Origin of the sequence: Paraburkholderia lacunae (assembly GCF_003353175.1) — a bacterium.
Classification (GTDB): Bacteria; Pseudomonadota; Gammaproteobacteria; order Burkholderiales; family Burkholderiaceae; genus Paraburkholderia; species Paraburkholderia lacunae.
Window position 1 is genome coordinate 1 of the sequence record NZ_QHKS01000021.1, and the last position, 115,343, is coordinate 115,343.

At 63.0% G+C, this 115,343-nt stretch carries 93 protein-coding genes and 5 pseudogenes (1 of these 98 running past the window's edge); 54 read left to right on the forward strand and 44 right to left on the reverse strand.

Annotated features, from left to right (window positions below):
• Positions 1–354: 354 nt before the first annotated feature.
• A complete protein-coding gene (locus DLM46_RS27065; RefSeq protein ID WP_115105516.1) occupies positions 355–627 on the forward strand; it encodes a hypothetical protein in 273 nt (90 codons plus the stop codon).
• A gap of 470 nt (positions 628–1,097) precedes the next feature.
• Here the strand turns inward: DLM46_RS27065 and DLM46_RS27070 are convergent, their stop codons facing one another.
• The 4 genes and pseudogenes from DLM46_RS27070 to DLM46_RS27085 all read right to left on the reverse strand — a co-directional run bounded on the left by DLM46_RS27070 (position 1,098) and on the right by DLM46_RS27085 (position 4,937).
• Entirely contained in the window at positions 1,098–2,147 is a 1,050-nt protein-coding gene (locus tag DLM46_RS27070; protein ID WP_244306383.1) for a DUF3466 family protein, read from the reverse strand.
• 661 nt (positions 2,148–2,808) lie between these two features.
• On the reverse strand, positions 2,809–3,228 hold the full coding sequence (locus tag DLM46_RS27075; protein WP_208866338.1) for a DUF2252 family protein: 420 nt from the start codon (positions 3,226–3,228) through the stop codon (positions 2,809–2,811).
• A gap of 477 nt (positions 3,229–3,705) precedes the next feature.
• A pseudogene (locus DLM46_RS40525) lies at positions 3,706–3,867 on the reverse strand (MFS transporter); the annotation flags it as partial.
• Between the two features lie 95 nt (positions 3,868–3,962).
• On the reverse strand, positions 3,963–4,937 hold the full coding sequence (locus DLM46_RS27085) for a LysR family transcriptional regulator (protein WP_115105518.1): 975 nt from the start codon (positions 4,935–4,937) through the stop codon (positions 3,963–3,965).
• Positions 4,938–5,096: 159 nt separating this feature from the next.
• On the opposite strand from DLM46_RS27085, the gene DLM46_RS27090 reads away from it, so the two are divergent.
• The 4 genes from DLM46_RS27090 (at position 5,097) to DLM46_RS27105 (ending at position 10,936) form a co-directional block, all read left to right on the forward strand.
• Positions 5,097–6,317 (forward strand): fumarylacetoacetate hydrolase family protein, encoded by a 1,221-nt coding sequence (locus DLM46_RS27090; protein ID WP_115105519.1) that lies wholly within the window; start codon positions 5,097–5,099, stop codon positions 6,315–6,317.
• Between the two features lie 70 nt (positions 6,318–6,387).
• Positions 6,388–7,725 carry an MFS transporter gene (locus DLM46_RS27095; RefSeq protein WP_115105520.1) on the forward strand — a complete coding sequence of 446 codons (1,338 nt, stop codon included), beginning with the start codon at positions 6,388–6,390 and terminating at the stop codon, positions 7,723–7,725.
• A gap of 41 nt (positions 7,726–7,766) precedes the next feature.
• A complete protein-coding gene (locus DLM46_RS27100; protein ID WP_115105521.1) occupies positions 7,767–9,374 on the forward strand; it encodes an aldehyde dehydrogenase (NADP(+)) in 1,608 nt (535 codons plus the stop codon).
• Positions 9,371–10,936: a UxaA family hydrolase gene (locus DLM46_RS27105; protein ID WP_115105522.1), complete on the forward strand. Its 1,566-nt coding sequence runs from the start codon at positions 9,371–9,373 to the stop codon at positions 10,934–10,936. Before DLM46_RS27100 ends, DLM46_RS27105 begins: the two co-directional genes overlap by 4 nt.
• A 135-nt stretch (positions 10,937–11,071) precedes the next feature.
• On the opposite strand, the gene DLM46_RS27110 is transcribed toward DLM46_RS27105, so the two are convergent.
• Positions 11,072–12,085, reverse strand: a complete 1,014-nt coding sequence (locus DLM46_RS27110) for a LysR substrate-binding domain-containing protein (protein ID WP_115105523.1) — start codon at positions 12,083–12,085, stop codon at positions 11,072–11,074.
• A gap of 101 nt (positions 12,086–12,186) precedes the next feature.
• Here DLM46_RS27110 and DLM46_RS27115 point away from each other — a divergent pair, with 101 nt between their 5' ends.
• From DLM46_RS27115 to DLM46_RS27140, 6 genes are all read left to right on the forward strand, one after another.
• Entirely contained in the window at positions 12,187–13,263 is a 1,077-nt protein-coding gene (locus tag DLM46_RS27115) for an ABC transporter ATP-binding protein (RefSeq protein ID WP_115105524.1), read from the forward strand.
• A 78-nt stretch (positions 13,264–13,341) separates the two neighbouring features.
• Entirely contained in the window at positions 13,342–14,055 is a 714-nt protein-coding gene (locus DLM46_RS27120; RefSeq protein ID WP_115105525.1) for an HAD-IA family hydrolase, read from the forward strand.
• Between the two features lie 4 nt (positions 14,056–14,059).
• Positions 14,060–15,397, forward strand: a complete 1,338-nt coding sequence (locus tag DLM46_RS27125) for an NAD(P)/FAD-dependent oxidoreductase (RefSeq protein WP_115105526.1) — start codon at positions 14,060–14,062, stop codon at positions 15,395–15,397.
• A 38-nt stretch (positions 15,398–15,435) separates the two neighbouring features.
• Positions 15,436–16,302: an ABC transporter permease gene (locus tag DLM46_RS27130; protein ID WP_244306384.1), complete on the forward strand. Its 867-nt coding sequence runs from the start codon at positions 15,436–15,438 to the stop codon at positions 16,300–16,302.
• Positions 16,299–17,093 (forward strand): ABC transporter permease, encoded by a 795-nt coding sequence (locus DLM46_RS27135; RefSeq protein ID WP_115105528.1) that lies wholly within the window; start codon positions 16,299–16,301, stop codon positions 17,091–17,093. The genes DLM46_RS27130 and DLM46_RS27135 overlap by 4 nt, the downstream gene beginning before the upstream one ends.
• Positions 17,094–17,115: 22 nt before the next feature.
• Positions 17,116–18,543 carry an aldehyde dehydrogenase family protein gene (locus DLM46_RS27140; protein WP_115105529.1) on the forward strand — a complete coding sequence of 476 codons (1,428 nt, stop codon included), beginning with the start codon at positions 17,116–17,118 and terminating at the stop codon, positions 18,541–18,543.
• An 86-nt stretch (positions 18,544–18,629) separates the two neighbouring features.
• Here the strand turns inward: DLM46_RS27140 and DLM46_RS27145 are convergent, their stop codons facing one another.
• Both DLM46_RS27145 and DLM46_RS27150 read right to left on the reverse strand, forming a co-directional pair.
• Entirely contained in the window at positions 18,630–20,318 is a 1,689-nt protein-coding gene (locus tag DLM46_RS27145; protein ID WP_115105530.1) for a GMC family oxidoreductase, read from the reverse strand.
• A gap of 94 nt (positions 20,319–20,412) precedes the next feature.
• Positions 20,413–21,471, reverse strand: coding sequence for an ABC transporter substrate-binding protein (locus DLM46_RS27150; protein WP_115105531.1), 1,059 nt, complete (start codon positions 21,469–21,471; stop codon positions 20,413–20,415).
• Between the two features lie 533 nt (positions 21,472–22,004).
• On the opposite strand from DLM46_RS27150, the gene DLM46_RS27155 reads away from it, so the two are divergent.
• The 5 genes and pseudogenes from DLM46_RS27155 to DLM46_RS27175 all read left to right on the forward strand — a co-directional run bounded on the left by DLM46_RS27155 (position 22,005) and on the right by DLM46_RS27175 (position 29,143).
• Positions 22,005–22,997 carry a serine hydrolase gene (locus DLM46_RS27155; RefSeq protein ID WP_115105532.1) on the forward strand — a complete coding sequence of 331 codons (993 nt, stop codon included), beginning with the start codon at positions 22,005–22,007 and terminating at the stop codon, positions 22,995–22,997.
• 297 nt (positions 22,998–23,294) lie between these two features.
• The gene (locus DLM46_RS27160; RefSeq protein WP_115105533.1) at positions 23,295–24,428 is read left to right on the forward strand and encodes a substrate-binding domain-containing protein; all 1,134 of its coding nucleotides are present in this window, start codon (positions 23,295–23,297) and stop codon (positions 24,426–24,428) included.
• The gene (locus DLM46_RS27165) at positions 24,425–27,256 is read left to right on the forward strand and encodes an ATP-binding protein (RefSeq protein ID WP_115105534.1); all 2,832 of its coding nucleotides are present in this window, start codon (positions 24,425–24,427) and stop codon (positions 27,254–27,256) included. Before DLM46_RS27160 ends, DLM46_RS27165 begins: the two co-directional genes overlap by 4 nt.
• 126 nt (positions 27,257–27,382) lie before the next feature.
• A pseudogene (locus tag DLM46_RS27170) lies at positions 27,383–27,532 on the forward strand (IS6 family transposase); the annotation flags it as partial.
• 393 nt (positions 27,533–27,925) lie between these two features.
• A complete protein-coding gene (locus tag DLM46_RS27175; RefSeq protein ID WP_115105535.1) occupies positions 27,926–29,143 on the forward strand; it encodes a polyhydroxyalkanoate depolymerase in 1,218 nt (405 codons plus the stop codon).
• Between the two features lie 214 nt (positions 29,144–29,357).
• On the opposite strand, the gene maiA is transcribed toward DLM46_RS27175, so the two are convergent.
• From maiA to DLM46_RS27210, 7 genes are all read right to left on the reverse strand, one after another.
• Positions 29,358–30,002 (reverse strand): maleylacetoacetate isomerase, encoded by a 645-nt coding sequence (gene maiA, locus DLM46_RS27180; protein WP_115105536.1) that lies wholly within the window; start codon positions 30,000–30,002, stop codon positions 29,358–29,360.
• Between the two features lie 15 nt (positions 30,003–30,017).
• A complete protein-coding gene (locus tag DLM46_RS27185; protein ID WP_115105617.1) occupies positions 30,018–30,716 on the reverse strand; it encodes a fumarylacetoacetate hydrolase family protein in 699 nt (232 codons plus the stop codon).
• 80 nt (positions 30,717–30,796) lie between these two features.
• On the reverse strand, positions 30,797–31,843 hold the full coding sequence (gtdA, locus tag DLM46_RS27190; RefSeq protein WP_115105537.1) for a gentisate 1,2-dioxygenase: 1,047 nt from the start codon (positions 31,841–31,843) through the stop codon (positions 30,797–30,799).
• Between the two features lie 99 nt (positions 31,844–31,942).
• Entirely contained in the window at positions 31,943–32,254 is a 312-nt protein-coding gene (locus DLM46_RS27195) for a non-heme iron oxygenase ferredoxin subunit (RefSeq protein ID WP_115105538.1), read from the reverse strand.
• Between the two features lie 8 nt (positions 32,255–32,262).
• Positions 32,263–32,736 carry an aromatic-ring-hydroxylating dioxygenase subunit beta gene (locus DLM46_RS27200; RefSeq protein ID WP_115105539.1) on the reverse strand — a complete coding sequence of 158 codons (474 nt, stop codon included), beginning with the start codon at positions 32,734–32,736 and terminating at the stop codon, positions 32,263–32,265.
• 1 nt (position 32,737) lies between these two features.
• The gene (locus DLM46_RS27205; RefSeq protein ID WP_115105540.1) at positions 32,738–33,994 is read right to left on the reverse strand and encodes an aromatic ring-hydroxylating dioxygenase subunit alpha; all 1,257 of its coding nucleotides are present in this window, start codon (positions 33,992–33,994) and stop codon (positions 32,738–32,740) included.
• Positions 33,995–34,034: 40 nt separating this feature from the next.
• On the reverse strand, positions 34,035–35,021 hold the full coding sequence (locus DLM46_RS27210; protein WP_115105541.1) for a 2Fe-2S iron-sulfur cluster-binding protein: 987 nt from the start codon (positions 35,019–35,021) through the stop codon (positions 34,035–34,037).
• A gap of 132 nt (positions 35,022–35,153) precedes the next feature.
• Between DLM46_RS27210 and DLM46_RS27215 the strand changes: the two genes are divergently transcribed.
• From DLM46_RS27215 to DLM46_RS27255, 9 genes and pseudogenes are all read left to right on the forward strand, one after another.
• Positions 35,154–36,056: a LysR family transcriptional regulator gene (locus DLM46_RS27215; RefSeq protein ID WP_115105542.1), complete on the forward strand. Its 903-nt coding sequence runs from the start codon at positions 35,154–35,156 to the stop codon at positions 36,054–36,056.
• 184 nt (positions 36,057–36,240) lie between these two features.
• On the forward strand, positions 36,241–37,491 hold the full coding sequence (locus DLM46_RS27220) for an ROK family transcriptional regulator (RefSeq protein WP_115105543.1): 1,251 nt from the start codon (positions 36,241–36,243) through the stop codon (positions 37,489–37,491).
• Positions 37,478–39,031 carry a sugar ABC transporter ATP-binding protein gene (locus DLM46_RS27225; RefSeq protein WP_115105544.1) on the forward strand — a complete coding sequence of 518 codons (1,554 nt, stop codon included), beginning with the start codon at positions 37,478–37,480 and terminating at the stop codon, positions 39,029–39,031. The genes DLM46_RS27220 and DLM46_RS27225 overlap by 14 nt, the downstream gene beginning before the upstream one ends.
• Before the next feature lie 147 nt (positions 39,032–39,178).
• Positions 39,179–40,126: pseudogene (locus tag DLM46_RS27230) on the forward strand (ABC transporter permease subunit); the annotation flags it as partial.
• 117 nt (positions 40,127–40,243) lie between these two features.
• The gene (locus tag DLM46_RS27235; RefSeq protein WP_115105546.1) at positions 40,244–41,188 is read left to right on the forward strand and encodes an ABC transporter substrate-binding protein; all 945 of its coding nucleotides are present in this window, start codon (positions 40,244–40,246) and stop codon (positions 41,186–41,188) included.
• A gap of 30 nt (positions 41,189–41,218) precedes the next feature.
• Entirely contained in the window at positions 41,219–42,829 is a 1,611-nt protein-coding gene (gene pgi / locus DLM46_RS27240) for a glucose-6-phosphate isomerase (RefSeq protein ID WP_115105547.1), read from the forward strand.
• A 130-nt stretch (positions 42,830–42,959) separates the two neighbouring features.
• On the forward strand, positions 42,960–44,438 hold the full coding sequence (zwf, locus tag DLM46_RS27245) for a glucose-6-phosphate dehydrogenase (RefSeq protein ID WP_115105618.1): 1,479 nt from the start codon (positions 42,960–42,962) through the stop codon (positions 44,436–44,438).
• A 56-nt stretch (positions 44,439–44,494) separates the two neighbouring features.
• Positions 44,495–45,523 (forward strand): hypothetical protein, encoded by a 1,029-nt coding sequence (locus DLM46_RS27250; RefSeq protein ID WP_244306385.1) that lies wholly within the window; start codon positions 44,495–44,497, stop codon positions 45,521–45,523.
• A 356-nt stretch (positions 45,524–45,879) separates the two neighbouring features.
• On the forward strand, positions 45,880–46,953 hold the full coding sequence (locus DLM46_RS27255; protein WP_115105549.1) for a porin: 1,074 nt from the start codon (positions 45,880–45,882) through the stop codon (positions 46,951–46,953).
• Positions 46,954–47,410: 457 nt separating this feature from the next.
• Here DLM46_RS27255 and katG read toward each other — a convergent pair whose 3' ends face one another.
• Positions 47,411–49,612, reverse strand: coding sequence for a catalase/peroxidase HPI (katG, locus tag DLM46_RS27260; protein WP_115105550.1), 2,202 nt, complete (start codon positions 49,610–49,612; stop codon positions 47,411–47,413).
• Positions 49,613–50,838: 1,226 nt separating this feature from the next.
• On the opposite strand from katG, the gene DLM46_RS27270 reads away from it, so the two are divergent.
• The 3 genes and pseudogenes from DLM46_RS27270 to DLM46_RS40530 form a co-directional block, all read left to right on the forward strand.
• Positions 50,839–52,176 carry an MFS transporter gene (locus DLM46_RS27270; RefSeq protein ID WP_115105551.1) on the forward strand — a complete coding sequence of 446 codons (1,338 nt, stop codon included), beginning with the start codon at positions 50,839–50,841 and terminating at the stop codon, positions 52,174–52,176.
• A 101-nt stretch (positions 52,177–52,277) separates the two neighbouring features.
• The gene (locus tag DLM46_RS27275) at positions 52,278–53,504 is read left to right on the forward strand and encodes a porin (protein WP_115105552.1); all 1,227 of its coding nucleotides are present in this window, start codon (positions 52,278–52,280) and stop codon (positions 53,502–53,504) included.
• 248 nt (positions 53,505–53,752) lie between these two features.
• Positions 53,753–53,884: pseudogene (locus DLM46_RS40530) on the forward strand (LysR family transcriptional regulator); the annotation flags it as partial.
• A 67-nt stretch (positions 53,885–53,951) separates the two neighbouring features.
• Here the strand turns inward: DLM46_RS40530 and DLM46_RS27285 are convergent.
• On the reverse strand, positions 53,952–56,183 hold the full coding sequence (locus DLM46_RS27285; protein ID WP_279635231.1) for a SulP family inorganic anion transporter: 2,232 nt from the start codon (positions 56,181–56,183) through the stop codon (positions 53,952–53,954).
• 489 nt (positions 56,184–56,672) lie between these two features.
• Between DLM46_RS27285 and DLM46_RS27290 the strand changes: the two genes are divergently transcribed.
• Complete coding sequence (locus DLM46_RS27290) at positions 56,673–59,957, forward strand: adenylate/guanylate cyclase domain-containing protein (protein WP_115105554.1); 3,285 nt, start codon at positions 56,673–56,675, stop codon at positions 59,955–59,957.
• Positions 59,958–60,208: 251 nt separating this feature from the next.
• Positions 60,209–60,613, forward strand: a complete 405-nt coding sequence (locus DLM46_RS40535; protein ID WP_115105555.1) for a hypothetical protein — start codon at positions 60,209–60,211, stop codon at positions 60,611–60,613.
• Between the two features lie 185 nt (positions 60,614–60,798).
• Here DLM46_RS40535 and DLM46_RS27300 read toward each other — a convergent pair.
• Positions 60,799–61,071: pseudogene (locus DLM46_RS27300) on the reverse strand (DUF1326 domain-containing protein); the annotation flags it as partial.
• 225 nt (positions 61,072–61,296) lie between these two features.
• On the opposite strand from DLM46_RS27300, the gene DLM46_RS27305 reads away from it, so the two are divergent.
• Positions 61,297–61,986: a DUF899 family protein gene (locus tag DLM46_RS27305; RefSeq protein WP_115105556.1), complete on the forward strand. Its 690-nt coding sequence runs from the start codon at positions 61,297–61,299 to the stop codon at positions 61,984–61,986.
• Between the two features lie 202 nt (positions 61,987–62,188).
• On the opposite strand, the gene DLM46_RS27310 is transcribed toward DLM46_RS27305, so the two are convergent.
• The 6 genes from DLM46_RS27310 to DLM46_RS27335 all read right to left on the reverse strand — a co-directional run bounded on the left by DLM46_RS27310 (position 62,189) and on the right by DLM46_RS27335 (position 69,541).
• Positions 62,189–63,259, reverse strand: coding sequence for a LacI family DNA-binding transcriptional regulator (locus tag DLM46_RS27310; RefSeq protein WP_115105557.1), 1,071 nt, complete (start codon positions 63,257–63,259; stop codon positions 62,189–62,191).
• A 69-nt stretch (positions 63,260–63,328) separates the two neighbouring features.
• On the reverse strand, positions 63,329–64,657 hold the full coding sequence (locus DLM46_RS27315) for an MFS transporter (RefSeq protein ID WP_208866339.1): 1,329 nt from the start codon (positions 64,655–64,657) through the stop codon (positions 63,329–63,331).
• 71 nt (positions 64,658–64,728) lie between these two features.
• Complete coding sequence (locus tag DLM46_RS27320; protein ID WP_115105558.1) at positions 64,729–65,475, reverse strand: ribonuclease activity regulator RraA; 747 nt, start codon at positions 65,473–65,475, stop codon at positions 64,729–64,731.
• Between the two features lie 111 nt (positions 65,476–65,586).
• Positions 65,587–67,416, reverse strand: a complete 1,830-nt coding sequence (gene araD / locus DLM46_RS27325) for an L-arabinonate dehydratase (RefSeq protein WP_115105559.1) — start codon at positions 67,414–67,416, stop codon at positions 65,587–65,589.
• A gap of 107 nt (positions 67,417–67,523) precedes the next feature.
• Complete coding sequence (locus tag DLM46_RS27330) at positions 67,524–68,300, reverse strand: maleate cis-trans isomerase family protein (RefSeq protein WP_115105560.1); 777 nt, start codon at positions 68,298–68,300, stop codon at positions 67,524–67,526.
• Positions 68,297–69,541, reverse strand: a complete 1,245-nt coding sequence (locus DLM46_RS27335; RefSeq protein WP_115105561.1) for a D-amino acid dehydrogenase — start codon at positions 69,539–69,541, stop codon at positions 68,297–68,299. The genes DLM46_RS27330 and DLM46_RS27335 overlap by 4 nt, the downstream gene beginning before the upstream one ends.
• A 394-nt stretch (positions 69,542–69,935) precedes the next feature.
• Between DLM46_RS27335 and DLM46_RS27340 the strand changes: the two genes are divergently transcribed.
• Genes DLM46_RS27340 through DLM46_RS27355 form a run of 4 tightly spaced genes read left to right on the forward strand, consistent with a single transcriptional unit; the run spans position 69,936 to position 74,591 of the window.
• Entirely contained in the window at positions 69,936–71,135 is a 1,200-nt protein-coding gene (locus tag DLM46_RS27340; protein WP_115105562.1) for a branched-chain amino acid ABC transporter substrate-binding protein, read from the forward strand.
• Between the two features lie 25 nt (positions 71,136–71,160).
• Entirely contained in the window at positions 71,161–72,060 is a 900-nt protein-coding gene (locus DLM46_RS27345) for a branched-chain amino acid ABC transporter permease (protein ID WP_115105563.1), read from the forward strand.
• 3 nt (positions 72,061–72,063) lie between these two features.
• Complete coding sequence (locus tag DLM46_RS27350; RefSeq protein ID WP_115105564.1) at positions 72,064–73,872, forward strand: branched-chain amino acid ABC transporter ATP-binding protein/permease; 1,809 nt, start codon at positions 72,064–72,066, stop codon at positions 73,870–73,872.
• Positions 73,860–74,591 (forward strand): ABC transporter ATP-binding protein, encoded by a 732-nt coding sequence (locus tag DLM46_RS27355; protein ID WP_115105565.1) that lies wholly within the window; start codon positions 73,860–73,862, stop codon positions 74,589–74,591. The genes DLM46_RS27350 and DLM46_RS27355 overlap by 13 nt, the downstream gene beginning before the upstream one ends.
• 47 nt (positions 74,592–74,638) lie before the next feature.
• Here the strand turns inward: DLM46_RS27355 and DLM46_RS27360 are convergent, their stop codons facing one another.
• Complete coding sequence (locus DLM46_RS27360) at positions 74,639–75,541, reverse strand: LysR family transcriptional regulator (protein ID WP_115105566.1); 903 nt, start codon at positions 75,539–75,541, stop codon at positions 74,639–74,641.
• Between the two features lie 126 nt (positions 75,542–75,667).
• Between DLM46_RS27360 and DLM46_RS27365 the strand changes: the two genes are divergently transcribed.
• Entirely contained in the window at positions 75,668–76,015 is a 348-nt protein-coding gene (locus DLM46_RS27365; protein WP_115105567.1) for a DUF1493 family protein, read from the forward strand.
• A gap of 204 nt (positions 76,016–76,219) precedes the next feature.
• A complete protein-coding gene (locus DLM46_RS27370) occupies positions 76,220–76,651 on the forward strand; it encodes a GNAT family N-acetyltransferase (RefSeq protein ID WP_115105568.1) in 432 nt (143 codons plus the stop codon).
• A gap of 43 nt (positions 76,652–76,694) precedes the next feature.
• Here the strand turns inward: DLM46_RS27370 and DLM46_RS27375 are convergent, their stop codons facing one another.
• Positions 76,695–77,081 carry an MAPEG family protein gene (locus tag DLM46_RS27375; protein WP_115105569.1) on the reverse strand — a complete coding sequence of 129 codons (387 nt, stop codon included), beginning with the start codon at positions 77,079–77,081 and terminating at the stop codon, positions 76,695–76,697.
• A gap of 261 nt (positions 77,082–77,342) precedes the next feature.
• Here DLM46_RS27375 and DLM46_RS27380 point away from each other — a divergent pair, with 261 nt between their 5' ends.
• Positions 77,343–78,215, forward strand: coding sequence for an endonuclease/exonuclease/phosphatase family protein (locus DLM46_RS27380; protein WP_115105570.1), 873 nt, complete (start codon positions 77,343–77,345; stop codon positions 78,213–78,215).
• Between the two features lie 213 nt (positions 78,216–78,428).
• On the opposite strand, the gene DLM46_RS27385 is transcribed toward DLM46_RS27380, so the two are convergent.
• Positions 78,429–79,205, reverse strand: a complete 777-nt coding sequence (locus DLM46_RS27385; RefSeq protein ID WP_115105571.1) for an NAD(P)H-dependent oxidoreductase — start codon at positions 79,203–79,205, stop codon at positions 78,429–78,431.
• Positions 79,206–79,291: 86 nt separating this feature from the next.
• Between DLM46_RS27385 and DLM46_RS27390 the strand changes: the two genes are divergently transcribed.
• A complete protein-coding gene (locus DLM46_RS27390; RefSeq protein WP_115105572.1) occupies positions 79,292–80,185 on the forward strand; it encodes a LysR family transcriptional regulator in 894 nt (297 codons plus the stop codon).
• A gap of 19 nt (positions 80,186–80,204) precedes the next feature.
• On the opposite strand, the gene DLM46_RS27395 is transcribed toward DLM46_RS27390, so the two are convergent.
• The gene (locus DLM46_RS27395; protein ID WP_115105573.1) at positions 80,205–80,864 is read right to left on the reverse strand and encodes an NADPH-dependent F420 reductase; all 660 of its coding nucleotides are present in this window, start codon (positions 80,862–80,864) and stop codon (positions 80,205–80,207) included.
• 134 nt (positions 80,865–80,998) lie between these two features.
• Here DLM46_RS27395 and DLM46_RS27400 point away from each other — a divergent pair, with 134 nt between their 5' ends.
• The 4 genes from DLM46_RS27400 to DLM46_RS27415 all read left to right on the forward strand — a co-directional run bounded on the left by DLM46_RS27400 (position 80,999) and on the right by DLM46_RS27415 (position 87,618).
• Entirely contained in the window at positions 80,999–81,895 is an 897-nt protein-coding gene (locus tag DLM46_RS27400; protein ID WP_115105620.1) for a LysR family transcriptional regulator, read from the forward strand.
• Positions 81,896–82,193: 298 nt separating this feature from the next.
• Positions 82,194–82,787, forward strand: coding sequence for a DUF2760 domain-containing protein (locus DLM46_RS27405; protein WP_115105574.1), 594 nt, complete (start codon positions 82,194–82,196; stop codon positions 82,785–82,787).
• Positions 82,784–84,640, forward strand: coding sequence for an Hsp70 family protein (locus DLM46_RS27410; RefSeq protein ID WP_115105575.1), 1,857 nt, complete (start codon positions 82,784–82,786; stop codon positions 84,638–84,640). The genes DLM46_RS27405 and DLM46_RS27410 overlap by 4 nt, the downstream gene beginning before the upstream one ends.
• Positions 84,637–87,618, forward strand: a complete 2,982-nt coding sequence (locus DLM46_RS27415; RefSeq protein WP_115105576.1) for an Hsp70 family protein — start codon at positions 84,637–84,639, stop codon at positions 87,616–87,618. Before DLM46_RS27410 ends, DLM46_RS27415 begins: the two co-directional genes overlap by 4 nt.
• Positions 87,619–87,685: 67 nt before the next feature.
• On the opposite strand, the gene DLM46_RS27420 is transcribed toward DLM46_RS27415, so the two are convergent.
• Entirely contained in the window at positions 87,686–88,135 is a 450-nt protein-coding gene (locus tag DLM46_RS27420; RefSeq protein WP_115105577.1) for an ester cyclase, read from the reverse strand.
• A gap of 187 nt (positions 88,136–88,322) precedes the next feature.
• Between DLM46_RS27420 and DLM46_RS27425 the strand changes: the two genes are divergently transcribed.
• Complete coding sequence (locus DLM46_RS27425) at positions 88,323–88,544, forward strand: hypothetical protein (RefSeq protein ID WP_115105578.1); 222 nt, start codon at positions 88,323–88,325, stop codon at positions 88,542–88,544.
• Positions 88,545–88,565: 21 nt separating this feature from the next.
• On the opposite strand, the gene DLM46_RS27430 is transcribed toward DLM46_RS27425, so the two are convergent.
• From DLM46_RS27430 to DLM46_RS27450, 5 genes are all read right to left on the reverse strand, one after another.
• Entirely contained in the window at positions 88,566–88,865 is a 300-nt protein-coding gene (locus tag DLM46_RS27430) for a metallophosphoesterase family protein (protein ID WP_244306389.1), read from the reverse strand.
• 341 nt (positions 88,866–89,206) lie between these two features.
• The gene (locus DLM46_RS27435) at positions 89,207–89,716 is read right to left on the reverse strand and encodes an acetone carboxylase subunit gamma (RefSeq protein WP_115105579.1); all 510 of its coding nucleotides are present in this window, start codon (positions 89,714–89,716) and stop codon (positions 89,207–89,209) included.
• A gap of 24 nt (positions 89,717–89,740) precedes the next feature.
• Positions 89,741–92,065, reverse strand: a complete 2,325-nt coding sequence (locus DLM46_RS27440; RefSeq protein WP_115105580.1) for a hydantoinase B/oxoprolinase family protein — start codon at positions 92,063–92,065, stop codon at positions 89,741–89,743.
• 11 nt (positions 92,066–92,076) lie between these two features.
• On the reverse strand, positions 92,077–94,221 hold the full coding sequence (locus DLM46_RS27445) for a hydantoinase/oxoprolinase family protein (RefSeq protein WP_115105581.1): 2,145 nt from the start codon (positions 94,219–94,221) through the stop codon (positions 92,077–92,079).
• Positions 94,222–94,546: 325 nt separating this feature from the next.
• A complete protein-coding gene (locus DLM46_RS27450) occupies positions 94,547–95,065 on the reverse strand; it encodes a lecithin retinol acyltransferase family protein (RefSeq protein WP_115105621.1) in 519 nt (172 codons plus the stop codon).
• Between the two features lie 318 nt (positions 95,066–95,383).
• On the opposite strand from DLM46_RS27450, the gene DLM46_RS27455 reads away from it, so the two are divergent.
• Positions 95,384–97,384, forward strand: a complete 2,001-nt coding sequence (locus DLM46_RS27455) for a sigma-54-dependent Fis family transcriptional regulator (RefSeq protein WP_115105582.1) — start codon at positions 95,384–95,386, stop codon at positions 97,382–97,384.
• A 237-nt stretch (positions 97,385–97,621) separates the two neighbouring features.
• On the opposite strand, the gene DLM46_RS27460 is transcribed toward DLM46_RS27455, so the two are convergent.
• The 7 genes from DLM46_RS27460 to DLM46_RS41330 form a co-directional block, all read right to left on the reverse strand.
• Positions 97,622–98,368: a glucose 1-dehydrogenase gene (locus DLM46_RS27460; RefSeq protein WP_115105622.1), complete on the reverse strand. Its 747-nt coding sequence runs from the start codon at positions 98,366–98,368 to the stop codon at positions 97,622–97,624.
• Positions 98,369–98,632: 264 nt separating this feature from the next.
• Positions 98,633–99,655, reverse strand: a complete 1,023-nt coding sequence (locus DLM46_RS27465) for a histone deacetylase family protein (RefSeq protein WP_115105583.1) — start codon at positions 99,653–99,655, stop codon at positions 98,633–98,635.
• 97 nt (positions 99,656–99,752) lie between these two features.
• On the reverse strand, positions 99,753–100,094 hold the full coding sequence (locus tag DLM46_RS27470) for a carboxymuconolactone decarboxylase family protein (protein WP_115105584.1): 342 nt from the start codon (positions 100,092–100,094) through the stop codon (positions 99,753–99,755).
• Positions 100,095–100,245: 151 nt separating this feature from the next.
• Positions 100,246–101,301 carry an aromatic ring-hydroxylating oxygenase subunit alpha gene (locus tag DLM46_RS27475; RefSeq protein ID WP_115105585.1) on the reverse strand — a complete coding sequence of 352 codons (1,056 nt, stop codon included), beginning with the start codon at positions 101,299–101,301 and terminating at the stop codon, positions 100,246–100,248.
• A 31-nt stretch (positions 101,302–101,332) separates the two neighbouring features.
• A complete protein-coding gene (locus DLM46_RS27480) occupies positions 101,333–101,899 on the reverse strand; it encodes a nitroreductase family protein (RefSeq protein ID WP_165848066.1) in 567 nt (188 codons plus the stop codon).
• Between the two features lie 56 nt (positions 101,900–101,955).
• Complete coding sequence (locus DLM46_RS27485) at positions 101,956–102,639, reverse strand: iron-containing redox enzyme family protein (RefSeq protein ID WP_115105623.1); 684 nt, start codon at positions 102,637–102,639, stop codon at positions 101,956–101,958.
• A 385-nt stretch (positions 102,640–103,024) separates the two neighbouring features.
• Positions 103,025–103,222: a hypothetical protein gene (locus DLM46_RS41330; protein ID WP_165848067.1), complete on the reverse strand. Its 198-nt coding sequence runs from the start codon at positions 103,220–103,222 to the stop codon at positions 103,025–103,027.
• A gap of 415 nt (positions 103,223–103,637) precedes the next feature.
• Here DLM46_RS41330 and DLM46_RS27495 point away from each other — a divergent pair, with 415 nt between their 5' ends.
• Positions 103,638–104,615, forward strand: coding sequence for a PDR/VanB family oxidoreductase (locus DLM46_RS27495; protein ID WP_115105587.1), 978 nt, complete (start codon positions 103,638–103,640; stop codon positions 104,613–104,615).
• Positions 104,616–104,677: 62 nt separating this feature from the next.
• Here the strand turns inward: DLM46_RS27495 and catC are convergent, their stop codons facing one another.
• The 3 genes from catC to DLM46_RS27510 all read right to left on the reverse strand — a co-directional run bounded on the left by catC (position 104,678) and on the right by DLM46_RS27510 (position 107,202).
• Entirely contained in the window at positions 104,678–104,968 is a 291-nt protein-coding gene (catC, locus tag DLM46_RS27500) for a muconolactone Delta-isomerase (RefSeq protein ID WP_115105588.1), read from the reverse strand.
• 120 nt (positions 104,969–105,088) lie between these two features.
• Positions 105,089–105,997: a catechol 1,2-dioxygenase gene (gene catA, locus DLM46_RS27505; RefSeq protein WP_115105589.1), complete on the reverse strand. Its 909-nt coding sequence runs from the start codon at positions 105,995–105,997 to the stop codon at positions 105,089–105,091.
• Positions 105,998–106,044: 47 nt separating this feature from the next.
• Positions 106,045–107,202, reverse strand: a complete 1,158-nt coding sequence (locus tag DLM46_RS27510; protein ID WP_115105590.1) for a muconate/chloromuconate family cycloisomerase — start codon at positions 107,200–107,202, stop codon at positions 106,045–106,047.
• A 104-nt stretch (positions 107,203–107,306) separates the two neighbouring features.
• Here DLM46_RS27510 and DLM46_RS27515 point away from each other — a divergent pair, with 104 nt between their 5' ends.
• Positions 107,307–108,194: a LysR family transcriptional regulator gene (locus DLM46_RS27515; RefSeq protein WP_115105591.1), complete on the forward strand. Its 888-nt coding sequence runs from the start codon at positions 107,307–107,309 to the stop codon at positions 108,192–108,194.
• A 105-nt stretch (positions 108,195–108,299) separates the two neighbouring features.
• On the opposite strand, the gene DLM46_RS27520 is transcribed toward DLM46_RS27515, so the two are convergent.
• Positions 108,300–109,220 (reverse strand): LysR family transcriptional regulator, encoded by a 921-nt coding sequence (locus DLM46_RS27520; protein ID WP_115105624.1) that lies wholly within the window; start codon positions 109,218–109,220, stop codon positions 108,300–108,302.
• A gap of 104 nt (positions 109,221–109,324) precedes the next feature.
• On the opposite strand from DLM46_RS27520, the gene DLM46_RS27525 reads away from it, so the two are divergent.
• The 7 genes from DLM46_RS27525 to DLM46_RS27555 all read left to right on the forward strand — a co-directional run.
• Positions 109,325–110,608, forward strand: a complete 1,284-nt coding sequence (locus tag DLM46_RS27525; RefSeq protein WP_115105592.1) for an aromatic ring-hydroxylating oxygenase subunit alpha — start codon at positions 109,325–109,327, stop codon at positions 110,606–110,608.
• Positions 110,605–111,105: an aromatic-ring-hydroxylating dioxygenase subunit beta gene (locus DLM46_RS27530; RefSeq protein WP_115105593.1), complete on the forward strand. Its 501-nt coding sequence runs from the start codon at positions 110,605–110,607 to the stop codon at positions 111,103–111,105. The genes DLM46_RS27525 and DLM46_RS27530 overlap by 4 nt, the downstream gene beginning before the upstream one ends.
• A gap of 255 nt (positions 111,106–111,360) precedes the next feature.
• Entirely contained in the window at positions 111,361–112,551 is a 1,191-nt protein-coding gene (locus DLM46_RS27535) for an acyl-CoA dehydrogenase family protein (protein WP_115105594.1), read from the forward strand.
• 50 nt (positions 112,552–112,601) lie between these two features.
• A complete protein-coding gene (locus DLM46_RS27540; RefSeq protein ID WP_115105595.1) occupies positions 112,602–112,979 on the forward strand; it encodes a hypothetical protein in 378 nt (125 codons plus the stop codon).
• A gap of 10 nt (positions 112,980–112,989) precedes the next feature.
• Positions 112,990–113,505, forward strand: coding sequence for a nuclear transport factor 2 family protein (locus tag DLM46_RS27545; protein WP_115105596.1), 516 nt, complete (start codon positions 112,990–112,992; stop codon positions 113,503–113,505).
• Positions 113,502–114,626 (forward strand): amidase, encoded by a 1,125-nt coding sequence (locus DLM46_RS27550; protein WP_115105597.1) that lies wholly within the window; start codon positions 113,502–113,504, stop codon positions 114,624–114,626. Before DLM46_RS27545 ends, DLM46_RS27550 begins: the two co-directional genes overlap by 4 nt.
• 52 nt (positions 114,627–114,678) lie before the next feature.
• Positions 114,679–115,343 carry the 5' portion of an SDR family NAD(P)-dependent oxidoreductase gene (locus tag DLM46_RS27555; protein WP_115105598.1) on the forward strand. The gene runs 79 nt beyond the window's last position, so the window shows 665 of its 744 coding nt (coding positions 1–665); the start codon lies at positions 114,679–114,681; its stop codon lies off the right edge, out of view.

Consider the following 115,343-nt stretch of genomic DNA (forward strand, 5'->3'; position numbering starts at 1 on the left):
GTACCACTTCCAGCTTGAAGCTGGCGTCAAATTGTCGGCGCCTTCTTGTCATCTATTGTTTTTCCTCGTCGATTCCGGATTGTCCTCCTATCGACCTGTCCGAGGAAATTAGACCACTACACAGCGGCGCGCGGCGCCTTTATAGGTGAGCGCTTCCGGGATCCGGGGAGCAGATCGGGTACAGGCAGGGCGCGCCGTTTGCCGCGAACCACCGTTTCCGCAATGCCAGGACCCGGACAGAACTGTGTGCGGTTTGCAACAGGCGACACCAACTATTTAACACACGTCTATCCCAGACTTTGGTAGCCTTAGTCGTAGCAGAGGACGAGCATCCAACGACAGGAGGACTTCGCCATGCTGAGGTGGATCGCAAACTGGGCTGTGCACAATGCACTCACGCCTGAGAAACAAGCTGAAAGAGCGTTGCGGGAATTACGTCTGGAGCTTTTCCAGGCGGAACAGCGAATCCTCGATGCGCAACTGCATGCGGACTACTACCGTGCACGTCTGGCTTTTTGCGAGGACGTCATAAAGAACGGCATCGAGCAGGTGGCCGACCAGCGCAAAGGTCAACAAGAAACCTCTCAGGCGCTGCGGCCGGGACTCAAGCTCACAGCGGCGCAATAGCGAATCGACGCATTGACTCATCAGAATTGCAACTCGCGCTGACCTGTTGCCTCACGTAGTTTGCTACCCGTCGGATCGTCGCAGGCGGGGCCTGCCAGCGATGCACAGGCGTGCACTGGAACCAGAGAGGCGTCGCCATGTTCACGCAGTTTTCGGACACGCACATGAACGATGAAGTACGGGTGGTCAATCTGCCGGCAGATTTCTGAGCGTCAAGCGGGTCGGGCTCTATGGTCACGCCATCGCCAAGCACCGGTGCCCGGAATGTAGCGCGACGCTGATCTCGTCGGCTCGGGACATCTTCTCACTCGAATCGCAGGCAGTTGGGTGGGCACAACCTGCTGGCGAGAGAAACGCAATCAGTAGGTCCACAAAGTGTTCCAGTTGTCCATGTGGGCGTCCAACAACCGGCGTAAGCCTATCCGGCGGTAGAAAACGATTTACGCCGGCGCAATTTTGCCTGGCTCTCGTTATCTTGCCGGCGCCCAAAGGACCGCGTGCCACGGGGAGTCACTCGTCGCGGAGTAGCCAACGATCTGGCTGCGATTGTTGATCATCCGGGCGATACTTTGGTAGCCGCCGGAGAACGTACCCAAGTCCGTCATTACGCCATTTTCATACAGAAAGGCATGCTGGTACCCGCTTGCGACGGCCGACGAGCCGACCACCTGACCCCGTTCGTTGATTCCGTAAGCGGCACTGTCGCTACCGCCGGGGAGCGTGCCCAGGTCGATCATCATCCCGTTTTCATACAGAAAGGCATGTTGGTTCCCGTTTGCGATGGATGACGAGCCGACCACCTGGCCGCGATCATTGATCCCATAAGCGGCGCTGCTGTTGCCGCCGGGGAGCGTGCCCAGGTCGGTCATCACCCCCTTTTCAAACACGAAGGCGTGCTCGTCGTTCCCGTTTGCAGTGGACCAGCCAACCACCTGGCCCCGTTCGTTGATCCCATAAGCGGCGCTGTAGTAGCCACCGGACAGCGTACCCAGGTCGGTCATCACCTCCTTTTCATACAGAAAGGCGTGCGACGCCCGGACTGAGTTGAACGACCAGCCGACTATCTGACCGCGATTGTTGATCGCGTTGGCGGCACTGTTGTCGCCGCCGGGAAGCAAGCCCAAGTCGGTCACTGCCCCGTTCTCAAACAGCGTCGCGTGCGGGTACCCTTTCGCGTTGAAGGAGTAACCGACCGCCTGGCCGCGTTCGTTGATCCCGTAAGCGGCAGCACTGGCGTCGCCACCAGGAAGCATGCCGAGGTCTGTCACAGCCCCGTTTTCGAACAGAGACGCCTGCTGGTTTCCGTCCGCGTTGAACGAATAACCGACCACCTGACCGCGCTCATTGATCCCGATAGCCTGGCTAACATTGCCACCGGGGAGCGTGCCAAGGTCCTTGATGCCAACACTTTGGCCTGTGGCGGGCTGGAATGCGGCAACCGTGAGCAGGGCGAAAACCATCAGGCCGCGGTGAACGCAGTGAACATTGCCAATTAGCTTGCAGGCCGATTGCATAATCATCCCCTTCCTCGGACACAAGCTGGATCGCCATCGGCGAGCTGGCCGTAGGCGTGCCGAATGCGATTTCACAAGGACGCAACCGATAAGAGGGCAGGAGCACTGCGACCTGCATGAGTGGGTGACCACGCAACGCGATTTCGACCCACCTGAGGCACGGCCTGTTGCCGACTCAACCAAAGCGCGCTCTCGCAAGCAGACAAGGCGTCTAGCCTTTTCGTAAAAATGTAGAAAAATGCGTGCCGCTAGAAGTCATCGAGCAGTCTAGTCTATGGAATGGTTTTTTCAATGAAAGCGTTGCACTTGGTCTTTGAAACCTCCCAATAAAAAATTGTGATGACTGGAGTAAGGCCACAGTAGACCCTCGATTCCGTATAGCTGGTCAGACGGCTGTCCTCTAGCATCGCGAGCCCATCGTGCTCAAGCAGGTGCGGCGTGTCCTCGGCATCCCGATCTGCACGCCTGTAACACCGGTTCCAGCGCGTCCCGCCGGCGCCGCTGGACACTCTCGGCCAGACGTCGGCCGCCTTCGCCGGAGGCACCCCGCGTCGTCTGTTTATCACGTGTGTCCCGCGGAAACTGCATCATCAAACCTGCCCGCAATCCGGCCGTCCCGGGCGCAGCGAATACCGTTGTCGAAAACATCAGTTGCACACGCTTCGATTCAATGCCCATAGCCACAACCGTCAGAGGAGCGGTTTAGCTCAAGGAATTTCTGGCGAAGCCAGTCGTCACATCTGCCATAGTGCCGTCTCACCTCAGCAAGTTGACAATGCCCTCCGTCGTGGCCGATGCGCTGCCATGGGAGGCCGAGCACCTCGGCCATCACGTCGGCCGTACCGCGCAGGAACCCATAGGGGGAGGCCACCATCCGGCCGACCCGGATCGGGATCAGCCAGTCCAGCCTGCATTCATGCGAGTGCATGATCTGTTCGACTGGGTCCGGCCAGTTCGCCGGCGCCTTCCAGCCACCCGTCGAACTGCAGGGAACCTGCTGGCGCAGGTTGGGGTAATCGTACGAATCGTGTGAAATCTGGCGGTAGTCACTTGCAGAACCGCTTGCAGCAAGGCTCGGCGGCTCCACGGCGTTCGCGCAATCGGAGGATACGCAAGTCATTGATCGATAACGATTTTTATGATCAAACCGCCATAAATTGCACGAAAGGTACGAATACCCCCATCTGAACGCTCGTCTCGCCGACTTGGTTATCCGGCTGCGCGTCCTATACTGAAAGGAGCCGCGCGGAAGCCGGCCCCTGAAGCAGAAGCGGACGAGAAATCGTTCATTGGGGCGCGGTAGCGGGGCCACGGAAACGCCTGCGTGAATAGCGCGGGCGTTTTCTTTGGAACCCTGATGAACGCTACGCCGCAAGTGTCGGCATGTTCACCAGCGCTGATCTTACGGGTCCCAGGCCATTCAGTGGCATCGTCTCGGGCCCGGGTCCCCCCTTAATATGTGCGAAGTGTGGCTACGTCGGCATGCGCGGCTGCAAGGCAACTTGCCCCAGTCACACACCGCGCAAGCGGGCTCGTGGTTTAAATTCCGATTTCTTAAGCCGCCCAGGTACGCCGGCAGGAGCACGGCGACAAATCCGTCGCAAACGCCGCGCAACCCGCGACCGACGAGGAGGGGCAACGCGCTTGCGTGCGCGCCAGCGGGCAGTATCAGGCGTGACAACGCACTGCGGCCTGCGATCGGGGCCGGCGTCCTCGGCATGCGCATCGCCGCGACACCACACATGGAGCGCTTCATAGACACCGGCGATGTCGAAAGCCACAGAAGGATAGTTATGGTGAGGCATCGGCGCACTGTCCATGTCAGCCTTCGCGCTCTGGAAGCAACTGACCGCCCACGCGCCCGGCAACCGAACGCAGAATTGTGATGAATTCCTGCATGGGCTGCGACGACAACTCGTACTTGCGTGTGACGATACCGTAGCTCGTCATGGACCGGTTGATGAGAACCGGAAGGTGCCCGAGGAGACCCTTGCTCACGTACTTTTCGACGACCGCGCGCGGCTGCAGTGAGATCATGTCGGTGGCCTGCAACAGTTCAAGTGTCGAAAAGATAGAAGGCGTTTCCACCATTCCGACCGGCGCGGGAATGCCCGCGCCGGCGAATGTTTCGTCGAACAGTTGCCTGATAGCCGTTGCTTGCGGATAGAGAATCCATGGCCACGCACCCAGATCGGCCAACTCCAGCCGCCGTCGCTGCAGCAACGGATGATGCTGTCCGGCGACCACCCAGACCGGTTCCCCAGCCAGCACCTCGAAGTCGAACAGAACCTGATGGCGCGGCTCCGTCAGACGGCCGACCATCACGTCCAGCTTTTTTTCTTCGAGCCAGGTCGCCAGTTGGTCGCTGCTCTGTTCAACCAGTTTGATGACCAGTTGCGGCCGCTGCTGGCGGATCTCCCTGATGCCCGCAGTGACCACCTGGGCAGCCGAAGCCGAGATGGCGCCCACTGTGAGATGACCGTAGCCGCCGTTTCTCAAGGTGCTGAACTCGCCCACGAACCTGCCCAGATCGGCTACCGCCGTGGTTGCATAGCGCACGGACAATACGCCGAGATCGGTTGGGCGCATCTCCCGTGGTAGCCGTTCGAACAACTGGGCTCCGAACATCGTTTCGATGTCGCTCAGGATCTTGGTCGCCGCCGGCTGGGTGATGTGCATCTGTTCGGCTGCGATGCGCAAGTTGCGCGTGCGTCCGAGAGCATCGAGCAGTTGAAGATGTCTGAAGCGCAACCTTGCCAGGACGCTCGACGTAGGCACCGCTAATTGTCTGGACATGGGGTAAACACGCAAGAACTCATAACTGGATGGAATCGATTCTACTGAATAAGCGATTGGATGTTTATCGGCTAGCTGCCTAAAGTTGCGGCTGAGCGATTTAACGCGCGAACTGGCGGCAAGGCACGCGCGCCCAGACAAACATCACTGGAGACAGACATGACATCCCCGCTTTCACTCAGCGCAACGGACACGCTTCCGGCGGACGGGTTGTCCGGCACACTTGTCGGCCGCGCCTGGGTTCCTGCCACGCACGCGATGCCCGCTGGTCCCGCCGTCGTCGTCTTGCGCGCCGATGGCGTGTTCGATATTTCCGACGCGGCAGCGACTATCAGCAGCTTGCTGGAGCGGGACGATCCGGTCGCGACTGTGCGAGCCGCGAGTGGCCGCAGGATCGGCAGTCTGGACACGATTCTCGCCGATACGGCCGCCGCAACGGGCGGCATGGCACGCAACCCGGAGCGCGCCCATCTGCTCGCGCCTTGCGACCTGCAGGTCATCAAGGCAGCAGGGGTGACCTTTGCGGCGAGCCTGATTGAGCGGGTGATCGAGGAGCAGGCAAAGGGCGACCCGCAAGGCGCGGTGCGCGTGCGCGACCAGATCAGGTCGCTCGTCGGCGATAGTCTCACCAGCATCCGGCCCGACTCCGCCGAGGCGCGCGAATTGAAGGCGCTGCTGATCGAGCAGGGACTATGGTCCCAATACCTGGAAGTCGGAATCGGCCCTGACGCGGAAATTTTCACCAAAGCGCCGGTGCTGGCATCGTTGGGTACGGGCACGGAGATCGGGCTGCATCCGAATTCGGCATGGAACAACCCGGAACCGGAAATCGTGCTGTCGATCGACAGTCGCGGCCGCACGCTCGGTGCGACCCTGGGCAACGACGTCAATCTGCGCGACTTCGAAGGACGCAGTGCGCTGCTGCTTGGCAAGGCGAAGGACAACAACGGTTCGTGTGCGATTGGCCCTTTCCTGCGGCTCTTCGACGAGACTTTCTCGATCGATGACGTGCGCCGTGCGACGGTCGATTTGCGCGTCGAGGGCAGCGACGGTTTTGTCTTGCGAGGCACGAGCTCGATGGACCAGATCACGCGCGACCCGCTCGATCTCGTTTCGCAGACGATCAGTCCGACCCACCAATACCCCGATGGCGCCATGCTGTTCCTCGGGACGCTTTTTGCACCGATCGAAGACCGCGACGCCGCTGGCGCTGGATTCACGCACAAGCAAGGCGACATCGTGAAGATTTCGAGCAGGCAGCTCGGCACACTGGTCAACCGGGTCAACTACAGCGACCGCATCGAGCCGTGGACCTTCGGGGTGCGTGCGCTGATGGCAAACCTCGCGGCCCGTGGACTGCTCGGCGCAGCACCGCTCTGATCACGTACGAATCCGCACTAACCCGCGATAACAGACCGGTGTACCCGGCTTCCTCCAAGGAGACAGACTGATGCAGACTCAACACGTTACGCAAGGGCCGCTGGAAAGCGCGGTGCGCAAGGCGCGCCTGCGCCTCGCACCCTTCCTCGCGCTGATGTTCGCGCTATCGATGCTTGACCGTTCGAACGTCGGGTTCGTCAAACAGGCCCTTCAAGTCGATTCGAATATTGGCAACGCGGCGTTTGCACTCGGGGCCGGGATCTTCTTCATCGGCTATGCCGTGTTCGAAATTCCGAGCAACCTGATGCTGCATCGGGTAGGTGCAAAGGTCTGGCTGAGCCGGATCATGGTCACGTGGGGGCTTGCGTCGGCCGCCATGATGTTTGCGCACAACGAGACCTCGTTCTATGTGCTGCGCTTCATTCTGGGTGTGGCCGAAGCGGGTTTTTCGCCTGGCGTCATTCTCTATTCCACGTACTGGTTCCCGGCGCGCGAACGCGGCAAGGCGCTAGGCATTTACTACTTCGGATTGCCGGTGGCGCTCGTGCTGGGCAGCCCGCTGTCAGGTTATTTGATGGAAGTCATGGGCGGTCGCCTCGGGCTGCACAATTGGCAATGGATGTTCCTCATCGAAGGTCTCGCTGCATCAATCGTCGGCATCGTCGCGTTCTTCTATCTGGTTAGCAAACCGCGCCACGCGAAGTGGCTGACGTTGGCAGAAAAAGACGCCCTGGAAAATGCCATCGAAGCGGAGGACCGGCACAAGATCGCGCACGGGCCGGCTACAGCGCTGACCGCCCTGCGCAACTGGAATGTGCTTCGCTTCGTGTCGATTTATTTTGCCATCCAGATCAGCGTGTACGGCGTCATCTTCTATCTGCCGACCCGGATTTCGGAACTGACCGGTACCGCCATTGGTTCGAAGGTCGGTTTTCTGACCGCCATTCCGTGGCTGTGCGCACTCATTTCACTGCGCTTTATCACCGGCTACGCGGACGCGAAGGGCAAGCATCGGCAGCTTGCCATCGCCATGCTGGCGATGGCCGCAGCGGGGATCGCACTGTCGACCCTAGGTCATCACATCGCACCGGTGCTCGTCGCGTTCTGTATCGCGACGATCGGTTTCGTCGTCGTTCAGCCGCTTTTCTGGACCCTACCGACGGCCTACCTGAGCGGTACCGCGGCAGCGAGCGGCATTGCGATGATCGGCGCGCTCGGCAACCTTGGCGGCTTCATGGCGCCGACGCTGAAGACGGCAGTCGAGACGCTCTTTCATAGCCAACGCGCGGGCATGTTCACCCTGGCATTCGCAGGCGTCATCGGCGTGCTTCTGCTCCTGAGCATCGGCCTGCAGTCACGCCGCGCGCCCGAAGTGGCAATTGGCCCCGCCAAAGCGACGCTTCGGTAGGCACTTGCTGGCATAGGTACACGACTCAACCGGAAATTCACATGACCACTCTTGGACATCATTACATTGGCGGTCGACGCAGCGCCTGCGCATCGAACCGCCCGCTTTTCAGCCTTGATGCGATAACGGGCGAGCGTCATGCTGTAAGCTTTTTCGAAGCGTCGGACGCTGAAGTCGCGGCGGCGGCAAGAGCGGCGTACGAGGCGTTTCCGGCTTATCGCAGCCTGAGCCCTGCGCAGCGCGTTGATTTCCTCGAGGCGATCGCCGATGAGATCGACGCACTCGACGCGTCGTTCGTCGCCGAAGCAAGCCGCGAGACCGCGCTGCCCGCGGCGCGCCTGGAAGGCGAGCGCAAGCGCACAAGCGGTCAGTTGCGCCTCTTTGCCGCGACGGTGCGCCGGGGCGATTTCCACGATGCGCGGATCGATCGCGCACAGCCGGACCGCAAGCCATTGCCGCGTCCCGACTTGCGGCAATACCGGATCGGTGTTGGCCCGGTCGCGGTATTCGGCGCAAGCAATTTCCCTATCGCATTCTCCGTGGCCGGCGGCGACACAGCCTCGGCCCTGGCGGCGGGGTGTTCCGTCGTCGTGAAAGCACATCCGGGCCATATGGTGACTGCCGAATATGTCGCTGACGCGATTGAACGCGCCATTGCGAAGACGGATATGCCGGCCGGCACTTTCAATATGATCTACGGCACCGCTGCCACGGGTGCCGCGCTAGTTCAGACGCCGGAGATCAGGGCGGTCGGCTTTACGGGCTCGCTGGCTGGCGGCCGCGCCCTGTTCGATCTTGCGCAGGCCCGGCCGGAACCCATTCCGGTTTTCGCTGAAATGTCCAGCGTGAACCCCGTGTTCGTCCTGCCGTCCGCGTTGATCGGGCGCGGCGCGCAGATCGCTCGGGAATTGGCCGCTTCGGTCACGACCGGATGTGGTCAGCTCTGCACAAATCCGGGTCTCGTGCTCGGCGTCCGCTCCCCGGAATTCGACGCGTTCGTGTCGGACTTGCGCGGGGCACTTGAACAGGCTGTGCCACAGGCGATGCTCGGAGCAGGAATTCGTGACAACTTCCGTCATGGCATCGCCAGACTGCGCGCGGTTAAGGGAGTCGAAGTGCTGGTGGCAGAGGAACTCGATGGACGTATTGGCGGCCATCTTCTGAAAGCCGACCGGCGCGCTTTATTCGAGAGTTCTGCACTGGAGGAGGAAGTGTTCGGCCCGTCGACGATTGTCGTCGAACTGGATTCCGAAGCGGACTTTCATGCGTTTGCCAGAACCATGCGCGGGCAGCTGACAGCAACCGTGCTGGCGAGCGAATCGGATATCGAGCGAAACGCCAGCCTCATCGCGTTGCTGGAAGAAAAGGTCGGGCGTCTCCTGTTCAATGGCTATCCGACGGGAGTGGAAGTCAGCGACGCCATCGTGCACGGCGGTCCATACCCGGCGACTACCGATGCGCGCGGCACCTCTGTCGGCAGCGTTGCGATCGGGCGCTTCCTGCGGCCCGTGTGCTATCAGGGCTATCCCGACGCAAATCTGCCGCTCGCCTTGCAGGACGCAAACCCGTTGAACCTGATTCGCCTGATCGACGGTGTTCCGACGCGCGAAGCAGTGCGCGCGACACAGACTGCGGAGGCCACATCATGACGCTTGAGACCGACAACACAGTGGCCAATACGTCGGCAACCGTAGAGCCGATCGTGCATCTGCATCCGGATGACGATGTCGTCATCGCGCGGCACCAGCTTGTCGCGGGCATGCGCATTGGCAGCCGTGTTGCCGTACGCGGATTGATCCCGGCGGGTCACAAGCTTGCCGTGCATAGTATCGAAGCGGGCGCGCCAGTACGGCGCTATGGGCAGATCATCGGCTTCGCGACACGTGCGATCGAAGCCGGCGAGCACGTCCACACGCACAATCTCTCGATGGGCCGCTTCGATCGGGACTACGCTTTTGGCGCAGATGCGAAGCCCGCGCCGACGGTCGCGGCAGCGGCACAGTTCATGGGCATCGTGCGCGCCGACGGACGTGTAGCGACGCGCAACTATATCGGCGTTCTGACTTCGGTCAATTGCTCCGCGACGGCGGCTCGCGCCATTGCCGACTATTTTCGCCGCGATATTCATCCGCAGGCGCTTGCGGACTATCCAAACGTCGATGGCGTGATCGCGCTGACGCACGGTCAAGGCTGCGCGATCGATTCCGAAGGCGAAGCGCTGGAAATGATCCGGCGCACCCTCGGCGGTTACGCACGGCACCCCAATTTCGCCGGCGTACTGATCGTCGGACTGGGTTGCGAAACCAATCAGATCGACCGGCTTGTGCAAAGCCAGGGGCTTACGCCCGGCGCAGCGCTGAAGACGATGACCATTCAGGCGACCGGCGGCACGGCGCGCACGGTCGCGGCGGGTATCGAACAGGTCAAGGCGATGCTCCCGGAAGCGAACAACGTACGGCGCGAGCCCGTCGATGCGAAGCATCTGGTAATCGGCTTGCAATGCGGCGGCTCGGACGGCTACTCCGGCATCACGGCGAATCCGGCACTCGGCGCGGCAGTCGATCGTCTGGTCGCGCATGGCGGGACGGCGATCCTCTCCGAAACCCCCGAGGTCTACGGTGCAGAACATCTGTTGACGCGCCGGGCCGTGTCACGTGAAGTCGGCGAGAAGCTGATCGAACGGATTCGCTGGTGGGAAGCTTACTGTGCGCGCATGAATGCCGATCTGAACAACAATCCATCGGCTGGGAACAAGGCGGGCGGCCTGACGACGATCCTTGAAAAATCGCTCGGCGCTGTGGCGAAAGGCGGCACAACGAATCTCGTCGATGTGTATCAGTACGCCGAACCGGTCCGTGCACACGGCCTCGTTTTCATGGATACGCCGGGCTACGATCCGGTCTCGGCGACCGGGCAGGTCGCGGGTGGGGCCAACCTGATCTGCTTTACGACGGGTCGCGGCTCGGCCTATGGCTGCGCGCCGTCGCCATCGTTGAAACTGGGAACCAATACCGCTTTGTGGCAACGCCAGGAAGAGGATATCGACCTGAATTGCGGGTCGATTCTCGACGGCGAGCGAACGGTCGACGAAATCGGCGAAGAGATCTTCCAGCTCATGCTCGCGACCGCGTCGGGCCAGGCATCGAAGAGCGAGTTGCATGGATACGGCCAGAACGAATTTGTGCCGTGGCAGATTGGCGCCATCACATAAGGCGGTATTGGTGTGCCCCTTGGCTGAGCATCGGATAGCGAGCGACATTAAAACAGCCATGAAAACTGGAATAAATGTGCTGGACTGGGCGTCCCTTTCTATTATCCGGTCGTAGAAAGGGACGCTCACTCCGAATCAGGGAGTGGCTGCTCTGAACCTTCGCGCCTCATCCCGGCCCGACCCGATCACCAGGCCCGCCTCTGCCAGCAAACGCCGCAGTCCCAGCTTCGGATAATTGCGATCGACAGCCCGCACATCGGCACGCGTCTCCTCGATGATCCAGTCGCGCACATCCGCTGCAACCGGCCGCAACGGCCGATTCTCCGGCCACACCAGACAGCAGCGCCGGTTCGTCACGATCAGCTCCTCCTCGGCCGGGAGCAGCGCGCCCTCGAGAAGCCAATGCGACACAACGTTGAGCCAGCCGAGCGCGACTCCCTGGCCCAATAGCGCCGCCTGCACGACGATGGCGTAGTCGTTGAAGCTCAGCATGCCCGCTACGTGCCGCCCGTGTGCCGCAAACGTGGCGAACCGCTCATGCCAGCCGCGCTCGCCGTCGTCCATCACGATCACTGTGTCGCCGTGCTCGCGGCCCGTCTGCGTCGCGGCCGTCTCGTGATAGCGCCGGTTGCACACCGGCAGCAGCGTCTCCGGCATCACGAGCACACTGTTCTCACCAATCTCGTCCTCGCGCAAAAAGCGCATGCCGAGATCGACATCGACGAGCGGCCCGCCGATTCGCCCCGAGATCAGCTGAAACCGCAAGTCGACATTCGGAAACGCCTGGTTCAGCCGGCTCATGCGCGGCATCAGCCAGTGTGTCGTGAACGCCGTGGACACCGACAGCGTGACGGACTCGATGCCCGTCGCACGCGCCTCGATCTCACGTATCGCGCCTTCTATGCCATTGAAGCCTTCCGATACCTTCCGGTAGAGGATTTTACCGTTCTCAGTCAGCTCGATCCCACCACGCACGCGCTCGAAAAGACGCACGCCGAGATGGTCTTCCATGCGCGAGAGCATGCGGCTCACCGCCGGCTGGCTGACATACAGCTCCTGCGCCGCGCGCGTGAAATTGCCGCAGCGCGCGGCAGCTTCGAACACGAACAGCGCATTGGCGCTCGGCAGTTTTTTGCGAAGGTTAGGCATGACCTGATGTTATGCCTTATCCAACAATTTGGGAATTGCCGCCAATAATGACGCGGCCTATATTTTCCCCAATGCAGGCCTCTACAGCGAGACAGGACGCAATGGACGCACGAGCGAAAACAGGTGTTTCGATCCGATCGGCAGCGAAGCGTTATGGCCCGGTAGTGGCCCTCGACGACGTGTCGCTCGACATCGCCCCGGGCGAATTCGTCTCGCTGCTCGGTCCGTCGGGGTCGGGCAAGACCACTCTCCTCGGCATTCTCGGCGGCTTCGTGCAGCCGAGTTCGGGTGCGGTCTGGGTCGGCGAGCGCGACATCACATTTGCGCCGCCGCACAAACGGGACATCGGGATCGTCTTTCAGAACTACGCGCTCTTTCCGCACATGAGCGTCGGCGAGAACGTGGCGTTTCCGCTGCGCGCGCGCCGGCAGCCCAAAGCGACGTGGGCGAAGAAGGTCGCCGAAGCGCTCGCGATGGTCGAACTCTCGGGCTACGAGAGCCGCGGCATCGGTCAACTGTCCGGCGGCCAGCGCCAGCGGGTGGCGCTCGCTCGCGCGATGGTCTTCGAGCCGCAACTGATCCTGATGGACGAGCCGCTCTCCGCGCTCGACAAGCAACTGCGCGAAACCATGCAGATCGAACTGCGGCGGCTGCATCGCAAGCTCGGCGCGACGATCGTCTATGTGACGCACGATCAGCGCGAGGCGCTCACCATGAGCGACCGCGTGGCCGTGCTGAAGAACGGCCGGCTCGTGCAGATCGACACGCCTGAGCGGCTTTACGACCGTCCGTGCGACGCGTTCGTGGCAAGCTTCATTGGGGAGGCGACGCTGCTGGCCGTGACGCGCGCCGGCGACGATGCCGTGCGTCTCGTCGATACGGTTCTGCGCACCGCGCACCCGCTGCCGCGCGGCGACAAGCTGCTGCTCGCGGTGCAGACCGAGAAGCTCGTGATCGACGGCGGCGATCGGCGCGACGGCGTGAATCGTCTGTCCTGCCACGTCACCGAGGTGCTGTATCAGGGCGAAAGCCTGCGCGTGTTCGCAACGCTCGCCGACGGCACCGCCATCAGCCTCCGGCAGCCCGGCGGCCACGACGCGCGCCGGCGCATCCCGGAGCCGGGTGCGCCCATGAGCGTCGTTCTCGATCCGCAGGACACGATCGTCGTGCCCGCCTGATCCCACTCATTTTTCAGCCGCCCACGCTTGGGGCACTCCCTCTCCCGTTTTCACAGCAAACTGCAAAAGGATGATTTCATGAAGCTCACCGATTTCAAGGTCCTGACGTTCGACGTCGTCGGCACCCTCATCGACTTCGAGCGCGGCGTGCTCGCCTCCGTGCGGCGCCTGGGCGGCCCGGCGGCGAAGGATCTGACCGACGACCAGATTTTCGAACCGTACATGCGCGGCCGTGCGACCTACCCGGGCCGCTCGAGCCACGAAATGGCGAACGTCTACCTGTCGCTGGCGAAGGAACTCGGTCTGCCCGACGACGCGCAATCAGCTGCTGCCTTCCAGCGCGACGTGCTCGAATGGCCGGCGTTCGCGGATTCGGTCGCGGCGCTCAAGCGTCTGCGCAAGCACTTCCGTCTGGTCGCCATGACGAACGCGGACCGCGTCGCGCTCACCGCCTACGCACACACGCTCGGCGATCCGTTCGACGACACCGTCTGCTGCGACGAAACCGGCGTCGCCAAGCCCGACCCGCAATTCTTCGCGTATAACCGCGGCCGTCAGGCGGCGTTCGGCTACAAGTTCGGCGAGATCCTGCACACCGCGCAAAGCCAGTATCACGACATCGGCATCGCCACGAAGCTCGGCTATGCGACCTGCTGGATCGAACGCCGTCAGAACGTGAAGGGCTTCGGCGCCACGCCGGTGCCGGAGGCGGTCACTACGCCGACGTTCAAGTTCGCGACGCTCGCCGCGCTCGCGGACGCCGTCGAAGCCGAAGCACGCCTCGCCGCCTGATCCGATGCTCGCGCCGACCGCACACCCCCTGCCCCAGCCCGACTCGCTCTGGCGAGCGCTCCTTGCCGCCTCACCCGATGCGGACGCGGCGGTCAGCACCGGTGCACCGCTCGCGCGCGATCTCGCAGTCGAAGTCGCGGTGATCGGCGCGGGCTACTCGGGGCTCGCGGCCGCCTATGCGCTGCAAAAGCGCGCCGTCGATTGCGTCGTGCTCGACGCGAACCCGGTCGGCTGGGGCGCGAGCGGGCGCAATGGCGGGGTGGTGTCGTCGAAATTCAGGCTGTCGTTTCCCACGATCGACAAGCTGCATGGCCTCGATACCGCGAAGCGTATGCACCGGCTTGCACATGAAGGCGTGCGGGTCGTCGAATCGCTGGTCGACGAGTTCGGACTCACACGGGCCCGCTTCGAACATACCGGCAGCCTGCGCTGCGCACACACCGAGCGCACGTTGGCCGCGATCTGCGCCGAAGCCGACTGGGTGCGCACGACGCTCGGCGATACCTCGATGACCGTCCAATCGCGCGCCGAAGTCGAGCGCGAAACGGGTTCGAAGGGCTTTGTCGGCGGCGTGCTGAGCGCGGACGCCGGCACGATCCTGCCGCTCGAATACGTGCGTGGACTCGCACGTGGCATGACGCTGCGCGGCGTGCCGATTTATGAATCGACGCCGGTCCTGCAGATGCACCGTGCGCCCGGCGACACACATGTGACATTGCGCACGCCCGGCGGTACGGTTCGCGCGAAGCAGGTGATCGTCGCGACCAATGCATACTCGGACCTCACGGCGGCCACCTCGCCGTATCAGCGCGAACTCGTGCCGTTCCGCAGCGCAATGATCGCCACCGAGCGCCTGCCCGCCGACCTCGACGCGCATCTGATGGTCGAGCGCCGCAGCTACACTGAAACGCGGCGCATGATGAAGTGGTTTCGCAAGGTGGACGGCCGCATGCTGTTCGGCGGACGCGACGCGTTCGGCAAGGAAAGCCAGATGACCGGCTTTGATGCGCTGCAGCGTGCGATGGTCGCGCTCTTTCCCGATCTCGCGGACGTGCGCGTGGCGTATCGCTGGTCGGGCTACGTGGGCATGACGTTCAATTCCCTGCCGCATGTCGGGCGCAGCGACGACGCCACGAGCTTTTGTCTGGGGTATAACGGAGCAGGTGTCGCGATGGCCAGTCTGCTCGGACAGCATGCCGCCGCGCTCGCCCTCGGCGAGACGCCCGAGCTTTCGCTGCTCGGCGCGCCTGGTTTGCGGCCCGTGCCTTTTCATTCGCTGCGCGCGCCGGGTGTGAGGCTCGTCGCTGCGTGGTATCAGTTTCTCGACGCCGTAGGTGCATGATGACGACCGCCAAACGGATGCTCCAAGGACCCACATTGATGCAGGCCACCGAGTCCGATCCTGCCGCGCGCTACCAGCGGCGCGAAGATCGCACGATGCTTCTCCTGATGACGCCGGCGCTCCTCGTGATCGTCGTGCTGCTCGTCGTGCCGCTCGCCTGGCTGTCGTGGCAGTCGATCTATCACGACGGCTTCACGCTCGAGAACTATCGGCGCATGTTCACGGGCGCCTACCTCGAAACCTTCCTGCTCACGTTCAAACTGAGCATCATCGTGACCGTCATTACGCTGGTGCTCGGCTATCCGGTGGCCTATTTCGCGGCCTCGCTGCCACCAAAGCTGAGCGCGCTTGTCCTCGGCATGGTCATCCTGCCGTTCTGGACGAGCGTGCTCGTGCGCACTTACGCGTGGCTCGTGTTGCTGCAGCGCACGGGCCTCGTCAACAAGGCCTTGATCGCCTCGGGCCTGATCGACCGGCCGGTGCAGCTCGCCTACAACCAGTTCGGCACGGTGATCGCCATGGTCCATATCCTGCTGCCGTTCATGGTGCTGCCGCTCTATTCGGCCATGCAGAAGATCCCGTCGAATCTCTCGCAGGCGGGCGCGAGCCTGGGCGGCTCGCCGCTGCATGTGTTCATGCGCGTGTTCCTGCCGCTTTCGATGAGCGGCGTGTTCGCGGGAGTCACCCTCGTGTTCGTGCTGTGCCTCGGCTTCTACATCACGCCCGAGTTGATGGGCGGCGGCAAGTCGATCATGGTGTCGATGGTGGTGAGCCGCAACGTCGAGATCTATAACAGCTGGGGCGCGGCAAGCGCGGTGAGCGTCGTGCTGCTGATCTGCGTGTCCGCGATTTTCTACGCCGCGAGCCGCGTGGTGCCACTCGAAAAGACCCTGGGCGCGAAATGACAAAGCTCTCGTTCGGACGGATTGTCCTCGGCGCGGCGGTCGTGCTGATCCTCCTGTTCCTCATGGTGCCGGTGCTGATCGTCGTGCCGCTGTCGTTCTCCGACACGCGCTTCATGACCTTCCCCCCGCCCGCCTATTCGCTGCGCTGGTATCACTCGTTCTTCGACAACCCCGCGTGGATCGACGCCGCGCGCACCACGCTGACCGCCTCGATCTGCGCCACGCTGCTCGCGACGCCGCTCGGTGTATGCGCCGCCTATGCGATCCAGAACGGCACGCATTGGATCATGCGCTATCTGCGCACGCTGCTGATGCTGCCGTTGATGGTGCCGATCATCATCGTCGCGGTGGGCGTGTTTTTCGTCTACTCGCAGGCGGGCTATGTGAATACGCTCGGCGGTCTGATTCTCGCGGACACGATGCTCGGGCTGCCGTATGTGCTGATCTCGGTCGGCGCCGATCTTCGCACCTTCGACCGCACCCAGGAGATGGTCGCCCGCAGCCTCGGCATGAATCGCTTTCGCAGCTTCATGACAGTGACGCTGCCACAGATCAAGGCGAGCGTGATCTCCGGCGCAGTGTTCGTGTTCATTCAGGCGCTCGACGAAACGGTGGTCGCACTCTTCGTGTCGGGCGGCACGAACCAGACGCTGACGCGCCGCATGTTCGTCACGCTGCGTGACGAGATCGATCCGACCATCGCCGCGATCAGTACGATGCTTACCGCGCTGACGCTGTGCCTCGTGATGATCGTCGTGGTGAGCCGGCGCTCCGGCGCGGCGCGAGCCTGAACTCCTCCTACACACCTCTCACATGATCAATGCACTGAAGTTCTATATCGACGGCGCGTGGGTCGAGCCGTCGGGCACCGCACGCCTGCCCGTCATCGATCCCTGCACCGAAGAAGCGTTCGCCGAAGTGGCGATGGGCACACCCGCCGATATCGATCGCGCGGTCGCTGCGGCAAAACGCGCATTCACGTCGTTCTCGCAGACCACGCCCGCCGAGCGTCTCGCGCTGATCCGCCGCATTCTCGACGTTTTTCTCGAACGTCACGACGAGATGGGTGACACGATCTCGCGCGAACTGGGCGCCCCGCGCGCGATGGCGCATGCATGGCAGGCAGGGATTGGGCGACGGCATCTCGACGAGCTGATCCGTACCTGCGAAACGTTCGAATGGCAGCGCAAAAAAGGCACCACGCTCGTCAATCACGAGCCGGTGGGCGTCGTCGCGCTCATCACGCCATGGAACTGGCCGATCAATCAGATCGTCTGCAAGGCCGCGCCCGCCATCATGGCCGGTTGCACGATGGTGCTCAAACCCAGCGAAGTAACGCCGCTCAACGCGTTGCTGTTTGCTGAAATTCTGGACGCCGCTGGCGTGCCGCCGGGTGTCTTCAATCTCGTGAACGGCGATGGGCCCACCGTCGGCGCGGCGCTTGCGGCACATCCCGATGTCGACATGGTGTCGTTCACCGGTTCGACACGCGCGGGCATTGAGATCGCGAAGCTCGCGGCGCCAACCGTCAAGCGCGTGCATCAGGAACTGGGCGGCAAGTCGGCCAACATCCTGCTGGACGACGTCGACCTGGAAGCCGCCGTGACGGCGGGCGTCAACTCGTGCTTCAACAACAGCGGCCAGTCGTGCAATGCACCGACGCGCATGCTGGTGCCTGAGGCGCGCCATGACGAGGCGGTGGCGATCGCCCGGCGGGCGGCAGAAGCACATCGCGTCGGCCCTGCCAACCATGAACGCACGACCATGGGGCCGGTGGTCAGCAGCGTGCAGTTCGAGCGCGTGGAGCGGCTGATCGCGATCGGCATCGATGAGGGCGCGCAGGTCGTGGCAGGTGGCGCCGGTCGTCCGCACGGTCTCGAACGCGGCTATTACGTGCAACCTACTGTGTTTGCGAACGTGCGTCCTTCGATGACGATTGCGCGCGAGGAGATTTTCGGACCAGTGCTCGTGATCATGCCGTATCGCGACGAAGAAGACGCAATCGTGATCGCGAACGACAGCCCCTTCGGTCTCGCGGCCTACGTCCAATCCGCCGATCTCGACCGCGCGCGGCGTGTGGCGTTCAGATTGCGCGCAGGCAGCGTATACCTGAACTATCCCGCGTGGGACGCGGGCTCGCCCTTCGGCGGCTACAAGCAGTCTGGAAACGGACGCGAATACGCCGAGTGGGGCCTTGAGGCGTTTCTCGAGGTGAAGGGCATCGTGGGGTACGGGGACTGAGACGACTCAGGGCAACTGAGCTCAGGACGACTGGGTGCCCCGCCGCTTGCCGGGCCAGTGTGACTATTTTGGCCCGGATTCGGCGTTCAGACTCGGCCACGCAGCATGTCCGCGATGCGCTCCGCAATCATGATGGTGGGCACATTCGTGTTGGCGCACGGTATCGATGGCATCAGCGACGCATCGCATACGTAGAGTCCGCTGACACCGTACACTGCGCCACGCGCATCGCAGACGGCGAGCGGATCGTCCGCGGCGCCCATCCGGCAGGTTCCCGACGGATGCCAGGTGCCGCCCACCGAGCGCGTGACGAATTGCGTCAGTGCACGATCGTCGGCGAGCAAATCGTTCAGCGTGACGCCTTGAGTGACCACGCGCCGCACGAGCCATGCGCGAAACGGACCCGCGATGTCCAGCAGCGCGCTCAGCACGCCGCGTTGCAAAGCATTCCACCCGCCTGGCACAGCTACACTTGCGACACGCGGCGAATAACTCGAAGGCAGGAGTGTCGCGCGATGCTTCGCCATCATCGGATCGGCCAACGTCTCAGCGCCGAAGCGCAGCGCACGCTTCAGGCGTTCGAGATCGCGAGCATCGGACAGCATGTTGAAATCGACTGCGGGCTCGCTATGCGGACTCGCCGACGTCAGCGTCACGCGGCCGCGCGAGTACGACTTGTTCACCCAGAAGAAGATCGTGCCGAGCCGGTAGCCGACCGAATGCCAGCCCGAGCGCGACAGGATCGCACCGTGCATGTCGCCGGCTACCGTGCCGGGCACGCCAGACGAAAAGCGTACGATGGCCTGCTCGTGATGCTCGTCGGGAAACGGCGTGCGGGCGGCCCGCGGCAAAACCGCGGAGACAGCGATCGACGGATGCTCCATCAGATTGCCGCCGACGCCAGCACGATCCGCCCGTAACTCGATACCAAGCGCGGCGAGTGCGGCAGCAGGTCCAATCCCACTTCGCATCAGCAGAGCGGGACTGTGGATTGCGCCTGCGCAGACGATCACATGCGCGGCTCGCAGTTCTTCGCCCGCACCCTCACGGCCGTTGCTATTGACGACGCGCGCGCCGACTGCGCGCATGCCGTCGAACAGCACGCGCTCGACGTGCGTGCTGGTGCGGATCGTGAGATTCGGGCGGGCGCGCACGGTGTCGTCGAGGTAGCACACTGACGTCGGGATACGCTCCCCCGCCTCGCTCACGGCGATCGATCCGATGAACGTGCCATCCTCCCACTCGCCGTTCTGATCCTCGCGCCGCACGTGGCCACGCGCGGCGAGCGTGCCGAGCACCGCGCGCACGAAGGGCGAGATGTGCGTCCACTTCGCGCGCTGGATGCGGACCGGACCGCTCTTTCCATGCAGGTCGCCGTCGAAGTCGCAATCGGATTCGAGTTTGCGGAAGTACGGCAGGCAGGCGTTCCAGTTCCAACCGTTTGCGCCGAGCGCGTGCCATTCGTCGTAATCGGCGGGTGCGCCGCGATTCGCCATGAGCGCGTTGATCGCCGAACCGCCGCCGAGCAGGCGCGCCTGTTCATAGCGGCGTGTCGTCGCCGATGCACTCATGCGCGCCTGCAGGCGCTGCCAGATGTTCGCCGTGTCGAGATAGGCGCGGCCGGGATACCGGCTGCGTACCGCGGGCGGCATGTCTGTCTGTGAGATATTGCGTCCGGCCTCGACGAGGCAGACGGTCTTGCCGGTGTCTTCGGATAGACGCGCGGCGAGCACGCAGCCGGCCGAACCGCCGCCGAGAATCAGATAGTCGATCACATTCGATGATTACGCAGGCGTTGAAACGTGCGGAACTGGTCTGCAAAACGTGCACGCGAGCCCGTGAGCTCGCGCGTCGGGACCGGCCTGAGCTTTACTGCATAAACTTCAGCCAGCGTGCCTTCGCCTGAACGCCGGCGTCCGAGGCCCACCACTCCTCCGACATGAGCGCCTGTTTCGCCGCGTTGTCCGGCGAGCTTGGCAACTCGCTCGCACGTTTCGCGTCGATCTTGCCGGTCTTGAAGGCAGCCGGATTGCCCGGGCCGTAGTCGATGTAGAGCGGCAGGTTCGCCTGCAATTCGGGCGAGACAGCAGCATTGACGAATTTGATCGCGTCGGCCAGGTTCGGCGCGTTCTTCAGCACGCACAACTGGGTGTTCTGGAGAATGCCGTCGTTGAACGTGAAGTCGATATCGGAGTTGTCTTTGCGCACGGCGCTCGCGCGACCGTTCCAGATCATCGTCATGTCGACTTCGCCATCGTGCAGCAATTGTGCCGACTGCCCGCCCGACGTCCACCAGACGCTCACGTCCGGCTTGATCTGCTGAAGCTTCCTGAACGCGCGATCGACATCGAGCGGATAAAGCTTGTCGCGCGGCACGCCGTCTGCCAGAAGCGCGGCTTCGAGTACCGTCTGCGGATCGTTGCGCAGCGCGCGCGTGCCGGGGAATCCCTTCACATTCCAGAAATCTGCCCAGCTCTGCGGCACTTTCCTCAACGTCTTCTTGTTGTAGCCGATGACCGTCGAATAGAACTCATAGGCGACTGAATACGGCGTGCGGTATTTCTCGGGCATCGCGGCCGCATTCGGGATCTTCGAGAAATCCAGCTTCTCCAGCAGGCCTTCGTGGCCGCCGCGCAGACAGTTGGACGTCGGCGTATCGACCACGTCCCAGATCGGCTTGCCGGTGGCGGCCTGGGCCTTGATCTGCGGCCACGCGTCCGGGATGCTGTCCTGGTTCACGGTAATGTTCAGCAGTTTCGCAGCAGGATCGAGGATCGCCTTGGTCTGCGCTTCCTGATACGTGCCGCCTTGAGAAACAAAGGTAATCTTCCCCGCAGCAAAAACAGGCGTGAGACACGCAGGCACCAGACCCGCGACACCAAGAATCAGAACAGCGGCAAGCGGGCGCAACGTTGGCTTCTTGATCACGACTTTGTCCTCGACAAGGGTTAAGCAAAAGAGATCGTGGATGTAATACGCATTGAGCCAAATATAGTGAGTCTATTTAACGGCGACAACGCCGCAATTGTTGTGGTGCCCATGACATAAAGTTATGGCAAACTCGTCACGTCGTGCAAGGGCAGGCCTCGCCGGTGGCATAACAGAATCAAAAGGGGCCCGCCCGAAAATCAAATGGACCGATACGCACCTGGGGTCACAAGTGCTTCGGATATCCACCTATTATTCCTGGCAGGCCCACTGCGCGCGGCCACTTCACCCCCCATCCCGGCCGAGCGACGCAGCATGAAAGGCCTACTCTTCCGGCAGCGGCCGCTGATCGCGTGGGACTCAACCGCAGTGGCCTGTGCGGAACGGGGATCGGAGGGACGAATTTCTTGCGCACGGAATCTGTCCTCCTTCGCACACTCATTCCTGCAGTTAGCAACTACAGTTCAATTGCAAGGGACCATCCTGCACAGTGGACCCTGTTCGCCTGATTGCAGTCCCAAGGTGTGGTTGACATGAAGAAACTCGTCGGCGTGCTGCTTCTCGCCGCAGCACCGCTCGTGACGTCCGCCGGGACGCCGCTCCTCTATTCCCGCAGCGCGATCGTGTACGACGTCGGGCGTAGCGAAGTCCTGCTGGAAAAGAATCCTGACGAAGCTGAACCCGTCGCATCGCTCACCAAGCTGATGACGGCAATGGTCGTGCTGGACGAAGCGCAGGCCCTAGGGGAAACACTGACCATCGACGATGCCGATATCGATCGCCTTAAACATTCGGGCTCACGTATCCCGGTCGGTGCTGCGCTCGCACGCGAGGAGATGCTGCGCCTTGCGCTGATGTCGTCCGAGAACCGCGCGGCCTCCGCGCTCTCGCGCGCCTTTCCGGGCGGTCAGCCTGCCTTCATCCGCAAGATGAACGACAAGGCACGCGCGCTGCAGATGGCCGCCACGCACTTCGACGATCCGACGGGGCTGTCACCAGACAATCTTTCTACCGCGCGTGACGTCGTGAAAATGGCGGAAGCCGCGTCGCACTATCCGTTGATCGGCGCCTTCACGACACTCCCGCATTACGAGGAGGCGGTCGGCAGCAGAACGAGGTTCTACCGGAACACCGACCCGGTAGTCGATTGGCCGGACTGGGACGTCCAGCTCGCCAAGACCGGTTATACCGACGAGGCAGGACGCTGCGTCGTGGTCGACGCCACCATGCCGAATGGTCAGGTGATTATTGCGCTCCTCGGCGCGCGATCGTCGAGGGCGCGTTCGGCGGATCTGGTCGCGATTCGCCGCTGGCTGGACGGCGACGAAACGCCCGTTGTCATGCCACGCCGGTACTACGCGGGCACGCACCATCACCATCATCAAATGGTCGCCCAGGCGCATCGCGTCAAGGCGACGCTCGCCGCGTATCGGACAGGATCCGTTTCAGGTGCGCGTCGGCCGAATGTCAGGCTCGATACTGGCACGCGGCACCGCCGTGCGTCGCCAGGCGCCTGGGTCCAGTAGGTGTCGCGCGCTGCGTGAAGCTCACTGGCGTCAGCGCGAAACGGCAGGGCCGCGGGCTGCTGCGCGAGCGTCCGCCAGCATGACGCCATCCACGCCCGTCCGGGCCCGTCGCCCCAGCTGCGTTAATCGAACTGCCGAACGGTCATCGCTCTGCTCGCGCGAGGTGCCAGCCCGCATGTCCGATGACACGCGATCATCGGGGTGTACTATCTTATTCGCAGGGTCACCCTGCGCGCGGCATTTGGGCACGTCGTCAATGGCGGTCAATCAACCGCGATGGGGCCCTTGGGGAACAGCATGAGGGGCTTGCTGGTGGCATTGGAATGCGCGTGTACGCTGTTGGTTGCCGCGGCGCAGGGTATGCCGATTGCCCCAGCGCCCGGGACCACGGTCGCCGCGAAGGACTACCTGGCCGGAGCGAAGCGCGTCGTCGATGCCGCGGCGCAACCCGCTGCACCCTGGAACGGGCCGCGCAACGGGCCGCGCGCCCAACTTGGGAAACGCGTCGCCATCGTCGCCGAGGATTTGCGCAACGGCGGCATCGTCGGCGTGGTCGAAGGTGTGCTGGAGGCGGCCAAAGTCATCGGCTGGAGCGTAAAGATATTCGACTCCGGCGGCACGCCGGACCTGCGGCTGAAGACGCTGGCGAATGCGCTGGCAAGTCGTCCGGATGGTCTGATCATCGTCGGCGGCGACGCACGCGCCCTGCTGCCCGGGCTGCGGCCGTTTGCCGAGCGGAGCATTCCGATCGTCGGCTGGCATGTCGCGGCCCAGGCCGGACCGGTGCCGGGCACGCCCGTGGCGATGAACGTGGCGACGGATCCGCTCGAGGTCGCGCGCGTGACCGCGCTGGCGGCCATCGTGCAGTCCGGCGGGCATGCGGAAGTCGTCATCTTCACCGACTCCAATTTCCGAATTGCGCAAGGCAAGGCGGATGAAATGGCTGCAGTTGTGCGCGCGTGCAGCGGCTGCACCTTGCTCGAAGTGCGCGACGTGGCGATCTCGCACAGCCAGGACCTGATGCCGCGCACGACGCGCGCCTTGCTCGCGCGGTATGGCAATCGTTGGACGTATGCGCTGGCCGTCAACGATATCTACTTCGACTACGCCGCCCCGGTGCTGACCCAGGCCGGAATGCCGAACGCCGCCATGGCCATGCTGTCCGCTGGGGACGGCAGCGAGTCCGCCTTTCTGCGTATCCGCACGGGCAGCTTCCAGACGGGCACCGTGGCCGAACCCCTGAATCTGCACGGCTGGCAGGTGGTCGACGAGATGAACCGGCTCTTCGCCGGGGGAGGCGTCACGGGTTACGTGTTTCCGGTGCATCTCGTGACGGCGGGCAACATCGCTGCGGACGGCGGCGATCGTCTGCTCTACGATCCGGCCAACGGCTATCGCGACGTCTATCGCCGCATCTGGCAACGCCCGTGAAACTTCCGCTTCCGCGGTCGCTCACCGCGCAGTTCACGCTCGTGGTTTTGTGCCTGGCCGCCCTGGTGGTCGCGGTCGGTGCCACGACCATCTACTCGTTGGCCGGTTCGGCCCACGCGATCCGCCAGTTGGCCGAAGAGCGGCTGGCTCGCCAGGAGGATGCACAGGACCTGGCGCAGCGCACCCTGATGATCGAACGCCTGGCATTGCAGTTGTCCAGTGACGATACGGTGGAGTCTGTGCGCGAGACGCATCGGCATGTCATCGAACAGCTGGAATCCTTCGACCGTCTGGTGGACCGCCTGGCCTCCGCGACCACGAGCGACAGCCTCGGTGTCGACGCGCTGGCGCTGCATCGATCGAGCCAGCGCTTCCGCAACACGGTCAACATCGAGGCGCAGGTTCGCGAAACCGCGCTGGGCGCCGGAGCCGCGCCGGCGTCCGCGCCGCGGCCCGGCGCGTCATTGGCCAGCCTGGACGACGATCTGCGCCGCCAGGCCGACGCTCTGGCCGCCGCAGCGCGCCAGCAGTCGGATTATTTCACGCGCGACTACCGCAAAGCGGTTCAGGATCTGGCCGAAGACTTGGGCCGCACGCGCAGGTGGGTGGCCGGCGAAGTTGCGGTGAGCCTGCTACTGACCTGGCTGATCGCCCGCGCATTCCTCGGTCGCCACGTCGTGGCACGGTTGCGCCGGGTCAGCCACTTCCTGCGGCACGGTGATGTCGACGGCGTGCAAGCCGGCGTCCCCGTTCACGGCGGCGATGAGATTGCCGATATGGCGCGCGCAGTCGAGCAGTTCCTCGAAGACCGGCGCCAGCGCAGGCAGGCCGAGGATGCGCTGAAGGAGCTCAACGCCGAACTGGAGGCGCGCGTTACACAGCGCACGGCCGAACTCAGCACGGCGCTTGCGGGCCAGACGGCTGAGATCGTCGAACGACAGCACGCCGAAGAGGCTGCGCGAGCGAGCGAGCACTTCCTGGACAGCATCATCGAGAACATCCCCGACACGATCTTCGTCAAGGATGCAGCGACGCTGCGCTTCGTGCGTTTTAACAAGGCGGGAGAGCAACTGCTCGGCTACCGGCGCGAAGAACTCATCGGCAAGTCCGTCCACGACCTGTTTCCCGCTCAGGAGGCAGATTTCTTCGCGCTGAAGGATCGTGACGTGCTGGAGTCTCAGCAACTGGTCGACGTGCCGGAGGAGCCGGTTCACACACGTCACGGGCCGCGCCTGGTGCACACAATGAAGATCCCGATCGTCGACGTGCGCGGCGAGCCGCAGTTCCTGCTCGGCATCTCACGCGACATCACAGAGCAGAAGCGCGCCGAAGAGGAACTGCGGCGCTATCGCGAGCACCTCGAAGATATGATCCGCGAGCGAACGGCTGAACTGGCCGTCGCCAAGGAACACGCCGATGCGGCCAATCAGGCCAAGAGCGACTTTCTTGCGCACATGAGCCACGAGCTGCGCACGCCGTTGAACGGGATCCTGGGCTACGCGCAGATCCTGAGGCGCGATAAGAGCCTCGATCAACGCCAGGTCGATGGGATCACCGTGATCCAGCGCAGCGGCGAACATCTGCTTGCGATCATCAACGACATCCTGGATATGGCCAAAATCGAGGCCGGAAGGGCGGAGCTCAACCTGTCCGACATTTCGCTTGACCGGTTCATCTACTTCATCGCCGAGACGATTCGGGTGAAGGCAACGGAAAAGGGCTTGGCCTTCGCGTGCGAGATGGCACCCGATCTGCCCGCAGGCGTGCGGGTCGACGAAAAAAGGCTGCGCCAGGTGCTGCTCAACCTGCTCTCGAACGCAATCAAATTTACCGAGAGGGGGAGCGTGCGTCTGCGCGTCGGTTGCCTGCCGCCCGCGCGGCTGCGTTTCGAAGTGCAGGACACCGGCATTGGCATAGACGAAGCGCGTCTGGAGGCGATCTTCCTGCCTTTCGAGCAAGTGAGCGATGCCCGGCACCGGGTTGGAGGCACGGGGCTGGGCCTGGCCATCAGCCGGCAGCTTGTGCGCTTGATGGGTGGCGAGATCCACGTCGACAGCCGCCGCGGTGCTGGCAGCGCCTTCTCGTTCGAGCTGAACGTCCCGGTGGTGGCGCCTCAGGCAGCCGTCGTCCCGCCCGAATGGACGGTGAGCGGCTATAAGGGGCCGCGCAAGACCATTCTCGTCGTGGATGACGTAGCGGCAAACCGTGCCGTAGCGGTCGATATGCTCGGCCAGCTCGGATTCGACGCGGTGGAGGCCGTCAACGGACTTGAAGCTTTGGAGAAAGCCAAAGCGCTACGGCCGGCGCTCGTCCTGATGGATGTCGTCATGCCCGGGATGGACGGGCTCGAAGCCACGCGGCGCCTGCGCGAAATGCCGGAGTTCGGGGATCTGCCCATCGTTGCGGTTTCCGCCGGCGCCTCGGGGAGCGATGCTGCGAAAAGCCTGGCGGCTGGTGCTAACGCCTTTCTGTCAAAACCGGTTGACTTCAGTGGGCTGTTGTCACAGATCGCGGCCCTCCTGAATATCGAGTGGAGCGACGAAGTTCCGCAGACGCAAGCCGCCGGAGCGGGCCGAACGGCTGTACGCGCCGCCGATCCCTCCATGGGGACCTTGATTGTGCCGCCGCCGGGTGAAATCGAAGCGCTGCACCACCTGGCGCGACTGGGCGACATGCCTGCCATCGTGCAACAGGCCACGCACCTTACCGAGCTTGACGAGCGCTATCGTCCTTTCGCCGACCACCTTTGCCGGCTAGCGAAGGATTACCAGTCCAAGGCAATCCTCAGCTTCGTCGAGCAATATCTGGAAAGGAGGCAAGTCCCATGATTGGAACCGCACAAGCCGCGTCCTGAGGAATGACACAGGGTTGTCCCGACCGGCGGTCATCTGGTCCTGTCGCATTAAGTCGGTCTGCTATTGTGGGCGTCCCGCTGGTGCGAACGATGTTCGATGATGAGGACCCCGAACGCCGCTGTAAGCAAGGTGCTCAAGCGGCTACATTACCCGCTCGACGTGATCCTGATGGGCGTGCGCTGGTATGTGGCGTATCCGCTGAGCCTGCGTCACTTGGAACAAATGATGGCTGAGCGTGGGATAGCAGTTCTACTCGCTCGCTTCAGAAGCAATCCTCCCCATATCACCGTTGCTTGCCCCGGTCTCCTTACTGCGACAGAACCACAAATAGGGCGATCGCAAATGGCCGAAGGTGAAGGCCCAGAGCCCTCGCTATTTCAAACCGGCTTCGTCCAAATCACGCCTGTAAGGAATACCTTACGGTAAATCCAGTTGATGCCGACTGCACTATCCGGTATTGCCGACCGAGACAACCGTTCGGGTTGCGTAAGATACGGATCAGAGACACGGCTTTAGCAAACTGAGGAAGGAGCATTCATAACGGCTTCTGCAGACGTCCTGAAGCCTTGAGTGATAGCCAACCGATCGACGCAAAGAGCGCTTCGTCGGCCTTTTGATCTGCATGAATCCCCAAGGCCCCGAATGTTGTATGAGTTGCATGAATGGCAGAGAGCAGCGTGGGCTCCTTTCCTTCCCTGGCTTCAGGTCACAGCGAACTTCCTCACACGCGCCGGTAACTCGTTACACCCGGCACCCTCCAGACAATTTGCCGCCGGCTGCGACTTGCTGGTGAGACTCCATAAGCGTTACGCAAAACCGCAGTTCGGGCTCACCGAAACGGTCGTTGACGGACAGCAGGTGAGAGTGACCGAGACCGTGGCGATGGAGAAAGCGTTCTGCCGACTTGTTCACTTCGAGCGCGCGTCCAGCTGCAAGCATCCCGTCGTTCTACTCGTCGCTCCGCTGTCGGGTCATCACGCGTCGCTCCTGCGTGACACCGTACGGGCCATGTTGCCGGATTTCGATGTTTATATCACTGACTGGCTCGATGCGCGCCAGGTCCCCCTCTCCGAAGGAACGTTCCATCTTGATGATTACGTCGCCTATGTGCGCGAGTTCATCGACTTCCTCGGCCCGGATGTTCATGTAGTGGCGGTGTGCCAGTCCACGGTCCCCGTCCTCGCCGCCGTTGCCCTTGCGGCAGCACGAGGCGAGCCCACACCTGTGAGCGTGACCCTGATGGGCGGTCCGGTCGACGCGCGCCGTAGCCCTACCGCCGTCAACCAGCTGGCCACCAGCAAACCGCTCGACTGGTTCGCGCGCACATTGATCAATACAGTACCGCGTTTTCACGCCGGCGCCGGTCGGCGTGTGTACCCGGGATTCCGCCAGCATATGGCCTTCATGGCGATGAATCCCGATCGCCACCTGAAAGCACACGTCGATTACTACTTCGATGTGTCGGCGGGCAACGCGGAGGCGAGCGTCAAACATCGCCGCTTCTACGACGAGTACAACGCCGTGCTCGACATGGCTGCCGACTATTATCTGGAAACGGTCCGCGTGGTTTTTCAGGAATTTTGCCTGGCTCGCGGCACCTGGCGGGTAGATGGCGAGCATGTACTCCCGGACACGATCCGCGGCTCGGCCCTGATCACCGTCGAAGGAGAACGAGACGATATCTGCGGACCCGGTCAAACTCACGCTGCGCACGATCTCTGCACTGCAATCGATGCCTCGCGCAAGCACTGCATCACAGTCGCGGAATGCGGGCACTATGGCATCTTTTCAGGGAGTAGCTGGCGCACGCAGATCTATCCGCAGATTCGCGACCTGATCTATCGCTACCACGGGGGTTGAACGAGGGCGGCGAACAAGGTGCGCGCTCATGCGCTGCGAGGAATTGACGCTCTTCCGCACAGTGCGGGGGATGCATAGCCCGGCCGCCGAGCGGGCTGTAAGCCTCAAGTACGGTTTATTTGCACTGCTTCCCGCAAAGTGCTGTCCTTGCTAGCCCAGTACGCACGCACATTTGGTCCGGAGCACTACTACATCGGCAGCCGGCATCCCGTCGTTAAGGAGTCGCGCAGTCTGGCTGCAGCGCGGGCGCCGCGGCTGCGAAAGCGTGATGCGTGCTGGCACGGCGGTACACGGCCAGACTCAGCGGGTATGTATCCAGGTCGCATCCCATTCGAAGCGCGTTGGCCATTTGCGGCACGAGACAGCAGTCCGCGAGCGTCGGCGCATCGCCAAAGCACCAGAGCCCTGTTCCGTACTTCCCGAGCAGTCGCTCGACGCCGGCCATACCCTCCGCAATCCAATGCCTGTACCACGCGCTCTTTTGCTCCGCCGTGACGTTCAATTCCGTCTCGAGATAACGAAGCACGCGCAGGTTGTTGACCGGATGGATGTCGCAGGCAATCAGATACGACAACTCGAGCACGCGAGCGCGGAGGTCACGATCGGCCGGAATCAGCCTCGGCTCCGGAAAGCGCGCGTCGAGCCAGTCGATGATCGCGAGCGACTGCCCCAGACTGAAATCGCCATCGATGAGAGCGGGCACCGCCGCGGACGGGTTGAGCTGATTCACATACTTCGCGTCCCGATGCTCGCCGGTGCGGATGTTCACCGGAACGTAGTCGAATGGCACGCCTTTGAGCGCCAGCGCGATTCGCACCCGATAGGATGTCGAACTGTTGAAGAAGTTATGAAGTTGCATGGTGCGTCTTTGCCGTCACACGATCCGCACGCGAAGTTCACCCAATCGCTCGACGCCGACCGTCATGACGTCGCCCCGCCCGACGGCGCCGACACCCTCGGGGGTGCCGGTATAAATCACATCGCCCGGCTCCAGGCGGAAGAACTTTGACAGATCCGCCACGGTCTCGGCGACCGACCAGATGAGATGCGAAACGTCACTCTTCTGCCGGCTCTCCCCATTGACCGTCAACCACAGGCTGCCCTTTTCGAAGTGACCCACGTCGCTCGCGCGATGGATCGGGCCGATCGGCGCCGAGCGGTCGAACGCTTTGCCGATTTCCCACGGGCGGCCCATCTCGCGCATCTTCATCTGCAAATCGCGGCGTGTCATGTCGAGACCCACCGCATAACCGAACACATGGTCGAGTGCGTCGCCCGCTGCGATATCCGATCCGGACTTGCCGATCACAGCGACGAGTTCCGCTTCGTAGTGGTAGTTCTGCGTCTGCGACGGATAGGCGAGATCGAGCGTATCGCCATACGCGACCGGCACGACCGCGTCGGCGGGCTTGCAGAAGAAGAACGGCGGTTCGCGATCGGGATCGAAGCCCATCTCGCGCGCGTGCGCCGCATAGTTTCGGCCGACGCAATACACACGCCGCACGGCGAACTGCGCATCGCTGCCTGCGACCGGCACGCCGACCGGTGCCTCAGGGGGAAAAACAAACGCCATGATGAAGAACTCCTGTTCGTATGCGTTGAAATGAATCTCGCGCGAGGACAGCCGACGAATCGACGCCCTCGCCCGAGGCATTACGTGCGCGCCTCGCGCAGCAGATTCAGGGCCGACAGCACCGGGCGATCCGAGTAGCTGAACAACACGCAATCGCTGTTCGCGCTCAGGCTGACCGGTTGCCATGACGGCACCACGAACACGTCGTGCGCGTCGAACCTGAATTGCTCCGCGCCGATTCGCGCGATGCCCGCTCCCTCCACGGCGCAATAGACCGTCGCGTCGGTACTGCGATAGGTCTTGCCCGCAAACCCGGCCGGCAGGAACTGCATGAACGTCGCGATAGTCGGCATCGGCCAGCCGCCTGTCGCGGGATTGATGTAGCGAAGCTTCACGCCGTCCCATTCGTCGAGTTCGCCGTTGCGATAGAGAACGTCGAGCGCCTCGCGGCTCCGCTCGTACGGATAGCTGAATACCGGTGACGTGCCGTCGGTGACGCGGTGCCGTACCGGCGCCATGTTGTGCCCGAATCGCGCGAAGCTGTCGCCTTCGGGGCGCAGCACCGGTTGCGTAACCTCCGGGTACGTTTCCGCAAAACCCGCATCGAGATGGCCGATCAGCGGAATGTCGAGGCCGTCGAGCCAGACGACCGGCTCGCCGCCCTCCTCGATCGTCGGATTGCCGTGGTCGTGCCAGGTCCAGGACGGCGTGATGATGAAGTCGCCCGGATGCATGGTCGTGCGCTCGCCGTTGACGGCGGTCCACGCACCGCGCCCTTCGACGATGAAGCGCAGTGCCGACTGCGTATGCCGGTGGCTCGGCGCGAGCTCGCCCGGCAGGATCAGCTGCAGGCCGGCATACAGCGTCGACGTGATGCTCGACTTCCCCGGCAGCCCCGGATTCTCGAGCACGAGTACGCGCCGGACCGCTTCCTCTGCGCTGATCAGCGAGCCGGCCTCCATGACGAGGTCGCGGATCTCCGCGTATTTCCAGATCGCCGCAACAGCCTGTGGCCTCGGTTCCTTCGGGACGAGGTTGTGCAGCGCTTCCCAGAGCGGCGAGAGCCCCCGGGTTTGAAGTTGCCGGTAGTAAGCCGAACGTTGCTCGCGCAGCGCGGTAGCCGTCATGCCTGTCTCCTGGTCGATCGATGGTGGATGGCGGCACACCGGCGGGACGTCGTCCGACGATCCCCGCACGGCACGCGACCTGATCGTTGAATCATCCGCTCAGAGTTCGACGAAGACGTATCCGTCCTCGATCTTCACGGGATACGCGCGAATGTCGGCCGTCAGCGGCTCGCACATCGCCTTGCCGGAGCGCACATCGAATTTCCCCTGATGCAACGGGCATTCGATCTCATGTCCATCGAGAAAACCGTCGCACAACCGGGCGTGGCCATGCGTACAAATGTTGTCGGTCGCAAACACCTCGCCGCCGACGCCATAGAGCGCCAGCTCCTGGCCGGCGGCATTCACCGCGGTGACGTCGTCCGCCGGCACGGCCGACAACTCGATCACTTTCGTCCACTGCCTGTCCATCGCACACCTCAGATTGGATAGATGATCGAGTTCGCGATCATTTCGCTGTCGAACACACAGATCTTAGATTCGAACCTGAGACCTTCCGGCGTCCGGCGGATCGTGTCGACATACCGCCCGACGTTGAATACGGTCGTCAGTTCGTCCGGTTTCGTCCTGAACACCGCATAGTTGGCCTGCGCGTCGATCCGCTCGCCGTCAACGCGCAGGATGCGCGGCACACCCACCACATGGCGCTGGTAGTACGGGTCATGGAAGATCGTTTCGGTCATGCCGTACACGCGGTCCTTCAGCATCCCCTTGCTTTCGAACGCGAGCGTCGCGAGCGGAAAACCGCGATCGAAGTTCTCGCGAGGCTGAATCCTGTAGGTGCAATCGTCCACAAAGAACTCCGGCCACTTGTCCCATTCGTTGTTATCCACGACGCACGCATAATCCGCATAGAGCGCAAGCACTTGCTGCCAGGTTTCGAAATCCAGCATCTCATTCCTCCATCACGCGGCGCCAGTAGTCGTACATGCCGCGAATCAGTGTTTCGGTGACCATGTGGTCGGTATCCGCAATCTCGCGCCCACCGAGTTCGGCGATGGTCCGATGGAATGGCTTCTGCTCAAAGCCCTCTTGCGAGAACTCGATGACTTCGCCGTCGTCCGCGGAAACGAAGCCCGCGGGCCCGAAGAGATTCGCCTGTCGCAGGCGCCGGCGCGTCATGTCCTCGCTGTCTTCCTCGAAGCCGAAATGCGTCCACACGAAATCGAACGATCCGTGTCCGTTCGGCTGGATGTGCCGCGTCGACACGGAGTTGACCTGCTGCTGGATGATCACGCTCGGGAACAGGGTCATCATGACGGCCGTCGGTGTGCCCCACCATCGCTCGTGCACGACGTCGAGGAAGCGGTCGTCGTTCAGCGTCATCTGATCCTTGAAGCTCGACACGCCGCTCGTGACCTCGCCCTTGCCGCCCGCGCCGCGCGTCGAAATCATCGCGGCGTGGCGGAAGTGCTGGTCCATCTTCAGCTCCGACTTGTTGTCGGCGCGCCAGAGACCGAACGTGACGAACCACGTGTGAAGCAGGCCCGGGTGGTACGGGTCCTTGATGTTTTCCTGCATCAGCTTCCAGTTGCCGGGAATGCGCTGGCGGTTATAGCCGAGGATCTTCAATTTGCGGCCGTCGAACACACGGTCGAAGTATTCGATGATCGTCGGCCCGAGGAACGCTTCGAGCGACGGAAGATCGTGGTCGAACGACGCGAAGATCACGCCGTTGCGACGGGCCACGTTCAGCTTCGTCAGACCGTGCGCCTTCGGATCGAAATCCGCCGGCATGCCACCGTTGACCTTGCCGTCGGCCTTCACGCCGCGACGGAACGGAACGCCGACGAGGTTGCCCTTCAGGTCGTAATTCCATTGATGGTACGGGCAGGTAAAGTCCTTCCGGTTGCCGAACTTCTCGCGGCAAAAACGCACGCCCCGATGGGCGCAGACGTTCTCGACCACGGCGATGTCGCCGTCCTGCGTGCGCGTCACGATCACCGAACGCTCGCCGACGGCGGTGCGCCTGAAGTCGCCCGGATTCGGGATCTCGGCCTCGAGGCCGACATAGCACCAATGTCCCGAGTAGAAAAAGCGCTCGAGCTCGCGGCGATACGTATCGTCGTCGGTGTATGCCCAGAACGGCACGCGACTCGAGCCCTCGTCCTTCCAGCTCGGCCGCACGAAGGTAATGGGGGCCTCACTCATGGTTTGTCTCCTGATGGGAAAAGTGCCGCAATGGCGGATCTCACACGCCGCTTGCGTAGAATGCGTCGGCATACACGTGCTCGGCCTCGATGCCCTTCTGACGGAGCAGGATCGACGCGGCATCGACCATCACCGGCGCACCGGCGACATAGGCGCGCCAGCCTTTAAGGCTGTCCCAGTCGCGCTGCACCGCTTCCGTCACGACGCCGGTTCGATACGGCCCGGGCTCGTTCGACGACGTCACCACCACGTGGGCCGTGAGGTTCGGCAGCCGTTCCTTCAACTCGTCGAGCCACGCCACGCCGTAGATGTCCTGCGGCGAGCGAACGCCGAAGTACACATGCACCGGATTGGCCATCCCCTGATCGGCCATTCCGCGAAGGATCGACAGGATCGGCGCGAGGCCGGTACCGCCGGCGATGCAGATGACCGGGTCGGACGTCTTCCGTCGCAGGTAGGCGGTGCCGAGCGGCCCGCTCAGGCGCACGGCATCGCCCGGCTTCAATTGCGTCGCGACGTAGGACGTGACGCGCCCGCCGGGCACGACGCGGATGTGGAACTCCACTTCGTCGCCGTTGGCGGTAACAGCCATTGAGTACGGCCGAATGTGCTGCGGCGTGAACTGGAGCGACGCATACTGCCCCGGCGAAAATTCGAGCGGCTTCGACAGCGCGAGACGCACGCGCTTGATGTCGTGCGTCAGATCCTCGATGCCTGCCACCGTCGTCTTGATGATCTTCGACGGGTGGACGACGATCTCGTCGACTTCCGGAATTTCGATCACGCAGTCTTCGACCAGGGTCGCCTGGCACGCGAGCACCGATTGACCGTTGGTTGCCGGAAGATTCGTGTCGGCGGCCCCTGTCACGAGCACGTTGCCCGACACGATCCGGCACCGGCACGTGCCGCACCGCCCGGCCATGCAGCTGTACGAAACAGGGATCTGATGGTTGCGCAGCGCTTCAAGCAGGTTGTCGCCCGTTCGCACGTCGAGCGTTCGTTGCAGCGGCAGAATCGAAACTTCCATGGGGCCAGCGTCTCCAGGCTGTTCAACTTATGTCCGCATGATGCCGTCGCCACGATCATTGATAAATAGAAATTCCTTGATATACGACATCACCATCCGTAATAATGCATCGAACATCGAAGGGGACAGGGCGTGGAACTTCAGGACATCGATCTCAACCTGCTCGTCGTGTTCAACGAGCTGCTGCGGCAACGGCGCGTGTCGGCCGTTGCGACCACACTCGGGATTTCCCAGCCTGCGATCAGCAACGCGCTGAGCCGGCTTAGAAAGGTGCTCGGCGACGAGCTTTTTCTCCGGACCTCGAAGGGCATGGTGCCGACGCCCTTTGCCGAGACGCTCGCGGAGCCGATCGCCTATGCGCTCGGCACGATCCACAATACGCTGAACGTCACGTCGAATTTCGACCCTGCGTCGAGCACGCGCGCGTTCACCGTCGCAATGACCGACATCGGCGAGATCTACTTTCTGCCGGGCCTCATGAAGCGTCTGGCAAAGGTTGCCCCGGGTGTATCGATCAGCACCGTGCGCAATCAATCGGACACGCTGCGCGACGAGATGGAGCGCGGCAACGTAGATCTCGCAATCGGGTTTCTGCCCGGCCTCAAGACGGGCTTTTTCCAGCGCCGCCTGTTCCGGCAGAAGTATGTGTGCCTGTTTCGCAAGGGGCATCCGCTCGCCAGGACCGGCATGACGATGAAAGCGTTCCTCGCGTCCGAGCATGTGTCGATCATCGCGGAAGGCACGGGGCATGGCATGGTCGATTCCGCGATCCAGCGGGCCGGTGTTCAGCGAACCGTTCACCTGCGCGTGCCGCACTTCGTCGCGGTCGGTCACATTCTTCAGACGACCGACCTGATAGCAGTCGTGCCTGAGGCCTACGCGGTCCGGACGCTCGCGCCATTCGATCTCGTCAGCGCGCCCTGCCCGATCAAGATCCCCGATATCACGATCAACGTGCTGTGGCACGCACGCAATCACCGCGAGCCGGACAATCAATGGCTTCGTCAGGTCGTGTTCGACGAGTTCGCGATCTAGGCGATGCCTCCTGACTCGATGTGAGCCGCGAGAGACGTTCCAGGCAGCGCGCGGGCACGCTCCCGTCCAATTCCGCCTCTCACTTCGTGCAAACCCTTATTCCCGCCGCACCCCATCGGGTGATTAAATAAATCCACTTGATTTAATTAATCACCCGGGATGACACCCGGGCTGGAGGCGATTCGTGAGGCATCCCCATGTCGGCCGCGGCAGCAATTCGGTCAACGTACGTCGTTACAACGAGCGCCTGCTGCTGCAGGCGCTGCGGCGCACGCAGCCGGCATCGAAGGCCGATCTGGCTCGCCAGGCGAACCTGACCGGCACGGCGGTAGGCACCATCGTCGCCACACTGGACAACGCCGGGCTGATCGAATTTACCGGCCGCCGCATCGAAGGCAAGCGCGGCCAGCCCGCTTCCCTGATCCGCCTCGCCCCAGGCGGCGCCTTCGGCATCGGCGTGCGGCTCGACCGGACCAGCATCGAAACCGTGCTGGTGAATTTTGCCGGCGAGGTGCTGGCCCGCAGCGGTCACGATAGGGTCCTGCCCCACCCTCGCGAGGTGCTGGAGATGGTGACGGGCGACATCCACGCGATGCTGCAACGCCTCTCTTCACATGAGCGCGCACGGCTGGCCGGCGTCGGCGTCGCGCAGCCGTTCAATCTCGGGAGCTGGCTGCGCGAACTCGGGCTGCCGATGCAGACCTTCTGCGCGTGGGACGAATTCGACTTCGCCAGCGAACTTGGGAGTGCCTTGGCCCTGCCCGTATTCAGCGAAAACGACGGCAATGCGGCAGCCATTGCCGAGCTGTTCTACGGCTGCGGGCGCCAATCGGACGATTTCATCTATCTGTTTCTCGGGCCTGCGATCGGCGGCGGTATCGCCGTCGACGGTGACTGCCTGCGCGGCGTGAGCGGTAATGCAGGCGACATCGGCGTCATGCCGGTTCCGCCCAGCCGTTTGCCATCGGCCCCTCAGCCGGCCGGACAGGCGGACATCCTGCTTGCGCGCGCGTCCCTCAACGCGCTCGCGCGGCATCTGCGCTATTGCGGCGAGTCGGTCGAGACACGCGCTGATCTCGAAGCCTGCATCGCCCGCCGTCCGCCGGCCTTCGACGAATGGCTGGACGATTGCGTCGAGGCGCTCGCCCCCGCCCTGCGCGCGATGCTGTGTGTGCTCGACGTCCCGATGGTCGTCCTCGACGCCGACGTGGACGCCGGGCTGATCGACGCGCTGATGAAACGCCTGAGCACTGCGCTCGCGCTGAGCGCACCGGAAGCCCGCGGCACGCCGGAACTGATGCGCGGCACGTTCGGGTCTGATGCCGGCGCGATCGGCGCCGCGACGTTGCCGATGTTTTTCAATTTCTCGCCGCGCGCCGGAATTCTCAAGGGTGCCGGTGCCGAATTGCAGGAGGTGAATCATGCCCCGTTCTGAATCCACTGCCGCCTTGCTGGAGATGCGCGGCATCAGCAAGACCTTTCCGGGTGTCCGCGCACTCGACAACGTGCGTCTATCGGTTCAGGCCGGCGAAGTGCACGCGCTGATGGGCGAAAACGGCGCCGGCAAGTCCACGCTGATGAAGATCCTGTCGGGCGCCTACCAGGCCGATCCCGGCGGAGAAATCCTCGTCGAAGGCAAGGCCGCGATCATCGACGGACCGCTTGCAGCGAGAGAACTGGGGATAGCGGTGATCTACCAGGAGTTGAGCCTTGCGCCCAACCTGACAGTCGCCGAAAACATCCATGCCGGGCGCGAACTGCGCAAGGGCGGCCGCCGCTGGGGTCTCGTCGATCGCGCGGCGATGGAGCGCGACTGCGAAGAGGTGCTCACCCGTCTGGGCGCGAGCTTCCGGCCGCAAACGCGGGTGGGCGAGCTGTCGATCGCCGAGCAGCAACTCGTGGAAATTGCACGGGCCGTCCACACGCGTGCGCGGATTCTCGTGATGGACGAGCCCACCACGCCGCTGTCGTCGCGTGAGACGGAACGCCTCTTCCACCTGATTCGCCAGTTGCGCGCAGAAGGCCTTGCGATCATCTATATCAGCCATCGCATGGCCGAGATCTACGAACTCTCCGATCGCGTATCGGTGCTGCGCGACGGTTCGTACGTCGGCACACTCGGGCGCGAGGAGCTCAGCGCAGAGAGCCTCGTGAAGATGATGGTCGGCCGCGACATCTCCGGCTTCTACAGGAAGCAGCATGCGCCCTACGATCCAGGCAAGTCCGTGCTGTCGGTGCGCGATATCGCCGATGATCGCCGCGTGCGCGGTTGCAGTCTCGAGCTCCACGCCGGGGAGGTCCTCGGCATTGCGGGCCTCGTAGGCGCCGGCCGCACCGAGATGGCGAGGTTGATCTTCGGTGCCGAACCGCGCGTGCGCGGCGAAGTGGTCATCGACGGGCAGACGCTTGCCCTGCGCACGCCGCGCGATGCGATCGACGCAGGACTTGTTTACCTGACGGAAGATCGCAAGCGGCAAGGCCTCTTTCTCGACATGAGCGTGCGGGACAACATCAATGTGGCCGTCTGCGGACGCGATGCGCGGCTGGGTGTCCTTAACCTCACGCGGGGCGCGGAGCGGGCGCGGGACGCCATTCGCTCATTGTCGATCAGGGTCGCGCATCCGAAAGTCAACGTCGGTGCTCTTTCGGGCGGCAACCAGCAGAAGGTGCTGCTGTCGCGGCTGCTGGAGACCCGTCCGCGCGTGCTTATCCTCGACGAACCGACCCGCGGCGTCGATATCGGTGCGAAATCGGAGATCTACCGGATCATCAACGAACTGGCGAAGTCCGGCGTCGGCATCATTGTCATATCGAGCGAATTGCCGGAGATCATCGGTGTAGCCGACCGTGTGCTGGTGATGCGCGAAGGCGAGATTGCAGGCGAGCTTGGCGGACATACCGACAGGCCGATCAGTCAGGAAGCCATCATCGAACTGGCCACGGGCTCGCGGCCCGCACTGGAAGAGGCGGCGTAGTGAGTCAGCCGGAAGCACGGCACGCCGAACAACAGCTTGACATGTATTAAGGAGAACGATATGCCCAATTCAACCACCCAGCAAGGCGTCACCACGCCGGTCGATCCGGCGCATCGGCCGGTGCCGCAACCTCCGCTTGGCGGTCGCCGGGAGCGGGTGCAGACGCTGATGCGCACCGCGGGCATGCTGCCCGTTCTGCTGCTGCTCTGCATTGGCTTCGGCTTGATGACAGACAATTTTTTCAGCCTGCAGAACCTTTCGATCGTCACGCAGCAGGCGTCGATCAATGTCGTGCTCGCCGCTGGCATGACCTTCGTCATTCTGACCGGCGGCATCGACTTGTCAGTGGGGTCGGTGCTGGCCGCTGCGGCGGTAGCGGCGATGCTCGCGTCGAACATCCCCCACTGGGGCTGGCTCGGCGTCCCGGTCGCGCTGCTCGTCGGGCTCGGGTTCGGCGCCGTCAACGGCGGACTGATTGCTCTTTTTCGGCTGCCGCCGTTCATCGTCACGCTCGGCGCGCTGACTGCGGTGCGTGGCGTCGCCCGGCTTCTCGGCAGCGACACGACCGTCTTCAATCCGCAACTGTCGTTCGCTTTCATCGGCAATGGCACGATTTTCGGCGTCCCGTGGCTGGTGGTCATCGCGATCGCCGTGGTCGCCATGTCCTGGTTCATCCTGCGCCGCACCGTCCTCGGGCTGCGCATCTATTCGGTCGGCGGCAATCCTGAGGCCGCGCGCCTGGCGGGCATCAAGGTCTGGGGCATCGAGATGTTCGTCTACTCGATGTCCGGTTTGCTGGCCGGACTGGGCGCGGTGATGTCGGCTGCCCGCCTGTATGCCGCCAACGGCCTGCAGATGGGGCAGTCCTACGAGCTGGATGCGATCGCGGCAGTGATTCTCGGCGGCACCAGCTTTGTCGGCGGCGTCGGATCGATCGTCGGCACCTTGATCGGCGCGCTGATCATTGCGGTACTGACCAACGGGCTCGTCCTGCTCGGCGTATCGGATATCTGGCAATACATCATCAAGGGGCTGGTGATCATCGGCGCCGTGGCGCTCGACCGCTATCGCCAGCGAGGTTCCGCCCGCACCTGACGAGATGCCTGCCGTCTCCCCTTGGAAACACGCATTCCCCTCGCCTTGACGGCGTATGGGCGCAGGCTGGTCCCCCTGCGCCCGATCACACCACGGACCAACCTGGAGACAACGAAAATGTTCAAGCAGAAAGCCGTTCTGGCCAGCATCGCCCTTGGGCTCGGTTTCGCCATGACCGCCGCCCAGGCGGCCGACAAGCCGCTCAAGTCGATCGGGATTACCGTCGGCTCGCTCGGCAATCCGTATTTCGTCACGATCGTCAAGGGCGCAGAGGCGAAGGCGAAGCAGATCAACCCCAATGCCAAAGTCACAGCGGTGTCTGCCGACTATGACCTGAACAAGCAGTTCACGCAGATCGACAACTTCATCTCTGCCCACGTCGACATGATCCTGCTGAACGCAGCGGACCCGAAAGCGATCGAGCCCGCGGTGAAGAAGGCGGAGGCGGCCGGCATCGTCGTGGTCGCAGTCGACGTGGCCGCCGCTGGCGCGAACGCCACGGTGCAGACCAACAATGTCCAGGCCGGCGAGCTTTCATGCGGCTATATCGCCAAGAAGCTCAACGGGCACGGCAACGTCATCATCGAGAACGGGCCGCCCGTGTCGGCCGTCGTCGATCGCGTGAAGGGTTGCAAATCCGTGCTCGCCAAGGAGCCCGGCATCAAGATTCTGTCGGACGACCAGGACGCGAAGGGCTCGCGTGAAGGCGGCATGAATGTCATGCAGGGCTACCTGACGCGCTTCCCGAAAGTCGACGCAGTCTTCACGATCAACGACCCGCAGGCGGTGGGCAGCGATCTTGCAGCCAAACAGCTGCAACGCAAGAACATCGTGATCACGTCGGTCGACGGCGCGCCGGACATCGAGACGGCCCTCAAGAGCGATACCCTGGTGCAGGCTTCCGCCAGTCAGGATCCGTGGGCGATGGCACAAACGGCAGTGGACATCGGCTACGGGCTCATGAATGGCAAACAGCTTGCCAATCCGATGACGCTGTTGCCGTCGACGCTCGTCACGCGTGACAGCGTGGCCAGCTACAAGGGCTGGTCCGCACCCCGCTAAAACACCCTCGCCACCACTCGCTCAGCCAACATGTCAAACCTCACTCAGTCACCCGCCTGGCAGGCGCTCGCCGCGCATCGCGACAGCCTCGCAAGCACGCCGATACGCGAGTTGTTCGCGCAGGATCGCGAACGTGTCGAGCGGTTCTCACGGGAAGCCGCCGGCGTGTACGTCGACTACTCGAAGAACCTGATCAACGACGACACGATCGCCCTGCTCGCCGCGCTCGCGCGTCAGGCCGGCGTGGAGGAGCGGCGGCGCGCCATGTTTGCGGGCGAGCGGATCAATGTCACCGAGGATCGCCCCGTGCTGCACGTTGCATTGCGCGAGCGCAGCGGCGCGGCGATTCTGGTCGATGGCGAGAACGTCATCTCCAATGTGTTGGGCGTCCTTGCAAAAATGCGGCGCTTTACCGATGCCGTCCGTGAGGGCGCCTGGCGCGGGCATACGGGACGCGCGATCACCGACGTGGTCAACATCGGCATCGGCGGCTCGGACCTGGGTCCCCGCATGGTCTGCGAAGCCTTGAAACCGTATGGTCGCCGCGCGCTGACGATGCACTTCGTGTCCAATGTCGATGGCGCGGACATGGCCGAGGTGCTGCAGGCTGTCGATCCTGAAACGACGCTTTTCGTCATCGCGTCGAAGACCTTCACCACGCGAGAAACGCTGCTCAACGCCCATACGGCGCGCGCCTGGTTCCTCCGCAGCGGCGCAGCCGAAGCGGCCATCGCGAAGCACTTCGTGGCCGTGTCGACCAACGAGGGGGCGGTCGCGGCGTTCGGCATCGATCCAGGGAACATGTTCGAATTCTGGGACTGGGTCGGCGGTCGATACTCCCTGTGGTCCGCCATTGGACTTCCGATTGCGTTGTATATCGGCATGGATGCATTCGAAGCGCTATTGGCCGGCGCGCATGCGATGGACCGGCATTTTGCCGAGGCCCCGCTCGAACAGAACTTGCCCGTGCTGCTCGCGCTGATCGGGATCTGGCACACGAACTTCTTCTGTGCGGCAAGTCACCTGATCGCTCCGTATGACCGGTATCTGCATCGCCTGCCAGCCTATCTGCAGCAGCTCGACATGGAAAGCAACGGCAAGTCGGTCACGCTTTCCGGCGAACGCGTCGACTATGCGACCGGACCGGTGATCTGGGGCGAACCCGGAACCAACGGCCAGCATGCGTTCTTCCAGTTGCTGCATCAGGGCAGCGCACTGATTCCGGCTGACTTCATCGTATGCATGCAGCCGCATCATGGGCTGGATGCTCACCACGAAGTCCTGCTCGCCAACTGCTTTGCGCAGACCGAAGCGCTGATGAACGGCTCGCATGCCAAAGACGCACCCCACCGGAGCTTCGACGGCAACCGTCCGACCAACACGATCTGCGTCGATAAGCTCGACCCCGCGTCGCTGGGTGCAGTGCTCGCCTTGTACGAGCACAAGGTATTCGTCCAGGGCGTGATCTGGAACATCAACTCGTTCGACCAGTGGGGTGTGGAGCTCGGCAAGCGGCTCGCGGTCACCATCGAGGGTGAAATCACCCAGCCGGACACGACAGGCGCGCATGACAGATCCACCACCAGCCTGATCGACCGTTTCAAGGCGCGGCGCAACGCGCGTGCCGAATCTGCAAACTGATCGACAAACTGATGAAGCTGAGCGCGCAAACCGGCCTCGACAAGCGCTTTACACGTCAGGTCGAGCGTTAGCGTTTCTTCGCGCTCGTCGCGAAAAGCCTCTGTATGGACGTCCACGATTGAATGCCATGATGAAAAACTCCAGCAGCCCGGTGGACGCCAGCGGATTCGCCTTCGTGCTGTTTGGCGGAACCGGCGATCTCGCGATGCGCAAGATCCTGCCCGCACTCTATGCCGCACACCGCGACGGCATGCTCGCGCAGGACGGCAGGATCGTCTCGGTCGCGCAGACGGCCCTGGATGGCAGCAGCTATCTGCAATGGGTCGACGAGCACGTCAAGCCGCACATCCCGGGAGCGCCGACGGACGATGCCGTCTGGCGAAGCTTTCTCGATCGCATTGGCTATGTCGCGCTCGATGCCAGCCAGCCGGAAGCGTTCTCATCGTTGCGCGATACGCTTGGCGCGCTGCGCGGACAACGCATCTTCTATCTGGCGACCGGCCCGTCGCTTTTCGTACCGATCTGCCGTGCTCTCGCCTCCGTCGGACTTGCCGAGGGCGCGCGCATCGTGCTGGAGAAGCCGCTTGGTTACGATCTGGCGTCGTCCAACGCGATCAACAACGCAGTCGGCGAGATTTTCGCCGAAGACCAGATTTACCGGATCGACCACTATCTCGGCAAGGAAGCGGTGCAGAACCTGTTCGCGCTGCGCTTCGGCAACTCGCTGTTCGAGCCGCTATGGCGCCGTGAATGGGTCGACAGCATCCAGATTACGGTAGCCGAGGAACTCGGCGTCGAGGGCCGCGGCAACTTTTACGACCAGACAGGCGCGCTGCGGGATATGGTGCAGAACCACCTCTTGCAGCTGCTGTCGATCGTTGCCATGGAGCCCCCGCAATCGATGGATGCCGACGCCGTACGCGGCGAGAAGCTACGCGTGTTGCGCGCGCTCAAACCGCTGCAGGCGCACGAGATCAGGGAGAACGTGGTGCGTGGGCAATACCACGCCGGCGCGATCAAGGGTACGCCGGTGCCCTCCTACCTTGCCGAGCCGGGTGTGAAGCCGGAGAGCACGACCGAGACCTTCGTCGCGTTGAAAGCCGAGGTCGATAACTGGCGATGGGCGGGCGTACCGTTTTTTCTGCGCACCGGTAAGCGTCTCGCGGGCCGCGTAGCTGAAATCGTCGTCAATTTCCGGACGGTGCCGCATTCGGCATTGGGCGCGGTGGCTTTGCGGCCGGGCTCCAACCGGCTGACGATCCGCCTGCAGCCGGACGAATCGATCCGGCTCAACACCCTCGCGAAACAGCCTGGCATGGGGATGACCCTGCGTGGCGTCTACCTCGATCTTGCGTTCGACCAGTTCTTCAAGGAGAACCGGATGGAGGCGTATCAGCGTCTGCTCCTCGACGCGATCGCGGGACGGCTCGCCCTCTTCGTGCGGCGCGACGAACAGGAGGCGGCGTGGCGCTGGGTCGCACCGATCATCGACGCATGGGCCAAACCCGACTCCGCCGCAAAGCCCTACGCCTGCGGCACGTGGGGGCCAGCCGCTGCCAGTGCGCTGCTCGCGCGCAATAACACCTGCTGGGTGGAAGAACAGAACTGAGTGCGGCTTGCGTGCCTTGGGGCGCACCCCTCTAATATTCCCTGTCAAGACAAAATATGAATAAAAGCTGGCGCCTGGAATGGGCTCATGGTTCTCTTGCCGTCCACGCCCTGGGCGGGATGCTTGGCGATGTCACGCTAAAGCGTGGTGACAGGCAAATCCGGCCGTTCTACGAAGCGCCATGGCTCGGCGACGACAGCCCTGGGCAGGCGGGACTGATTGGCCACATGAGAAGCGAATTCCCATGTGTTCCGTTTGGCGTGCCCTATGCGCCGGACACTGTCGAGGAAAGTTGGCGGCAAAGCCTCGACACACCGGTGGCCGATTATGACCCTGCGCTGGACGCGAGCGATGATCTGCTTCACGGCTACGGCTGCGTGGCCGAATGGACGCTCGTGCGACAAACCGCACATGAAATCGTCATCGCGCTCGACTATCCGGTCAGTTCCTCGATCGCCCGTGTGGTCAGAATGATCCGGGCCGACCCCAACAGTCCCGCGATCGACTTCACCTTGACGGTCCACTCGCGCAGGCAGACGCGCCGTCCGATCGGCCTGCATCCGAACCTGGCGTTGCCGTCGATCGCCGGTGCGCTGAGGGTCGACCCGGGTTCGTTCGATTTCGGCATCGTCCACCCGGCGGGACCCGAACCCGGTGTCTCCCGTGCCGCCCCGGGCGCGATCTTCGTTGAACTGGACAAGGTACCGCTGCGGGCCGGTGGCACGGCGACCTTTGATCGCCTGCCGTTCGCGCACGATACAGAAGAAATCATCCAGCTTTGTGGCGTCGACGGATCGGTTGTTCTGGCCGACGGCGAATCACGCGTCGCGTACCGGCTCACCTGGGACGCATCCGTACTCCCATCGCTTCTGCTGTGGATCAGCAATCGCGGTCGCACCTACAGTCCCTGGAACGGGCGCAATCTCTGCGTCGGCATCGAGCCCATCGCAGGTGCTTTTGAACTCGGCTGTCGCGCGGGACTCGCCGCAAATCCGATCAACGAGCGGGGAATTTCCACCGCGGTCCCGATTGACCCGGAGCAGCCCGTCGAGATCGCATATCGATTCGAGGTTTTGACCGATTGAAAAGCCGCAGATGCTCTGAGCCATTCCGGCTGGGTAGCCGATCGCCGGATCTCACAGCCCGGTTTTGATTTGCAAGGGCAGCAAAGTGCATAAAACGATGTGAGTGGTCTATTGGCGGATATTTCCTCAATCGTTCAATAGACCTATAAATTCGCATTGCTCATTTAGAGGAAATTGATCTGGCTCGATTGAGCCATTCCCGATTTGCCGGGGTGCGTAGTACCCGATTACCGGGGTACCCGGCATTTGGCGAGAGACCGGCCACGGAGATGGCCGGCTGGCTCGCCGCGTCCACGAAACCGGTGAATACCGGTTAATTAACCCTAGTTAAAGAAAAAGTTGTTTGGAGAAAGTTAATGAAAAAGCTGTTAACGGCATTGTCGCTTATTGCCACTGCGACAGCGGTTCACGCTCAGAGCAGCGTGACACTGTATGGACGACTCGACGCCGGCATCGAGTACATGTCCGGCATTCCATCCAGCAGTGGTGGTAGTACATCCCGTGTGCGCGCCGAGAGCGGCGATTGGGGTACGAGCCTCTGGGGCCTGAAGGGTGCTGAAGATCTCGGCGGCGGCACCAAGGCGGTGTTCCAGTTGGAAGGGTCCTTCAACACGATGAACGGACAACTCGGCGCCACGAATTCGATCTGGAACCGCTGGGCGACCGTCGGTTTTGCGAACGACACGTATGGCACGTTGCTGTTCGGCCGTGAACTCTTCATCTCGAACGGGTTGTGGGATTTCGATCCGTTCGGCCAGACGTCGTGGTCGTCGGGATCGCTGGTCCGGGGCCGCAACTGGCCGCAGTCGAGCAACAACATTTCGTACCAGTCGCCAAAGTTTGGGGGATTCGACTTTTACGGCCAATACGCGTTGTCGAATGCGACTAACTGGAACGGCAACGGCACGACCGGACAGGGACGCGAAGCCGGCGTCCAGTTGACCTATTCGGCGGCGCTCTTCCAGTTGCGCGGAATTTATGACGAAATCCGCAATCCGGCCAACGGCGGCCTGAATGACGTCTTCCAGTATTCGCGCGAATATTTCGCCGGCGCCAACGTGTTCCTCGGTCCGGTCAAGCTGCAGGCCGCCTATCAGGCGTCGCACGCGTCCGGAGTCACCGCGGGCACCCCTTCGACGACACAGCTGGAATGGGGTGGCGTAACGTGGCAGGCCACGCCGGCAGCCGCGCTGATCGGCGCGGTGTATCACGTGAACGCGAATCATGGCGGCGGCAACGCGACGATCTATACGGTCGGCGGCAGCTACAACCTGTCGAAGCGCACCTTGCTCGATGTCCAGGTGGCGCAGGTGCGTAACAGCAAGACTGGCACGTTCAGCCTCGAAGCGAATCTGCCCGGCAACGCCGACAACCCGCTGGCCGGTCACTCGCAGTCCGGAGTCTATGCCGGTATTCAACACTCGTTCTGATGCGTTCGGGTGACGCCTGAACGGCATGGCTCCTACCTCGATCGATGTGTCTGTTCGAACACGGATCGTCGTGAGAACGGGGGAGCCAATTGCCCTGACGCCGGGGCATAACCGATGAACAGACACCACGCCTCGCGCATGGGGTCCCGCAACCCCGCCAGTCGGACAAGCTCGGCAATCGCCCGGTCGGGCATCACTGCGTTGCTCTTCGCGATAAATAGAAAGGAACGATTCGTAATACTATAAAGAATCGTTCTCATCGAAAGATGACTTCTGGACGGCGGACACGAAGCTGACTACAAGGAGGCGCGAGTGTCACGGGCTGGCGCTGTCAAAGGAAACGGTGCGGCCCCGCCTACAACGGGAGCCGCACCGCGCCCAGGAAGATTACCCCTCGCACAGCGAGCGGAGCAAAATCCCGCCAGGACAACAGCCCTGGCGGGCCCCCCTCGCCCGCTTAGGCGAGCTCGAACCGGTCAAGGTTCATCACCTTGACCCAGGCTGCAACGAAGTCGCGGATGAATTTCTCCTGCCCGTCCTCGCTTGCATAGACTTCGCCCAGGGCGCGCAGCTGAGCGTTCGAACCGAAGGCCAGATCGACGCGGCTGCCGGTCCACTTCACCTCGCCGGTCTTGCGGTCACGCCCCTCGAACACGTCCCGAGCCTCCGACACCGGTTTCCATTCCGTACCCATGTCGAGCACATTGCGGAAGAAGTCGTTGGTCAGCGTTTCCGGCTTTTGGGTGAAGACGCCTTGCGGATTCCGCCCGGCCTCCACGTTCAGCACGCGCAAGCCGCCGATGAGCGCAGTCATCTCGGGGGCGGTGAGGGTCAGCAATTGCGCCTTGTCGATCAACAAAGCCTCGGGCGGGACGCCGTATTTGCCTTTGACGTAGTTGCGGAAGCCATCGGCGAGCGGTTCGAGAGCCCCGACGGATTGCACGTCGGTCTGTTCCTGCGAAGCGTCCATGCGACCGGGTGCGAAAGGCACGGTGACCTGATGGCCGGCCTTCTCCGCCGCCTTCTCGATGCCGGCGCTGCCGGCCAGCACGATCAGGTCGGCCAGCGAGACCTTCTTGCCGCTGGACTGTGCGCCGTTGAACTCGCTCTGGATGCCTTCGAGGACCTTCAGCACCTTTGCCAGTTGCTCGGGCTGGTTGACCTCCCAGTCCTTCTGCGGCGCGAGGCGAATACGCGCGCCATTGGCGCCGCCGCGCTTGTCGGAACCGCGGAAGGTGGATGCCGATGCCCAGGCTGTCGAGACCAGCTGCGAAACGGACAGCCCTGATGCGAGGATCTTCTGCTTGAGCGAAGCGATGTCCTGCGCATCGACCAGCGGGTGGTCGACTGCCGGGATGGGGTCCTGCCAGAGCAGCTCTTCAGCGGGCACTTCCGGTCCAAGGTAGCGGGCGCGCGGACCCATGTCGCGGTGGGTCAGCTTGAACCATGCACGGGCGAAGGCATCGGTGAGCTGGTCGGGATTCGCCAGAAAACGCCGCGAAATCTTCTCGTAGACGGGATCGAAGCGCAACGAGAGGTCGGTGGTGAGCATCGTCGGCCGCAGCTTCTTCGAGGAATCGTAAGCGTGCGGGATCGTTTCGTCGGCACCCTTGGCGACCCATTGGTTGGCACCGGCGGGGCTCTTTGTCAGTTCCCATTCATACTTGAACAGGTTCTCCAGGTAGCCATTGCCCCACTTCGTCGGCGTGGTGCTCCAGGTGACCTCCAGACCGCTGGAGATCGTGTCGGCGCCCTTGCCGGTGCCGAAGCTGCTCACCCAGCCCAGCCCCTGGTTCTCGAGGCCGGCGGCCTCAGGTACCGGCCCCACGTTGTCGGCAGGACCAGCGCCGTGCGTCTTGCCAAAGGCGTGGCCACCGGCGATCAGCGCGACCGTTTCCTCGTCGTTCATCGCCATGCGTGCGAAGGTTTCGCGGATGTCAACTGCCGCGGCGAGCGGGTCAGGATTACCCTCGGGACCTTCCGGGTTGACGTAAATCAGGCCCATCTGCACGGCGCCCAGCGGATTGTCCAGGTTCCGTTCGTTGTCTTTATTGCCTGCGGCGCCCTTGCCATAACGGACGTCGCCGTCTAGCCAGGTCGTTTCGTCGCCCCAGGAAACGTCCTGATCCGGCTCCCAGGTGTCCTCGCGACCGCCGCCGAAGCCGAAGGTCTTGAAGCCCATGGTCTCGAGCGCGACGTTGCCGGTGAGGATCAACAGGTCGGCCCAGGAAATTTTCTGGCCGTACTTCTGTTTGATCGGCCAGAGCAGGCGGCGAGCCTTGTCGAGACCGACGTTGTCCGGCCAGCTGTTGAGAGGCGCGAAACGCTGCTGGCCGCGCCCGGCACCGCCGCGGCCGTCGCCGATACGGTATGTTCCGGCACTGTGCCAGGCCATGCGGATGAATAGCGGACCGTAGTGGCCGAAGTCTGCCGGCCACCAATCTTGAGAATCGGTCATCAGCGCCGCGAGGTCCTTCTTCACCGCGGCCAGGTCAAGACTCCTGAAAGCCTCGGCGTAGTTGAAGCTGTCGTCCATCGGGTTGGACTTGCTGGAGTGCTGGCTAAGCAAGTCCAGCCGTAGTTGCTTCGGCCACCAGTCACGATTCGTCATGCCGCTGCCGGCGGCATGGTTGAACGGGCACTTTGCTTCGTTTGACATGCGTTATCTCCTTGAGGGGACATACCACTACCGGTTCTTCTAAGGCATCCGGCTTCTACGGTGCATCGCCGATCCGCGTCGGCGGGGCAGCCGGGAAGTCCTATGGTGGGCTCTTTTTGTGTATTTCTGCTGTCACCCGACGCGCATGGTGTTCGTCCGATAACGGACCTCGTTGCGCACATTGGCGCAGGATGGTCCGCGTCGGTAGGTCTGCCGCACATAAAAATATATGTGGGAGCGGCCATCTACAGAATGCGATTTTTGCAATGCTATCGATAGCTCACAACTATAACGCGGAAGGTGCCTTTGATATTTAGCGTCGCATGCTTCCTGGCACTAAAGGATGCTGCAACGCAACCGCACGTGCAGTGTTATTGGACCACGGGAACCAGCAGTCGGCACGTTGTGGTCGTCGGCGACCGGATTGCCGGTTGTGGAGATCAATCAGCCGCCGGATCGCATGGTCAAGCGGTCAATCGGCATTGCCCATGCCGCGTCTCCTGTATAGATTCCCAATCAACAATAGACTATCGGAACGCGTATGTACATTGACTAATTCGATGCTTTCGATGGCAGAAGCCTGTCCTTGACGGAAACCTGACGGCAGTTCCATCTGCATTGGATTGCCCTGATGGCGGAATCGAAGGCCGCCAATGACCTCGTGGACCAGACGCGGTCAAAATCGCAAGGCACCAAAGGGACGTTTCGGAGGAGTCGATCGCGCCGCTCATGGTCATGTCTGCAACGGATTCGCCCATTCTGACCCGACACCGTGCCCTTGATGAAGCATGGTTCTTTTCCTGGCTCAGCACGTTTGGCATCGGCTCTTCGCACCGCGCCAACGAACCTCCACCGTCGTCAATCCAGGGATATCGATACTTCTGCATCGCTGAGGCAATTTTTCATAAATCGCCGCACTATCATCCCACCCAGCGGCAACGCCGCGTTCAACAAGACAACACGTCGAAACCTGCGTCTTCTAGCGCCGGGTGGTGTCGGGACTGCGCCTCAGCAATGCGTGCGTAAAGCTTGATTAACCCGCTTGAGCAACCCGCTTGAGCAACCAGACGACCGCAATCGGGCAGCCGTCATCGCGAGATGCCGTTTGGCGCCACATGAAATAACTATCGTGAATAAGCAATATGCGCTGGCCTCCCGTAGACGGAGGGAAGACCGCACGATTACTTTGGAGGCGAGAAACAAAAAACACATTCTGGAGACATTCAATGAAGATCCCTTCGCCTGTCATCGACGTTCGCGCCTGGTTGGACGCGCAACCTTTCTCGCCGTTTCAATGGCGGGTAGTATTCCTTTGTTTCTGCATCGTCGCTGTCGACGGTTTCGACACCGCCTGCGTCGGTTTCATCGCACCGGCATTGATGCATGATTGGCATATAGGCCCTTCCGTGCTGGGCTCGCTGTTCGGCGCCGGGTTGGCCGGCCTGATGATCGGTGCGTTGGCGTTCGGTCCACTTGCCGATCGAGTTGGGCGCAAGAAGACGCTGATCGCGACTGTGGCGTTCTTCGGCGTCGCAAGCCTCGCAGCAGCGTACGCGCCAAGCGTCGAATTCCTTATCGCGCTGCGTTTCGTCACCGGCCTCGGTCTCGGAGGCGCGATGCCGAACGCCATCGCGCTGACCTCGGAGTATTGCCCCGAACGCCAGAAGTCGTTCCTCACAACGGTCATGTTCTGCGGATTCACGATGGGCTCCGGCTTGGGCGGCGTCGTCGCAGCTCAGCTGTTGCCAGACCACGGATGGCGAAGTGTCCTCATTTTCGGAGGCGTGCTTCCCTTGGCGCTGGTGCCGCTCCTCGCAACGCTGCTCCCTGAATCGGTACGATTCATGGTATCGCGCGGATTTGAATCGACCCGGATTGGGCCGCTTCTGTCGCGCATCGCCCCCGTTCAGTACGACCAGAACACTCGGTTTTCCCTCCGCGAAGCCAAAGCCGAAGGCTCGCCGGTCCGACAGCTTTTCGCCGTCGGTTTTCGGCGCGGTACCTTGCTGCTCTGGAGTGTTTTCTTCATGAGCTTGTTGATTGTTTATCTCATGACGAATTGGCTGCCGACGCTCATCCATAGCTCCGGCTTGTCCCTCGCCGCCGCGGCGCGGATCGCAATTCTCTATCAGGTGGGTGGTACCGTCGGCGCGCTCGTCATTGGCAGTCTGATGGACCGCTTTCCACCGACCATTGTGCTTGGTTCTGCCTATGCGGCCGGCTCGCTCTTCCTCATGGCGACGGGCTGTGCACAGGGCTCACTGCTGGCTGCTGCGGTCACAGGCGTCGGTTTCTGCATTAGCGGCTCACAAGTGGGCGCCAATGCATTCGCGGCTCGCTACTATCCCACGGCGAGCCGGGTCACTGGTGTCAGTTGGGCACTCGGGGTCGGTCGCCTCGGGTCGGTCTGCGGCGCACTCGTCGGCGGAGTACTTCTTACGGCGAACATTGGATTCTCCCTCCTCTTCCTCATCATTGCCGTTCCCGCAGCGATCGCCTCGATTGCGATCTATGCATGCGGTTTCCAGCCAGGCAACCGCGGCGCCCAATCCGCTGTCGTCTAAGGTCGTCTGACGTTGGCTAAATCTGCATTGCGTCGATAACGCAGTAACCCGTGTGCCTCCTCGATGCACACATTCCTTCCCTATAAAAATCGGAGACTTCCATGAAGAGGTATTCTGCTGCCTGCCTTATTGCTGTTACGGCGGGAACCGCTCATGCCCAAAGCAGCGTAACGCTATACGGTTTGATCGATGTCGGCGTGACTTATACCAACAACGCGCAAACCGGCAAAGCAAATGGTCACAATATCGGGGCTAGCCAGGTTGCGCTCACGGATGCGCACACTACGGGTCTGTCGGGGAGCCGCTGGGGTCTTCGTGGCACAGAAGATCTGGGGGATGGCCTAAAGGCTATCTTCGTACTGGAAAATGGGTTCATGGTGAACAGCGGTGCTTTGGCACAAGGCGGGGCGGAATTCGGGCGGCAAGCCTATGTGGGACTAGTGTCGGCAAACTACGGCACTGTGACGGCGGGCCGTCAGTACGACCCGCTTGTTGAGTCTGTCCAGCAGTTTTCGGCGTCCGGGTATTGGGGTGGCTACATGTCCTCGCATCTGAACGACATCGACAATCTTAGCAATACGAACCGTATCAACAACTCCATCAAATACACTACGCCGACTTTCCACGGTATCCGCGCGGGTGGCCTGTATAGCTTCGGCGGCGTCGCAGGTAGCAACACGCAGAATCAGATCTGGTCTCTGGGCATTAACTATAACGGCGGCTCCTTCTCGCTGGGAGCGGGATACCTGAATGCGCGGGATCCAAATGTCTCCTTCTATGGCAACACGCCAAACAAGGGACTCGCCACTGCCAACAATATCGGCTCTTTCGGTTCTACAACCGCACCGGAGGCGTCTCCGGGTTCAGCGGGATACGCTTCAGCGAAGACGCTCGAGATTATCGGCGGCGGTGCGGCTTACAAGATCAGCCAAACCACTATCACTGCGGTGGTGACGAACACGCGCTTCGGATCGCTCGGTTCGTCGTCCGGTCCGAACCCGCTTCACTATTCGGGCAATGCCATTTTTACCAGCGCGGAGCTTGGCGTTCGAACCATGATCACACCAGCGCTGCTCACAGGCATTGCGTTCGATTACACGCAGCGCAACTCAGTCAACGGGGACGGAGGCGCGAAATATCTGCAGCTTGATTTGGGGGCCGACTATAACCTCTCAAAGAGGACCGATGTCTATGCCCTTGCGGTACTTCAAAAGGCAAACGGTCGCGACTCATTGGGCCAGTCTGCTGTCGCTGATATTAGCGGATTCACGCCATCGTCAACCGATAAACAGATCGGCCTACGTCTGGGTCTTCGACATAAATTCTGAATACCCCGACCGTCGCCCGCACCTTCGTCAACAAGTCCGCACGTAGGCATCCTGCTTGCGAACGCGGGCGATTGGCGGACGATAAATTTGTCCAAAAAGCGAAGCCGCTGGCGGCGAGCTGGAAGGGTTTGTGGGCCGTCGCCTTCCATCTGCATTCATGTTTGCAAATGGAAGGCTGTCTCCCTTTTCTACTGCCTGCCGCAGTCATGGAGGTAGTCGATGATCGCGAGCGACCGGCCGAGGCGGAACTCGGATTCCTACCCGATCTCAAGACAGGTTTCTTTCAGCGGCGTCATTTCAGGCAGAGGTACGTTTGCATCTTTCGCAAAGGCCATCCACTGGCCAGGACCGGCATGACTCGTCGTCGAAGGAGTGAAGCCACTGCGAATAGCCCCCCGCGACAGAGGCACTCCTTTGATGGTCAGCCGCAATGATCAGGGTGACCTGTCAATGAGCCGCGCGCAAGGCTTCGTCTGCGACAGCCAGCCGTGACGCCATGACCTTGACGACAAACCGATGGACTTGCCGCGCGGTCACAGGATCGTCCTGCTCGAGTGCATGCAGCGAATCAAGTGTCAAACGACGGACACGCGCAGGCCCCTCCGCGAGCACATCCGCACTACGCGCCCGCTGCGTGTACACCGCCATTTCGCCGACGATCGTACCTGGCCCGAAGGTGCGCAGCCTCAGGGATCTCCCGTCCGCGAGCGGCAGTAAGACAGTGACACGGCCGCGCTCGACAAAGTACATGGCGTCCCCCGGCTCGCCGTGACGGAACACTGGTTGCCCCGCGCCAAGCTCGCGCACGTCCAGAAGGGCCAACAGCCTTTTGAGCGCATCTGACGTGAAATGCGGTGCGAGCAGCGCCTCGAAATCCTCTTCGCCGCAAGGCAGCGCGCGTGAATCCGACGCGAGAAGCGTATCTTCGACCCATTCCAGGCCGGCATCCAGCGTAGCGAACTCGTGAATCCTGAGGTTCAGCGTGCCGGTCTTCATGAGCAGTTCACGCGAGCGTGCCGGCAGCCCCGTCAACACCAGGTCCGCATCAATCGTCGCGCACAGCTGCCTGAGCTTGACGAAGCTGACCGATACCGACGCGTCCATGCCGTTGGTCGAAGCGAAGTCGAGCACGACAAAGCGAACCGGTAGCGGCCCGCGCGTGGCCAGCCGCTCGCGCACGCGCTGCAAGATCGAATTGGCGGTGCCAAAGAACAGGAACCCCTGCAGACACGTTCCGCACACCTGTACGCCGAGTTCGTGAAGCCGTTCGGTTGCCTCGATACTGCGCTCGACATTCGATGTGCGGGTACTGCCATCGAACTCCATACGAACGCAGCTGACGCGGCCGTACAGCATGGCGAACATCACGCATGCGGCGATGACCCCCGCCACGACGCCCGTGACGACGCCGTAGAAGGCAATAGCGCCGAGAATAAGCGGTACAAGGAGATACTCATGCCAGTTGAGCTTGCGATACGCACCAACTAGCCACTGGATCAACAGGCGCAGTCCCATGAAAAGCTGCAGCCCGACCAGCACGGGCACCGGGAATAGCGCCACCAGGCCCGGCGAGACGGCCAGCACGAGCAGGCACGCGAGTGACGCGAATACGCCCGCCATACGACTTGTCGCGCCCGCGCGCGCGTTGAGCATCGATCGGTTGAACGACTGGTATCCGACCATCCCGCCTAACATCCCGCTCGCGATGTTGGCTAGTCCGGCGGCCTTCATTTCGCGGTTCAGATCGATGTCCTCGCCCGTGGCCGCGCCAATCGCTGTCGAATTCATCAGGATCGTGATCGCCGAAATCGAGGTGACCACGAGCGTCTCCGGCAAGTGTGCAGCGATCGCCGACCAGTCGACGCTCCCGCGCGTCAGCAATGCCGGAAGATGCAGCTCCGGAATCCGGATCGGGTGCAGTGCCACGCGCGGAAGCATTAATCCCGTGTTGCGGGCGTCGTCGATCGACAGGCCTGCTGCACGCAGGAGCAGGTAGAACAGCACGACGCCGAGTGCAAGGGTGATCGGCAGCGCCGCGGCGTGTTTCCAGGTGCGCGACAGGAGCGTGGCGAACAGGCACACGAGCACTGCGGGGGTCCACACCAGCCAGTTCAGGTGCGTCATCAGCGCCAATGTGTGCCAGTTCAAGGGTTCGCCGGTTACGACCCGAAACGCTCCCGCTAGCAGGAGATAGCCCGTACCGGCAAGGAAGCCGCCCACGACCGGGTAAGGCAGGAATTGCAGGGAACGGCTGCGCTTCGACGAACCGACCGCATACAGAACGACGCCCGTCACCACGGAACACAGCGCGATGGCAATCAGCACCGTCAGCAGAATGGTCTGGGGCGTACCGCCGTCAGCCCGCACGCTGCTCGCAACGCCTGCCGCCACACCGGCGAGAAACGCCGTCGCATTGCCGTCGGGTCCGGCGATATTCATGCGCATCGAACTCGTCAAGGCGATCACCAGTGCCGTCACCACGCAACTGATGAAGGCAGTGGGCACGCCAAGCCCGGCGTAACGGGCGAGATCCGCACTGAAGATCATGGTGCCCAGGCTCATTGCATAGCAGAGCATGACCAACGTCGACACCATGCCGGCCGACAAGTCTCCGACCAGGCCCGTGATGCGCGGTCCGGAGCGGGCATCGGGTGAGGAACCTGTCGTAGCTGGCTTCACAGGGCTCCCGGTGAGGGCGGATGGAATCTGGCGTGGGCCGTGCGGTTCGCGCGGCGCGCTGCGGTTGTGCCTTGTTCGAACCTCATCCATCGTTCCGGATGACGAACGACTGCGCGTTGCGCTTGCCGGCTCGCCCGACACTGTGGCCGATTCGCTAGGCAGTATCCGTCGTGGCCGCAGCGAGTGTCAAACTCACTGCGGCACTGCGGCACTGCAGCACGCCGCCGCGCGCCTGGCCGAATTTGCATCCACCTCGTCGCCCATGCCCGGTATCCGATGACTCCACGCCGGACGTACACTGTGCTTTCGGCAGGAAGGCCTCGAGCACGGAGTACGTTGCACCAGCCACAGCCAGACAACCGGCGCTGCGTCGATTCGTATGATCTTTCGGCGCAAGGCGGCCCGGTTCCGGCATACGGTTCGACAGGCTGCGCGGCCACGAGCCGCGGCGGATAGACGTGTTCGAACGCACCGGATTGGGCGGCGGCGATGGATATCGATCAGTGGCTGCAGGCATTGGGGCTTGAGCAATACGCACGCGCATTTGCCGAGAACGACATCGATTTCGCGATGCTGTCCCAGCTCGACGACGCGGACCTGAAAGCGCTCGGCGTCCTCTCGCTCGGCCACCGCAAGCGCCTGCTGTCGGCGATTGCCGAGCAGCGCGACGCGGCCCCGTGCGCAGCGTCGCCCGTTGTCAATGCGCCGGCAAGCGAGCGCCGGCAAGTGACCATTCTCTTCGCCGATCTGTGTGGTTTTACCGCGCTGTCGCAAACGCTCGATCCCGAAGAGTTGCGCGAGCTAACCGGTCGTTACACAGCGCTCGTCGATGGGATCGTCCTCGGTTACGGCGGCACGATCGACAAGCACATCGGCGATGCCGTCATGGCGATCTTCGGTGCACCGCGCGCGCACGACACCGATCCGCTGCGCGCGGCGCGCGCCGCGTTGGAGATTCATCAGGCTCTAAGCGGACTGGGCAAGCAAGTGGCGCCTGCGCTGAGGGCGCATGTGGGCATCGCCAGCGGCGAGGTGGTCGCGGGTCCGCTCGAGCGCGCGAACGTGCAGGACTATACGGTCCTCGGCGACTCCGTGAACCTCGCCGCCCGGCTGGTTGCCGCCGCCGGCCCCGGGGAAACGCTGCTCTCCGATAGCGTGCATCACGCGCTCGGCAACTGCGCGATAAGCGACGTCGTCGGTGCGATGCGCTTCAAGGGAATCGACTCGCCGGTGCGCGTGTGGCGTCTGCGCAGTCTCGCCTTCGAACCCGTCACGCCAAGCCGCAGTGTGTTTGTCGGCCGCAAGGCCGAGCTCGAGCAGTTCAAGGGTCTCGCCCGCGCGTGCCTCGAACAGCGGGCCGGCCACGTCGTCTATGTCCGCGGCGAGGCGGGCATCGGCAAGACGCGGCTCGTCGACGAGATGCGCCGCTTCGTCGAAACGCTGGGCTTTGTCAGTCACCGGGGCCTCGTCCTGGATTTTGGCGTGGGCAAAGGCCAGGACCCCATCCGCACCATTGTCGGCAGCCTGCTGGACCTGCGGCCCGCGGCCGGGTCCGACGAACAGCGCGCCGCCGCCGGACGGGTTGCCGCATCCGGGGCCGTCGGCCCCGATCAGTTGATGTTTCTCCACGACATCCTCGACCTCGCGCAAACCGGCGAATGGCGCACGCTGTACGACGCGATGGACAATGCCGCACGCACGCGCGGCAAACGCGCGGTCACAGCGGCGATCACGGCAGATGTCTGCCGGCACAGGCCGACCATGATCGTCGTGGAGGACCTTCATTGGGCCGACCCGCAGGTGCTCGGTTACCTCGCCGCCCTCGCCGTTGCGATCGCGAACGTTCCGGGTCTGCTCGTGATGACCTCGCGCGTGGACGGCGATCCGCTCGACGCGGCATGGCGGGCAAGCTGCCGCGGCACGCCCTTCACCACGATAGACCTCGGTCCGCTGCGCAGCGACGAGGCGCTGAACCTCGCCGGCAGCTTTATCGATGCGACCGAGCGTGTCGCGCGTGCCTGCATCGAGCGAGCCGGCGGCAATCCGCTGTTCCTCGAGCAACTGCTGCATAACGCCGAGGAAGGCAGCGAGGAAGCGGTCCCCGCGACGATCCAGAGCCTCGTGCTGGCGCGCATGGACCGGCTGAGTCCGCGCGACCGCGAGGCGTTCCAGGCTGCCTCGGTCATCGGACAGCGCTTTGGCCTCGACTTGCTCCGGCGCTTGATCGAGGCACCGGAGTATGTCTGTGACGGGCTCGTCGCCAACGCGCTCGTCCTGCCGGAAGGCAACGATTTCCTGTTTGCCCACGCGCTAATCCAGGAGAGCGCCTACTCGACGCTGCTGCGAGCGCGCCGGCGCGACTTGCACCGCCTCGCGGCCGACTGGTTTGCGGCAAGCGACCCCGTGCTGCGCGCCCAGCATCTCGATCGCGCCGAGGACAAGCGGGCACCGCAGGCCTATCTCGACGCCGCGATCGCACAACGCGGCGCCTACTTCACCGAGGCGGCATTGCGGCTCGTCGAGCGAGGTCTGCACATCGCACAAACGGACGTGGATCGCCACGCGCTGATCTGTTTCAGGGGCGAACTCCAACGGGATCTCGGCGACATCGCCGCGTCGATCGAGACGTACCGTGCGGCCGTGGCCGCCGCTCCCGACGAAGCGAGCCTTTGCGAGTCCCAACTGGGGCTCGCCGAAGGTCTGCGGGTGAGCGAAGGCCTCGCCGAAGCCCTCTCGCTGCTCGACGCGGCCCAGCACGTGGCGCAACGTCTGGACAAGGTGCCTGAACTCGCGCGTCTGCATCACCTGCGCGGCAACATCCTCTTTCCGCTTGGCAGAATCGAAGATTGCCGCACCGAGCATGAGCGCGGGCTTGCCTATGCACAGCGCCTCGGCTTGCCGGAAGCCGAGGCGCGCGCGCTCGGCGGCCTCGCGGATGCGGCCTACGCGCAAGGACGCATGCGCACCGCTTTCGAGCACTTTAGCCGGTGCGTTGCATTAAGTCGCGAACACGGCTTCGGCCGCATCGAGGTCGCCCATCGTTCGATGGCCGGTTTCAGCCGGATCTACCTCAACCAGGCACGCGCGGCGCGCGAGGACGTCAGCGCCGCCGCACGCGCCGCCGCGCTGGTCGGTCAGGCCCGTGCTCAGATGCTGTGCGAGACGTTAGGCGTCTTTGCCTGCTATGAAATGGGCGACATGGAGGCGACCCTCTTCCATCTCGAACGCGAGATGCAGATCATCCGTCAACTGGGAGCGCGCCGCTTCGAGGCACAGAATATGGAAATGCGGGGGCGAGTGCTGCTCGATAGCGGTCGTCGGCGAGAAGCCGCCGAATTATTGCGTGAAGCGCTAGCGATTTGCCGCGAGGTGGGCACGCAGTTCAGCGCACCCAAGGCCGTGGGCGCACTGAGCCGCGCTGTCGAGGACGACGGCGAACGCGTGCGTCTGCTCGCCGAAGGTGCCGACCTGTTGCAGCGAGGCGCGGTCGGCCACAATCATCTGTGGTTCTACCGCGATGCCATGGAAGCGCTGCTGTGCGCCGGCGACGCAGCCGGCGCACTACGCTATGTCACCGCGCTCGAAGACTTTACGCGCGCTGAGCCGCTGCCATGGGCGGAGCTGTTCGTGGCGCGCGGGCGCGCCCTCGCTCGCGCGCAGCAAGACCCTTCCGGGGAAGAAGCTCAGCGCGAACTCGAGCGTGCGCGCGCAGCCCTCGTGGAAGCCGGCTTCAACAGCTATCTGCCTGCCGTGGACGCGGCGCTCGTCGCGTAGCGAAGGCATTGCCAGAAGCTTTCCATCGATTCAGCCCGTTCAACTGTTGAACTGTCAATGAGCGGAGCTGATCGACCGCCCCTGTCCCAATCTGCCTGGTTTGTCGCAATCGGCGCAGGAACCGAGGCCCGATCCGCGGCTTCTAGACCATGGGACTTACAGGCAATTACAGTTGATTACAAATATTCGCGGTTACCAGCGCGCGCCGTTCGTACAATCGGCGCATTCAGGTGGATTTTGGGAGGGCGAAAATGAAAACAGTGCAATGGATTGCCGCGAGCCTCGTGGCACTTGCGTCCGTATCAGCCTTTGCAGCAGCGGGTGGCAATGGAGGTGGAAATGGTGGAGGTGGCGGAGCTGGAGGCAGCGGTGGGGCCGGACACGGTGGTTTGGGCGGCAACGCAGGCGGCATGTCAGCCGGCCACATGAGCAGCAAGGGCGTCAGCAATACCAACGGCCTTCATTCAGGCGACCATGACGTCGGCCTTGCCCGCGCGGCGGATCGATCGGACACGCAGGCGGACCGTGCCGACTCGCAAACGAGCCGTCACAGTCTTCACGCGTCTCACACCAATCACGCGCATTCACACGCGCATGCGCTGGTGAGCGCGAAGCCTCACCACAGCCAGCACATTGCCATCAGTCATTCGACTTGATGAAATCCAGAGGGCGCCCGTAAGCGCCCTCTGTGTTCCATCTTTCCTCTCGTCTGCAATTCCCCTTTTTCGCCTGTCCCGGCGATCAGCGTGACAGCCCGCGGCACGAACAGCCGACGGTGCGAAGTCGCGCTCGTTACGTTGGGCAGGCGGTATGCAAGCGATAGGCGTTGCGTGGATAGGCGTCACGAACGGAATGTGAAATACCCCTGGATGGCATTGTGTCCGCTCAGATCGAGATCGATGCCGAGCTTCTGCTCCCGCATCCGGAACGAGGTGGCTTTGCCTACGAATGCAGGTGATCCAGGGATCGTCGAAAAGATGCTTTCGACCAGTCTGGTCGGCTCGCCTGTCGGTCCCAGATAGGGTTCGAGTTCGGCGTAGGTGGTGTTGCCGACCCTGAGGGTGCCTTTCCCCTCGCACACATCGAAATCGATCGCGGCACGCTCGATCGCCACTTATGCGCCCGCTTGCCACGCCGGGTTTCCCCGCGCACCCGAGCCAGCCCGATTCCTCCGAGGATTGCTGCCGACGATTGCTACCGACGATTGCCACCGTGGATTGCTGCCGAGGCCGTCCAGCATGCAGTAGAAGCACCCGGTCAGGCTTCACGGCCAATACGCCGGCGCCGGCATCAGCCATCCAGAGTAGACTCGACTAGTCGTTTCAAACAGGAGACGAACATGAGTGAACTACGGTATCCAAACGAAAGCAGAGCGTATCGTGATGCGCGTGACTCATTGCTCAAAGAAGAACAAGAGCTTGTCGACAAAATAAAATCAGTGGCGGAAAGACGCCGTCATCTCCCTCCTGGCGGGCAGTTGAAAGAGGACTACGTCTTCCAATGGGCCAACGACGGGAAAGTAGGCAAAAGCGTGAAATTCTCCGAGCTACTCGGGGACAAGAACACCCTGCTGCTTTACTCATTCATGTACGGTCCGAATTGGGACCACCCCTGCCCATCCTGTACGTCGCTGGTCGATGGGTTTGATCGCACCTGGTATCAGGTTGCACAAGACGCCGCGTTTGTCGCCATTGCCAAAGCCCCGGCTGAACGAATCAATGCGTGGGCCAAACAACGCGGATGGTCGCAGATTGCGCTCGTTTCAGGATCGGACTCCGCCTATCAGGTCGACTACAAATGCCAGGGAGACTCTGATGATATGCAATGGCCCGTGATGCATGTATTCAGCAAGCGGGACGGCAAGATTTTTCATTTCTGGGGAACCGAGTTGTCGTCGAATCATGTCGACACGGTGTGGCCGTATTGGAACCTGATGGACTTTACGCCAGAGGGTCGGCCAGACATCCCCACCCCGCCACAAACTTTCAGGTCCGAATTCCTGGAAAAGAACTATCTGAACAAGAAGTAGTTTGGCGTCCAACCGAGCGGACTTTATAGCAAGGCGATCTGCCAAGCTCGTCATCAGGTCGTCGTCACAAAGGCGGACTCAAAAGTCCGCACGGTGCGCCAAGACGCGCCATCCGGCCCGTGCGGCCGCAGTCGGTCACGTCAGTCAGGCATTGCAGGATCCAGCGTGACTGACGTGACGCAGGCAATAGGCTGCTGATAAGTCAGGTCGTCTCGCGTTCGACGATATGAAAACCCACATCGGTCACCTTGATCCTGTCGTTGCCCGCCAGCCGGTCCAGCAGGCAACGCGCGGCCGTGAGTCCGATGCGCGTGCCGTCCACCCGCACCGTGGTCAATTGCGGCGTGGTTTCAGTGGCGAATTCGAGGTCACCGAAGCCGCAGATCGACAACCGCGACGGCACCTCCAGCCCAAGACGCCTGGCCGCGCCGAGCACGCCGATCGCCAGCAGATCCGAGCCGCAGAACACGGCGTCCAGATGCGGCGCCTGTTCGAGCAGTGTCGGCAACGCGGCCTTGCCGACGGCCACCGAACTCGGCGGCGACACCAGCACTTCGGCGATCTCGTGGATGTCCGCCTGAGCCAGCCGCTCGCGAAAGCCGGCGCGGCGCGCGAGTGCGCGCTCGTCGTTAGCGGAGACCAGGCCGGGCGCGCGCACATTGCGTTGCAAAAAATGCTCCGCCACCGCCACGCCGATCTGATAGTGCGAAAAGCCGACCAGCATGTCGATCGGAGTCTCGGTCATGTCCCACGTTTCGACGATCGGCAAGCCCACGTTGTGCAATCGCTCGCGCAAGGATTCGGTATGCGCGACACCAGTCAGCAACACGCCCTCGGGGCGCCGGCTCAGTACGGCGTCGAGCAGCGCCTCCTCGCTCGAGTCGCTGTAGCCGCTCAGGGCCAGCAGCACCTGATAGCCGGCACGCGTCATCGTCTCGCTGAACACCTGGATCGTTTCCGAAAAAAGCGAGTGAGCGATGGTCGGCACGATGGCCGCGATCAGCCGCGAGCGCGATGACGACAAGCCGCCGGCCAGGCGATTGGGCACATAACCGAGCTGCTGCACCACCTGCCTCACCCGCTTGAGCGTTTCGGGCGCGACCGTCTCCGGGCTGTTGAAGACACGCGACACCGTGATCGGGGCGACGCCGGCCAACGCGGCGACGTCGGTGATGCGCAGGCCCTTGGGGCCGCCGCGCTGGCGTTTGGCGGGCGCGACCGTCGGCTCCAGCAGGTCAGGAGTGGCAGCGGCGCTCGGCTTGTGATTCGGCATGATTCGGTAGCGGGGGATGGCGGGTCGCGCCTATTGTAGACGTCGCGCGGCTCCTCGATTCGGCGGGACCTATTCGGTCACCGGCACATGTCCTTGCGCGATGCGAGCGCCTCGACTGCGACGCAGGATGAGCAACGTCACGACAGCGAACACCAGCAGACAGGTCGCGGGAATCAGCATCGGGGCTTTCACGCTGCCCGAGGTTTGACGAACCCATGGCACCAGATTCTGCGCAATGAAGCCGCCGATATTGCCGAGCGAATTGATCGCCGCAATGCCCGCAGCCGCGCGTGCGCCGAACAGGAACCTGGACGGCAGCGTCCAGAAGCACGGAATCAGCAGATACATGCAGGGTGCGCCGAAACAGAGCGCGATAAAGCGCAGCGTGTTGGTGGGCAACAAAACCGCGCTCAGAAAACACACGACACCGAGCAACGCGGCCACCAGCATCGCGACGATCGCACGATTGCCGCTGCCGCGCAGCTTCGACGGCAGCCACGCCAGCATCACGGTCGCCATCAGCCACGGAACGATGTTGAGCAGGCCGTTGGTCGTGTTGCTCACGCCGAAGCCCTTGACGAGGGTCGGCAGCCAGTAGCTCACGCCGTAGACGGAAATCGACAGCATCATGTAGTACATCGCCATGCCGATCACGCGCGGCTCCGTCAGCACGCTCAACAGCGACGCATGCGTAGCGGCGTTCGATTTCATCTGCGCGCGTTCCGCGTCGAGCGTATCGGTGAGCCACTGTTTTTCGTCGGCGGAAAGAAACCCGGCCTGCTTCGGCGAAGCGGGCAGCAGGAACAGCACGACGAATGTCAGCAGGATGGACGGCAAGCCGGTCACGATGAACACCAGTTGCCAGCCCTGCAAACCCGCGAGCCCGCCCTTGTCGAGCAGCCAGCCGCAGATCGGCGCGCCGACCATGTTGCCCAGACTGCTGCCGAGCGTGAAGTAGCCGAGCATACGTACCCGGTGCCGGGAAGGAAACCACAGCGTGAGGTAATAGATCACGCCGGGATACAAGCCGGCTTCAGACACGCCGAGCAGAAAACGCAGCACATAGAACATGGCCGCGCTCTGCGTGAAGGCGAGCAGCACCGTCACCACGCCCCACGTGAACATGATGCGCGCGATCCAGCGCGGCGCGCCGTATTTGTGCAGCAACACGTTGCTCGGCACCTCGAAAATCAGATAGCCGATAAAGAACAGCGACGCGCCGAGCCCGTAGGCCACCTCGGACAGACCGAGGCTGCCGAGCATCTGCAGCTTGGCGAAGCTGATGTTGGAACGGTCGATGTAGGCGACCAGATAGAGCAGCCCGAGCAGCGGCATCAGGCGAAGCGCCAGGCGGTTGATCAAACGCGATTCGTCGATCGCCGGTTGCGTCATGGTCACGGTGTCTCCTGCGCTTGCGCGCCGCGCGCGCAAGCTTTTGCTATTCGAGGGATCGGAACAGCTTCGGCGCGTTATGGTTGTTGTACGGGTTGTTGTGCGCGCCATTGCGCGTAGGCGGCCAGCGTTTCCTCGTTCGGTGGATAGGTGCCGCGCAACGGCCTGCCCTCCTCGATGCGCTGCGTGATGAACACTTCGAGCTGTTCCTGCGCGGTGGCGTCGCGCGCAACCTCGGCGGCCATTTCGCGCGGCACGATGACCACGCCGTCCACGTCGGCCACCACGATGTCGCCGGGATAGACCGGCACGCCGCCGCACGCGATCGGCACGTTCATATCCACCGCGTGGTGTTTCGCCAGATTCAACGGCGCGCTCGCGCCGGCACACCACAGCGGCAAGCCCAATTCGGCGATGGTGCCGCTGTCGCGCACGGGCCCGTCCGACACCATGCCCGCCACGCCTCGCTTCGCAAGACGCAGTGCGAGAATCGAGCCGACCGACGCAACGGCGCGCTCGCCGCGGCAGTCCTGCACCAGCACGCTGCTCGGCGGCGCCGTCTCGACCGCTTTACGCTGCGGATGGTCCGGATCCTGGAAGACGCCGACGTGATCGAGGTCTTCCCGTGCGGGAATGTTGCGTAGCGTGAACGCCGGGCCGACCACGTTCGGCGTACCCGGCGCCGGCTTGACGAGCGGCGCGACGCCTTGCAGGAAAACATTGCGCAGGCCGCGCTTGAAGAGTTGGGTCGTCAACGTGGCCGTGCTGACGTGCCTGAGTTGTTCGAGCGTCGCTTCGCTGACGGGGATATCGGAGGCGGTCATGACAGGCTCTGCATGAGTTAGTGGATTTCGGGCTCGCTGCGCTGCTCGGCCGACGCGGCATGAGCTAGTGGATTTCAGGCTCGCTGCGCCGCGTGGCCGACGCGGCATGCGTTAGTGGATTTCAGGCTCGCTGCGCTGTGTGGCCGACGCGTCGTGGTCAGGCTGCCCGCTCTGACCGGCCGACGTGGCATGCAGCTGCGTGGCCGCTGTTATGGGCTCTTCAAGAAAGTCGAAGTCGCAGCCCTTGTTGGCCTGCGTCACGTGCAACTGATGCATGACGCCGAAGCCGCGCTCGAAGGGACGTTTCGGTGGCTGCCACGCGGCCTTGCGTGCAGCAAGCTCCGCATCGCTGACCTCGAGATGCAGGCGGCGCGCGTGCACGTCCATCTCGATCATGTCGCCGTCCTTAACGAGCGCGAGCGGCCCGCCGACGAACGATTCGGGTGCCACATGCAGCACGCACGCGCCGTAGCTCGTGCCGCTCATGCGCGCATCGGAAATGCGCAGCATGTCGCGCACGCCCTGCTTCAGCAGCTTTTGCGGGATCGGCAACTGGCCCCACTCGGGCATGCCCGGCGCGCCGACCGGACCCGCGTGCTGCAGCACGATCACGGAATCGGCGGTGACCTCCAGCTCTTCCGAATCGATGCGCGCGGCCATATCGGCGTAGTCCTTGAACACGACGGCAGGACCGCGGTGCTTCAGCAGATGCGCCTCCATCGCCGGCGGCTTGATCACGGCGCCGTCCGGCGCGAGATTGCCGGTCAGCACCGCGAGGCCGTCGCTCGCGACGAGCGGATTGCTGCGCCTGCGGATCACGTCGTCGTTGAAAATCTCCGCGCCTGCGATGTTTTCGCCGAGCGTCGCGCCGTTGACCGTCATCTGCGATCCGTCGATCAGCTCACCCAGTTCGACGAGCAGCGCGCGCAGACCGCCTGCATAGAAAAAGTCTTCCATCAGGTACTGGCCGGCCGGACGCAGATTGCCGATGACCGGAGTGATGCGCGCGAGTTCGTCGAAGCGGGCCGTGGTCAGATCGATCCCGGCGCGGCGCGCCACGGCCACCAGATGAACGATCGCGTTGGTCGAGCCCGACATCGCCAGCACGGTCGTGACGGCGTTGTCGAAGGAACTGGCGCTCAGGATGTCCGAAGGTTTCAGATCGGTCCATACCATCTCCACGATGCGCTGGCCGGTGAGCGATGCAAATTGCGCGTGCCGCGAGTCGACCGCGGGGATCGACGAAAACCCGGGCAAGGTCAGCCCGAGCGCTTCGGCGGCGCTCGTCATCGTGGACGCCGTGCCCATCGTCATGCAGTGACCGGGCGAGCGCGCGATGCCGCTCTCGATGCCCTTCCACTCGTCTTCCGTGATCTTGCCGGCCCGCAATTCGGCCCAGTATTTCCAGGTGTCCGAACCGCTGCCCAGCGTGCGGCCGTTCCAGTTGCCGCGCAGCATCGGGCCGGCCGGCAGATAGATCGTCGGCAGATTCATGCTGATCGCGCCCATCAGCAAGCCGGGCGTGGTCTTGTCGCAGCCGCCCATCAGTACGCAACCGTCGAACTGATAGGACTTCAGCAACTCCTCCGTCTCCATCGCGAGGAAGTTGCGATAGAGCATCGTGGTCGGTTTCTGGAACGGTTCGGCGAGCGTCATCACCGGCATTTCGACCGGAAAGCCACCGGCCTGCCAGATGCCCCGCTTCACTTCTTCCACGCGCTGCTTGAAATGCGTATGGCAGGAGTTGATCTCGCTCCACGTGTTGACGACGGCGATCACCGGCTTGCCCATGTAATCCGACGCGTGGTACCCCATTTGCGCCGTGCGGGAACGGTGGCCGAACGAGCGAAGGTCGTTCACGCCGTACCAGCGGTAGCTGCGAAGCTGCTCAGGTGTTTTGCGGTTCGACGACACTGATTCTCTCCATGGTAGCGATACCATCGTGCCGTGCAGGTCGAGCCCGCAACGGTCTGTTCAACGCGGCCAATGGTAGCGATACCATTGGCCGCGCGTCGCTGAGGGATTTCACCAGGATGGAGGCAAAATCTTCACAGCGCGAACAGCCGCCCCAGATGAGGCTCGCCATCCTCCACACCCGCAAGGCGCAACGCGTGCCAAGCCATCGCGAAGTTGCTCGATATCACGGGTTTGCCGATCCTTGCCTCGATTTCCGGAATGAGCCCGGCGATGCGCAAGCTCGTGCAGGACACGAAAACGGCGTCCACGTCGGCGTGCTGTGCCAGGTGCTCGACGGCGGCTCGCAGGGACGCAGCGTCAATCCGCGCAACTTCGTTGTCGTTCGCATGCTCGAACGACGCGATACGCGTGACGCCGACAGCCCGCGCCTCGATGTAGTCGCGCATGGTGTTATTGATGGCACGCACATAGGGTGTCAGCAGTGCGGCTCGCTGCACGCCGAGCGCGCGCAACGCAGCGAGCGCAGCGGTGATGGGCGTGGTGCATACGACGCCGGGACGTGCCTCGCGAATGCGCGCGAACACGTTTTCCTCGCCGATCACCATCGATGCCGACGTGCAGCCGAACGCCACGACATCGATCCGCTCGCCAGGGCGAATCAGCGCCACCGCCGGGGCAATGCGGGACTCCATTTCCATCAGTCGTTCGGGCGTGATGTCCGCCGAGTTGTATACCCGGCTTTCGTAGAACGCCACGCCATCCTGCGTCAGCAGCTTGCGCCATTCGTGTTCGATCGTATGATCGGTGGCGAGCACCACGAGGCCAATGGCGGCCCGCCGGCAGATGCCGTCGTCCAGCGCGAAATCGACTCTTGCGTAGGCATCGCCCTGCAGTGCATCCGTGCTCATTTCAGTGACATCCCTGTCATGTCGATCTCGGGTTGGCGACCGGTCATGATGTCGGCCAGCAGCTTCGCGGTGCCGCACGACATCGTCCACCCCATGTGTCCGTGACCGGTGTTCAGATACAGGTTCCTGTGACGCGTGCGGCCGATCAACGGCGTACCCTCCGGCGTCATTGGGCGCAGACCGGCCCAGTAGGACGGCCTGTCATAGTCGGCGCCGCCGGGGAACAGCTCGCGTGCGGCCTGCAGCATGGTGGTGAAGTCGGCGGGGGTGTGGCGGGTGTCATAGCCGGCAAATTCCGCGGTGGCGGTAAAGCGCAGCCGCCGGCCAAAACGCGCCCACGCCACGAGGTTGTTCTCATCGACGCCGCCAAGATCCGGCGGACGGTGATCCGGCCCGACCGGGAACGTGGCCGAGTAGCCCTTTACCGGATACACCGGCAGCCGATAACCCAGGCCACGCGCGACAATCGGCGACCAGGAACCGAGCGCCAGGACGAACTCGTCACCTCGCACGAGTCCCGCCGGCGTATGCACGCCGACTATCTGGTCGCCTGACGCCTCGATCGCGCTGATCGGCGTGTCGAATTCGAAACGCACGCCAAGGCGTTCGCACGCCGTCTTCAAGGCGCGGGTGAAAAGGTGCGCATCGCCGCTTTCGTCGGTCGGGCAATAGATCGCTCCGGCAATCCTGTTACGCATAGCGTCAAGCGCGGGTTCCCGTGAGGCGACCTGTGCCGCATCGAGCGTTTCGAGCGGCAGGCCGTTGTCCTTGAGGATCGACATGTTCTGCGCGCCTCGCGCAAAAGACGCTTCGTCGCGATAGAGATACAACAGGCCGCGGCTGATGCGCTCGTATTGCAGGTTCTCGGCGGCGGTCAGCTGCTGCAGCTGCGTCTGCGCGTAGCGGCAGAGCGTGACCTTGCGCGTCGTGTTCACCCGGGAGCGCTCCGCCGTGCAGTTTCGCAGGAACTGGAGGCACCAGATCCACATGTTCGGGTCCGCGTTGAGCTTGAGTCGCAGCGCCTGCCCTTCGACGAAGAGCGATTTCAGCAGGATTTTCGGCGCACGCGGAGAGGCCCAGGTATACGAATGTCCCGGCGCAACCAACCCGGCGTTGGCAAAACTGGTCTCGAGCGCGACGCCCGGCTGGCGGTCGATCACCGTTACCTCGCGGCCCTCTTTCGCGAGGTACCAGGCGGCCGTGACCCCTGCGATTCCGCCCCCCAGTACTACACTTTTCATGCGCGACTCCCGTGTCGACCGGAGTTGGCGTGTCGACCAGAGTTAGCGCTTTAGCGCTTACTCTGATCCCATAGCGCCTACTCCGGTCCCATGCTGAGGTTGCCTGGAGTTAGTGCTTCAGCACTTACTCCAGGCCCGCAGCTCCCACGCAAAGCTGCCCGTCCTTCAAATATAGCGTCGCCGGCACGTTGGACGGTGGTTTCTACGCGGATACCCTATCCCGTCCAATCTGCGGCTAGACCTATCATGAAAGGAGCACTTTCGTAACGGCGCTGCGAAGAGCCTGCGGACAAGCCGTTGATCCAGCACGCACGTTTTCGTCCGTTTTCTGATGTCACCGGTTTATCCGTGTGGCGGATCGCTTCGATCCCTTTCACAATAAGGAGTCACTAACATGATTGCTCGGAAGAATGGCACGCCCGACGCAGTTCGCGTTTCGCGGCGCACAGCAATCGCGGCCATGGCCGCTCTGGCCGTGCTCGCGGGCACGATGCCCGGTTTGGCGCGAAGCCAGGGCGCCACGATCAAGATCGGCGTGCCGGTGCCGCTATCGGGCAGCAGCGCCAATGCGGGCCAGGACATCGTCAACGGCGCCAAGCTTGCCGCCGCAAAAGTCAACGCGGCTGGCGGCGTGCTCGGCAAGCAGATCGAGCTAGTGCCGGAAGACGACGCCTGCGACGCGCAGACAGCGGTACAGGCGGCGCAGAAACTCGTCGATGCGGGCGTTGCTGCGGTGGCCGGCGGCTACTGCTCCAGCGCGGCGCTGCCGGAATTGACGACATTTCACCGCGTCGGCATTCCCTACGTGCTGGACGCATCGACCAATCCCAAGCTGACCGAGATGGGCTACGAGAACGTGTTCCGCACGATCGGCCGTGACGACGAGCAGGGTCCGTTTGCGGCCAGCTTCATCAAGAACTTCCTGCACGCGAAACGTGCGGCGGTCATCAACGACAACACGACCTATTCCAAGGGCCTCGCCGACAACACGGTGGAAGCCTTGAAGAAGAGCGGCGTCGAGGTCGTCTATGACGATGCGATCACGCCCGGCCAGATGGACTACTCGCCTACGCTGACCCATGTCGCCTCACTGAAACCGGACGTCATTTACTACACCGGCTATTTCGCCGAAGCCGGCCTGATGGTGAAGGAAGCGCGGCAACTGGGCCTGAAGATGACGCTGATGGGCGGCGACGCCACCAACGACCCCACACTGATGAAAACAGCCGGCCCCGCGGCCGACGACATGGTCATCACTACAGCGCCGCTGGCGCAGTTCCTGAGCGCCGCGCACGGCTATGTCGACGACTATACGAAGGCCTACGGACAAGCGCCCGGCCCCTATTCCGTCTACGAATACGATGCCGTCGGAGTCACCGCAAAAGCGATCGCGAACGCAAAATCGACGTCGCCCGCGGCGATCAGTGCTGCCCTGCACAAGATCTCGGGTTACCAGGGCGTGACCGGGACGATCGGCTTCAATCCGAAAGGCGACCGCAGCAACGCGGTGTATATCGTCATCATCGTGCGCGGCGGCAATTTCATGCCCTACCAGCGGCTCGATGCAGGCGGACACTGGGTGGCGATGAAATAGGCCCTGTCGCGCGCCGCGCCCGGCCATGAGCACCTTCTTCCAGTTCGTCGTCGAGGGACTGACGACCGGCTCTTTCTATGCCCTCGTCGCCCTCGGCTACACGATGGTCTACGGGATTATCCGGCTGATCAACTTCGCTCACGGCGACCTGTTCATGGTCGGTGCGTTCGTCGGCTGGACCGGTTTGACGGTGCTTGCCGCGGCGCACCTGCCGCTCGCGCTGGCGCTGCTGATCGCTCTCGTCGCCTCGATGGCAGTCACCGGCGCACTCGGCCTCGCCATCGAGCGGCTTGCCTACCAGCCGCTGTTGCGCGCACCGCGCCTGTCGATTCTGATCACCGCGCTCGGCGTTTCTCTCGCGCTGGAGAACGGCGTGCTGCTGCTCTACGGCGCCGGCTTCAACACCTATCCGCATGTGCTCAGCCAGAGCGGATTCGATCTGCTCGGCGTGCGCGTCAGCTTCACACAGATAGGCATCATCGCGGCCAGCCTTGCGCTGATGCTGGCGCTGTATTTCTTCGTCCATCACACGTTCCTCGGCACGGCCATGCGCGCGCTGGCGATCGATCAGGACGCGGCACGTCTGATGGGCATCAATGTCGAGCGGCTGATCCAGTTGACCTTCCTGCTAGGTTCGGTGCTGGCCGCCGTGGCAGGTGTCATGGAGGGGCTCTACTACACGCAGATCAATTTCTTCATGGGCTTCGTACTGGGTCTGCGTGCTTTCACCGCCGCCGTTCTCGGCGGCATCGGCAACATTCCCGGTGCGATGGCCGGCGGCGTCCTGATCGGCCTGCTCGAGGCCTTCGGCGCGGGCTATGTCTCCTCGCAGTGGACCGATGTGCTGGTGTTCGGCGTGCTGATCGGCGTGCTCGTGATCAAGCCGACTGGCTTGTTCGGCGAACGCGTCGTCGAGAGAATGTAGACCATGAGCGCGACGTGGGCCTCAGCGCGTTGGCGCCGCCCTGCGGCCGGCGCCGCTCTTCTTGCCGCCGCCGTGGCGCTGCCGGCTGTCGCCAGCAGCTATATCGTCGATGTCGGCCTGACCATCGCCACCTATTCGATCCTCGGCCTCGGGCTGAATATCGTGGTCGGTTATGCAGGGCTGCTGGATCTGGGCTACGCAGCCTTCTTTGCCATCGGCGCCTACACCACGGCGCTGCTGGAAACACTGCTGCACTTCTCGTTCTGGGAAACGCTGCCGTTCAGCCTTGCGTTTGCCGGCGCGTCGGGCATCGTCATTGGCTACCCGACACTGCGGCTGCGCAGCGACTACCTGGCGATCGTCACGCTTGGGTTCGGCGAGATCACGCGCATCGTTGCCACCAACCTGCGGATCACGGGCGGCCCGAACGGCATCTACGGTATCGACAGCCCGCGTCTGTTCGGCTACGAGATCAGCTCGCCTCATGCGGTCTACGAACTGGGTATCGCGTTCCTCGTGCTGGTGCTCGTCTTCGCGATCAGGCTCGGCCAGTCGCGGCTCGGCCGCGCCTGGACCAGCATCCGCGAGGACGAGGCGGCTGCCGAGGCCGTCGGTGTGCCGACGCTGCGCGTCAAGCTGCTGGCCTATGTCATGGGCGCGTTGATCGGCGGTTTTGGCGGCAGCCTGTTCGCTGCGCGCTTCGGGACGATCGACCCGACCGGATTCACCTATCTGCAGTCCGTCACGATCCTGATCATCGTCGTGCTTGGCGGTCGAGGGAGCATTCCTGGCGTGATACTCGGCGCCGTCATCGTTGCCGGCCTGCCCGAGATGCTGCGTTTTCTCAACCTTTGGCGCATCTTCGGGTTCGCGATCGGGCTGGTGATCCTGATGCTGCTCCGGCCGCAAGGCCTGTGGCCGGCGCGGCTGCGCCGCGTGGCGCCGCCACGCGAGGGCGCCGTCGCCGCAAAGCCCGCGCCTCGGGAGATCGTCGCCGAGGAAATTCTGCTTGAAGTGCGCAACATGCAGCGCCGCTTTGGCGGGGTGCTGGCGGTCGGCGGCGTCAGCTTCACGGTGCGCAGCGGTGAGATTCTCAGCTTGATCGGCCCGAACGGCGCCGGCAAGACCACGGTGTTCAACTGTCTCACCGGCGTGATCCGTCCGACCGGCGGTCAGGTTCTCTGGCACGGCGCCTCGCTGGTTGGCGGAGCCCCTCATCGCATCGTCCACCGCGGCATCGCGCGCACCTTCCAGGGCATCCGCCTGTTTGCCAACATGACGGCCTTCGAGAACGTGCTGATCGGCATGGATCATCGGCTCCGAGCTCAGCTGAGTGCCGAACTGCTTGCGCTCCCCTCCTCTCGTGCCGAGGCGGAAGATCACGCGACAGAGGGTCTCGGCTGGCTCAGCTTCGTCGGCCTCGGCGCCCGGGCGGGCGAACGCGCGGCCGACCTGCCCTATGGCGATCAACGCCGGCTGGAGATCGCTCGTGCGCTCGCCAGCAACCCGCATCTCCTGTTGCTGGACGAGCCGGCGGCGGGCATGAATCCGACCGAGAAGCACGCGCTGATGGAATTGATCCGGCGTATTCGGGACCTTGGCGTAACGGTGCTGCTGATCGAGCACGACATGATGCTGGTGATGGGCGTGTCGGACCGGATCATCGTCATGGACCATGGCGTCATCATCGCCGAGGGTCCGCCAAACGAGATCCAGGCCGACCCGCGTGTGATCGACGCCTATCTCGGTACAGCCGGGATCGACGAAGCGGCCGACGATGCCGCCGGGGAGAAATCGCTGTGGGACTCCTAGAAATCCGCGATCTGCATGTGAGCTATGGGAACGTCGAGGTTCTGCACGGCATATCGCTGGACGTTGCAGAAGGTGAGATCGTGGCATTGCTCGGCAGCAACGGAGCGGGCAAGACCACCACGCTACGTGCCATTTCCGGCCTGATTCGCCCACGTGCCGGACAGATCGTGATGGCCGGCCAGCCGCTCGCCGGACTGCGGGCTCACCAGATCGTGGCGCTGGGTCTCGGTCATGTGCCGGAAGGCCGTCGCATGTTCGGGGCGCTGACGGTCCAGGAAAATCTGCGGCTCGGCGGTTATCTGATCCGGACCGACGGCGCCTTGCTGGAACAGCGGATGAACGAGGTCTATCAGACTTTCCCGCGGCTCGGAGAGCGACGCAGCCAGTTGGCGGGCACGCTCAGCGGCGGCGAACAGCAGATGCTGGCAATCGCCCGCGCCCTGATGCTGCGGCCACGCGTCGTCGTGCTGGACGAACCGTCCATGGGACTGGCGCCGAAGCTGGTCCGGGTGATCTTCGGCATGATTGCCGACATCTGCAACGAAGGCACCTCGATCCTTCTCGTCGAGCAGAACGCACGCCAGGCGCTGCGCATCGCTCATCGGGCCTACGTGCTGGAAAGCGGCCGCATCGCGCTTGCCGGCCCTGCCAGGGAGCTGGCGCAGGATAGCCGGGTTCGCGCAGCGTATCTGGGCGGCAGTGCCGTAGCGACGGAGTGACGAAGTCAGCCGCAAAGTCAGCCGCGCGCAGCAACGTGCCTGTCACATCAGCGACGCAGACCCATGCTGCCCACGGCCTCTGCAAGATAGTCCACGAACGACGCGATCCGCGATGAAATCGCCGTATTGCGGTAGTAGACCGCATTGATCGGCTGACGCACGTCCTGCGTCTGACGCGCGAACAATTGCACCAGCCGCCCTTCATCGCGATCGCGCGCGGTCATGAAGTCGGACAGGCACACAATGCCAATGCCTGCCAAAGCCAGTTGCCGGAGCGTCTCGCCGCTCGACGACCACACCGCAGGGGCGATGCGATGCAGCTCGTTGTCCTGCCCGAGAATGGGCCAGACGTTGAGCGACTCCGGCTGATTGAATCCCAGCAACGCATGTTTTGCCAGCTCTTCCACACGCCGCGGTTGACCATGCGCGTCCAGATACGCCGGGCTTGCCAGAATCCGTAGCCGGCTGCTGCCGATCGGCCGGCTGTGCAGCGTCGAATCCTTCAATGGACCGATCCGGATGGCCACGTCGGTGCGCCGCTCCAGCAGGTCGATGATGCCCTCGTTGCTGTTGAGCTCGAGCTCCACCTGCGGATAGCGCTCGCGATAACCGGCCACCAGCGGGACGATCACATGCAGCATGAACGGCGTCGCGGCGTCGACACGCAAACGCCCGGAGGGCCGCTCGCGCCGCGCGGCCATCTGCTCTTGCGCGCCCTCCACCGATTCGATGATCTCCCGCGCGCTTTGCAGGAACGTCCTGCCCTCCTCGGTCAACTCCAGCCTGCGCGTGGTTCTGCGTAGCAGCGTTGTGCGCAGCTTTTCCTCCAGCCTGCCCAGCGCGCGGCTCGTAGCTGAAATCGTCTGGTCGAGCTGTTGCGCGGCCGCCGTGATAGACCCCATATCGACAACGGTGACGAAAGTTTGCAGTTCGTCGAGGGTGATTTTCATATTTGACTTAAAATCAAAAGTATTTTCTTTATAGCCCGATTTTTCGACAAAAGTAAAGGCGGCACAGTTCGTTCCATCTTCTGCACTACAACCGGCTCGTGAGACCAGCAGACAGGATTTTCTGACATGACTAGTACAACATGGCTTGAGCTTGAGTTATTTATCAGGAGTGAGACTGGCATTCGATCAAGCAAGTCCGTAAAGCCCTCGGATAGTCTGGAGAACGATCTGGATATCACTGGCGACGAAGCCGATGACTTCATGGGCAAGTTCTTCGAGAAATTCAAGGTGGAGCATGGTGACTATGATTTCCAGCGTTACTTCTCAGAAGAGGGATTCAACCTCTTTGCGATCATTGCCATGCCGTTCTCTAAAAAGAAGCGCGAGAAGTATGACAAGGAGCCACTGACCGTTGCCATGCTTGAGCGAGCTATCAAATTGGGCGTATGGGATAGTAAGAAGCTCGCAGATTAGAAATGCCGCGGTTTGGCCTGAGTCTTTGCGGCGTTGGCATTCCCCAAATTCATCGCCAAGTTAGTATGGCTTCAGGGTCCCCCGTAAAGACGCCCCTATGGGGCCAGCTGCACGGCACCCTTCCTACCTGCATATTTCGGGCGCTCGTGCACACCCAGTTGTGTGCAAAAATCGAGACTTTTCCAGCGAGGACGGACCGAAGCCATGACTGCAAATCGCAGCACCAGTCTGGATATCCGAAGGCTTTCCCCAGCGGAATGGGCGCAGGCATTTCCCATCATCGCTCAATTGCGCCCTCTGGATATGGACGAGTTTCTACGGCGAGCTCGCCGGCAATCGTTTGCCGGCTACGAGCTCGTTGGAGCGTTTCAGGACAGCAAGCTCATCGGCGTCATCGGCATGAGGCCAGTCCATACGCTGGCGCGCGGGGCACATTTGCACGTCGATGACCTTGTTGTCGACGCTCAGGCGCGCGGCAGCGGCGCAGGTCACGCCCTGCTGGAATATGCGGAAGCCGATGCGCGTGCTCGCGACATGACGGCGGTGTTTCTCGACGCGCGGCAGGAGGCCATTGGTTTCTATGAGCACGAGAGCTATGTGTTCCATCCCTCTCCCTCGATGAAGAAGGTTCTCTGATCCTGCTGGCGGCAAAGACCGCAAGCAGGCCGTCCGGCGCATCTCAACGCAGCAGCATCACACATAGCGCTGCACCGCTCAGGTAGGTCCCGAGTGCGCCGACGAACCGGAAGGGGTTGGGTTTTGCCATCGTTGGCCATGCGAGCAGGCCGACGATGAGCAAACAGCGGCACACGGTTGCCGCGACGATTAGCGACACTGTCGCCGCCGACGGCGATCTTGCACCAAGATAGAGAAACAGCAGCGCGAGAAACGGCGCGTATTCGGCCGTATTGGCGTGAGCCCGGACGAGCTTGTGTAGCCGGTTCCCGGGGTCCTGCTCGCAGCCTGTGCCGGTGTTTTCGCGAAAACGCATCACCGAGATGGACAGTCCGAGGCCGAACAGAAGTATCCCTAGCACTGCCACGCATACGAGAGCAACGTTGTCCATTTGAAGAGCCTCCTTGGCAGGGAATCAACGAACGCCGGTTTGGTGGGTAAAGCTGGCATCTCGGTTTCTCGACTACGATGCGCAAGTTTACAGCGGATAGCCCCGGAAGCTGCGTGGACGAAGAAAACTTATCTTCAGCTTGATAGCAGCCGGCTCGCTCGCCGCCGCGCAATCCGCCTGTCGGCTCTTCTGCAAGCAAGGGTCTATCCATCCGGCATCGCGGCAGTAAACTAGCTAGATGGTTTCGCCAAGGAGAGCATCATGCGTCTCGTCTGCTGGAACATTCAGTGGGGACGCGGTGTGGATGGCCGCGTCGACCTCGTTCGCATCGTGCGCGAGGCACGGGCATTGTGTGATTTCGACATTCTTTGCCTGCAGGAAGTCACGCGCGGCTTTCATCGCGGACCGGCGCAAGGCGGATTGGCTGGCGGCCCATCCGCCGATCAGTTCGCCGAGCTTGCCACGTTGCTGCCACATACGACCGTGATCGATGCGATCGGCTCCGATCTTCCATCGCTCGGGGCCGCGCGAGATCGACGCCAGTTCGGCAATGCGATCGTGAGCCGGCTGCCAGTCAGGCAGGTGTTGCGTCATTCGCTGCCATGGCCCGCCGATCCCACCGAACCGTCGATGCAGCGCGTCGCGCTCGAGGCCGTCATCGACACCGATGTCGGTCCGTTGCGCATCATCACGACGCATCTCGAGTTCTACTCCGAAGCACAACGGCTCGCGCAAGTGACGAGGCTGCACGAAGTGCACAAGGAAGCATGCGACCATGCGCACCGGCCGGCAAAAGCGGAAAAACCGGACAGTCCGTTCGCCGATACCGCGCGCCCAATGAGCGCCATCGTATGCGGCGATTTCAACAGCGCCTTCGCAGCCCCCGCCTATTACAGGATGCTCGAACCGATCCCCGGCGCGCCCGCCTTCGCCGACGCGTGGACCTGTGCGCACCCGAACGCCCCGCGCGCCGCCACAGTCGGTCTATACGATCACGCGCAATGGCCCGACGGACCGTTCGCGTGCGATTTTGTTTTTGTCACCGAGGATCTGAAGCCGCGCATCGTGGCTTGCGACGTGGACCAGACTAGCCGCTCGTCCGATCACCAGCCGCTGTGGCTCGAGTTGCACTGATCGTCGAAACAGCACGAGACATGACAGAGACGTAATGTGAGCGTCAGTCTTGCGTCAAGCCCTCTGCGGACAATAGAGCTTACTCATCCTGCGCACTGCGAGGGATGAGGTCGATGCTTCATTCATGGTGTTTGAAGCCGACTCAAGTTCACCCATCCGGTCGAGCGCAATATGAGCAGGCTGCAAATCAAACCCCGCTCCGCCATTCAATTGCTACGCGATGTGTGCCGCAAAGCCGCTCCGCTCCGGAGCAATATCGGCTCGCAACGTGAGTTCCGGAATCTCGTACGCGCCGGCATTCTGCGGGCGAAATGGGATCGGCTCGGTCTTCCAGAGATCGTCGAGACGCTGGCCGAGCGCGTCGCAGATCCCTGTAAATTTGGCTTCATCGACGCGGCCGGTCCGATAGGTCACGAACGGCGGTAAGACGTCGAAGCCAGGGTAATACAGAATCCCATGCTGAATGGGGAACAAAATATCGTCCATGGGGCCGTTGATACCCCGCGCACCGTAGTGGGACTCCCATCCGCCTGCAGTGACAATCAGCATCGCCCGTTTTCCTGTCAGCGTGCCTTCCCCATAGCGGTCGCCCCAGCGCGCGTCGGAATGCTCGCCCACGCCATACGCGAAGCCGTACGCATAAACGCGTTCCACCCAGCCCTTGAGAATCGCCGGCATCGAGAACCACCACAGCGGAAACTGCAGAATGAGCGCATCGGCCCACCGCAGTTTGTCCTGTTCGCGTGCGATGTCCTCGCTCTGCAAACCGTTCTCGAACGCATGCTTTGATTCGATAGATGGATCAAAGCGCTCGACGGTCCGCCTGTCCGTGCTGTCGTGCGCATCGAGCGGGGCTTTCCACTTCATTGCGTACAAATCGGAAACCTGGACGACGTGTCCGGCATCCTCGAGGCGCTTGACCGAAAAGTCCTTGAGCGAGCCGTTCAATGACTTCGGCTCCGGATGGGCATAGACGAGAAGAACATTCATGGTTGAACCTCCATTGCGCAGAAGAGCGCAGGATAGGATTTTGTCCGGTATATTGGAAATGAATTTCTGATATTGCAGGTATTAAGATGAATAATCTCAGACGGCTGGACCTCAACCTGCTGGTAACGCTCGATGTTTTGCTCGCGGAACACAATGTGACCCGTGCGGCACAACGGCTGAACTTCTCTCAACCGTCGGTGAGCGTTCATCTCGCCAGGCTGAGGGATGTCCTCGGCGACCCGCTGCTGCTGCCCGGGCCACGAGGAATGCGGCCCACCGCGAGGGCCGAAGCGTTGCGCGAACCTTTGCGGCAGGCACTGGAAGCGCTCGAGCACGCGGTATCGCCTCCCAGTCCTTTCGATCCGGCCGAGGCCAGTCATACGTGGCGTGTCGCTGCTGCCGACTACGGCGAATCGACAATCCTGCTGCCGGCTTTGGCCGGCCTGCGCTCGGCGGCGCCGGATACCCGGCTGGCGGTGCTGGAAATTGTTCCGTCGCGCATCGCCAAACAGGCGGAACAGGGGGAGATCGATCTTGCCTTTCATACCAGCGAGGACGCGCCTGCCGGACTACATCGGCGGGCGCTCTTCAAGGAGCGGTATGTTCTGGCAGGGCGCGCAGGTCACCCGCGTCTGAAGCGCCGGCCAACGCTTGCGCAATTCTGCGCGCTCGATCACGTGGTCGTGTCGCAGGATGGCGGAGGGTTTCGCGGCGTCACGGATCAAGTGCTCGGGGAGGCAGGCCTCGCGCGCCGCGTGGTGCTTTCAGTTCCGCACTTCCTGTTCTTACTGTCGGTCCTCGCGAGCACGGATCTCGTGGCGATGTTGCCTTCGCGGCTGGTTCGCGACAACAGTGCGCTGCGGGTCGTCGAGCCGCCTGTCGAGATACCGGGCTACGAGATGGCCATGCTCTGGCATGAGCGCTCCCATCGCGACCCGGCGCATCAATGGCTGCGCGAGTACATCGCAAGCTCAGTGTGACGAATGCCCACTGTGCCGATCACCGCCGCCACGACCCATGCGGCAACTCGACATCGCGCCGCGCTGCGGCCAACCCTTCGACGAGGCCCGCGCGGTCCAGCGCAATGCAGTACACCGGTTTGGCGCGCTCGAAGCGCCAGCTATCGGCGAGCGTGCCCGCGTCGACAGGATCGAAACCGAACTGATCGAGCAGCGTGCTCACCACGCGCCGCGCCTCTTCGTCGTCGCCGGCGAACGGCAACGCGCGGCGCTTCGGCGTACCGGCCGGCTTGCCGTCCGTCTCCAGGTCCTTCGCGAGGATCGCGTTGAAGGCCTTGACCACTCTGGCGCCCGGCAACGCGGCGGCCATGATCTGACTGGTGGTGGTCGTGTGCTGCTCGAGTGCTTCGATGCGGCCGTCGTGCTCGGGATAGTGGTTGCAGGTATCGATCACGATCTTGCCGCCAAGCGCCGCCGCCGGCAGCGCCTGAATATTCCTGAACGGCACGGCGGCCACCACGACGTCGCCGAACTTCGCGGCGTCTTCAGCGGTGCCGACCGCGCAACCGAGCACGATGGCCGTATTGATCAAAGTCCGCGGATCGCGGGAGTTGCTGATCATCACCTCGTGACCGCTGTTCCTCGCAAGCGTCGCCAATGCGCGGCCGATGAAGCCCGCGCCGAGAATGCCTATCTTCATTGCTCACACTCCATGAATGTCTGAGGGTCGCCCGGCCGAGCGCTTGCTCCTCGGGGTGAGCACACTATGATTAAAAACCTCAGCAAGATAAACGTGCATAATTTTCGGAGTGTCGAAACCACGAGTGGGGAATGATGGACCGTTTGACCAGCATGGCGGTATTCGTAAAAACCGCCGACAGCGGCTCGTTCGCCGCGGCGGCGCTCGCGTTCGGCATCTCGTCGCAGATGGCCGGCAAGCATGTGAGCACGCTGGAAGAGCGCGTCGGCGCGCGCCTGCTGAACCGCACGACGCGGCGTCAGAGCCTCACCGAAATCGGCCAGATCTTCTACGAGCGTTGCAAGGCGTTGCTCGCGGACGCGCAAGCTGCGGAATCCGTCGCGCAGGATCTGTCGTTGTCGCCGCGCGGCCGTTTGCGCATCACGGCGCCGGTCACGTTCGGCGCCTGCTGTCTTGCACCGCTGATTACGCGCTATCTGCATGCCAACCCCGAGGTGCGGGTCGAGTTGTCGCTGACCGACCGCTTCGTCGATCTGATCGACGAGGGGTATGAGGCGGCGATTCGTCTGGGTTCGCTGTCGGATTCGTCGCTGATCGCGCGGCCGCTGATGCCCTACCGGCTGGTGGTATGCGCGGCGCCCCGCTATCTGGCCGAGCGCGGCGTGCCGCAAACGCCGCAGGAACTGGCGGACCACGAGTGCCTGAGCTTCGTCTATACGTCACAGCCGGTCGACACCGAATGGCGTTTCAGCGACGCGCACGGCGAGAAGTCCGTGCCGATCTCGGGCCGCTTTCAGGTCAACGACATGAAGGCGCTGCAAGCCGCCGCGCTCAACGGCGGCGGCGTGATTCTCGGGCCTGAAGTGGCCCTGAAAGACGACCTCGCCGCGGGCCGGCTGGTGCGAGTGCTGGCCGACTACGAAGCGCCCGCGCGACCCATGCATCTGGTGTTTCCGGCGAGCCGCGCGACACCGAAATTGCGCGCGTTCATCAATCAGGTCGTGGCTGAATTCGGGCCGGATACGGTGTGAGGCGACGCGGCGCGGCAAGCTCGTTTGGCGCTCGCGCGCCGGGCGCGCAGCGCCGCGTCGGGCTCACCTGATGGCCGGTCATTCACCGCGAGAATCTCCGGCTTTGCCCGCTTTGCGCGCCGCACAAGGCAAAATACGGGTTTGCGCGCCCCGGCGGCGGCGCAAAGTTCTGGAGAATCAGACGTCGGCGGAACCTGCCGTCGACCCTCACAAGACGCACGACGGCGCCCAAAGGCCCGTCGCGTGCGACGCGGCAACAGGACGGCTCGTCCTTTAACAGAGCCCATCAGGAGCATTTATGACCGATTCGAACCCGTCTTTCCTCGGCAGGATTTCACTTGCCGTCAGCACCTTTTTCAGCATCCTCGGCGATGGCGAGTTCGCCGCCGGGGTCCTGCGCCTGCGCAACGGCGGTAGCGCGGCGGCCACCGCAGCGCGTACCCCTGCACCTGCACCCGTGCCTGCCACAGCACCCGCGCCCGCTCCGCAGCCCGCTCCTACGCTGAAGGAAGCGAGCCCGGACGCCGCGCTCCAGCTGCTCGGCCTGCTGCAACGCGACGCGCGCTTCATCGATTTCGTCGAAGAAGACATCAAGGGCTTTAGCGACGCCGACATCGGTGCCGCCGCCCGCCTCGTGCACGACGGCTGCCGCGCGACGCTGCGCGAGCATTTCACGATCCGCCCGGTGCGCGACGAAGCCGAAGGCAGCCGCGTAACGCTCGCGGAGGGTTTCGACGCCACCGCCATCCGTCTGACCGGCAACGTCGTCGGCAAGGCGCCGTTCAACGGCAGCATCAGCCACCGCGGCTGGCGCGTCGACGAAGTGCGTCTGCCGAAGCTGACGGACAGCCACAATGCCCGCGTCATCGCGCCGGCCGAGGTGGAACTATGAGCGATACACGCGACGCACGTTATTCGATCGGCATCGACCTGGGCACCACGCATTGCGCGTTGTCCTACGTCGACTGCCACGCCAGCGACGGCGAGAAGACCCACCAGGGCGTCCTGCCGGTCGCGCAACTTACCGGACCGGGCGCGATCGACAACCTCGACCTGCTGCCCTCGTTTCTCTACCTGCCGCATCCGGACGAACTGGCCTCGGGCGACCTGTACCTGCCGTGGACCGGCCAGCGCGAGTTCGCGGTCGGCGAGTTCGCGCGCAGCCGCGGCGCGGCCACGCCGATCCGGCTCGTGTCCAGCGCGAAAAGCTGGCTGTGCCATCCGGGCGTCGACCGGCGCGCGGCGATTCTGCCCAACGACGCGCCGCCTGAAGTCGCGCGCGTGTCGCCGCTCGAAAGCTCGGTGCGCTACCTGACGCATCTGCGCGAAGCGTGGGACCACGCGCATCCCGACGCGCCGTTCAGCCAGCAGGACATCACGGTGACGATCCCCGCGTCGTTCGACCCGGCCGCGCGCGAACTGACCGCCGAAGCCGCCGAGGCCGCCGGTTATGGCCGCATGACGCTGCTCGAAGAACCGCAGGCCGCCTTGTATAGCTGGATTCAGAAGAGCGGCGGGCAGTGGCGCAAACAGGTCGAAGTCGGCGACATCATCCTGGTGGTGGACGTCGGCGGCGGCACCACCGATCTCTCGCTGATCGCCGTGATCGAGCGCGAAGGCAACCTCGAACTGCATCGCGTCGCGGTCGGCGAACACATTCTGCTCGGCGGCGACAACATGGATCTCGCGCTCGCCCACGTGGTCGCGCGCAAGCTCGCCGCGCTTGGCACCCAGGCCGACGCATGGCAACTGCGCGCCCTCACTTATGCGTGCCGCGCCGCCAAGGAAACGCTGCTCAGCGACCCGGCGGCCGACACCGTGCCGCTCGTCGTGCCGAGCCGCGGTTCGAAGCTGATCGGCGGTTCGATCCGCACGGAGCTGACACGCGCCGAGTTGACCCAGACGATCCTCGAAGGCTTCTTCCCGCAAGTGGACAGCGCGGCGCGTCCGGTGAGCCGCACGCGTGCCGGCCTGACGCAACTCGGCCTGCCGTATGCGCAGGACGCCGGCATTACGCGGCATCTCGCGGCGTTCCTCGGCCGCCAGGTCGGCGCGCTCGCCGAACTCGAAGGCTTGCGCCACATGGCCGCGGAAGGCGCGAGCTTCCTGCACCCCACCGCGGTGCTGTTCAACGGCGGCGTGTTCAAGTCGCCGTTGCTGGTGGAGCGCATCCTCGGCACGCTCAACGGCTGGCTCGCGGCTGAAGGCGCGACGCCGGCACGTCTCATCGAAGGGGCGGATCTCGATCTGGCCGTCGCGCGCGGCGCCGCGTATTACGGCTATGTGCGCCGTGGCAAGGGCGTGCGCATTCGCGGCGGCACGGCGCGCGCGTACTACATCGCGATCGAATCGGCGATGCCTGCCGTGCCCGGCCTCGAACCGCCCGTGCAGGCGCTGTGCGTCGCGCCGTTCGGCATGGAAGAAGGCACCGAAGCCGAGTTGCCGGCTCAGGAATTCGGCCTCGTGGTCGGCGAGCCCGTGCATTTCCGCTTCTTCGGTTCATCGGTGCGCCGCCAGGATCAGGTCGGCACGCTGCTCGACTTCTGGGGGCCCGAGGAGTTGCAGGAACTGGAGGAGATCGAGGCGACGCTGCCGTCCGCCGGCCGCACCGCCGGCGAAGTCGTGCCGGTGAAACTGCATGCGCGTGTCACCGAAGCCGGCACGCTCGAACTGGAAGCCGTGCCGCGCGGCACGGACGAGCGCTGGAAAGTCGAGTTCGACGTGCGCGGCAACGCCAATGCATGACCGCGATGAAGCGCTACAGCGTCGGGATTGATCTCGGCACGAGCAACACGGTGCTCGCCTATGCCGCGGCAGGCGATCCTGCGGCAGGCGACCCTGCGGCGGGCAGCGCGGACATTCGCGTCTTCGAGATCGATCAGCTGGTGAGTCCCGGCGAGGTCGCCGCGCGGCCGTTGCTGCCGTCGGTGCGGTATCACGCGGCGCCCGGCGAGCTGAGCGCGGGCGATCTGCAATTGCCTTGGAGCGACGCCAAGGCGAGCGCGGCGAAGGCGGCGGACCGCACCGGCACGAGCGCGGCGAACGCGGCGGACCGCACCGGCGCGAACGCGCCGAACCAGATCGGCACGCAAGAGCAGCCGGTGGTGGTCGGCCGGCTCGCGCGCACGCTCGGCGGCCAGGTGCCGGGCCGGCTGGTGGCGAGCGCGAAGAGTTGGCTGTCGCACGCGTCGGTCGATCGGGTCGCACCGATCCTGCCGTGGGGCGCGGCCGCCGAGGTCCGCAAGGTCTCGCCGGTCGAAGCCAGCGCGAGCTATCTGGCGCATGTGCGCGCGGCCTGGAATCAGCGCTTTCCGGATGCGCGGCTCGAAGATCAGGACGTCGTGCTCACCGTGCCCGCTTCGTTCGACGAAGGCGCGCGAGCGCTGACGGTGGAAGCGGCGCGGCTCGCCGGCCTGCCCGCGTTGCGGCTGCTGGAAGAGCCGCAGGCGGCGTTCTACGACTGGCTGTTTCATCATCGCGAGAACCTGTCGACTGAATTGGCGGACACCCGGCTCGTGTTGATCTGCGACGTCGGCGGCGGCACCACCGACCTCACGCTGATCGAAGTGCGCATGCACGACGGCGAGCCCGAGTTGACGCGCATCGGCGTAGGTAACCACCTGATGCTCGGCGGCGACAATATGGATCTCGCGCTCGCGCATCTCGTCGAGGCGCGGCTGCCTCACGCCGGCAGCGAGCGCACGCGTTTATCGGCGGCCAGTCTGTCGCAACTGGTCGAGCGGTGCCGCGGCGCAAAAGAGCAACTGCTCGGCCGGGAAGCGCCCGACTCGGCTTCCATCACGCTGCTCGGCGCCGGGTCGAAGCTGATCGGCGGCGCGCGCACGGCGCAGGTGACGCGCGCCGAGGTCGAGCAGATCATCGTCGACGGTTTCTTTCCGGCGGTGGCCCCGAACGAACGGCCAGGGCGTCCGCGCGGCGCAATTGTCGAGTTCGGCCTACCCTATGCGACCGATGCGGCGATCACGCGGCATATCGCGGCGTTCCTGAGCCGCTTCGCCGCGCAATCGCGCAAGGCGCTGGGCCTGCCTTCCACCGACGAGAGCGCGCGTGACTCGACGCACGACGCTCCCTTGCCGGTACCCGACACGCTGTTGCTGAACGGCGGCGTGTTCCGCGCCGAAGCGTTGACGCAACGCCTCGCCAGCACCCTGGGCGACTGGCGCGGCGAGCCGCTCAACGTCCTGCATAACGACAATCCCGATGTGGCCGTCGCTCGTGGCGCGGTGGCTTTTGCCCTCGCCCGCGCGGGTCAGGCGCCGAAAATCGGCGGCGGCTCGCCACGCAGCTACTTTCTCGTGCTCGACGAAACCGGCGAAGGCAATGGCAAGGACAATGACAAGGGCGAGCAGCACGATGAAGCGTCGCCGCGAGGCATCTGCCTGCTGCCGCGCGGCACGGAAGAAGGCCACGAGATCCTGATCGAGGACCGCACTTTCGCGCTGCGCCTCGGGCATCCGGTGCGCTTCCATCTGGTTTCGTCGATCGCGGATACGGTATACCGGCCAGGCGAACTTGCCGATCTCGCGGGCGGCGACTTCGTTCGTCTGCCGCCGATCGCGACGATCGTGCAGCCGCGCGGAAACAGCAACGCGCGCGAAACGCCGGTGCAGATCGCCACGTCGCTGACTGAAGTCGGCACGCTGGACGTGCACTGCATCGAGATCGACAACCCCGCGCAGCGCTGGCTGCTCGAATTCCAGTTGCGCCGTGAAGACGCGCAGGTGAGTTTGTCAGCCGATCCCACACAGACTCCGCATGCGGCGCTCGGCGAAGCGATCGAACAGATCGATCGCACCTTCGGCGCGCGCTCGCAGGACGTCGGCCCGAAGGAAGTGAAACGGCTGCGTGCGCAGCTCGAACAGTTGCTCGGATCGCGCGAAAGCTGGAACAGCGCGCTGCTGCGCGAACTGTTCGGCGCGCTGTGGGAACGCGCGCGCCGCCGCCGGCGTTCGGCGGATCACGAGCGCCTGTGGCTGAATCTCGCGGGCTACTGCGTGCGGCCGGGTTTCGGCTACCCACTCGACGAATGGCGCGTCGAGCAACTCTGGTCGCTCTTCGACGACGGCATTCAGTACGTCAACGAGAGCCAGGTCTGGTCGGAATGGTGGACGCTGTGGCGCCGCGCCGCGGGCGGCCTCGACGAAAGCGCGCAGCTGCGCGTGCTCGACGCGATGGCGTATTTGCAAAAGGCCGCTCAATCGCGTCACAAGCTGCCGTTCGACGTGTCGAAAACGGGCTTCACCGATATGGTCCGCTTGAGCGCGTCGCTCGAACGCATTCCCGTCGCGCGCAAGATCGAACTCGGCGAGTCCGTGCTGGCGCGCTTGAAGAAACCCGCTGAAAACCATCAGAGCTGGTGGGCGGTCGGCCGCATCGGCGCACGACGGCCGTTCTACGGCAGCGCGCATAGCGTCGTGCCGCCCGACGTCGCCGCGCAGTGGCTCAACACGATCCTCGCGCTCGACTGGAAGAAGGTCGACCCCGCCGCGTTTGCCGCCGTGCAGATCGCCCGCATGACCGGCGACCGTTCGCGCGACCTGCCCGAGGCGTTGCGCAACACCGTCGTGCGCAGGCTCGAAGCGGCCAACGCGCCGCGCGCATGGATCACTATGGTCAGCGAGACGGTGGAGCTCGATAACGCTGACGAAGGCCGTGTGTTCGGCGAGTCGCTGCCCGCGGGATTGAAGCTGATTGCGAGTTGAGCGTGGCGAGTTGAGCGCGGAGTGGGCAGCGCCAGCGAACGATATCGATCGCGCCGCCCTCTTCCGCTTAGGCCACGCGGATCAGTCCGAGCTGCTGCAGTGCAGTTACGCCATCATCGAGGCCGATCTCTTCCACGATCTTCCCGTCCTTCAGACGAAGCACTGTCGTACCGGTAAACCGCATCTTGCGGCCGGTGGCGGCCGGCAGCGAGCCAACGAGGAAATCGCCGAAAGCGGGACCGGTGTGCGTGCCGCCGCCCTCCCATCGGCCGACCACATAGTCGCCCTCGGCGATGAGATCCGCCGCGCCCCAGAAGTTCAGGTCCGGAAACGCTGCGCGGAAATCGGTCATGAATGCCTTGATGTCGTCGCGGCCCCGGCGCGGCTCGTGCAGCGAGTAGTGCAAAAGCATCTCGGGAGCAGCAAGCTCGTCGACGATATCGAGGTTGCAGGTCTTGCCCCAGAAATCGGTGAACCAGCGGCCTACGATGGCCTTGTTGTCGTCCTCTTTGGACATGGTCGATACCTCCCGGTTGAAAGAACAGCACCATTGCCATTCCTTGCCTGAAAGATATCGACGCGAGTTGCGAGGCGCGTGCCGTTTCTTGCTCTTCGGTTTTTCAACAATAAAACCGCAAGAAACGTGATGCGCACATGAGCCCGACCTTCTACCTTGAGAAGGCCTCATCGACCGGAGTTCAATCATGTTGCCCTTGCTCTCGCTCCACGCGCTCGCAGCCCAACGCGGAGATGGACTGCGCCCCGAACTTCTCGCTTTGCTCGAACGTCATCGCGCATCGGAGACCGGCCTCACTGTCCCCATCGAAGCTCCAGAAGTCGCGCCTCCTGATGACGTCGTCGATGGCGTTGCCGACGACCCGGCAACGGCGATTTCACCCTGGTGCTATGCGGATGCTGGCGCGTAAAACTTGCGAGGTTTATGTCGCTCACGCAAACGGCAAAGGCCCCTCGAACCGGCCGATATAGCTCAGATGCGAAACGGCCGGCTTGCCTTCGACCCAGCGATGCAGCATGAATGCCGGCGGTTCGAGATACGACGCCGGTTGCGCATCGGCCTCCACACGCAGCGCGATTTGCGTGGTCGTGCTCGGACAGGTCATCACCGGAATCGTGCCGATTCTCGTCTGCATTGAGCGATGCACGTGCCCCGCGATGATGCGGTCGACGTGCCGGTGCGAGGCGAGCACCTGCGTGAACGGCTCGGCATTAAGGACATGCGCGCGCATTCCTTCGCATAGCCACCCACGAAGCACCCCATGAAGTCAGAACGTCCCCCGGCAATTTCCACCAGCATTTCAAGCAAAGACTGTCCGTCAATCAAAAAGTCCGCAGGGGTCCTCTCAGTGCAGCCTATGTGGCGACCGGCGCTCCGAGTTCACTGGCTAGATTCTTTCCGCGCAGGGCAACGAGGCTGGGCTCGGCGGTCAAGCCCTGAGTCATCACAGCTCCTACCTGGGCAAGCCCTAACGTGGCGCTTGCCAGGTCTCGCTGAAATTCGCTGCGCCTCCCGGAAGACGTCGTCTGCGGGGAACAGGCACTACCTGCCCCCCGCCGCCTCAACCAGCGATCAGTCCGGAGCGCGTTCCGGCACCGGCAGGTGCACCCATTCCTTATAGAAGGCCTCGATGTCCGGCTCGAAGTCGTGGATCACGGGATACCACGGCGTAGGCGCCTCCACGTCGTGCATGGTGCCGCACGCTGGGCAGTAGTACTCGCGATAGACCTGCCACTGGGTGTCGGGGGCCATCAGCTTGGGATACACCTCGGTCATCGCCTCCTCCGTGTCGCGCACGTAGATCGCGGCATGCAGTTTCCAGTTGTCGAGAAAGCCGCAGAACTCGTGACCGCAGTCGCATTTGATGACCCACTTCTTCGTCGTGGCCGATTGCACGATATACATGTGCGGGCCGAGCGGAAGCACGATGCGATCCGGGAAGCTCACCTTGGCCTGCAGGGCGGCGAGGTATCGCTCGAAGCGGGACTCGTCCTTGGGCATCGAGAGCATGCGGAAGGTGGTTTCCCAGTCCAGGGAGCCTTCGACGAGGTGCGCGACCTGCTCATTAGTGTAAGTAGACATTCTTCAATCTCCTTGATTCCGTGATTACTCTTCGACCTGGACGACGGTGGTGACGTCGGGCAGCAGGGAGAGGTCCATCCGGTGCTTGGCGCCATAGGACGGTACGCCCAGTTCTTCCTCGAGCAACTGCCAGTCCGCGGGCAGATTCCAGAACGCCTTGAACTCCCGTGTGAACTTCTCGGACAGCGCGAAGCTGGTGGCGAACATGTGTTGCACCTGGACGGACGCGTGCTTGTTGAGGATGCGTTCGCGCTCTTCCTTCATCCATTCGCGGGTAGGCAGAGCTCGGGCCAGCCGTTCCTTGCGGATCTCGGCACGGCGGGCCTGGGTTTGGGCTGCATCCACCGTAAACACGCCCTTGGCGTCCTGGGTGAAGACGGCGCCATAGACCTTCTGCGCATAGTCCGGCAGCAGGAATTTCTGGTTGAGGTCCGCCTCGACGGCCTTCGGATCCCGATCGATCGGGTCGCCAAAGCCTGGACCGCCGCGCAGGTAGTTGAGGTAGAGGTCGTGGTTGGCGTAACAGTCCTCGGTAGTAATGCACTGCTTGTCACGCTTGACCACGGCGCTGGCATCGATGTGGCGTTCGTAGTCCGGGTTGCCCGGATCGATGTCGCCGCCCAGAGGCAACGAGTCGCCGATGGTGATGCGCTTGTCGAGGCCTGTGTTGTGTGCCTCGAAGCGGTAACCGGTGGCGGACGGATAGCCGCCCATCATGCCCCAATCGCTGTTCATGAAGCCGTTGCCCATGAAGAACATGGTCCAGTCCTGGGCGTTCCACACCATGCGCAGCGTCTCGAAGCCGCAACCGCCACGGTACTTGCCGTAGCCGCCGGAGTTGGCCTTGACGTTCCGGCCCAGGTAGAGCAACGGCTCTGCCATCTCCCAGATCTCGATGTCGCCCATGTCGCCTTCCGGGTTCCAGATGGCGGCGGCGTGGTTGAGGCCATCCTTGACGGCGCAGGCGCCGGTGCCGCAGGAGCTGGCCTCGAAGCTGTTGACCGCGTGGATCTCGCCATCCTGATTGATGCCGCCGCCCTGCAGCCAGTTGGACGTGTTGGCGTTACCCGCGTTGACCTCTTCCAGGTAGCCCCGGCTGAAATAGGACTGCGAGAGACCGCGCCACAGAGCTGCCCAGCCGGAAACCAGGAAGTGCCAGGCGTAGGCGTGGCCGGTGCGGCGGTCATCCGGGTTGCACCAGGTGCCCTTTGGCAGGCGGAATTCGGTGGCGAAGTAGGCACCGTCGTTGATGCGCTGAGTGGGCACCAGGGTCTGGCACATCATCACCCAGATTCCGGAAGTAAAGGCCACCTGATGCGCGTTGAAGGTGTGCCAGCCCCAACGGCTCGCGCCCTCGAAGTCCAGCCGCCACTTGCCGTCCGGCTTGATGGTCATCTCCACCGGCGAGTGCATGATGGAGTCGAGCTTGGCGAAGGCGTTGGAGACTTGCACGTCCTCATGTTTGTAAGGCACGTCGACAAAGGAGACCTTGCGGTACTTGCCCGGCAGGGTCATGGCCTTGATACGGCTCTGCAGTCCGCGGCGGCCTTCTTCGATGACCTCGAAGGCGAACTTCTCATAGGCTTCGATGCCGTCGGCGCGGACCACCTCCTCCACCAGCTCGCGGATCATGTGGCAGCCGGCGATGCGGGTCTTTTCGTCGAGGATCCAGTACTTGGGCGTGCGCACCGAGCGCTGTGACTCGTGCAGCCAGTCGCGCAGCGGCTCGTCGTTCACCCCGGTCTTGCGGCAGGTGATCATGTAGCCGTCGCCGAAGCGCTGGGTCTGGCCAGTGGACATCGAGCCCGGCGTCACCGAGCCGGTGTCGATCACGTGGGTGACGCCGCCTACCCAGCCGATCAGCCGGCCTTCCCAGAAGATCGGGACGATGGTGGCGATGTCGCAGGGGTGGACGTTGCCGATGGCGCAGTCGTTGGTCGTGAACATATCCCCGGGGTTGATGCCGGGGTTGCCTTCCCAGTTGTTCTCGATCATGTACTTGATCGCCGCGCCCATGGTGCCGACGTGGATGATGATCCCGGTCGAGGTCAGGACGCAGTCGCCGGCGGCGTTGTAGAGGGTGAAGCAGAGTTCGCCTTCCTGCTCGACGATGGGGCTGGCGGCGATCTTCTTGGCGGTTTCGCGGGCATGCACCAGGCCGCCGCGCAGCTTGGAGAACAGCTTCTCGTAGCCGATCGGATCCGCGTCACGGAATTCCAGCTTCTCGAGGCCGTTGTAGTGGCCGGTGGCCTTGGTGCGCTCGATGATGCCGTCGCGGTATTGCTTGAGGGTCTGGCCGTTCTGCAGCAGGTCGGCGAAGCCGACTTCCTTCTTGCTCATCATATTCATGGCGGGTCTCCTTACTTCACTTCCTTGAGATGGAACAGGCGGTGTTTGTCGATCGTGGTTGCGAAGCCGTCGGGAACGACGAAGGTCGTGGCGTCCGATTCGATGATGGCGGGACCCACGATGTGGTTGCCGGCCTTGAGGGCTTCCATCTTCCAGAGCGCGGCATCCACCCACTTCTTGTGGCGGTAGAAGGGACGGGTGCCGAGATAGGCTGCCTTGGGCGGCACGGGGCCGGCATCCGGGTCTTCCGGCAGCACCGGCTTCTGGGTCACGACGGTGCCGCGCAGGATCGCACCGGTGATCGAGAAGCCCAGTTCCGGCGAGCGGGCCGAGCTGGCGTAGACCCGGCCGTAAGTGAGCTCGAAGGCCTCGACGATCTTGTCCCAGTCGGCGCCGGTGGCGGCGCTGGTCACCGGCGAGACGATTTCGAGGTCATTCAGCTGGCCCATGTACTGCATCTTGTAGCCGGGGATCAGCAGCACGTCCTCTGCCTTGTAGCCGTTGAGGACGAATTCGTCGATGACCTTGACCGCCAGTTCGGACCAGGCTTCCTGCAGGGACTTGCAGGCGGCTTCCTTGTTGGCATCGGGGGCGTGCTGGGCGACACCAAGGTCGACCGATTTGTCGTAGCGGTACTCGAAGTCGGCGCAGGCGCAGCCGAAGGCCGAGAAGCCGGCCGCCCAGGCCGGCACGACGACGTCCTTGAAGCCGACGCCCTCGGTGTAGCCGTAGGTGTGCACCGGCCCGGCGCCGCCGTAGGAGAAGCAGGTGAAGTCCGCGGGGTTGTAGCCCTTGGCGCTGATATTGGCGCGCAGGTACTCGGAGAGAGTGAGATCGAGCAGCTCGATGACGCCGGCGGCGGCATCCTCGACCGACAGGCCGAGCGGCTCGGCGATCTGCGCCTTGATGTGGTCGCGGGCGCGCTGCACGTCGAGCTTGATGGCGCCGCCCAAGAAATTGTTCGGGTTCAGGTAGCCGAGCACCACGTGGCAGTCGGACACGGACACCGTGTCGAGGCCGCTCTCGGGCCAGCAGGTGCCGACGCGGTAGCCGGCGCTGTCGGGGCCGAGCTTGATCGACTTGCTATAGGGGTCGAGGCGCACGAAGCTGCCGGCGCCCGCACCGACCGAGTCCATCGCCACCAGGGGCAGCGAGAGGACCAGGCGGGCCATGTCGGGGTCGGACTTGATGGCGAAATTGCCCTTGGTGATGAGGGCCACGTCGAAGCTGGTGCCGCCAATATCGGAGCAGGCGATGTTCTCGTCACCCAGGTACTCGCCCAACAGCTTGGAGCCGATGACGCCGCCGATCGGGCCGGAAACGATGGTGCGCGCGAGTTCCTTGGCCTTCCAGCTGATGGTGCCGCCGTGCGTGGCCATCACCCGCAGGTCGAACCTCGCGCCGTGCTTCTTGAAACGGTCGCTCACCTTCTTCAAGGTCTGGCGGGAAGGTTCGGCGCCATAGGCCTCGAGGATGGTGGTGTTCATCCTGTGGCTTTCCTTGCGCGACGGGTAATAGTCCACCGAGGCGAAGACGGGGATCTCCACTTTCAGCTTGCGCAGCTCTTCCTTGACCACATCGCGGGCGCGCAGCTCGCTGGTCTCGTTCTTGTGCGACTGCAGCAGGCAGATGACGATGGCCTGGGCGCCGGCTTCCGCCAGTTGGCGGGTGGCCTGTCGCACCTCGTCCTCGCGTAGAGGAATGACGACCCTGCCCTGCACGTCGGTGCGCTCGGTGACGCCGCGCGTGCGCGAGACCGGCACCAGCGGTTCGTCGTAGCGATGGGTATTGAGGTGGATGCGGTCCTCCAGCGCGTAGCCCAGGTAGCTCTGCAGGGCGCGGCCCATGGAGTGGATCTGCTCGAAGCCGCGGTTGCAGATGAGGCCGACGTCGAGGCCCTTGCGCATCAGAATGCGGTTCAACATGGCGGTGCCGGAATAGACGCAGGTCACCAGCTCCGGATAGACATCGTCCACTGTCCGGTCCCAGTGAGCGAGTGCATCTTCGGAAGAGTTGTAGATGGCAAGGGATTCGTCACCGGGATTGCTCTGCGCCTTGCCGACCACGAAACGGCCGTCGGAGCGCACGAAGAATGTGTCGGTCATCGTGCCGCCGGCATCGATGCCCATCACCTGTACGGTGGACTGCGATTGCATATTGCCTCCTATCATTCGTGTAGTCATTGTGGGAAGTCCCACGCCCCATCCAGCGCAAAGGTCGTGCCACGACCGGCTGGCACCAAGGGAAGATATGGCATGTGATTGAAATCAACGAGTTGCCTGCATTCCCTGGCAACGTCGCTGGTCGCAACTGCCTGCTGTCGTCGCTGTCCGGATTCCCGACACCTGCGCAGCGTTGTCCGGGAATCGGACGCACTGCGGGCCGCTCGCTCCGGAGTGCGAACTATGGATCCGATACGGTTGCCTTGAGACAAACTCAGGCATCCGGAAGTGGAGCACGGGTTGTCGCCCAGCGCTGATCTCATAGCGCCTGGTAGCCGTCGAATTTGAATGCGGAAATCGCTCGCGTCACGGATACGCCCTTCGAAGTCGCGACGGTGAGACGCCTGACGGCTTTGACCCCGGCGTCCAGTACACCAACTGCCCAGGACTTCCATACATCGATCTGATCACTGCGGCTCTCGCCGTACACGCACCACATACAGAAGTGCTCGCAGTTATTGGAAATCAGCCGATAGCGATCCTCGCCGAGGCGGGAGTAGGCTCGGCGGACGGCTTCCACGCCAGCGAACCTGGCGCCGGAGCTTTGCCTGATCCAGACCGGGTGCCCCTGTGCGAATTCCGCGAGCGTGACCTCCTGCACCGGGCCGCGGCGCAGTGACCGTGACAGCCCTGCGTAATGCACGACTTTGCCGGCCCCCGCATAGACGCCATGATGTGTGTAGCCAAGTCGTTCGGTTACGAGATGGCTTCCGATCGTCAGATCCGCGTCGGCCACCGCTTCGACAACCAGGTGCCCTGTTCTCGTCAAATCTTTCATGCTCTTCACCGCATTGCGCTGCCTCACGCACCCATCCACTGCATATGGCGCGCCATCATCGCAAACGAGCGGCGTGGCGCGACTTTGCGCCGCGCCGAGTCGACCTACCGGGAGGAGGTTCGCGAATTCAACGCAAGCCTCTTGCTGGGCCGTGCTTTCGCCGTCCGGAATCCGGACGCCCACGCAAAGGTGTCCGGATTCCGGACACCTTCCTGCGCGCCTGCTGCAGAGCACAAACCAGGGATTTGAAGGGGATTGTTGACTTGGTGATGTCACGGGATTACGGTGACTGCAGTCAAAAATTGAGAGCGATCGTCCATGCCGTTTTCCCATCGCGGCACTCTGATCCCCCGCATCGGAGACGAACCTGTTGTGGCCTCATCCTGGGAGCGGTTTGTGCAGAACCAGCCCCTGGAGGGGGAAGGTGTGCGCAGCGTCGTGCTGGCTTCGTGGCAGCGCAGTCGCGCTGACGCCGTTGATCCTGCCACGCACTGCGCACCGGGAGCCGCCGCCGAACGTGTCCGCCAATTGCAGCGGCAGAACCGGAATCTCTGCGATGCCGCGCATCCGGCACTGGAGGGGCTGCGCGATATCCTGCGGGAATGCGGCACCCTCATCATGCTCTGCGATCCGGGCGGCACGATTCTCCAACTCAATGGCGAGACCCGCGTCCGCGGCGTTGGCGAGGCGATCAACCTGGCCACCGGCGGCTGCTGGAATGAGGAAGTCATCGGCACCAATGCCATCGGCACCGCAATCGCCACCGGTGCTGCGGTTCAGATCCATGCCAACGAGCATTTCTGCCTGGACGTCAGGCGCTGGACCTGCGCTGCTGCTCCCATCTTTGCCCCCTTTAGCCGCACCCTGCTGGGAGTCGTGGATGTCTCCGGCGTCAAGGAAACTTTCCATGGCCACACCTTGGGCCTGGTGGTGGCTGCCGCCAGGCAGATCGAAAGCGAACTGGCCTGCCGCGACGGTGCTCTCCACGAGCGGCTGCTGACCCGAGCCATCGATAATTTCATCCGTTACGCCAGCGACTACGTCGTGCTCGTCGACACCCGAGGGCGCGTTGTTCGCACCAACGGGAACGCGCACGCGGCGCGAGAGATGTATGACGTGCGGTTGCCTTTAGAGGTCGGCAGCGAAGTGCCGGGGCTGAACCTTGCGCTGCCGGAGGTCGATCGGTGCTGCCAACGGCCGGAATGGCTGCGCCCCGAATGGCTACACCCGGTGAAGGACCATGAAGGCACGCTGGGTACGATGCTCGTGATTGCGCTCGGGGCGCGGCAAAATCGAACCGCCATATCGCTGCCCACCGCCACGACAACGCCGGCAGGAAACGATGCGTTCGGTGAAATCATTGGCGCAAGCGCGGTTCTGGAGGCGACCAAGGCACGCGCTCGCCGCATCGCCCCTCTCGATCTGCCAGTACTGCTCCTGGGTGAGACCGGTGCGGGGAAGGAACTCTTTGCCCGGGCGCTGCATCGGGCGGGGAAACGCGCCGAGGGGCCGTTCATTGCCGTGAATTGCGGCGCGTTTAGCCGTGAGCTTTTGGCCAGCGAGCTGTTTGGCTATATCGACGGTGCATTTACAGGCGCGCGTCGTGGTGGCCTTCCGGGTAAGTTTGAGCAGGCCGACGGCGGTACCCTGTTCCTGGACGAGATCGGCGAGATGCCACTCGACATGCAGCCCCACCTGTTGCGCGTGCTGCAGGATAGCGTTGTCGTCCGCCTGGGCGATACCCGCGAGCGGCGCGTTTCGGTGCGCGTCATCGCAGCCACTAACCGTGATCTGCAGAGAGAGATCGCCGCCGGGCGCTTCCGGGAAGACCTGTACCACCGCCTCTGCGTGGTCAGCCTGCCACTACCGGCGCTACGCGACCGGCCCGGCGATATCGAGGCCATTATCGATCATCTCAACAGCAAACTGGCACGCAAGTATGGCTGTGCGCCCAAGCAGCTTGAACCCTCCGTGTGCCAGGCTCTTCTGAGCTATCGCTGGCCGGGCAACATACGTGAACTGCACAATGTCTTCGAGGTGATGTTCGCGCTCAGCGAAGGCGACATCATCGATACGTCTCTACTCCCCACGACCATCACTCAGATGGCCGGGAACTCGCCTCCCATATCAACCTCGGCGCCAATGGCAGCGTCATCCGGTCGGCTCGAGGAAATGGAGAGACAAGCAATACTCGATGCGATCGCGAACGCCCACGGAAATATGTCGATGGCCGCCCGAACGCTGGGAATCTCGAGGAGCACGCTGTATGTCAAACTGGCCGCGATTCGGGCCATTCAAGCTCCGCATTTAGGGGCTTGAGCGCTGAGCGTTGCGCGCCGAGCAAGCGTTGATCGACTGTCTCCGCATGGATGGGCGCTCGCCATCGTTTAACGGCCGATTGGCGGAGATCCGCCGGCGTATCAGGAAAATGGGAGCCAAAGCTGGCTCCCATTTTTTTGTCCTTGACCTTCGTTCGGATTGCCCGGCATCGGGCGCATGCCAACGACCAGGCCTGCCTTGTGCGTCGTCGTGATCGACGCCTCCGCGCAAAGCTGCTTAACGCGCTCCGCCGGCGGCGAGCAGGCTCTCGCCGGTGATCCAGCGCGCGTCGTCCGAGGCGAGGAAAACAGCGACGCCCGCGATATCGTCAGGCTGCCCGATACGGCCGAGCGGAGTCTGGCTGACTGCCCACGTCTCGAAGTCGGAACCGACAAAGCCTGCGCTATGCGTGCCTTCTGTCGCGACCATGCCCGGATTCACCGAGTTGACGCGAATTTTTCGCGGTCCGAGTTCACGGGCCAGCACGCCCGTGATGCCGTCCACCGCGGACTTCGTGCCGGTATAGACCGCGCTGCCCGCCGGCGTGATGCGGCTGACCAGCGAGCCGACGTTGATGATGCTGCCGCCTTCGCCGAGATGTTTCGCCGCTGCTTGCGTGACCAGCAACAGACCCAGCACGTTCACATTGAAGTGTTTATGGAAGTGCTCTTCGGTGATGGCTTCGATCGGCGCGAACTCATACACGCCGGAATTGTTGACGACGATGTCGAGGCGGCCATACGTTTCGACCGCTGCATCGATGATGCCTTGCGCGTCCGCGGCTTTCGACACGTCGCCCGCCACGGCAACCGCCTTGCCGCCCGCCGCGGTGATGGCGTCGACCACCGCGTCCGCGCCGGCCTTGCTGGACGCATAGTTGACCACCACCGACGCGCCTTGCGCCGCGAGGGCCTTGGCGATCGCGGCGCCGATACCTTTCGATGCGCCTGTCACAACCGCGACTTTACCTGCGAGCTTGCTCATGATCGTTTTCCTTTGAGGTGGGGTTTGCGCCGGCGCGCTGCCGCGAAGATACGCGGGGCTGGCTTCCATGAAGCGTCAGATGCAGCGGCGCTGTCACAGCAGTCACTGTAGACAGGTAAGCCGGCGGGATAAAGCGGCTCAGAACGAATAGTTACGTCGGGTCAGGCGAACAATCGGATTTTGTTTGAAGCGGTGAATGGGAGATGGGGCAAGTGGGTCGCGGCGCCCCATGCCCCTGCCCCCGCCTCCTTCGCGCCGGCTTCTTTACCGGTTCGACGTAAAGCCGCCGAAGAACGCTTGCGCGTTCGCCTCGAGCGTCTCGAGGTGATATCCCCCTTCCTGCACGATGAGCGTGGGCAGCTTCAACGCACCGAGCTTGCCGCCTAGTTTGCCGAAGCCTTCGGTCGTGACGGCCACCATCGATTGCGGATCGTCTTTGTAGATGTCGAAGCCAAGCGCAATCACCAGCGCGTCAGGCTGAAAACGCGCCACGACGCGCAGCGCCGTAGCCAGTTGCTCGAAAAACACGGCTTCCGACGATCCGTGCGGCATCGGCAGATTGACGTTGTAGCCCTCGCCTCGCGCGGCGCCACGTTCGTCTTCGAAGCCTGCCACCACGGGATAGAAATTGGTCGGGTCGCCGTGGATCGACACATACAGCACGTCGTCGCGGTCGTAGAAAATCTCCTGAATGCCCTGGCCGTGATGCATGTCGGTGTCCAGTATCGCGACGCGTCCGTATTTGCGCCGCAACGCCTGCGCCGCCACAGCGCAATTGTTCAGATAGCAGAAACCGCCGGCCGCCTCCACGCGCGCATGATGGCCCGGCGGCCGACACAATGCGTACGCTTCTGCCGTGCCGTCGAGGAGCGCGTGCGCGCCGGCGAGCGCGCTTTGTGCGGACCAGTACGCGGATTCGTAGGTATGCGCGCCGACCGGGCAACTGCCGTCGGCGAGATAGCGCGCGGCTTGCGCGAGGATGCCGCGCAGCGGATTGTTCTCGCGGATATACACGTTCGACATCACTTCGTCGCCCCATTCCGCGGGAATCTTTTTCCACTCGCGATGCGCTTCTTCGAGGAAGCGCAGATAGTTCATCCCGTGCACTTCGGCGAGCGGCACCGCGCCGAAATCCGCCGGTTCGCGCACGTCGAAGCCGAGCGTTCGGGCGGCCTCGACAAGCCGCAACGCACGCTCCGGCACTTCCTGCGGCGTGCGCATCTGGCCGCGCGAGAAATAACCGCGCGGTTGGTGCTTCAACTGTGCGGGATGAAAGAACGTCTGCATGTTCCGGTTCCTTTCAATCAGCGTGCAGGCGGTGCCTTGGGTGCCTCGGATGCCTCATGAGCCTCAGGTGCTAGCAGTACATAGCAATACGTTGTATTCACACGGCCATATTAAGACCCGGCGGATGAAAAACACGTCGCGCGATTTGCAGGGCCGAATGAGCCGTCGGCCATCCGGAGTAGAAGGCTAGATGGGTCATCACTTCGACTATCTCATCGCGCTCCACACCGTTCTCCAGTGCCCTCTTTATATGACTAGTGAGTTCATTGGTCCGATAGAGGGCAGTTAAGGCCGCCACGGTCACCAAGCTACGATCGCGCGGCGAAAGCCCAGGTCGTTGCCAAACGTCGCCGAAGAGGACGTTGTCAGTGTACCCGGCAAGGGCAGGCGCAATATCGCCAAATACCTTATGCCCAATAGAAAGATCGTCTGACGGCATGCTCGCTCCTCAGGAGGACAGGGACTGAAAAAGTGGGGACTACCTGATGTCGTACAGCGCGACCTGGCCACCGCGCGACGGGCGATTGCGTTGTTGCATTGCATGGCATAGCGAATGTTTGTCTGGTATCGGAATATCGTCCTTCATCGCGTTACGTCCGATCTGACGTTTGAGGCTCGGTTTGCTCAGTACGCAGCAGGTGTTCGACAACACGGCGCATGCGCACCGGCGCAGCATCGACCGATAACAAGGTCGGCTTCATCGACCAGAAATCGGCATTTCCGAGCGCGGCTTGCTGGGCGTCGAGCATCACCTTGTCTTGTTCGAGAAATGCGAAGCGCCGCATCTCCGCATACCTGGCCTTTTCACTCTCATTCAGTTGGGTGCTCAACGGTAGCGCTGCAGCAAAAAAATAGTGCGTTGTCCGGTCGGTCTCCGGCGTCAGAATATGCTGGCCGTACCACCATCCATGATCATCCCGCTCCTGGCGTTCCGGAGCATGAACGCCGCCATCGAACCAGAAGTAGCTCGGCGCCGACCATTGAATCTCGGTCCACATGGCGACAGGTTGCTGATCGCGCCGGTAGAGCAAATCGAAAATCTTGGGCACGCTGCTCTTCGGCGTCCAACGGCGGCAGATAATTTTGCCGTCCTCCTCACGGACTAGTTGATTCGAGCTGACTTGATCTCGACTACCCAGCAAACCGTCGTGCAAATACGTGAGGTGGCTTAGGTCCAGCAGATTGTCAGCCATCAGCAAATAGTTCGCGCAGATATGGAGATAGCCACCGGTGACCACTTGATAATCCGATTTCGCGTCGATCAGGCGGTAGTCCGGAATCCGGGCTGGATCGGCAGGCCATTCCCCCATCCAGACCCATACGAGATCGTGCCGTTCATGCACCGGATAAGAACGAACGTGTATTGCTTGTGGAATTCTGCCGTCTCCATGAGGATTCTTCACGCACCGGCCTGAACAGTCGAAACGCAATCCATGATAGCCACACTCGATGTCGTCGCCTTGCAAGGTGCCGAGATGTAGCGGGACGAAGCGATGTGGGCACCGGTCGAGCAGCGCCGCTACGGAACCGTCTTTCTTGCGATAAAACACGATCTGTTCATTGAGCAACGTTCGATGAAACATCTCGCCGGCGCGGATGTCAGCGCTCCAGCACGCCGCGTACCACGCATTCCTGATGAATGCCATTTTGGGACTCCGGATAGGCACGGCGCATTGCTTACCGCGCTGTTTGCGACGGGTTGAAAAATACTCTGTCAATGGGGAAGTCTCGCGCCGCGCCCTCTGGTTCTGCGCGCGTACCGATGTAAATAAAGCCCACGATCTCGTCGTCACTTCCAATACCCAGCGATTCGCGAACAATCCCGCTGGTCGCCCACACACCGGTTTTCCATATTGCAGCGAGTCCGACCAGATGAACCGCCAGGGTGATTAACTGGCAGGAAGCAGCAGCCGAGAATATCTGGTCACGAAACGGTATGTTGCACTCGCGTCGCATTGTCGAGACGCAAATGATGAGGGGAGCTCGAAACGGTGCATTCCTGGCTTTTTCACACTGGCGTGAATCCCCACCATTGGCAACGGCGTGCCGAACAAACGCGTCTGCTAATTGCCCCCTCCCTGGCCCAGTAAAAAGGCGAAATTCCCACGGCCTAAGATGACCGTGATCATTCCCGCTTGTCGCTGCACGAAGGATCATGTCGAGCGCTTCTTGAGTGACGGGAATGTCATGGAACTCCTTGCAGGAGTGGCGCCGAAATATATCGTCCATCGTAAAAAATTTCATGAGAGCCATCAGACCAATAGGAGTGGCGGGGGACATCGCCGATTATATTTTTGAATTTAATTAATAGTGTCGTTGTAAAGACCGATATAAGTGTTTGAAAATAATCTGCTGCCGAACTGGACGCCATCCTTGATCAGGGACCTGGACCGAGCATCGTTCCAGTCGTGATTGACAACCTTCAGGAAATCCTCAGCATGCTCCATGTCCAGTTTTCGATGAAGACCGTAGTGGGTGATGCGATCTGCGGAAAGCCATCCTTGATCGACAATGGATTGAAAAATCATTGTCGAGACGTCTACAAACGTTCGCTCGATTCCGGCGAACGTGGCGGCGGAAAACCGGTAGTCTTCGAAAGAGGAGACGCTGCGGAGCGTCTCGTTGAAGATTCTCGCGGTGTGTGATGGTTGACTCAAGTCGATTTGCGACGAATCCCCGCCAAGACGATCTATCAGGGTAAGGATCGTCCTGCCGTGTACGTGCTCCATCACACCTCTGCCATGTTCTTCCCAAAGATTACCAACGAGGGCGACGCGCGGTCCAGGATCCGGGACGCTGGCAATGACTTGTGCCATAGGGCGGCTGAAGAAGTGAACCATCGGCGCAAATTCGATTTGGCTCTTGAGGAATTGCTGCTTGGACATCTGGCCGGAACAAAGCGCATGGAAATAGGGGTTTTGTGGAAGATTTAATTCTGCAATACACGATTCCAGGTGGCTTTTCAGATCGACATGAAGGGACATACGATTCTCCTTTGGAGACTTCTTCATTCATGATGCATGCCCAATCAGCGGGCGCAAGATATATATGACCAAGCATGATAATAATAGGAATACCTCGATAGTTGTTGAGCATAATATCTAGATTAGCCGCTCTCTTAAATAAATCTCCATTAATTTTTGAAATAATGCAATCCAATTAATTTGGAAAATAATGCAATCCAATTATTTTTAGGCTATTTTAAAATTTGAACCGGTCTTTTGATTTGTGGGAATGAAGGCAGTCGCAAGATAGTTAAATGTTTAATGGCAGGCGAAAAAACCCTCCATCGCACGATCCGTTCGTCAGCACGATGGCGTCGTTTGCGACGTCGCAGTCGGCTTCTTCGCTCGGCCGCCGGAAGAGGGTCTAATCGACGTCGGTATCGACCTGCTGTGGCTTCGTTCGCGCAAAATGCATGCGGCCGAGCAGGCGTTTCTCGACGGCATGGAGCGCACGATGCAACGTTCCGCGCAGCCCGAGCGGCTCCCACCACGTTGAAATCTGCACCGCGAGGCTCACCAGTACCGCTGAAGCGCCTATCGTCTCCAGAACGCTCGACCACACGATAAAGCCCTCCGTTCGTTGTCCGCCACGTCAGTGTCAAACGCTCAGTGTCAAACGCCCGGTTCTTAAACGAACACGCGCACCCGTAACTGAATTCCCAGACCCAGCAAACAGACAAAGAACCCGCGGCGAAAGCTCGCCGCGCTGATGCACCCACGCACCCGTTGCCCGATCCACGTCCCGATCAGGGCGGGCAGCGCGTTGCGGGACTGCGTGGGCAAACGTGCGCTTCCGTCTGGCCGGGCCTTGCACTTCCGTACCCGCGTGCGAAGCCCACAATATCAATGCAGTTTATTTCACAGCCTATTTTTAATCGATTTGCCTGATTCGACTCCGGTTCTTATCCTTGATGCACAACCGTATGCGGCCTGCTGCGTACGTCGTCCGCTCTGCTCATTCTTTTGCCGGCAAGATCATGGAAAGAACCACCTTCAACGTTCGCGTCGACGCCGTACGCGACGAAGCGCACGGCGTGCGCTCATTCAGCGTGTCGCGTCTGGACGGCAACCCGTTCGACCAGTACGAACCCGGCGCGCATATCGACGTCACCGGTCCCTCGGGCGTCACGCGCCAATATTCGCTGTGCGGCGATCCGGATCAGCGTGACACGCACCGGTTCGCCGTCAAGCGCGAAGACGCGTCGCGGGGCGGCTCGCGCTCGCTGCATGACGACGTCACGGTAGGCAGTGAATTGACGATTGGCGCGCCGCGCAATCTGTTCCAGCTCGCACCGGATGCGGGCGAACACGTATTGATCGCTGCGGGCATCGGCGTGACGCCGCTTCTCAGCATGGCGTACCGGCTGCTCAAGCAGAAGCAGCGCTTCGTCTTGCACTATTTCGCGCGCAGCGCGGAACATGCAGCGTTCCTGCCGCAGCTCTCACGCGCGCCGTTCAGCGATCATGTGAGGTTTCATTACGGCGTCGAGCGCGCGCAACTGGATACGGCGCTGGCCGAATGCGTCGCCACCGCGCGCGAAGGCACGCACATCTACACCTGTGGTCCCGCGCCTTTCATGGAGCGCGTGGTGGCGATCGGCGAAACGCGCGTTGCGTCCGACGCGATTCACCTCGAACGCTTCGCCGCCGAGCCTTCGTCCGCGACCACCGGCGCAGCCGGCACGCTCGACGCATTCGACGTGCGGATCGCCAGCAGCGGCGCAACCGTGCGCGTCGACCGACACACGACGATCGTCGCGGCGCTCGCGTCGATCGGCATCGAAGTTGATACGTCGTGCGGCGAAGGCGTGTGCGGCACCTGCATGGTGGACGTGGTGAGTGGCACGCCCGAGCATCGCGACCACTGCCTGAGCAAAGCCGAACGGGCGAGCGGCAAGGTGATCTGCTGCTGCGTCTCGCGCGCCGCTTCGCCGTTGCTGGTGCTGGATCTTTAATTCAACCGGCTGCGCGCAGGTGCTGCGAATGCAGCAGCCGCAGCACTTGCCTCTTTCGTCTCTTACCGGTCGTCGTCGCGAATCGACGATGCGTGCCGGCACAGCGCGCGCACTTCGATATCCATATACGGGAACAGCGGCAACTGGCTCAGCACGTCGTGCAAATGCGCCGGGCTATCGACGTCGAATACGCTGATATTCGCGTAGCGCCCGGCGATGCGCCAAAGGTGCCGCCACACGCCGTCCTGTTGCAGCTTTTGCGACATCGCCTTCTCATCGGCCTTCAGGCGCGCGGCGCGTTCGGCGTCCATGTCGGGCGGCAGATTGACGGTCATCTCAACGTGAAACAGCATGTTGACTCTCTCCTCTTCAGATCAATGATCGATGACAGAAGACCCCGGCTGTCCGGCAAACCATGCCGGGAAGCCGGGGTCGACAAGTTCAGGCGGTACTTACAGTTCGACTGGTGCAGCTCAGGCTTCGGCGCGCACGCGTTCCACTTCCGCGCCCGGCAGGTTGTCGCGCTCCCTGAACAGCGTGAAGTCGAAATCGATCAGCGCGAAGTTGCCTTCCACCCCGTACGGTTTGCCTTCCGCGCCTTCAGCCTGCTTGAGGGACGGCACGAGGCCGTCGCGCGTGGCGAATGCGAAGTCGTCCCACAGATACGGATCGCCGTCGATATTGATCTGCGTGGTCAGCCTGCGAAAACCCGGCGCTGAAACGAAGAAGTGGATATGCGCCGGACGATGTCCGTGACGGCCGAGTTGATCGAGCAGCAGTTGCGTCTGGCCTTGCGGCGGCACGCTATAGCCGACCGGTACCACGCTGCGGAAGCTGTACTTGCCTTCGGCATCCGTGCGGATCGAGCGGCGCAGATTGAACGCCGGCTGCGATTTGTCGAAGTACGAGTAATTGCCGAGATGGTTCGCGTGCCAGACTTCGACGAGCGCATGGGCGAGCGGCTTGCCGTCTTCGCCGAGCACCTGGCCGCGCATCACCAGCGTCTGGCCGGGATCGGTGCCGTCGTCGAGGCGCGCATGGCCTTCCGAGAGCGGTGCGCCGGCCACATATAGCGGCCCTTCGATGGTGCGCGGCGTGCCGCCTTCGATACCGGCCTTCGCTTCCGCTTCATCGAGACGCAGGTCGAGAAAATGCTCGAAGCCGAGGCCCGCGGCCAGCAGGCCCAATTCGCCGCTCTTGCCCGCTTCGCCGAGATAGTTCAGCGCGGTCCAGAACTCATCGGGCTGCACGTCGAGATCCTCGATCGTATAGAACAGATCGCGGACGATGCGGTTGACGATCTCCTTGGTGCGCGGATTGCCTTCACGGGTGGCGCTGTCGTTGATCTTTTGCAGCAGCGCGTCGATGACTTGCCTGTTCATGGGGTATCTCCTTCGTTTAATGTTTTTGACGGCGAGCGTGTGAGCCGTCAGTTCATGGCGACGCTTGCGCCCTTGCGCGTATCGCGTCGCAGGCGGTCGATCCTGTTCCAGTCGAGCTCGATGCCAAGGCCCGGACCTTGTGGAAGATGCAAGGAAAAATTCTCGTAGCGCAGCGGCTCGGTGAGGATTTCTTCGGTCAGCAGCAACGGGCCGAACAACTCGGTACCCCATTTCAGCTCGCCGAAAGTGCTGAAGAGCTGCGCCGATGCGATCGTGCCCACCGCGCCTTCGAGCATCGTGCCGCCGTACAGGTCGATATGCGCGGCCGAGGCGATCGCCGCCACCTGCGCCGCGCCGCTCAGGCCGCCCGATTGCGCGATCTTCACGGCGAACACATCGGCGGCACGCGTGCCGGCGAGCGCGAATGCATCGGCCGGGCCGTGCAGCGCTTCGTCGGCCATGATCGGCACCTGCGCGAGATCCGTCAGACGTTTGAGACCGGCGCGATTGTCCGCGGCGATCGGCTGTTCGATCAGCGCCACGCCCGCGTCGGCAAAACGCCTCGCGGCCCAGATCGTTTCGGATTCGGTCCATGCCTGATTCACGTCGACCCGCACTTCGCCGCGGCCGTCCAGCGCATTGTTGATCGCCACGACGTGCGCGACGTCGTCGGCGACGGCGCGCGTGCCGATCTTCAGCTTGAACACACGATGCCGCTTCGCTTCGAATACGCGCTCGGCCTCGTCGATGTCGCGCTGCGTATCGCCGCTCGCGAGCGTCCAGGCGACCTCCACCGAATCGCGCACGCGGCCGCCGAACAACTCGGACAACGGCACGCCGAGGCGCCGTGCCTGGGCATCGAACAACGCGGTCTCCACCGCCGATCTGGCAAAGCGGTTGCCCTGAAACAGTCCACGCAGCTTCGCCATCGCGGCGCCTGGACGGGTAGCGTCCAGCTCTTTCAACAACGGCGCGAAGTAGGTATCGATGTTGACCTTGATGCTTTCCGGGCTCTCTTCGCCGTAAGCGAGCCCGCCGATGGTGGTGCCCTCGCCCACGCCGACCACGCCGTCGTCGCAGCGAATGCGCACCAGCACGAGCGTCTGGCAGTTCATCGTTGCGACCGAGAGCCGGTGTGGACGAATCGTCGGCACGTCGACGAGGATCGTTTCCACGCTCTCGATCTTCACGGGTGTTGCTATCATTCGTTGCCCTCCTGTGCTGCTTTCCTGAGAGCACCCATATTAGAAACAAACCCGCGAAGCAGTCCAACACCGATTCCGACTACTTCCATACCTTAGGGGTATGCATGGAACTTCGCCAACTCCGCTACTTCGTCGCCGTCGCGGAAGAAATGAACATCACGCGGGCCGCCCAGCGGCTGCATATGACGCAGCCGCCGCTCAGCCGCCAGATTCAGCAGATCGAGGAAAGCATCGGCCTGGCGCTGTTCGAACGCGGCGCACGGCCGCTGCGTCTGACCGAAGCGGGCCGCATCTTCTACGCGCAGGCAAGGCGTCTGATCGACGAAGCCGACGAACTCGCGCCGCTCACGCGGCGTCTCGCGCAACTGGCCGAGCGCATCGTGATCGGCTTCGTGTCGTCGACGCTATATGGCGCGCTGCCGGCGGTGATCCGCGCGTTTCGCGAGGCCGCGCCGCATATCGAGTTGTCGCTGATTGAAATGTTTACGCTCGAGCAATTGGGCGCGCTCAAGGGCGGCCGTATCGACGTGGGCTTCGGCCGTCTGCGTTTCGACGATGCACAGCTGGCGCGCGAGGTGCTGGTCGAAGAACGGATGATTGCCGCGCTGCCGCAAGACCATCCGCTCGCGCGGCAGAAGAAGGCGCTGACGCTCGCGGCGCTCGCGCAGGAGACGCTGATCGTTTATCCGAGCACGCCGCGGCCGAGCTATGCGGACCAGCAACTCTCGGCGATGCGCGATCACGCGCTGGAGCCGAAGGCGATTCACGAAGTGCGGGAGTTGCAGACCGCGCTCGGCCTGGTCGCCGCGCAGGTCGGTGTGTGTCTCGTGCCGGAAAGCGTGGAAGGTCTGCGCGCGCATGGCGTGGTGTACCGGCCGATTCCGGGCGCCAATGTGGCGTCGCCGATCATCATGAGCCGGCGCTTGCAGGACGAATCGCCGACGACGGCGCTGCTTTGTTCGCTGGCGCGCGAACTGTTCAAACGGGCTTGAAGCGGGCTTGAAACGACCCGGAAGCGGACCCAGCGGCGGCCGTGAAGCGCAGGCCCGAAACGCTGAACTGAAACGCTGAACCGAAGCGCCCCGCCGCCCTTCTTTTCAACGCTCGTCAAAACGCCGCACGATGCCTGCCATCAGATTGCGCAGCCACACGTTGCCCTCGTCCTGATCGAAGTGTTCGTGCCAGTGCATCGTGACCGCGGCAATCGGCAAGGTGACCGGCAACTCGTAAATCTGGAAACCGCCGCCGCGATTGAAGATCTGGGCGAGGCGCCGCGGCAGCGTCGCGAACAGGTCGGTCACGGCCAGCACACTCGGCAAGGCCACGAAATGCGGCAATTCCAGCGCGATGTGGCGGCCCACGCCTTGCGAGCGAAACGCATCGTCGAGCGCATGATGGCTGTGCTCGACCGAGCTGATCTGCACATGCGACGCGGCCAGAAACGCCTTCAGGCTCAGTTCTTTCGAGCGCGGCAAGCCAGGGCGCTTGCGCGTCATGCACACGTAAGTCTCCTCGAACAACGGCTGATGACGCGTGCGCGCGGTCAGCGTCGGCAGATTGCCGATCGCGAAATCGAGCCGGCTGGCGCGCAGCGCGTCTTCGATTTCTTCGACCGGCAACGGCGCGATGCGCAATCTCACGCGCGGCGCCTGCTGGTGCAATGCCTCGCAGATCGGCGGCAGATACGCCAGTTCACCCGCGTCGGACAACGATAGCCGGAAGGTGCGCGTGCTCACCGCCGGGTCGAAATGCTCCGCGTAACGCAGCGCTTCACGCACCGTATCCAGCGCCCGCGCGACGATGCCCGACAGCTCGAGCGCGATCGGCGTGGGCTGCATGCCGGCGCGGGTGCGAATGAAGAGCGGATCGTCGAACAAGGTCCGCAAACGCCCGAGCGAGTAACTGATTGCCGGCTGCGACAGTGCGAGCCGTTCGCCGGCGCGCGTCAGGCTGCGCTCCTCGACAATCGCCTGGAAAACGCGCAGCAGATTGAGGTCGACGTGGTCCAGCGAATTCATCGAGATATCCATCGGATTGATTTGATATTTCATTTTAGATCAATTTGACGCATATCAAGCGGTGGGTGAGACTTGGCTCCATCGACCACCCCACCTGCACAGCCATGAGCGAATCCTCATATCAGACCGTCGATGCCAGCGCGTTGTACCAGCGCGCGCAGTCCGATCGCGTCGCCCCTTCGCTGTACCACGACCCGGCGGTTTTCGAAGCCGAACTCGAGCGCATTTTCTACAAGACCTGGATCTGGGTCGCGCATGAGAGCGAGCTGCCCAATCCGGGCGACTTCCGCACCACCACGATCGGCCGCCAGCCGGTGATCGTGGTGCGCGACAGGAGCGGCGCCGTGAACGTGCTGCAAAACCGCTGCCGCCATCGCGGCGCGACGGTGTGCGAACAGCACAAGGGCAACGCCAAAGGCTTCACCTGTCCGTATCACAGCTGGACCTACGGGCTCGACGGCGCATTGCGCGCACTGCCCTACGGCGACGGCTACGAAGGCGTGATCGACAAGACCGAACTGCCGCTCGCGAGTCTGCGCGTGGGCATCTATCAAGGCCTGATTTTCGCGAGTTTCAATCAGGAGATCGAGCCGCTCGAAGACTTTCTCGGCGGCGCCAAACCGTGGATCGATCTGTTCATGAAGCAAGGCGCGGGCTATCCGATCAAGGCCAACGGCGAACACCGCTTCCGCTTCAACGGCAACTGGAAGATCCAGCTCGAAAACACCACCGACCTGTATCACTTCCCGGTCGTCCACAAGTCGTGGATGAAATCGATCGACGACGAAACCGCTGCGGCGATCACGAGCTTCATGACGAGCGACGACGCGTTCTGCCGCTCCCTCGGCAACGGCCATAGTCTCGCGGTGCTGGTGCCCGAACTCGTCGATCTCGACAAGGACGACGGCGCGCCGGTACCCGAACGCTTCGAAGCGCTGGCCGCCTCGCTCGCGAAAGATCACGCGCCCGACGAAGTGCGCCGCATCGTGCGTTCACTGATGGGTGTCGGCTTCAATCTGAATCTGTTTCCGAACCTCGCGTTGTCGATGGCGTTTTTCCGCGTGCTGCGGCCCATTTCGGCAAACGAAACCGAAATCCGTCACGTGGCGCTCGCCATGGACGGCGGCCCCGAAGAAGCCAACCGCGTACGCCTGCGGATTCACGAGCACTTCCAGGGTCCGTTCGGTTTCGGCAGCCCCGATGACGCCGAAGCATGGGAACGCGTGCAGCGCGGCTCGCACGCCGGCCCCGAGCTGCCGATTCTCGTGAACCGCGGCCTGAATCGCGAGAGCACAGCGCCGAACGGCGAGAAGACCGCCCATGCCACCGACGAAACCGGCATGCGCGAAGCGTACGCGCAATGGCGCACGATGATGGAGCACGCATGATGGACAACAGGAACACGCTTTTCTCGCAGCAAACCTTCGCCGGCGCGGTCGAACTGATCTGGCGCGAAGCCGAACTGCTGGACCGCAAGGACTATCGCGAATGGCTTTCGCTATGGGACCCGGCGGGCTTTTACGTCGTGCCGATCGATCCGCAGGCCAGCGACTTCGCCGCCACGCTGAACTACGCGTACGACGATCAGGACATGCGCGAAAAACGCGTGCAACGGATGACGTCCGGCTACTCGGCGTCGGCCAGCGACGCCGCCCGCACCGTGCGCACTGTTGCGCGCTTCACGCTGACCGGCGACGCGAACGACGAAGTCGAAGTCAACTCGGCGCAGATCGTCGTCGCCTACAAGCGCGGCACGTCGACGCTGTTCGCGGCGGACCTCACGCATCGCATCAGCTTCGCGAGCGGCGAGCCGCGCATCGTGCAGAAGGTGATCCGCCTGATCGATTCGACCGAGACGCTCAGCGCAATCGGTTTCCTGCTGTGAACCTCTGTGAACCGCGATCACGCGAACGGACCGACACGATGCACGATTGAACCGCCTTCGACCCGCCCTCCGGCAGGGATGCACGCCTGAAGATTTCTTTAGATCACCCCGGCGCGCTACCTAAAAGTGCGTCCCGCGCCCCAATTGAAGCGTTCTTTTTGCATTTCTAGACTGGCATCAGCCTGCACGATTCATCAGCCATTCGAATCGTGCCCTCGTGTTCCAGTCGCCAACGAATCAGGGAGAACTTCCGCCATGTCCGATAACGCCACCGCCGTCGCCGCCGAAAACCAGAGCGCGTCGAGCACCACGCGCCTGCCGCTCGACCATGTGATCGCCGACATTGCCGCGCGCCGCGACGAATTCGACCGCTTGTCGCATGTGCCGCGCGATGTGATCGCGAGGCTCAAGCGCGCGGGCGTGTATCGCGCGGCCACGCCACGGCTTTTCGGCGGCGATGCGCTCGCGCCCACCGCTTTTCTCGACATGATCGAACGCATCGCCACGGCGGACGGCTCCGCGGCGTGGGTCGCGAGCTTCGGTTCGGCGAACGTCTATCTCGCCGCGCTGCCGCTCGCAACCCAGGCGCAGATTTACGCCGACGGTCCCGATCAGGTGTTCGCCGGCGGTCTCTTTCCGGTGCAACCGGCGCAGCCTGCGGAAGGCGGCTGGCGCGTGAACGGCACGTGGAAATTCGCGAGCGGCTGCAAGGGTGCGGATTGGCTCGGCGTCGGAATTGGCGTGGGCACAGGCAACGGCACCGGCAACGGCGGCATGCCGAGCAAGCCGCGCACGGCCGTGTTCCGGCCGCATCAGATCGAGATCGTCGAGAACTGGGACGTGGTCGGCATGCAAGGCACCGGCAGTCACGATCTGCGCGTCACCGATCAATTCGTCGCCGACGACTGGACTTTCGTGCGCGGCGGCGAGGCGAACGTCGACGAACCGCTGTATCGCTATCCGACCATCGCCTACGCGGCGCAAGTGCTGGCAGTGGTGAACCTCGGCCTCGCCCGCGCCGCGCTCGACGTCGCCAATCAGATGGCCGGCGGCCGCAAGACGACCACCGGCGCGCCGCAACTCGCGGAGCGCGCGTACTACCGGATCGAGCTGGCGAAAGCCGAAGCGCAACTGCGCTCGGCCCGCGCCTTTTTCTACGACACGACCGACGAGGTCTGGCAATCGATTCTCGCGGGCCGCCCGGCCACGCCGGAGCAGGTCAGCCTGCTGCGCCTCGCCGCGACGCAGATCGCCCGCGAAGGCGCCGACGTCGTGCAGCGCGCCTATCGCCTCGGCGGCACGATGGCGATCTATCGCACGCATCCGTTGCAGCGCCTGTTGCGCGACTCGATGGTGGTCACCCAGCACGCGTTTCTCGGCGAAGGCAATTTCGACGGCGCCGGTGCGGTGTTCGTCGGCGTGCCGCCGATTCCGGGCTACCTGTAGGCCACTTTCCGCATTCCCAGCTCATACCCGTTTCAAGGAGAACCCCACTCATGTCCGATCAACAGGCACTGCCGCTGCGCGTGCTGTTCTGCTGCGGCGTCACGCAGAATTTCTTCGACTTGCCGCGCGAGAAAATCGGCGAAGTCTGGCAGGCTTACAGCAAGATGCTGAACGCGGTCGAATCGATGGAAGGCGTCAAGGTGCTCGGCATCATGGACGACGACCGCCTCACCGTCGGCAACGCCGACAATTCGCCGTGGACGTTCTACATCATGGCCGACGTCGCCGACTTCGACACCGCCGTCGCGGTCTGCAATCTCTATCGCACGACGCCGGTCGGCGAGTACAACCTGTGGCGCTACGGCAAGATCGAAGCGCGCGTGGGCCGCGCGCTGACGGTGCCGCCGCAGCACGCCAATCCGGCGTGAGCGTCACGCGATGAACGATACCGCCGCCACGCTCGCCGGGCTGACCGAACGTCTCGCCGCGCTCGAAGCCGAATCCGCGGTGCGCCGCACGATGGCGCGCTACATGGCGCTATGCGACGTGCCATCCGGCGCGCTCGACGGCGAAACGCTCGCCGGTCTGTTCGCCACGGACGCGATCTGGGAAGGCATCGGCCCGCACTACGCACACAAGTTCGGCCGCCTGACAGGCCACGCGCAGATTCTCGCGATGCTCACGCGCTACTTGCCGCCGTCGCCGCATTTCTCGGTGAATGTCCACTTCCTCGCTTCGGAAACGATCGAAGTGAACGGCACGAGCGCCAAGGGCCGCTGGATCATGCTGCAAGCGTCCGGCTACGTGGATGCGCCAGCGGAGCTGATCGCGGCGCGCCTCGAAGTGGACTTCGCGCCCGCCGCCGATGGCCGCGACTGGCTCATCTCCCACTTTCGCACCGAGCGTCTTTTCGATGCGCCGTGGCAAGTGAATCCAAGGAAAGCACACCCATGAACGAGTTTATCCAGACCTTGTCGTTAGGCGGCAGCGGGCCGAGCATCGCGATCAAGGACTCGATCGACATTGCCGGCTACGCGACCACCGCCGCCAGCCGCGCGCTCGCCGATACGCCGCCCGCGCAGCAGCACGCGGAAGTGGTCGAACGATTGCTCGCGGCCGGCTGGCATATCGCCGGCAAAGCGAACATGCATGAATTGGCGTTCGGCATGACAGGTATCAACGATTACACCGGCACGCCGCTCAACCCGCAAGACGCCACCCGTATTCCAGGCGGTTCGTCGAGCGGTTCGGCGGCTGCCGTCGGTCTGAAGCTCGCCGACGCCGCGCTCGGCACCGACACAGGCGGTTCGATTCGCGGCCCCGCCGCGTGTTGCGGCGTGATCGGTCTGAAGCCGACGTACGGCCGCGTGTCGCGCCGCGGCGTCGCGCCACGTGAATCTTCGCTCGATTGCGTCGGACCGTTCGCGCGCGAGATGCAAATGATGGTCGCCGCGATGGAGGCCATCACGGCAGATTTCGACGCGCGTGCCGCGCAGGCTTTGCAAGGCACGTGCAACGTCGGCGTCGTGCAGGTCGATGCCATGTCCGAGATCAACCGCGCCCTGGCACGTGCCGCGGATCTGGCAGGGTTCGCTTCGCGCTCCATCGAGCTCGACCACCTCGGCGCCGCGTTCGACGCGGGACTCTCGGTCATCAACGCGGAAACCTCGCGCGCGTTCGGTCATCTGGTGGAGACCGGCAAGCTCGGCGCCGATCTCGACGCGCGGCTGCGCGCTGCGGCCAGGACAAGCGCCGCGCAACTCGATGTAGCCGAGCAAATACGTCGGTATTTCACCGCGGCGGTCGACCACGCGCTAGCCGGCGTGGATGTGCTGATCCTGCCCACGCTGCCCGCGCTGCCGATCACGCTCGACGAAGCACGCGGCGGCACGTCGGTGATCGCGATGTCGTCGCTGATCCGACCGTTCAATCTCAGCGGCCATCCGGCTTTGAGCCTGCCGTTGCCGATCCGCGGCTCGCCGCTCAAGGCAGGCTTGCAGATCGTGGGACGCAAAGGCGCGGATGAGCAGGTATGCGCGATCGCGGCACGCTTTGAAGCCGCCCTCGCCGCTTGAACAAGCTATAAACCCGCTGGAAAAGCGGCCGTTTTCTCACGGAGTCGAAGCCATGCAGAACAGAGTCGTGCTCGTCACCGGCGCCGCGCGCGGTCTGGGCGCCGCCATCGCCAAGCGCTTTCATGCGGCCGGTTACGCGGTCGCGATCGGCGACATCGCATTCGATGCAGCACAAGCCCTCGCCCGCGACCTGAGCGCCGACGGCTCCAACGCCTTCGCGCTGCCGCTCGACGTCACCTCGAAAGCCGCGTTCGCCGACTCGCGCGATGCAATCCTGCAACGCTGGGGCCGCATCGACGCACTGATCAACAACGCGGGCGCATCGAAAGTCGTGCCGGTGATGGAGATCACGGCAGAGCAGTTCGATCAGGTCATCAACATCAATCTGCGCAGCGTGCTGTTCGGCTGCCAGGTATTCGGTCAGCATTTCGCCGACACCGGCGCGGGCCGCATCGTCAATATCGCCTCGCTCGCGGGTCAGAACGGCGGCTCGGCCACCGGCGCTCATTATGCGGCGGCCAAAGGCGGCGTGCTCACGCTGACCAAGGTGTTCGCGCGCGACCTCGGCGCGGCGGGCGTGACCGTCAACGCGATTTCGCCGGGACCGATGGATCTGCCGATCGTGCATGAGAGTGTCGCGGTCGACAAACTGAAGGCGGTGATCGCGAATATTCCAGCGGGGCGTCTGGGCTCCGCGGATTATGTCGCCGATGTCGC

What these genes read in the sequence shown, in the direction of transcription:
- DLM46_RS27070 (WP_244306383.1), bottom strand. Translation starts at nt 2,147, where the DNA reads ATGATTATGCAATCGGCCTGCAAGCTAATTGGCAATGTTCACTGCGTT.
- DLM46_RS27195 (WP_115105538.1), bottom strand. Translation starts at nt 32,254, where the DNA reads ATGGACAGGCAGTGGACGAAAGTGATCGAGTTGTCGGCCGTGCCGGCG.
- DLM46_RS27290 (WP_115105554.1), top strand. Translation starts at nt 56,673, where the DNA reads ATGGATATCGATCAGTGGCTGCAGGCATTGGGGCTTGAGCAATACGCA.
- DLM46_RS27140 (WP_115105529.1), top strand. Translation starts at nt 17,116, where the DNA reads ATGATCAATGCACTGAAGTTCTATATCGACGGCGCGTGGGTCGAGCCG.
- catC (WP_115105588.1), bottom strand. Translation starts at nt 104,968, where the DNA reads ATGCTGTTTCACGTTGAGATGACCGTCAATCTGCCGCCCGACATGGAC.
- DLM46_RS27155 (WP_115105532.1), top strand. Translation starts at nt 22,005, where the DNA reads ATGAAGAAACTCGTCGGCGTGCTGCTTCTCGCCGCAGCACCGCTCGTG.
- DLM46_RS27550 (WP_115105597.1), top strand. Translation starts at nt 113,502, where the DNA reads ATGAACGAGTTTATCCAGACCTTGTCGTTAGGCGGCAGCGGGCCGAGC.
- DLM46_RS27335 (WP_115105561.1), bottom strand. Translation starts at nt 69,541, where the DNA reads ATGAAAAGTGTAGTACTGGGGGGCGGAATCGCAGGGGTCACGGCCGCC.
- DLM46_RS27515 (WP_115105591.1), top strand. Translation starts at nt 107,307, where the DNA reads ATGGAACTTCGCCAACTCCGCTACTTCGTCGCCGTCGCGGAAGAAATG.
- DLM46_RS27425 (WP_115105578.1), top strand. Translation starts at nt 88,323, where the DNA reads ATGTTGCCCTTGCTCTCGCTCCACGCGCTCGCAGCCCAACGCGGAGAT.
- DLM46_RS27175 (WP_115105535.1), top strand. Translation starts at nt 27,926, where the DNA reads ATGTTGTATGAGTTGCATGAATGGCAGAGAGCAGCGTGGGCTCCTTTC.
- DLM46_RS27105 (WP_115105522.1), top strand. Translation starts at nt 9,371, where the DNA reads ATGACGCTTGAGACCGACAACACAGTGGCCAATACGTCGGCAACCGTA.
- DLM46_RS27320 (WP_115105558.1), bottom strand. Translation starts at nt 65,475, where the DNA reads ATGACCGCCTCCGATATCCCCGTCAGCGAAGCGACGCTCGAACAACTC.
- DLM46_RS27115 (WP_115105524.1), top strand. Translation starts at nt 12,187, where the DNA reads ATGGACGCACGAGCGAAAACAGGTGTTTCGATCCGATCGGCAGCGAAG.
- DLM46_RS27545 (WP_115105596.1), top strand. Translation starts at nt 112,990, where the DNA reads ATGAACGATACCGCCGCCACGCTCGCCGGGCTGACCGAACGTCTCGCC.
- catA (WP_115105589.1), bottom strand. Translation starts at nt 105,997, where the DNA reads ATGAACAGGCAAGTCATCGACGCGCTGCTGCAAAAGATCAACGACAGC.
- gtdA (WP_115105537.1), bottom strand. Translation starts at nt 31,843, where the DNA reads ATGACGGCTACCGCGCTGCGCGAGCAACGTTCGGCTTACTACCGGCAA.
- DLM46_RS27475 (WP_115105585.1), bottom strand. Translation starts at nt 101,301, where the DNA reads ATGGCATTCATCAGGAATGCGTGGTACGCGGCGTGCTGGAGCGCTGAC.
- DLM46_RS27435 (WP_115105579.1), bottom strand. Translation starts at nt 89,716, where the DNA reads ATGTCTACTTACACTAATGAGCAGGTCGCGCACCTCGTCGAAGGCTCC.
- DLM46_RS27365 (WP_115105567.1), top strand. Translation starts at nt 75,668, where the DNA reads ATGACTAGTACAACATGGCTTGAGCTTGAGTTATTTATCAGGAGTGAG.
- DLM46_RS27250 (WP_244306385.1), top strand. Translation starts at nt 44,495, where the DNA reads ATGAATAAAAGCTGGCGCCTGGAATGGGCTCATGGTTCTCTTGCCGTC.
- DLM46_RS27360 (WP_115105566.1), bottom strand. Translation starts at nt 75,541, where the DNA reads ATGAAAATCACCCTCGACGAACTGCAAACTTTCGTCACCGTTGTCGAT.
- DLM46_RS27255 (WP_115105549.1), top strand. Translation starts at nt 45,880, where the DNA reads ATGAAAAAGCTGTTAACGGCATTGTCGCTTATTGCCACTGCGACAGCG.
- DLM46_RS27390 (WP_115105572.1), top strand. Translation starts at nt 79,292, where the DNA reads ATGAATAATCTCAGACGGCTGGACCTCAACCTGCTGGTAACGCTCGAT.
- DLM46_RS27510 (WP_115105590.1), bottom strand. Translation starts at nt 107,202, where the DNA reads ATGATAGCAACACCCGTGAAGATCGAGAGCGTGGAAACGATCCTCGTC.
- DLM46_RS27200 (WP_115105539.1), bottom strand. Translation starts at nt 32,736, where the DNA reads ATGCTGGATTTCGAAACCTGGCAGCAAGTGCTTGCGCTCTATGCGGAT.
- DLM46_RS27370 (WP_115105568.1), top strand. Translation starts at nt 76,220, where the DNA reads ATGACTGCAAATCGCAGCACCAGTCTGGATATCCGAAGGCTTTCCCCA.
- DLM46_RS27135 (WP_115105528.1), top strand. Translation starts at nt 16,299, where the DNA reads ATGACAAAGCTCTCGTTCGGACGGATTGTCCTCGGCGCGGCGGTCGTG.
- DLM46_RS27440 (WP_115105580.1), bottom strand. Translation starts at nt 92,065, where the DNA reads ATGAATATGATGAGCAAGAAGGAAGTCGGCTTCGCCGACCTGCTGCAG.
- DLM46_RS27495 (WP_115105587.1), top strand. Translation starts at nt 103,638, where the DNA reads ATGGAAAGAACCACCTTCAACGTTCGCGTCGACGCCGTACGCGACGAA.
- DLM46_RS27375 (WP_115105569.1), bottom strand. Translation starts at nt 77,081, where the DNA reads ATGGACAACGTTGCTCTCGTATGCGTGGCAGTGCTAGGGATACTTCTG.
- DLM46_RS27445 (WP_115105581.1), bottom strand. Translation starts at nt 94,221, where the DNA reads ATGCAATCGCAGTCCACCGTACAGGTGATGGGCATCGATGCCGGCGGC.
- DLM46_RS27205 (WP_115105540.1), bottom strand. Translation starts at nt 33,994, where the DNA reads ATGAGTGAGGCCCCCATTACCTTCGTGCGGCCGAGCTGGAAGGACGAG.
- araD (WP_115105559.1), bottom strand. Translation starts at nt 67,416, where the DNA reads ATGGTATCGCTACCATGGAGAGAATCAGTGTCGTCGAACCGCAAAACA.
- DLM46_RS27525 (WP_115105592.1), top strand. Translation starts at nt 109,325, where the DNA reads ATGAGCGAATCCTCATATCAGACCGTCGATGCCAGCGCGTTGTACCAG.
- DLM46_RS40535 (WP_115105555.1), top strand. Translation starts at nt 60,209, where the DNA reads ATGAAAACAGTGCAATGGATTGCCGCGAGCCTCGTGGCACTTGCGTCC.
- DLM46_RS27340 (WP_115105562.1), top strand. Translation starts at nt 69,936, where the DNA reads ATGATTGCTCGGAAGAATGGCACGCCCGACGCAGTTCGCGTTTCGCGG.
- DLM46_RS27430 (WP_244306389.1), bottom strand. Translation starts at nt 88,865, where the DNA reads ATGCGCGCGCATGTCCTTAATGCCGAGCCGTTCACGCAGGTGCTCGCC.
- DLM46_RS27345 (WP_115105563.1), top strand. Translation starts at nt 71,161, where the DNA reads ATGAGCACCTTCTTCCAGTTCGTCGTCGAGGGACTGACGACCGGCTCT.
- DLM46_RS27090 (WP_115105519.1), top strand. Translation starts at nt 5,097, where the DNA reads ATGACATCCCCGCTTTCACTCAGCGCAACGGACACGCTTCCGGCGGAC.
- DLM46_RS27380 (WP_115105570.1), top strand. Translation starts at nt 77,343, where the DNA reads ATGCGTCTCGTCTGCTGGAACATTCAGTGGGGACGCGGTGTGGATGGC.
- zwf (WP_115105618.1), top strand. Translation starts at nt 42,960, where the DNA reads ATGAAAAACTCCAGCAGCCCGGTGGACGCCAGCGGATTCGCCTTCGTG.
- DLM46_RS27160 (WP_115105533.1), top strand. Translation starts at nt 23,295, where the DNA reads ATGAGGGGCTTGCTGGTGGCATTGGAATGCGCGTGTACGCTGTTGGTT.
- DLM46_RS27235 (WP_115105546.1), top strand. Translation starts at nt 40,244, where the DNA reads ATGTTCAAGCAGAAAGCCGTTCTGGCCAGCATCGCCCTTGGGCTCGGT.
- DLM46_RS27120 (WP_115105525.1), top strand. Translation starts at nt 13,342, where the DNA reads ATGAAGCTCACCGATTTCAAGGTCCTGACGTTCGACGTCGTCGGCACC.
- DLM46_RS27085 (WP_115105518.1), bottom strand. Translation starts at nt 4,937, where the DNA reads ATGTCCAGACAATTAGCGGTGCCTACGTCGAGCGTCCTGGCAAGGTTG.
- DLM46_RS27410 (WP_115105575.1), top strand. Translation starts at nt 82,784, where the DNA reads ATGAGCGATACACGCGACGCACGTTATTCGATCGGCATCGACCTGGGC.
- DLM46_RS27130 (WP_244306384.1), top strand. Translation starts at nt 15,436, where the DNA reads ATGCAGGCCACCGAGTCCGATCCTGCCGCGCGCTACCAGCGGCGCGAA.
- DLM46_RS27275 (WP_115105552.1), top strand. Translation starts at nt 52,278, where the DNA reads ATGAAGAGGTATTCTGCTGCCTGCCTTATTGCTGTTACGGCGGGAACC.
- DLM46_RS27485 (WP_115105623.1), bottom strand. Translation starts at nt 102,639, where the DNA reads ATGTCCCTTCATGTCGATCTGAAAAGCCACCTGGAATCGTGTATTGCA.
- DLM46_RS27530 (WP_115105593.1), top strand. Translation starts at nt 110,605, where the DNA reads ATGATGGACAACAGGAACACGCTTTTCTCGCAGCAAACCTTCGCCGGC.
- katG (WP_115105550.1), bottom strand. Translation starts at nt 49,612, where the DNA reads ATGTCAAACGAAGCAAAGTGCCCGTTCAACCATGCCGCCGGCAGCGGC.
- DLM46_RS27535 (WP_115105594.1), top strand. Translation starts at nt 111,361, where the DNA reads ATGTCCGATAACGCCACCGCCGTCGCCGCCGAAAACCAGAGCGCGTCG.
- DLM46_RS27400 (WP_115105620.1), top strand. Translation starts at nt 80,999, where the DNA reads ATGGACCGTTTGACCAGCATGGCGGTATTCGTAAAAACCGCCGACAGC.
- DLM46_RS27455 (WP_115105582.1), top strand. Translation starts at nt 95,384, where the DNA reads ATGCCGTTTTCCCATCGCGGCACTCTGATCCCCCGCATCGGAGACGAA.
- pgi (WP_115105547.1), top strand. Translation starts at nt 41,219, where the DNA reads ATGTCAAACCTCACTCAGTCACCCGCCTGGCAGGCGCTCGCCGCGCAT.
- DLM46_RS27465 (WP_115105583.1), bottom strand. Translation starts at nt 99,655, where the DNA reads ATGCAGACGTTCTTTCATCCCGCACAGTTGAAGCACCAACCGCGCGGT.
- DLM46_RS27270 (WP_115105551.1), top strand. Translation starts at nt 50,839, where the DNA reads ATGAAGATCCCTTCGCCTGTCATCGACGTTCGCGCCTGGTTGGACGCG.
- DLM46_RS27480 (WP_165848066.1), bottom strand. Translation starts at nt 101,899, where the DNA reads ATGAAATTTTTTACGATGGACGATATATTTCGGCGCCACTCCTGCAAG.
- DLM46_RS27420 (WP_115105577.1), bottom strand. Translation starts at nt 88,135, where the DNA reads ATGTCCAAAGAGGACGACAACAAGGCCATCGTAGGCCGCTGGTTCACC.
- DLM46_RS27540 (WP_115105595.1), top strand. Translation starts at nt 112,602, where the DNA reads ATGTCCGATCAACAGGCACTGCCGCTGCGCGTGCTGTTCTGCTGCGGC.
- DLM46_RS27110 (WP_115105523.1), bottom strand. Translation starts at nt 12,085, where the DNA reads ATGCCTAACCTTCGCAAAAAACTGCCGAGCGCCAATGCGCTGTTCGTG.
- DLM46_RS27405 (WP_115105574.1), top strand. Translation starts at nt 82,194, where the DNA reads ATGACCGATTCGAACCCGTCTTTCCTCGGCAGGATTTCACTTGCCGTC.
- DLM46_RS27185 (WP_115105617.1), bottom strand. Translation starts at nt 30,716, where the DNA reads ATGGCGTTTGTTTTTCCCCCTGAGGCACCGGTCGGCGTGCCGGTCGCA.
- DLM46_RS27385 (WP_115105571.1), bottom strand. Translation starts at nt 79,205, where the DNA reads ATGAATGTTCTTCTCGTCTATGCCCATCCGGAGCCGAAGTCATTGAAC.
- maiA (WP_115105536.1), bottom strand. Translation starts at nt 30,002, where the DNA reads ATGCAACTTCATAACTTCTTCAACAGTTCGACATCCTATCGGGTGCGA.
- DLM46_RS27415 (WP_115105576.1), top strand. Translation starts at nt 84,637, where the DNA reads ATGACCGCGATGAAGCGCTACAGCGTCGGGATTGATCTCGGCACGAGC.
- DLM46_RS27065 (WP_115105516.1), top strand. Translation starts at nt 355, where the DNA reads ATGCTGAGGTGGATCGCAAACTGGGCTGTGCACAATGCACTCACGCCT.
- DLM46_RS27305 (WP_115105556.1), top strand. Translation starts at nt 61,297, where the DNA reads ATGAGTGAACTACGGTATCCAAACGAAAGCAGAGCGTATCGTGATGCG.
- DLM46_RS27330 (WP_115105560.1), bottom strand. Translation starts at nt 68,300, where the DNA reads ATGAGCACGGATGCACTGCAGGGCGATGCCTACGCAAGAGTCGATTTC.
- DLM46_RS27225 (WP_115105544.1), top strand. Translation starts at nt 37,478, where the DNA reads ATGCCCCGTTCTGAATCCACTGCCGCCTTGCTGGAGATGCGCGGCATC.
- DLM46_RS27470 (WP_115105584.1), bottom strand. Translation starts at nt 100,094, where the DNA reads ATGCCGTCAGACGATCTTTCTATTGGGCATAAGGTATTTGGCGATATT.
- DLM46_RS27460 (WP_115105622.1), bottom strand. Translation starts at nt 98,368, where the DNA reads ATGAGCAAGCTCGCAGGTAAAGTCGCGGTTGTGACAGGCGCATCGAAA.
- DLM46_RS27125 (WP_115105526.1), top strand. Translation starts at nt 14,060, where the DNA reads ATGCTCGCGCCGACCGCACACCCCCTGCCCCAGCCCGACTCGCTCTGG.
- DLM46_RS27310 (WP_115105557.1), bottom strand. Translation starts at nt 63,259, where the DNA reads ATGCCGAATCACAAGCCGAGCGCCGCTGCCACTCCTGACCTGCTGGAG.
- DLM46_RS27395 (WP_115105573.1), bottom strand. Translation starts at nt 80,864, where the DNA reads ATGAAGATAGGCATTCTCGGCGCGGGCTTCATCGGCCGCGCATTGGCG.
- DLM46_RS27210 (WP_115105541.1), bottom strand. Translation starts at nt 35,021, where the DNA reads ATGGAAGTTTCGATTCTGCCGCTGCAACGAACGCTCGACGTGCGAACG.
- DLM46_RS27095 (WP_115105520.1), top strand. Translation starts at nt 6,388, where the DNA reads ATGCAGACTCAACACGTTACGCAAGGGCCGCTGGAAAGCGCGGTGCGC.
- DLM46_RS27350 (WP_115105564.1), top strand. Translation starts at nt 72,064, where the DNA reads ATGAGCGCGACGTGGGCCTCAGCGCGTTGGCGCCGCCCTGCGGCCGGC.
- DLM46_RS27100 (WP_115105521.1), top strand. Translation starts at nt 7,767, where the DNA reads ATGACCACTCTTGGACATCATTACATTGGCGGTCGACGCAGCGCCTGC.
- DLM46_RS27520 (WP_115105624.1), bottom strand. Translation starts at nt 109,220, where the DNA reads ATGAATTCGCTGGACCACGTCGACCTCAATCTGCTGCGCGTTTTCCAG.
- DLM46_RS27450 (WP_115105621.1), bottom strand. Translation starts at nt 95,065, where the DNA reads ATGAAAGATTTGACGAGAACAGGGCACCTGGTTGTCGAAGCGGTGGCC.